Source organism: Flavobacterium urocaniciphilum (genome assembly GCF_900110615.1).
Taxonomy (GTDB): domain Bacteria; phylum Bacteroidota; class Bacteroidia; order Flavobacteriales; family Flavobacteriaceae; genus Flavobacterium; species Flavobacterium urocaniciphilum.
Genome location: NZ_FOEI01000001.1, coordinates 576,716 through 692,058, shown reverse-complemented (window position 1 = coordinate 692,058; position 115,343 = coordinate 576,716). Strand labels below are relative to the sequence as shown.

Annotated in this window: 124 protein-coding genes, 3 tRNA genes and 1 other RNA gene (2 of these 128 running past the window's edge); 60 read left to right on the top strand and 68 right to left on the bottom strand. The window is 29.1% G+C overall.

Annotation, left to right across the window (positions count from 1 at the left end; all coding sequences use genetic code 11):
* The 5 genes from BMY86_RS03285 to BMY86_RS03265 all read left to right on the top strand — a co-directional run.
* A protein-coding gene (locus BMY86_RS03285) for a matrixin family metalloprotease (RefSeq protein ID WP_091465123.1) crosses the window boundary here: on the top strand, nucleotides 1-313 show its final stretch. Its footprint begins 326 nt before the window's first position; only the last 313 of its 639 coding nucleotides appear in the window; the start codon falls outside the window, past its left edge; it ends in the stop codon at nucleotides 311-313.
* Nucleotides 314-394: 81 nt separating this feature from the next.
* Nucleotides 395-883, top strand: coding sequence for a hypothetical protein (locus BMY86_RS03280; protein ID WP_091465121.1), 489 nt, complete (start codon nucleotides 395-397; stop codon nucleotides 881-883).
* On the top strand, nucleotides 871-1,572 hold the full coding sequence (locus tag BMY86_RS03275; RefSeq protein WP_091465119.1) for an NRDE family protein: 702 nt from the start codon (nucleotides 871-873) through the stop codon (nucleotides 1,570-1,572). Before BMY86_RS03280 ends, BMY86_RS03275 begins: the two co-directional genes overlap by 13 nt.
* An 11-nt stretch (nucleotides 1,573-1,583) precedes the next feature.
* The gene (locus BMY86_RS03270) at nucleotides 1,584-2,618 is read left to right on the top strand and encodes an ATP-grasp domain-containing protein (protein WP_091465117.1); all 1,035 of its coding nucleotides are present in this window, start codon (nucleotides 1,584-1,586) and stop codon (nucleotides 2,616-2,618) included.
* Nucleotides 2,619-2,620: 2 nt separating this feature from the next.
* A complete protein-coding gene (locus BMY86_RS03265) occupies nucleotides 2,621-3,268 on the top strand; it encodes a hypothetical protein (RefSeq protein ID WP_091465115.1) in 648 nt (215 codons plus the stop codon).
* Here the strand turns inward: BMY86_RS03265 and BMY86_RS03260 are convergent.
* Both BMY86_RS03260 and BMY86_RS03255 read right to left on the bottom strand, forming a co-directional pair.
* Nucleotides 3,265-3,852 carry a 3'-5' exonuclease gene (locus BMY86_RS03260; protein ID WP_091465112.1) on the bottom strand — a complete coding sequence of 196 codons (588 nt, stop codon included), beginning with the start codon at nucleotides 3,850-3,852 and terminating at the stop codon, nucleotides 3,265-3,267. The two genes, BMY86_RS03265 and BMY86_RS03260, sit on opposite strands and share 4 nt — an antisense overlap.
* A 5-nt stretch (nucleotides 3,853-3,857) precedes the next feature.
* Nucleotides 3,858-5,771 carry a DUF294 nucleotidyltransferase-like domain-containing protein gene (locus BMY86_RS03255; protein WP_091465110.1) on the bottom strand — a complete coding sequence of 638 codons (1,914 nt, stop codon included), beginning with the start codon at nucleotides 5,769-5,771 and terminating at the stop codon, nucleotides 3,858-3,860.
* Nucleotides 5,772-5,954: 183 nt separating this feature from the next.
* On the opposite strand from BMY86_RS03255, the gene BMY86_RS03250 reads away from it, so the two are divergent.
* Both BMY86_RS03250 and BMY86_RS03245 read left to right on the top strand, forming a co-directional pair.
* Nucleotides 5,955-6,227 carry a DUF3817 domain-containing protein gene (locus BMY86_RS03250; RefSeq protein WP_091465108.1) on the top strand — a complete coding sequence of 91 codons (273 nt, stop codon included), beginning with the start codon at nucleotides 5,955-5,957 and terminating at the stop codon, nucleotides 6,225-6,227.
* Nucleotides 6,228-6,276: 49 nt separating this feature from the next.
* Nucleotides 6,277-7,536, top strand: a complete 1,260-nt coding sequence (locus BMY86_RS03245; RefSeq protein WP_091465106.1) for a mechanosensitive ion channel family protein — start codon at nucleotides 6,277-6,279, stop codon at nucleotides 7,534-7,536.
* Between the two features lie 7 nt (nucleotides 7,537-7,543).
* On the opposite strand, the gene BMY86_RS03240 is transcribed toward BMY86_RS03245, so the two are convergent.
* The gene (locus BMY86_RS03240; RefSeq protein WP_091465102.1) at nucleotides 7,544-7,948 is read right to left on the bottom strand and encodes an NUDIX domain-containing protein; all 405 of its coding nucleotides are present in this window, start codon (nucleotides 7,946-7,948) and stop codon (nucleotides 7,544-7,546) included.
* A 31-nt stretch (nucleotides 7,949-7,979) separates the two neighbouring features.
* Here BMY86_RS03240 and BMY86_RS03235 point away from each other — a divergent pair, with 31 nt between their 5' ends.
* Nucleotides 7,980-8,372 (top strand): glyoxalase, encoded by a 393-nt coding sequence (locus BMY86_RS03235; protein ID WP_091465100.1) that lies wholly within the window; start codon nucleotides 7,980-7,982, stop codon nucleotides 8,370-8,372.
* 56 nt (nucleotides 8,373-8,428) lie between these two features.
* On the opposite strand, the gene BMY86_RS03230 is transcribed toward BMY86_RS03235, so the two are convergent.
* Genes BMY86_RS03230 through BMY86_RS03220 form a run of 3 tightly spaced genes read right to left on the bottom strand, consistent with a single transcriptional unit; the run spans nucleotide 8,429 to nucleotide 10,583 of the window.
* On the bottom strand, nucleotides 8,429-9,094 hold the full coding sequence (locus tag BMY86_RS03230; protein ID WP_091465098.1) for a DUF2461 domain-containing protein: 666 nt from the start codon (nucleotides 9,092-9,094) through the stop codon (nucleotides 8,429-8,431).
* A 43-nt stretch (nucleotides 9,095-9,137) separates the two neighbouring features.
* Nucleotides 9,138-10,148 carry a dipeptide epimerase gene (locus BMY86_RS03225; RefSeq protein WP_091465096.1) on the bottom strand — a complete coding sequence of 337 codons (1,011 nt, stop codon included), beginning with the start codon at nucleotides 10,146-10,148 and terminating at the stop codon, nucleotides 9,138-9,140.
* Nucleotides 10,149-10,193: 45 nt separating this feature from the next.
* Nucleotides 10,194-10,583 carry an acyl-CoA thioesterase gene (locus tag BMY86_RS03220; RefSeq protein ID WP_091465093.1) on the bottom strand — a complete coding sequence of 130 codons (390 nt, stop codon included), beginning with the start codon at nucleotides 10,581-10,583 and terminating at the stop codon, nucleotides 10,194-10,196.
* A gap of 53 nt (nucleotides 10,584-10,636) precedes the next feature.
* On the opposite strand from BMY86_RS03220, the gene BMY86_RS03215 reads away from it, so the two are divergent.
* Together BMY86_RS03215 and BMY86_RS03210 are read left to right on the top strand one after the other, a co-directional pair.
* Nucleotides 10,637-11,197 (top strand): hypothetical protein, encoded by a 561-nt coding sequence (locus BMY86_RS03215; protein WP_091465090.1) that lies wholly within the window; start codon nucleotides 10,637-10,639, stop codon nucleotides 11,195-11,197.
* Nucleotides 11,198-11,539 carry a hypothetical protein gene (locus BMY86_RS03210; protein WP_091465087.1) on the top strand — a complete coding sequence of 114 codons (342 nt, stop codon included), beginning with the start codon at nucleotides 11,198-11,200 and terminating at the stop codon, nucleotides 11,537-11,539.
* Here the strand turns inward: BMY86_RS03210 and hisIE are convergent, their stop codons facing one another.
* The 11 genes from hisIE to fabG all read right to left on the bottom strand — a co-directional run bounded on the left by hisIE (nucleotide 11,540) and on the right by fabG (nucleotide 22,465).
* The gene (hisIE, locus tag BMY86_RS03205) at nucleotides 11,540-12,139 is read right to left on the bottom strand and encodes a bifunctional phosphoribosyl-AMP cyclohydrolase/phosphoribosyl-ATP diphosphatase HisIE (RefSeq protein WP_091465084.1); all 600 of its coding nucleotides are present in this window, start codon (nucleotides 12,137-12,139) and stop codon (nucleotides 11,540-11,542) included. It lies immediately after the preceding gene.
* Between the two features lie 2 nt (nucleotides 12,140-12,141).
* Nucleotides 12,142-12,897: an imidazole glycerol phosphate synthase subunit HisF gene (gene hisF / locus BMY86_RS03200; protein ID WP_091465081.1), complete on the bottom strand. Its 756-nt coding sequence runs from the start codon at nucleotides 12,895-12,897 to the stop codon at nucleotides 12,142-12,144.
* An 86-nt stretch (nucleotides 12,898-12,983) separates the two neighbouring features.
* Complete coding sequence (hisA, locus tag BMY86_RS03195) at nucleotides 12,984-13,709, bottom strand: 1-(5-phosphoribosyl)-5-[(5-phosphoribosylamino)methylideneamino]imidazole-4-carboxamide isomerase (protein ID WP_091465078.1); 726 nt, start codon at nucleotides 13,707-13,709, stop codon at nucleotides 12,984-12,986.
* Nucleotides 13,710-13,905: 196 nt separating this feature from the next.
* A complete protein-coding gene (hisH, locus tag BMY86_RS03190) occupies nucleotides 13,906-14,487 on the bottom strand; it encodes an imidazole glycerol phosphate synthase subunit HisH (protein ID WP_091465075.1) in 582 nt (193 codons plus the stop codon).
* The gene (gene hisB, locus BMY86_RS03185; protein WP_091465073.1) at nucleotides 14,487-15,623 is read right to left on the bottom strand and encodes a bifunctional histidinol-phosphatase/imidazoleglycerol-phosphate dehydratase HisB; all 1,137 of its coding nucleotides are present in this window, start codon (nucleotides 15,621-15,623) and stop codon (nucleotides 14,487-14,489) included. The genes hisH and hisB overlap by 1 nt, the downstream gene beginning before the upstream one ends.
* A complete protein-coding gene (hisC, locus tag BMY86_RS03180; protein WP_091465070.1) occupies nucleotides 15,620-16,663 on the bottom strand; it encodes a histidinol-phosphate transaminase in 1,044 nt (347 codons plus the stop codon). Before hisC ends, hisB begins: the two co-directional genes overlap by 4 nt.
* Nucleotides 16,660-17,943, bottom strand: coding sequence for a histidinol dehydrogenase (gene hisD, locus BMY86_RS03175; protein ID WP_091465067.1), 1,284 nt, complete (start codon nucleotides 17,941-17,943; stop codon nucleotides 16,660-16,662). Before hisD ends, hisC begins: the two co-directional genes overlap by 4 nt.
* Before the next feature lie 18 nt (nucleotides 17,944-17,961).
* Entirely contained in the window at nucleotides 17,962-18,819 is an 858-nt protein-coding gene (hisG, locus tag BMY86_RS03170; protein WP_091465065.1) for an ATP phosphoribosyltransferase, read from the bottom strand.
* A gap of 245 nt (nucleotides 18,820-19,064) precedes the next feature.
* Nucleotides 19,065-19,571 (bottom strand): hypothetical protein, encoded by a 507-nt coding sequence (locus tag BMY86_RS03165; RefSeq protein ID WP_177177112.1) that lies wholly within the window; start codon nucleotides 19,569-19,571, stop codon nucleotides 19,065-19,067.
* A gap of 42 nt (nucleotides 19,572-19,613) precedes the next feature.
* Entirely contained in the window at nucleotides 19,614-21,641 is a 2,028-nt protein-coding gene (locus BMY86_RS03160) for a hypothetical protein (RefSeq protein ID WP_091465062.1), read from the bottom strand.
* Nucleotides 21,642-21,718: 77 nt separating this feature from the next.
* Entirely contained in the window at nucleotides 21,719-22,465 is a 747-nt protein-coding gene (gene fabG, locus BMY86_RS03155) for a 3-oxoacyl-[acyl-carrier-protein] reductase (protein ID WP_091465060.1), read from the bottom strand.
* A gap of 133 nt (nucleotides 22,466-22,598) precedes the next feature.
* Here fabG and BMY86_RS03150 point away from each other — a divergent pair, with 133 nt between their 5' ends.
* On the top strand, nucleotides 22,599-23,789 hold the full coding sequence (locus BMY86_RS03150; RefSeq protein ID WP_091465058.1) for a cytochrome-c peroxidase: 1,191 nt from the start codon (nucleotides 22,599-22,601) through the stop codon (nucleotides 23,787-23,789).
* Nucleotides 23,790-23,836: 47 nt separating this feature from the next.
* Here the strand turns inward: BMY86_RS03150 and BMY86_RS03145 are convergent, their stop codons facing one another.
* The 12 genes from BMY86_RS03145 to BMY86_RS03090 all read right to left on the bottom strand — a co-directional run bounded on the left by BMY86_RS03145 (nucleotide 23,837) and on the right by BMY86_RS03090 (nucleotide 32,275).
* Nucleotides 23,837-24,265: a hypothetical protein gene (locus BMY86_RS03145; RefSeq protein WP_091465055.1), complete on the bottom strand. Its 429-nt coding sequence runs from the start codon at nucleotides 24,263-24,265 to the stop codon at nucleotides 23,837-23,839.
* 130 nt (nucleotides 24,266-24,395) lie between these two features.
* The gene (gene sucD / locus BMY86_RS03140; protein ID WP_091465052.1) at nucleotides 24,396-25,268 is read right to left on the bottom strand and encodes a succinate--CoA ligase subunit alpha; all 873 of its coding nucleotides are present in this window, start codon (nucleotides 25,266-25,268) and stop codon (nucleotides 24,396-24,398) included.
* 77 nt (nucleotides 25,269-25,345) lie between these two features.
* Nucleotides 25,346-25,708: a nuclear transport factor 2-like protein gene (locus BMY86_RS03135; protein WP_091465049.1), complete on the bottom strand. Its 363-nt coding sequence runs from the start codon at nucleotides 25,706-25,708 to the stop codon at nucleotides 25,346-25,348.
* On the bottom strand, nucleotides 25,708-26,637 hold the full coding sequence (locus BMY86_RS03130; RefSeq protein WP_091465046.1) for a UDP-3-O-(3-hydroxymyristoyl)glucosamine N-acyltransferase: 930 nt from the start codon (nucleotides 26,635-26,637) through the stop codon (nucleotides 25,708-25,710). Before BMY86_RS03130 ends, BMY86_RS03135 begins: the two co-directional genes overlap by 1 nt.
* Nucleotides 26,638-26,700: 63 nt before the next feature.
* Nucleotides 26,701-27,261 carry an elongation factor P gene (gene efp / locus BMY86_RS03125; RefSeq protein ID WP_091465044.1) on the bottom strand — a complete coding sequence of 187 codons (561 nt, stop codon included), beginning with the start codon at nucleotides 27,259-27,261 and terminating at the stop codon, nucleotides 26,701-26,703.
* A gap of 36 nt (nucleotides 27,262-27,297) precedes the next feature.
* Nucleotides 27,298-28,086 carry an acyl-ACP--UDP-N-acetylglucosamine O-acyltransferase gene (gene lpxA, locus BMY86_RS03120; RefSeq protein ID WP_091465042.1) on the bottom strand — a complete coding sequence of 263 codons (789 nt, stop codon included), beginning with the start codon at nucleotides 28,084-28,086 and terminating at the stop codon, nucleotides 27,298-27,300.
* Nucleotides 28,087-28,089: 3 nt separating this feature from the next.
* The gene (locus tag BMY86_RS03115) at nucleotides 28,090-29,484 is read right to left on the bottom strand and encodes a bifunctional UDP-3-O-[3-hydroxymyristoyl] N-acetylglucosamine deacetylase/3-hydroxyacyl-ACP dehydratase (protein ID WP_091465040.1); all 1,395 of its coding nucleotides are present in this window, start codon (nucleotides 29,482-29,484) and stop codon (nucleotides 28,090-28,092) included.
* 2 nt (nucleotides 29,485-29,486) lie between these two features.
* Entirely contained in the window at nucleotides 29,487-30,506 is a 1,020-nt protein-coding gene (gene lpxD, locus BMY86_RS03110) for a UDP-3-O-(3-hydroxymyristoyl)glucosamine N-acyltransferase (RefSeq protein WP_091465599.1), read from the bottom strand.
* A 114-nt stretch (nucleotides 30,507-30,620) separates the two neighbouring features.
* Complete coding sequence (locus BMY86_RS03105; RefSeq protein ID WP_091464972.1) at nucleotides 30,621-31,850, bottom strand: HD domain-containing protein; 1,230 nt, start codon at nucleotides 31,848-31,850, stop codon at nucleotides 30,621-30,623.
* A 146-nt stretch (nucleotides 31,851-31,996) separates the two neighbouring features.
* Nucleotides 31,997-32,070: transfer RNA gene (locus BMY86_RS03100), tRNA-Arg, on the bottom strand.
* A 33-nt stretch (nucleotides 32,071-32,103) separates the two neighbouring features.
* Nucleotides 32,104-32,178: transfer RNA gene (locus tag BMY86_RS03095), tRNA-Pro, on the bottom strand.
* A 13-nt stretch (nucleotides 32,179-32,191) separates the two neighbouring features.
* Nucleotides 32,192-32,275: transfer RNA gene (locus tag BMY86_RS03090), tRNA-Ser, on the bottom strand.
* Nucleotides 32,276-32,532: 257 nt separating this feature from the next.
* On the opposite strand from BMY86_RS03090, the gene BMY86_RS03085 reads away from it, so the two are divergent.
* Entirely contained in the window at nucleotides 32,533-33,711 is a 1,179-nt protein-coding gene (locus BMY86_RS03085) for an acetyl-CoA C-acyltransferase (RefSeq protein ID WP_091464970.1), read from the top strand.
* Between the two features lie 76 nt (nucleotides 33,712-33,787).
* Nucleotides 33,788-34,549, top strand: a complete 762-nt coding sequence (locus tag BMY86_RS03080; RefSeq protein WP_091464969.1) for a C40 family peptidase — start codon at nucleotides 33,788-33,790, stop codon at nucleotides 34,547-34,549.
* A 33-nt stretch (nucleotides 34,550-34,582) separates the two neighbouring features.
* Here BMY86_RS03080 and BMY86_RS03075 read toward each other — a convergent pair whose 3' ends face one another.
* Both BMY86_RS03075 and BMY86_RS03070 read right to left on the bottom strand, forming a co-directional pair.
* Entirely contained in the window at nucleotides 34,583-35,002 is a 420-nt protein-coding gene (locus tag BMY86_RS03075; RefSeq protein WP_091464967.1) for a hypothetical protein, read from the bottom strand.
* A 2-nt stretch (nucleotides 35,003-35,004) separates the two neighbouring features.
* A complete protein-coding gene (locus tag BMY86_RS03070) occupies nucleotides 35,005-35,496 on the bottom strand; it encodes a DUF4920 domain-containing protein (RefSeq protein ID WP_091464966.1) in 492 nt (163 codons plus the stop codon).
* A gap of 147 nt (nucleotides 35,497-35,643) precedes the next feature.
* On the opposite strand from BMY86_RS03070, the gene BMY86_RS03065 reads away from it, so the two are divergent.
* A complete protein-coding gene (locus tag BMY86_RS03065) occupies nucleotides 35,644-36,708 on the top strand; it encodes a branched-chain amino acid aminotransferase (RefSeq protein ID WP_177177111.1) in 1,065 nt (354 codons plus the stop codon).
* A gap of 119 nt (nucleotides 36,709-36,827) precedes the next feature.
* On the opposite strand, the gene BMY86_RS03060 is transcribed toward BMY86_RS03065, so the two are convergent.
* Nucleotides 36,828-37,211: a pyrophosphohydrolase domain-containing protein gene (locus BMY86_RS03060; RefSeq protein WP_091464963.1), complete on the bottom strand. Its 384-nt coding sequence runs from the start codon at nucleotides 37,209-37,211 to the stop codon at nucleotides 36,828-36,830.
* 75 nt (nucleotides 37,212-37,286) lie between these two features.
* Here BMY86_RS03060 and BMY86_RS03055 point away from each other — a divergent pair, with 75 nt between their 5' ends.
* Together BMY86_RS03055 and BMY86_RS03050 are read left to right on the top strand one after the other, a co-directional pair.
* Entirely contained in the window at nucleotides 37,287-37,475 is a 189-nt protein-coding gene (locus BMY86_RS03055) for a hypothetical protein (RefSeq protein ID WP_091464961.1), read from the top strand.
* Nucleotides 37,476-37,510: 35 nt separating this feature from the next.
* Nucleotides 37,511-38,584 carry a hypothetical protein gene (locus BMY86_RS03050; protein WP_091464959.1) on the top strand — a complete coding sequence of 358 codons (1,074 nt, stop codon included), beginning with the start codon at nucleotides 37,511-37,513 and terminating at the stop codon, nucleotides 38,582-38,584.
* A 1-nt stretch (nucleotide 38,585) separates the two neighbouring features.
* On the opposite strand, the gene BMY86_RS03045 is transcribed toward BMY86_RS03050, so the two are convergent.
* From BMY86_RS03045 to BMY86_RS03035, 3 genes are all read right to left on the bottom strand, one after another.
* On the bottom strand, nucleotides 38,586-39,083 hold the full coding sequence (locus BMY86_RS03045) for a hypothetical protein (protein ID WP_091464958.1): 498 nt from the start codon (nucleotides 39,081-39,083) through the stop codon (nucleotides 38,586-38,588).
* Between the two features lie 68 nt (nucleotides 39,084-39,151).
* A complete protein-coding gene (locus BMY86_RS03040; RefSeq protein ID WP_091464956.1) occupies nucleotides 39,152-39,439 on the bottom strand; it encodes a c-type cytochrome in 288 nt (95 codons plus the stop codon).
* Between the two features lie 100 nt (nucleotides 39,440-39,539).
* On the bottom strand, nucleotides 39,540-40,472 hold the full coding sequence (locus BMY86_RS03035) for a peptidylprolyl isomerase (protein ID WP_091464954.1): 933 nt from the start codon (nucleotides 40,470-40,472) through the stop codon (nucleotides 39,540-39,542).
* 51 nt (nucleotides 40,473-40,523) lie between these two features.
* On the opposite strand from BMY86_RS03035, the gene BMY86_RS03030 reads away from it, so the two are divergent.
* Genes BMY86_RS03030 through BMY86_RS03020 form a run of 3 tightly spaced genes read left to right on the top strand, consistent with a single transcriptional unit; the run spans nucleotide 40,524 to nucleotide 42,243 of the window.
* On the top strand, nucleotides 40,524-40,982 hold the full coding sequence (locus tag BMY86_RS03030; RefSeq protein WP_091464953.1) for a GNAT family N-acetyltransferase: 459 nt from the start codon (nucleotides 40,524-40,526) through the stop codon (nucleotides 40,980-40,982).
* A gap of 2 nt (nucleotides 40,983-40,984) precedes the next feature.
* Nucleotides 40,985-41,776: a class I SAM-dependent methyltransferase gene (locus BMY86_RS03025; RefSeq protein WP_091464951.1), complete on the top strand. Its 792-nt coding sequence runs from the start codon at nucleotides 40,985-40,987 to the stop codon at nucleotides 41,774-41,776.
* A 20-nt stretch (nucleotides 41,777-41,796) separates the two neighbouring features.
* The gene (locus BMY86_RS03020) at nucleotides 41,797-42,243 is read left to right on the top strand and encodes a DUF1569 domain-containing protein (protein ID WP_091464949.1); all 447 of its coding nucleotides are present in this window, start codon (nucleotides 41,797-41,799) and stop codon (nucleotides 42,241-42,243) included.
* A 34-nt stretch (nucleotides 42,244-42,277) separates the two neighbouring features.
* On the opposite strand, the gene BMY86_RS03015 is transcribed toward BMY86_RS03020, so the two are convergent.
* Nucleotides 42,278-43,165, bottom strand: coding sequence for a sterol desaturase family protein (locus tag BMY86_RS03015; protein WP_218141965.1), 888 nt, complete (start codon nucleotides 43,163-43,165; stop codon nucleotides 42,278-42,280).
* Nucleotides 43,147-43,416 carry a hypothetical protein gene (locus tag BMY86_RS13140; protein WP_218141964.1) on the bottom strand — a complete coding sequence of 90 codons (270 nt, stop codon included), beginning with the start codon at nucleotides 43,414-43,416 and terminating at the stop codon, nucleotides 43,147-43,149. Before BMY86_RS13140 ends, BMY86_RS03015 begins: the two co-directional genes overlap by 19 nt.
* Before the next feature lie 97 nt (nucleotides 43,417-43,513).
* Between BMY86_RS13140 and trmD the strand changes: the two genes are divergently transcribed.
* A complete protein-coding gene (gene trmD / locus BMY86_RS03010) occupies nucleotides 43,514-44,191 on the top strand; it encodes a tRNA (guanosine(37)-N1)-methyltransferase TrmD (RefSeq protein ID WP_091464948.1) in 678 nt (225 codons plus the stop codon).
* Nucleotides 44,192-44,271: 80 nt separating this feature from the next.
* Here the strand turns inward: trmD and BMY86_RS03005 are convergent, their stop codons facing one another.
* Nucleotides 44,272-44,658, bottom strand: a complete 387-nt coding sequence (locus tag BMY86_RS03005) for a hypothetical protein (RefSeq protein WP_091464947.1) — start codon at nucleotides 44,656-44,658, stop codon at nucleotides 44,272-44,274.
* A 100-nt stretch (nucleotides 44,659-44,758) separates the two neighbouring features.
* A complete protein-coding gene (locus tag BMY86_RS03000) occupies nucleotides 44,759-46,378 on the bottom strand; it encodes an ABC-F family ATP-binding cassette domain-containing protein (RefSeq protein ID WP_091464945.1) in 1,620 nt (539 codons plus the stop codon).
* A gap of 157 nt (nucleotides 46,379-46,535) precedes the next feature.
* Here BMY86_RS03000 and BMY86_RS02995 point away from each other — a divergent pair, with 157 nt between their 5' ends.
* A complete protein-coding gene (locus tag BMY86_RS02995) occupies nucleotides 46,536-47,939 on the top strand; it encodes a TlpA family protein disulfide reductase (RefSeq protein ID WP_091464944.1) in 1,404 nt (467 codons plus the stop codon).
* A gap of 80 nt (nucleotides 47,940-48,019) precedes the next feature.
* On the opposite strand, the gene fsa is transcribed toward BMY86_RS02995, so the two are convergent.
* The 4 genes from fsa to BMY86_RS02975 form a co-directional block, all read right to left on the bottom strand.
* Nucleotides 48,020-48,676, bottom strand: coding sequence for a fructose-6-phosphate aldolase (gene fsa / locus BMY86_RS02990; RefSeq protein WP_091464942.1), 657 nt, complete (start codon nucleotides 48,674-48,676; stop codon nucleotides 48,020-48,022).
* 129 nt (nucleotides 48,677-48,805) lie between these two features.
* Nucleotides 48,806-49,609, bottom strand: coding sequence for an SDR family oxidoreductase (locus tag BMY86_RS02985; protein WP_091464940.1), 804 nt, complete (start codon nucleotides 49,607-49,609; stop codon nucleotides 48,806-48,808).
* 2 nt (nucleotides 49,610-49,611) lie between these two features.
* Nucleotides 49,612-50,478, bottom strand: a complete 867-nt coding sequence (locus tag BMY86_RS02980; protein ID WP_091464937.1) for a DUF3667 domain-containing protein — start codon at nucleotides 50,476-50,478, stop codon at nucleotides 49,612-49,614.
* A 73-nt stretch (nucleotides 50,479-50,551) separates the two neighbouring features.
* Nucleotides 50,552-51,181, bottom strand: coding sequence for an SOS response-associated peptidase (locus BMY86_RS02975; protein ID WP_091464934.1), 630 nt, complete (start codon nucleotides 51,179-51,181; stop codon nucleotides 50,552-50,554).
* A gap of 90 nt (nucleotides 51,182-51,271) precedes the next feature.
* On the opposite strand from BMY86_RS02975, the gene porX reads away from it, so the two are divergent.
* From porX to BMY86_RS02930, 9 genes are all read left to right on the top strand, one after another.
* Nucleotides 51,272-52,825: a T9SS response regulator signal transducer PorX gene (gene porX / locus BMY86_RS02970; protein ID WP_091464931.1), complete on the top strand. Its 1,554-nt coding sequence runs from the start codon at nucleotides 51,272-51,274 to the stop codon at nucleotides 52,823-52,825.
* 48 nt (nucleotides 52,826-52,873) lie between these two features.
* Nucleotides 52,874-53,290 (top strand): tRNA (adenosine(37)-N6)-threonylcarbamoyltransferase complex ATPase subunit type 1 TsaE, encoded by a 417-nt coding sequence (gene tsaE / locus BMY86_RS02965; RefSeq protein ID WP_091464929.1) that lies wholly within the window; start codon nucleotides 52,874-52,876, stop codon nucleotides 53,288-53,290.
* Between the two features lie 56 nt (nucleotides 53,291-53,346).
* Nucleotides 53,347-54,543: an alanine dehydrogenase gene (locus BMY86_RS02960; protein WP_091464927.1), complete on the top strand. Its 1,197-nt coding sequence runs from the start codon at nucleotides 53,347-53,349 to the stop codon at nucleotides 54,541-54,543.
* Nucleotides 54,544-54,645: 102 nt separating this feature from the next.
* The gene (locus BMY86_RS02955) at nucleotides 54,646-55,599 is read left to right on the top strand and encodes an isopenicillin N synthase family dioxygenase (RefSeq protein WP_091464925.1); all 954 of its coding nucleotides are present in this window, start codon (nucleotides 54,646-54,648) and stop codon (nucleotides 55,597-55,599) included.
* An 85-nt stretch (nucleotides 55,600-55,684) separates the two neighbouring features.
* Entirely contained in the window at nucleotides 55,685-56,017 is a 333-nt protein-coding gene (locus BMY86_RS02950; protein WP_091464923.1) for a translation initiation factor, read from the top strand.
* Nucleotides 56,018-56,095: 78 nt separating this feature from the next.
* Nucleotides 56,096-56,962, top strand: a complete 867-nt coding sequence (locus BMY86_RS02945) for a nucleoside phosphorylase (protein ID WP_091464920.1) — start codon at nucleotides 56,096-56,098, stop codon at nucleotides 56,960-56,962.
* 10 nt (nucleotides 56,963-56,972) lie between these two features.
* Nucleotides 56,973-57,509, top strand: a complete 537-nt coding sequence (locus BMY86_RS02940) for a GNAT family N-acetyltransferase (protein WP_091464917.1) — start codon at nucleotides 56,973-56,975, stop codon at nucleotides 57,507-57,509.
* A gap of 3 nt (nucleotides 57,510-57,512) precedes the next feature.
* Nucleotides 57,513-58,364: a substrate-binding domain-containing protein gene (locus BMY86_RS02935; protein WP_091464914.1), complete on the top strand. Its 852-nt coding sequence runs from the start codon at nucleotides 57,513-57,515 to the stop codon at nucleotides 58,362-58,364.
* A gap of 310 nt (nucleotides 58,365-58,674) precedes the next feature.
* Nucleotides 58,675-59,403 (top strand): transglutaminase, encoded by a 729-nt coding sequence (locus BMY86_RS02930; RefSeq protein ID WP_245745588.1) that lies wholly within the window; start codon nucleotides 58,675-58,677, stop codon nucleotides 59,401-59,403.
* Here BMY86_RS02930 and ung read toward each other — a convergent pair.
* Complete coding sequence (gene ung / locus BMY86_RS02925) at nucleotides 59,375-60,046, bottom strand: uracil-DNA glycosylase (RefSeq protein ID WP_091464908.1); 672 nt, start codon at nucleotides 60,044-60,046, stop codon at nucleotides 59,375-59,377. The genes BMY86_RS02930 and ung overlap by 29 nt on opposite strands.
* A gap of 66 nt (nucleotides 60,047-60,112) precedes the next feature.
* Here ung and BMY86_RS02920 point away from each other — a divergent pair, with 66 nt between their 5' ends.
* Nucleotides 60,113-62,278 carry an endonuclease MutS2 gene (locus tag BMY86_RS02920; RefSeq protein ID WP_091464907.1) on the top strand — a complete coding sequence of 722 codons (2,166 nt, stop codon included), beginning with the start codon at nucleotides 60,113-60,115 and terminating at the stop codon, nucleotides 62,276-62,278.
* A 43-nt stretch (nucleotides 62,279-62,321) separates the two neighbouring features.
* Nucleotides 62,322-62,732, top strand: coding sequence for a thiol-disulfide oxidoreductase DCC family protein (locus tag BMY86_RS02915; RefSeq protein WP_091464906.1), 411 nt, complete (start codon nucleotides 62,322-62,324; stop codon nucleotides 62,730-62,732).
* Between the two features lie 48 nt (nucleotides 62,733-62,780).
* Here the strand turns inward: BMY86_RS02915 and BMY86_RS02910 are convergent, their stop codons facing one another.
* From BMY86_RS02910 to BMY86_RS02895, 4 genes are all read right to left on the bottom strand, one after another.
* A complete protein-coding gene (locus tag BMY86_RS02910) occupies nucleotides 62,781-63,557 on the bottom strand; it encodes a T9SS type A sorting domain-containing protein (RefSeq protein ID WP_091464905.1) in 777 nt (258 codons plus the stop codon).
* Entirely contained in the window at nucleotides 63,488-63,841 is a 354-nt protein-coding gene (locus BMY86_RS02905) for a hypothetical protein (protein ID WP_091464904.1), read from the bottom strand. Before BMY86_RS02905 ends, BMY86_RS02910 begins: the two co-directional genes overlap by 70 nt.
* Before the next feature lie 129 nt (nucleotides 63,842-63,970).
* Nucleotides 63,971-64,807, bottom strand: a complete 837-nt coding sequence (locus BMY86_RS02900) for a T9SS type A sorting domain-containing protein (RefSeq protein ID WP_091464903.1) — start codon at nucleotides 64,805-64,807, stop codon at nucleotides 63,971-63,973.
* Nucleotides 64,808-64,864: 57 nt separating this feature from the next.
* A complete protein-coding gene (locus tag BMY86_RS02895) occupies nucleotides 64,865-66,034 on the bottom strand; it encodes a proline dehydrogenase family protein (RefSeq protein WP_091464902.1) in 1,170 nt (389 codons plus the stop codon).
* Between the two features lie 97 nt (nucleotides 66,035-66,131).
* Here BMY86_RS02895 and aroB point away from each other — a divergent pair, with 97 nt between their 5' ends.
* The 4 genes from aroB (at nucleotide 66,132) to BMY86_RS02875 (ending at nucleotide 70,159) form a co-directional block, all read left to right on the top strand.
* Nucleotides 66,132-67,202, top strand: a complete 1,071-nt coding sequence (aroB, locus tag BMY86_RS02890; protein WP_091464900.1) for a 3-dehydroquinate synthase — start codon at nucleotides 66,132-66,134, stop codon at nucleotides 67,200-67,202.
* Nucleotides 67,203-67,298: 96 nt separating this feature from the next.
* Nucleotides 67,299-68,708: a type III PLP-dependent enzyme domain-containing protein gene (locus BMY86_RS02885; protein ID WP_091464897.1), complete on the top strand. Its 1,410-nt coding sequence runs from the start codon at nucleotides 67,299-67,301 to the stop codon at nucleotides 68,706-68,708.
* A 4-nt stretch (nucleotides 68,709-68,712) separates the two neighbouring features.
* Nucleotides 68,713-69,687, top strand: a complete 975-nt coding sequence (locus BMY86_RS02880) for a deoxyhypusine synthase family protein (RefSeq protein ID WP_091464895.1) — start codon at nucleotides 68,713-68,715, stop codon at nucleotides 69,685-69,687.
* An 85-nt stretch (nucleotides 69,688-69,772) separates the two neighbouring features.
* Nucleotides 69,773-70,159 carry a DNA primase gene (locus BMY86_RS02875; RefSeq protein WP_091464891.1) on the top strand — a complete coding sequence of 129 codons (387 nt, stop codon included), beginning with the start codon at nucleotides 69,773-69,775 and terminating at the stop codon, nucleotides 70,157-70,159.
* Between the two features lie 38 nt (nucleotides 70,160-70,197).
* On the opposite strand, the gene BMY86_RS02870 is transcribed toward BMY86_RS02875, so the two are convergent.
* Genes BMY86_RS02870 through BMY86_RS02860 form a run of 3 tightly spaced genes read right to left on the bottom strand, consistent with a single transcriptional unit; the run spans nucleotide 70,198 to nucleotide 72,393 of the window.
* A complete protein-coding gene (locus tag BMY86_RS02870; protein ID WP_091464889.1) occupies nucleotides 70,198-70,707 on the bottom strand; it encodes a DinB family protein in 510 nt (169 codons plus the stop codon).
* Between the two features lie 44 nt (nucleotides 70,708-70,751).
* Nucleotides 70,752-71,231, bottom strand: a complete 480-nt coding sequence (locus tag BMY86_RS02865) for an Lrp/AsnC family transcriptional regulator (protein WP_091464886.1) — start codon at nucleotides 71,229-71,231, stop codon at nucleotides 70,752-70,754.
* A gap of 49 nt (nucleotides 71,232-71,280) precedes the next feature.
* A complete protein-coding gene (locus tag BMY86_RS02860; protein WP_177177110.1) occupies nucleotides 71,281-72,393 on the bottom strand; it encodes a M14 family metallopeptidase in 1,113 nt (370 codons plus the stop codon).
* 277 nt (nucleotides 72,394-72,670) lie between these two features.
* Between BMY86_RS02860 and BMY86_RS02855 the strand changes: the two genes are divergently transcribed.
* On the top strand, nucleotides 72,671-73,207 hold the full coding sequence (locus BMY86_RS02855; RefSeq protein WP_091464881.1) for a helix-turn-helix domain-containing protein: 537 nt from the start codon (nucleotides 72,671-72,673) through the stop codon (nucleotides 73,205-73,207).
* 43 nt (nucleotides 73,208-73,250) lie between these two features.
* On the opposite strand, the gene BMY86_RS02850 is transcribed toward BMY86_RS02855, so the two are convergent.
* Both BMY86_RS02850 and BMY86_RS02845 read right to left on the bottom strand, forming a co-directional pair.
* Complete coding sequence (locus tag BMY86_RS02850; RefSeq protein ID WP_091464879.1) at nucleotides 73,251-74,261, bottom strand: hypothetical protein; 1,011 nt, start codon at nucleotides 74,259-74,261, stop codon at nucleotides 73,251-73,253.
* Between the two features lie 63 nt (nucleotides 74,262-74,324).
* Complete coding sequence (locus BMY86_RS02845) at nucleotides 74,325-74,873, bottom strand: 1-acyl-sn-glycerol-3-phosphate acyltransferase (protein WP_091464877.1); 549 nt, start codon at nucleotides 74,871-74,873, stop codon at nucleotides 74,325-74,327.
* A gap of 58 nt (nucleotides 74,874-74,931) precedes the next feature.
* On the opposite strand from BMY86_RS02845, the gene BMY86_RS02840 reads away from it, so the two are divergent.
* The 6 genes from BMY86_RS02840 to BMY86_RS02815 all read left to right on the top strand — a co-directional run bounded on the left by BMY86_RS02840 (nucleotide 74,932) and on the right by BMY86_RS02815 (nucleotide 78,851).
* A complete protein-coding gene (locus BMY86_RS02840; protein WP_091465596.1) occupies nucleotides 74,932-75,600 on the top strand; it encodes a spermidine synthase in 669 nt (222 codons plus the stop codon).
* 11 nt (nucleotides 75,601-75,611) lie between these two features.
* The gene (locus tag BMY86_RS02835; RefSeq protein WP_091464874.1) at nucleotides 75,612-76,328 is read left to right on the top strand and encodes a potassium channel family protein; all 717 of its coding nucleotides are present in this window, start codon (nucleotides 75,612-75,614) and stop codon (nucleotides 76,326-76,328) included.
* A 69-nt stretch (nucleotides 76,329-76,397) separates the two neighbouring features.
* Entirely contained in the window at nucleotides 76,398-76,769 is a 372-nt protein-coding gene (locus tag BMY86_RS02830; RefSeq protein ID WP_091464872.1) for a hypothetical protein, read from the top strand.
* An 80-nt stretch (nucleotides 76,770-76,849) separates the two neighbouring features.
* On the top strand, nucleotides 76,850-77,302 hold the full coding sequence (locus BMY86_RS02825) for a hypothetical protein (protein WP_143065582.1): 453 nt from the start codon (nucleotides 76,850-76,852) through the stop codon (nucleotides 77,300-77,302).
* Nucleotides 77,303-77,321: 19 nt separating this feature from the next.
* Nucleotides 77,322-78,287, top strand: a complete 966-nt coding sequence (locus BMY86_RS02820; RefSeq protein WP_091464867.1) for a YitT family protein — start codon at nucleotides 77,322-77,324, stop codon at nucleotides 78,285-78,287.
* 3 nt (nucleotides 78,288-78,290) lie between these two features.
* Nucleotides 78,291-78,851, top strand: a complete 561-nt coding sequence (locus BMY86_RS02815; protein ID WP_091464865.1) for a DUF6642 family protein — start codon at nucleotides 78,291-78,293, stop codon at nucleotides 78,849-78,851.
* Here BMY86_RS02815 and kdsB read toward each other — a convergent pair.
* The 3 genes from kdsB to BMY86_RS02800 are packed head-to-tail and all read right to left on the bottom strand — an operon-like array spanning nucleotide 78,835 to nucleotide 81,595.
* The gene (gene kdsB / locus BMY86_RS02810; protein ID WP_091464862.1) at nucleotides 78,835-79,572 is read right to left on the bottom strand and encodes a 3-deoxy-manno-octulosonate cytidylyltransferase; all 738 of its coding nucleotides are present in this window, start codon (nucleotides 79,570-79,572) and stop codon (nucleotides 78,835-78,837) included. The genes BMY86_RS02815 and kdsB overlap by 17 nt on opposite strands.
* 31 nt (nucleotides 79,573-79,603) lie before the next feature.
* Nucleotides 79,604-80,155, bottom strand: a complete 552-nt coding sequence (locus BMY86_RS02805; protein WP_091464859.1) for a DUF4126 domain-containing protein — start codon at nucleotides 80,153-80,155, stop codon at nucleotides 79,604-79,606.
* A gap of 21 nt (nucleotides 80,156-80,176) precedes the next feature.
* Nucleotides 80,177-81,595: an ATP-dependent DNA helicase gene (locus tag BMY86_RS02800; protein ID WP_091464856.1), complete on the bottom strand. Its 1,419-nt coding sequence runs from the start codon at nucleotides 81,593-81,595 to the stop codon at nucleotides 80,177-80,179.
* A gap of 108 nt (nucleotides 81,596-81,703) precedes the next feature.
* On the opposite strand from BMY86_RS02800, the gene BMY86_RS02795 reads away from it, so the two are divergent.
* Nucleotides 81,704-82,507: a DUF3822 family protein gene (locus tag BMY86_RS02795; RefSeq protein ID WP_245745587.1), complete on the top strand. Its 804-nt coding sequence runs from the start codon at nucleotides 81,704-81,706 to the stop codon at nucleotides 82,505-82,507.
* Entirely contained in the window at nucleotides 82,504-83,124 is a 621-nt protein-coding gene (gene rsmD / locus BMY86_RS02790) for a 16S rRNA (guanine(966)-N(2))-methyltransferase RsmD (protein ID WP_091464854.1), read from the top strand. Before BMY86_RS02795 ends, rsmD begins: the two co-directional genes overlap by 4 nt.
* 66 nt (nucleotides 83,125-83,190) lie before the next feature.
* Here the strand turns inward: rsmD and BMY86_RS02785 are convergent, their stop codons facing one another.
* Nucleotides 83,191-83,694, bottom strand: coding sequence for a CAP domain-containing protein (locus tag BMY86_RS02785; RefSeq protein WP_091464852.1), 504 nt, complete (start codon nucleotides 83,692-83,694; stop codon nucleotides 83,191-83,193).
* Between the two features lie 225 nt (nucleotides 83,695-83,919).
* Nucleotides 83,920-85,113, bottom strand: coding sequence for an ADP-forming succinate--CoA ligase subunit beta (gene sucC / locus BMY86_RS02780; RefSeq protein WP_091464850.1), 1,194 nt, complete (start codon nucleotides 85,111-85,113; stop codon nucleotides 83,920-83,922).
* Nucleotides 85,114-85,322: 209 nt separating this feature from the next.
* On the opposite strand from sucC, the gene lysA reads away from it, so the two are divergent.
* On the top strand, nucleotides 85,323-86,528 hold the full coding sequence (gene lysA, locus BMY86_RS02775) for a diaminopimelate decarboxylase (RefSeq protein ID WP_091464848.1): 1,206 nt from the start codon (nucleotides 85,323-85,325) through the stop codon (nucleotides 86,526-86,528).
* 65 nt (nucleotides 86,529-86,593) lie between these two features.
* On the opposite strand, the gene pafA is transcribed toward lysA, so the two are convergent.
* The 3 genes from pafA to BMY86_RS02760 all read right to left on the bottom strand — a co-directional run bounded on the left by pafA (nucleotide 86,594) and on the right by BMY86_RS02760 (nucleotide 92,694).
* On the bottom strand, nucleotides 86,594-88,201 hold the full coding sequence (pafA, locus tag BMY86_RS02770) for an alkaline phosphatase PafA (protein ID WP_091464845.1): 1,608 nt from the start codon (nucleotides 88,199-88,201) through the stop codon (nucleotides 86,594-86,596).
* Between the two features lie 81 nt (nucleotides 88,202-88,282).
* A complete protein-coding gene (locus BMY86_RS02765) occupies nucleotides 88,283-92,026 on the bottom strand; it encodes a transglutaminase domain-containing protein (protein ID WP_091464840.1) in 3,744 nt (1,247 codons plus the stop codon).
* A gap of 26 nt (nucleotides 92,027-92,052) precedes the next feature.
* Nucleotides 92,053-92,694, bottom strand: coding sequence for a protein-L-isoaspartate(D-aspartate) O-methyltransferase (locus tag BMY86_RS02760; protein ID WP_091464838.1), 642 nt, complete (start codon nucleotides 92,692-92,694; stop codon nucleotides 92,053-92,055).
* Nucleotides 92,695-92,881: 187 nt separating this feature from the next.
* On the opposite strand from BMY86_RS02760, the gene BMY86_RS02755 reads away from it, so the two are divergent.
* The 12 genes from BMY86_RS02755 (at nucleotide 92,882) to BMY86_RS02700 (ending at nucleotide 105,065) form a co-directional block, all read left to right on the top strand.
* Nucleotides 92,882-93,847, top strand: a complete 966-nt coding sequence (locus BMY86_RS02755; RefSeq protein ID WP_091464835.1) for a Gfo/Idh/MocA family protein — start codon at nucleotides 92,882-92,884, stop codon at nucleotides 93,845-93,847.
* 38 nt (nucleotides 93,848-93,885) lie between these two features.
* Nucleotides 93,886-94,776, top strand: a complete 891-nt coding sequence (locus BMY86_RS02750) for a 3-hydroxyacyl-CoA dehydrogenase family protein (protein WP_091464832.1) — start codon at nucleotides 93,886-93,888, stop codon at nucleotides 94,774-94,776.
* A gap of 78 nt (nucleotides 94,777-94,854) precedes the next feature.
* Nucleotides 94,855-96,072, top strand: a complete 1,218-nt coding sequence (locus tag BMY86_RS02745) for a DUF1015 domain-containing protein (protein WP_091464830.1) — start codon at nucleotides 94,855-94,857, stop codon at nucleotides 96,070-96,072.
* Nucleotides 96,073-96,164: 92 nt separating this feature from the next.
* Nucleotides 96,165-96,701, top strand: coding sequence for a hypothetical protein (locus BMY86_RS02740; RefSeq protein ID WP_091464828.1), 537 nt, complete (start codon nucleotides 96,165-96,167; stop codon nucleotides 96,699-96,701).
* A gap of 3 nt (nucleotides 96,702-96,704) precedes the next feature.
* Nucleotides 96,705-97,355, top strand: coding sequence for a YggS family pyridoxal phosphate-dependent enzyme (locus tag BMY86_RS02735; protein WP_091464825.1), 651 nt, complete (start codon nucleotides 96,705-96,707; stop codon nucleotides 97,353-97,355).
* Between the two features lie 73 nt (nucleotides 97,356-97,428).
* Nucleotides 97,429-98,790, top strand: coding sequence for an exonuclease domain-containing protein (locus BMY86_RS02730; protein WP_091464822.1), 1,362 nt, complete (start codon nucleotides 97,429-97,431; stop codon nucleotides 98,788-98,790).
* Between the two features lie 12 nt (nucleotides 98,791-98,802).
* On the top strand, nucleotides 98,803-99,084 hold the full coding sequence (locus BMY86_RS02725; RefSeq protein ID WP_091464819.1) for a GIY-YIG nuclease family protein: 282 nt from the start codon (nucleotides 98,803-98,805) through the stop codon (nucleotides 99,082-99,084).
* A 19-nt stretch (nucleotides 99,085-99,103) separates the two neighbouring features.
* Entirely contained in the window at nucleotides 99,104-100,045 is a 942-nt protein-coding gene (gene miaA, locus BMY86_RS02720; RefSeq protein ID WP_091464817.1) for a tRNA (adenosine(37)-N6)-dimethylallyltransferase MiaA, read from the top strand.
* Between the two features lie 118 nt (nucleotides 100,046-100,163).
* The gene (locus BMY86_RS02715; RefSeq protein WP_177177109.1) at nucleotides 100,164-103,019 is read left to right on the top strand and encodes a T9SS type A sorting domain-containing protein; all 2,856 of its coding nucleotides are present in this window, start codon (nucleotides 100,164-100,166) and stop codon (nucleotides 103,017-103,019) included.
* 36 nt (nucleotides 103,020-103,055) lie between these two features.
* A complete protein-coding gene (locus BMY86_RS02710) occupies nucleotides 103,056-103,712 on the top strand; it encodes a hypothetical protein (RefSeq protein WP_091464811.1) in 657 nt (218 codons plus the stop codon).
* A gap of 1 nt (nucleotide 103,713) precedes the next feature.
* A complete protein-coding gene (locus tag BMY86_RS02705; protein WP_091464809.1) occupies nucleotides 103,714-104,337 on the top strand; it encodes a hypothetical protein in 624 nt (207 codons plus the stop codon).
* Between the two features lie 2 nt (nucleotides 104,338-104,339).
* Nucleotides 104,340-105,065: an acyl-[acyl-carrier-protein] thioesterase gene (locus BMY86_RS02700; protein ID WP_091464806.1), complete on the top strand. Its 726-nt coding sequence runs from the start codon at nucleotides 104,340-104,342 to the stop codon at nucleotides 105,063-105,065.
* Here the strand turns inward: BMY86_RS02700 and BMY86_RS02695 are convergent.
* Complete coding sequence (locus BMY86_RS02695) at nucleotides 105,062-106,087, bottom strand: threonine aldolase family protein (protein WP_091464804.1); 1,026 nt, start codon at nucleotides 106,085-106,087, stop codon at nucleotides 105,062-105,064. The two genes, BMY86_RS02700 and BMY86_RS02695, sit on opposite strands and share 4 nt — an antisense overlap.
* A 46-nt stretch (nucleotides 106,088-106,133) precedes the next feature.
* On the opposite strand from BMY86_RS02695, the gene prfB reads away from it, so the two are divergent.
* Nucleotides 106,134-107,232 (top strand): peptide chain release factor 2 gene (prfB, locus tag BMY86_RS02690; RefSeq protein ID WP_143065581.1). Its coding sequence is split into 2 segments (ribosomal slippage): nucleotides 106,134-106,196 and nucleotides 106,198-107,232, totalling 1,098 coding nucleotides; the frame shifts between segments, so codons are not numbered across the junction.
* An 83-nt stretch (nucleotides 107,233-107,315) separates the two neighbouring features.
* Here prfB and BMY86_RS02685 read toward each other — a convergent pair.
* The 6 genes from BMY86_RS02685 to rnpB all read right to left on the bottom strand — a co-directional run bounded on the left by BMY86_RS02685 (nucleotide 107,316) and on the right by rnpB (nucleotide 114,985).
* Nucleotides 107,316-109,856, bottom strand: a complete 2,541-nt coding sequence (locus tag BMY86_RS02685; protein ID WP_177177108.1) for a zinc-dependent metalloprotease — start codon at nucleotides 109,854-109,856, stop codon at nucleotides 107,316-107,318.
* A gap of 148 nt (nucleotides 109,857-110,004) precedes the next feature.
* Nucleotides 110,005-111,228 (bottom strand): porin, encoded by a 1,224-nt coding sequence (locus tag BMY86_RS02680; RefSeq protein ID WP_091464798.1) that lies wholly within the window; start codon nucleotides 111,226-111,228, stop codon nucleotides 110,005-110,007.
* 9 nt (nucleotides 111,229-111,237) lie between these two features.
* Nucleotides 111,238-112,050, bottom strand: coding sequence for a DUF2490 domain-containing protein (locus BMY86_RS02675; protein ID WP_091464796.1), 813 nt, complete (start codon nucleotides 112,048-112,050; stop codon nucleotides 111,238-111,240).
* 212 nt (nucleotides 112,051-112,262) lie between these two features.
* The gene (locus BMY86_RS02670) at nucleotides 112,263-113,894 is read right to left on the bottom strand and encodes an inorganic phosphate transporter (protein ID WP_091464794.1); all 1,632 of its coding nucleotides are present in this window, start codon (nucleotides 113,892-113,894) and stop codon (nucleotides 112,263-112,265) included.
* A gap of 10 nt (nucleotides 113,895-113,904) precedes the next feature.
* The gene (locus BMY86_RS02665; RefSeq protein ID WP_091464793.1) at nucleotides 113,905-114,549 is read right to left on the bottom strand and encodes a DUF47 domain-containing protein; all 645 of its coding nucleotides are present in this window, start codon (nucleotides 114,547-114,549) and stop codon (nucleotides 113,905-113,907) included.
* A 114-nt stretch (nucleotides 114,550-114,663) separates the two neighbouring features.
* An RNA gene (gene rnpB / locus BMY86_RS02660) (RNase P RNA component class A) lies at nucleotides 114,664-114,985 on the bottom strand.
* Nucleotides 114,986-115,132: 147 nt separating this feature from the next.
* On the opposite strand from rnpB, the gene dnaX reads away from it, so the two are divergent.
* On the top strand, nucleotides 115,133-115,343 hold the start of the coding sequence (gene dnaX, locus BMY86_RS02655; protein WP_091464791.1) for a DNA polymerase III subunit gamma/tau. 875 nt of this gene lie beyond the right edge of the window; 211 of the gene's 1,086 nt are visible here — the first part of the coding sequence; the start codon lies at nucleotides 115,133-115,135; its stop codon lies off the right edge, out of view.

The following is a 115,343-nucleotide window of genomic DNA, read 5'->3' as shown; positions in this document are numbered from 1 at the left end:
AAAAACTGATAATGATGGTCAAATTGCAAAACCTAAATGGAAATATTGTGATTTTGGAATTATGGGTTTAGCCTATAAACCAGGAAAAAGCGCCATTGTTTCCAATTTTAGAATTCAATCTAAAAATCATAAAATAGAAATGACTAGATTAAGGAAAGTAGCTGTTCATGAGTTTGGTCATAATTTAGGGTTAGATCATTGCCCTGATAAAAACTGTGTAATGACAAGTGCTGCGGAGAAATTATCAACCATTGATCACGAAAAATTAGCACTATGTAAAAACTGCAAAAAAATTATTAACTATAAATATTAAAATTGTAAGGTATTTTACATATTCTTAAGTCTTAAATATTTATTTTTGTCTCAAATTAAAGCATCAATCAAAATAGTATCTATGAATTTTACACTTGTAAAACAAACGCTTTCAGAACTTCAACATTTATTAAATCAGATTTCTGAAGAAGATTTTTCAAAGCCAATACAATATTTAAGCAATGCTTCTATTGGTGAACATACTCGCCATATTATTGAATTGTTTCAATGTGTTTTAAATTCTTATGAAATAGGACTTTTAAATTACGATAACAGAGAAAGAAATCTATTCATACAAACCAATCCTTCTTTCGCTATTGAGAAAATAGATGAAATTTGTAATGGAATAGAAAAAGAAAACAAAGAACTTATTTTAGAAAGTAATTTTTTCAATGAAATTTCTCGTATGAATACAAATTATTTCAGAGAAGTGATTTATAATTTAGAACATTGTATTCATCATCAAGCCCTTATAAAAGTTGCGGTTTTTGAATTTGAATATTTAAATGTGAATGAAAATTTTGGTGTGGCACCATCTACAATTGTTTATAGAAATCAATGTGCACAGTAAGCTTTGTTTATGCCAATAATTCATTTTTATTAACTTCCAATAGAGATGAAAAAATAACGCGTCCTTCAGCAATAGAACCAAAAATTTATCAATCAACAACCAAAAAAATTATTTATCCAAAAGATGCAAAAGCAGGTGGAACTTGGTTTGTAGTAGATGAATTCGGAAATACTATTATTTTACTTAATGGTGGTAAAACCAAACATATTGCCAAAGATAAATATAGGATGAGTCGTGGTTTAATTGTACTTGAATTAATGGAATCTAATGCGATCGTTTCAACTTGGAAAACCATAGATTTAACAGATATCGAACCTTTTACTTTATTAGTTTTAGAAGATAAAAAGCCTTTTCAATTGCAATGGTCTGGCGAAGAAAAATCAACTCTTGAATTAAATGCAAACCAAACTTATATTTGGTCTTCATCAACATTATATTCTCCTGAAATTCAGCAACAACGTGCGGATTGGTTTTTTAAATTCATGTCTGAAAATGAAACTATTTCTGCCGAAAGTATGAAGTTTTTTCATAAACATACAGAGCCAGCAGATTCTAAAAACGGATTGATTATTAATCGTGATAACTTATATAAAACATTAAGCGTGACACAAGCAGTAATTTCGACTACTTCTATACAGGTTAATCATTCAGATTTAGTTCAGAATGAAGAATATTCTATCACTTTTTAAATCAAAAACCATTGAGATTATTCATACATAAAGTGTTTAATTGGGAATATTGGCCATTTGGTTTAGTATATTTTCCCATCTTTTTTCTTTGGACTTATTATGCCATAAAAGCAAAAACGATATTTTTCTTCAATGCTGCCAATCCTAAAATTAAAAATGGCGGATTTATTAATGAGAGCAAAATCGAAATTTATGATTTGATTCCACAACAATATTATCCTAAAACATTATTTGTAAAAGGAAAATCTAGTTTCGATTTAGTTATTAATAAACTAAATGAAAGCGGACAACAATTTCCTTTAATAGCTAAGCCTGATATGGGTTTACGAGGAAATGCGGTTAAAAAAGTAAATTCAATTGAGGAATTAAAAAGTTATCATGAAAAAGCTGATTTTGATTTTTTAATACAAGATGTTATTCCTTACGAGAATGAAGTAGGAATTTTTTATGTGAAATTACCGAACGAATCAAAAGGTAAAATTACCGGAATTGTAGCCAAAGAATTTTTAATTGTAGAAGGTGACGGAAAGAGCACCATCGAAGAATTGATTAAGAAAAACCCAAGGTTTGAATTACAGTTAAGTGCTTTAAAAAAAGAGTATAAAGAAAAATTACTTAAAGTATTACTTCAAGGTGAAAAATTAAATTTGGTTCCTTATGGAAATCACGCTCGTGGTGCTAAATTTATTGATGCCAGTCATTTAATTTCAGATAAATTAACGCAAGTAATTGAAGAAATTAGTTCAAATATATCTGAATTTTATTTTGGAAGATTCGACATCATGTACAATACTTTTGAAGAATTAGAAAATGGTCAGAATTTTTCAATTGTAGAACTAAATGGAAGTGGGAGTGAACCTACACACATTTACGATCCAAAACATTCAATCTTTTTTGCATGGAAAGAGTTAGCCCGACATATTGGTTATATGTACAAAATCGGACAACATAATCACAATAGAGGTTTCAAATTCTTAAATCATAAAGAAGGAATGAAAGAATATAGAGAACACAATGAATGTTTGGCTAAAATTGTAACCATTTAATTTTGAAAGCTTTAAAAAACATATTAGTTGGATTTGCGGTCAGCTTTATTGGTTCTATTCCTTTAGGTTATCTCAATTTAATTGGCTTTCAAATATATTCAACTTCTAATTTGAATCAATTAAATTTATATTTGATTGGAGTTTTACTTATTGAAGCAGTTGTAATTTATACCACTTTAAAACTTTCATCAAAAGTTGCGATGAATCCAAAATGGAAAAATATGATTTCTATTTTTTCTTTTATTTTTTTGATTGGTATCGCATTTCTGACCTATAACTCGACTTCTTCACAAGAAAATTCATTAGAAAAATACAATTCCTCTTTAAGTTATTCTGCTTTTATTTCTGGAATTATTTTAAGCAGTATTAATTTTGCTCAAATTCCATTTTGGATGAGTTGGAATTTATATTTAACGAATGAAAATTATATAGTTACAAGTAAGAAAATGAGTTTATTATATGTTTTAGGTACTATTTCAGGAACATACTTTGGAATGTTAGCCATAATATTCTCAATTGATTCTGCACAAAACAACAACTATATTTCACAAAACTTTTTTGCTAATAATATTTGGCTGATCTTTTTAGGATTAGCTGTTTTTCAATTGATACAGATTATCAAAAACAACTTTATTACGAAAAACAATTAATGAATTCCTAAGCGATCTTTCATTTTTAAGAACAATAAAGCGATATTATAAACATCATCCGCAACTGAATTTCTGTCACTTGACGTAATATTCAACTTTTTACTCATTTCTTCTAATGAATATTTTTTAGTGTTTGTTTCTGCCAATTTATTGAACATTGCTTCAATGTCAAAAGCTTCGTTTCTAATTTTACCTAATTTCATTCGGCTCAATGCTTCATTCAACATTTCTATGTCAAAATCTACACGGTGTCCTACAATTACAGAATTACCAATATAATTCAATAAAATTTCAATAGCTTTTGGTTCAAATTCTTTTACAATTTTAGTTACTATAATAAATTCATTATCTAAACCAGGTACTTCTTGTTTAGTATGTTGTACAAATATTTCAAAAGAATCTTTTATTATTATTCTATTACCAATAACTGAAGTTGCAGCAATAGACATAATAACATCTTTTTCAGTATCTAAACCAGATGTTTCTAAACTCAAAACAACATATTTCGTTGCCGGATTTTTAAATGAATCGGTGTATTTTTTCCAAAATTCTGGATATTCTTTATTAAAAATTCTTGAAAGCATGGTGTTTATGAAAATCTAGTTAAGTGATATTTATCTTTAATTAAATCAATAATGTCGTCTATTACATTTAATGATTTTTTCAATTCTTCTTTATCAATTTTTGATAGTTTACTGGTATCAATAAAAGCACCGTCGTTATCATTAATAATTCCTTCATTGGTTCTGAATCCTTGTAATTTCAAGAAATTTTCTGCGAAATCTAAATATAAATCGGCATTTTTACTATCAATAATAGCCATTTGTTTAAAACGTAAATACGTATTATTGATTCCTTTTAAATTATGACTTAAAGCAAAAATTCGAGCTGCATCAATATAAAACTGTAATCCTTTTTGTTTTAAATTAAATAAATCTTTGTGAGTACCATTTTCTTCAACTGCAAATTTCTTAAAGAAGGTAAGTGGTTGTGGTAATTTCAATAATTGATTTCCAACATAATCGAAGAAAATTTTATTATTGGCTAAATTTTGAAAAATTGCGATTTCTAAACCATCTTTAATTTTCGTTTCTCCGTAGATGTATTCAAAATCAAAGAAAATACCACTAAAATCAGACATGTTTTCACCTGGCGATTTAATACAATTCGTATAAATGGCAGTAAAATCAGATAAAGATTTACACCATTTAATATTACTTGCTAAATGTTCAAACGGACAAGGTTTGTAGCCTAAAGTTTGCATGTTGGAAATTACTAACTTAGCTAATTGTACAAAATAGAATTTAACATCTCTGTGTTTTTCAGCAGATACATCTTCATAGATAATCATGTTATCTTGATCGCTCAAAACTAACTGTTCTTTTCGAGCCTGACTTCCTAAAGAAAGCCAAACAAATCGAGCAGGAGGTGAGCCTAAACTATCAATACATAATTTAATACATTGTTGAATAATACTATGTAAAATTTCACCAGTTGTATTGTTAATATGAAATAAAGGAATATTCTTTGTGAATGAATTTTGTATAACGAATAAATACTTTGAATGTACATATTTTAATTCTTCAAAGTTTTTAGCATTTCTAATTTCATCAACTAAAACACCAGGGTTATTAGATTGTGATTTAATTATATCTCGTTCTGAAATAATACCCTTAATTCGTGTATTTTCAGTTCCATCTTCCGTAACACATAAGTATTGCGTTTCGTTTTTTAGAAGTAATAATTGTGCTTCAGCAACAGATATTGATTCTTCAACAATTGTTACATTATGTTGCATAATGGTTTCACAATCGGCATCTAAATTAATTGTTCCAAAAGCTATTTTCTTTTTAAATTCAGCATCAGTTATAATTCCATTCAATCTAGCATTATTGGTAATCAATGCATACGATTTATTAGAATCAACCATTTTTTTTGCAACGGTTGATATTGAAGTATGGACTGGAATTAAAAGTGGTGTTTTATCGTAATCTAATTCTTGAAAGTATGAAAAATCGGTTAATTCAGATTCGGAACTTGCTTCTGAAATTGCTTTTAAGGTCTGGTAATTCTCACCAGTTGATTTAGATTGATGTGTAAAGCTTTCCAAAAAGTAATCCATAACACCAGCATATTTTGCTAATAATGGTTTGAAAAGTACGATAGGGATCGCATATACAACTGCATCTTCATTGGCAATTGAATTTAAAGCGTAATTGTTTTTTGCGAAAAATGGTCGTAAACCAAATATCGATCCAACATAACATTTAGAAACCAACGTTTCCTGAGCATCTATAATCTTGGTTAAATGAATTACACCAGCATTAACTATGTAAAAATTCTGATGCAAAGCATCATTAATTTTAAATAATCGTTTTGATTTTTCTAAATAAATAATTTCTGTTTGCGCTGCAATATCATATAAATCATTGTACTGTACATTTTTGAACGGATCATATTGTTGTAAAAAGTCTACAATATTTTCAGCAAAAGTATTTTTCATAGTTGGAGTAGAATTACAATCCAAATTTAAGCAATAAAATGTATAGTATAAAAACTATTCTAAAAATATTCTATTTTACATAATATATATTATAGTTCAAAAATATAATATTAAAAATACGTTATTTATTGAGTATTTGTCGCAAACATTCTTTAGTTTTGTAAGACTTTAAAAAATTACACAATGTTAAACTGGTTTAAGAAAATTACTTTATTAGAAGGATTATCACTTTTAATTTTATTATTTGTTGCTATGCCTTTAAAATATTTTGCAGGATTACCAATTTTTGTAAAATATACTGGAATGGTTCACGGAATTTTATTCATACTATATGTTATCATGGCATTTTTACTTAAAGAAGAAAAAAAATGGAATGGTAAAAATTTTACATTAATATTAGCTGCTTCAATAATTCCTTTTGGAACTTTTTGGGTTGATAAAAAATACTTAAATTAAGATTCTAAAAAATCGCGTATTTCAAAATAAAAAATAAAATTTTCTAAATATGAAAGTTTTCGACTTAGTTGAGCCTTTATTAAAAAAACTTGATTTAGGACAAAATTTTGTCTTATATGGAAATTTGTTGGTTAACTTAATTGTATTAGCCATAATTGCATATGCTATAGATTATTTAGCTAAAAAAGTTTTAATTATCGGATTAGCTATTGTTGCAACATATACTAAATCGACTTTTGATGATTTTCTAGTTGCTAATAAAACGGCTAAATATATTGCGCATTTAGTTCCGCTTTATTATATCAGCAAAAAGATTCCAATTGTTCTGGATGACTTTGTTTATTGGGAAAATTTATTTGGAAAAAGTGTAAAAATCTTCATCATTGTACTTTCATTATTTATTGTACGAAGTATTTTTAATTCGCTTAAAGATTATCTAAAAACGCAACCAAAATATAACGATAAACCAATTGATAGCTACATTCAGGTTATCATGATTGTTTTATGGATTTATGCATTAGTTTCGATTATTTTACTTCTTTTTGATACTAAAAAAGGTGTTTTATTAACAACTTTCGGTTCTATTTCGGCCTTAATTATCTTAGTTTTTAGAGATACTATTTTAGGATTTGTAGCTAGTATTCAGGTAACTGTAAACGATATGGTTCGTATTGGCGATTGGATTACAGTAGATAAATTTGGTGCTGATGGTGAAGTGGAAGAAATTAATTTAGCGACAGTAAAAGTTAGAAATTTCGACAACACTACTTCTACTATTCCTACGTATAGCTTGATTTCAGACAGTTTTAGAAACTGGCGAGGCATGATTAATTCTGATGGTAGAAGAATTAAAAGACATATTTTAATTAAAGGTGCTACGGTTAGATTTATAAATAACGATGAATTAGAATCATTTAAAAGAATTCAAAATATTGCCAGTTATATAGATCGAAGAAAAGCAGATATCGACAAATATAATATTGCTAATAACATTGATAAATCGTTGAATGTTAATGGTAGAAACCTAACTAATTTAGGACTTTTCAGGAAATATATTCAACGATATATTGAATCACATCCTGGAATTAATAAGGATATGCAATTTATGGTACGTCATTTGCAACCAACAGAAAAAGGAATTCCATTAGAAATTTACTGTTTTAGTAAAGATAAAAAATGGGAAAACTACGAATATATTATGGCAGATATATTCGATCATGTAATCGCTTCGATTCCGTATTTCGATTTAGAATTATTTGAAGTTCAACACGTTAAAGCTGATAAATTGAACTTATTAGATATTGAATAATCAACACTTATTTAATAGTGTTGATTATTTCCAAATGATCAAAAGCTAAATTTGGTAATTCACTTAAATTAAACCACTTAACTTCTTTAGCATCATCTTTTGCTTTAATAATTTGATTGGAAATTAAATCGGTTTTGTAAGCAACGGAAATCATATGTCCTCGCGGATCTCGACCAGGTTTTCCAAAAGCGCCAATTTGAGTCATTTTCCCCGTTTCAATATTCGTTTCTTCGAAGAGCTCTCTCCTAGCCGCTTGTTCTAAGTCTTCATTCTCATCTACAAATCCGCCAGGCAAAGCCCAACAATCTTTAAATGGTTTATTTAGCCTTTTTATGAGTAAAATTTCATTAGTTAAATTGTTAATAACTAATACATCAACTGTTACAAAAATTTTTGAAACGTATTTAGACATGATTTTATTTTTTGTAAATTTAAAATAAAAAATGATAGATCGTAGCCAATTTCTTTTGCCTTTAAAGACTGTAAAGTTTGGGGATGAAAATGTTGAATCACTAAGTGAAGAATATTTTCAGAATAATACATTACGACCAATTCTTAAATTACAAAACGATTTACTGATTGAAGTATTTAAGAATTATGCTGTCAAACAAAAAAATACATTTTTTGATCTTACTCCAGATAAGAAAGAAAAATATATTGAAAACGCCATTCAAAAAGATTTAAAATTCAGAAACTCTTTGAAAGGAATGATTATTGGTTTATTTAGCGTGGAAGAATATAATGACTATATTCAAAATTCATCAAACTTAAATAAAAGAATGATGAATTTATTGATTGAACGTTTGAAAAGTCAAGTTATGATAATTAGTCAATAAGTCAATTTGACAATTAGTCAATAGTAATTAGACAATTTTAAAATTAATTTGGCACATTAATAAAGGCTCTCTCCGTTTAAATCGGTAGTTAATACTTCACTCATGTAATTGAAGAAAGGTCGCATTGCTGCAAAAGTTGCGATAACTTCATCTTTAAAATTTAGTGATAATACTTCTTTATTGGTGAATTTTCGACCCAAAAGAAATTGTTTTTTCTTGATTAAATCCATATCAGGGTGCGATTTATCAAAGTTTTTGGGTGCTGTTTTTAATTCTTCACCAGATAATTCTCCAAAGAATTTTTTAAAATTAGCATCAGTAATAATTGCTCTAAATTCAGAAGCGTCTTGTTCTAATTCTTTTCGAATACGTAATAAATCTTCATTATTAGGTTCCCAAAATCCACCACCAACAAAACTGGCATCATTTTCAATATGTAAATACATCCCGCCACGAAGCATCGGTTTTGTTCTATGAAAACTTACAGAAAAATGATTTTTATAAGGTGTTTTATCTTTTGAAAATCGAACATCACGATAAATTCTAAAAACTTGCATTTTCTCAATACTATCCATTTTTTCCAAATCGGTTAAGACTTCTGTAAAAAATGCTTTTGAATTTTTATTTTCAGCATCAAAACGTTTTTTATTTTCTGTAAACCATTCACGATTGTTGTTTTGTTTCAAATCGTTTAAATATTCGAAAGTAGATTTTGTTAGCATGTTTTAAGTATATTTGAAATATAAAAATAGTTTATTTTTTTAATTATATCAACCTCGCTCCTGTTCCATTTTCATTACTGTAAATCGTTTTTCCAAAATCGATGGAAACACCAGTCGCAATGTCTTTTTCTAATAACAACGCGCCATCCATATCGACATAATCTAAAAGTGGTAATAAATGTGCAATAGCTGAAATACCAACCGTCGATTCGGTCATACAGCCTACCATTGTTTTTAATCCTAATGCTTTAGCTTTATGAATCATGCGTAAACCAGGAGTTAATCCGCCACATTTCATCAGTTTGATATTCACTCCATGAAAATGATTAAAACATTTTGCTACATCTTCTTCTTCAATACAACTTTCATCTGCAATAATTGGCAAAACCGAATGCTTCATAACTTCTTTACAACCATCCCAATCATCCGCTTTTAAAGGTTGTTCGATAAATTCGACACCCAACTCTTTAAAAATCTTTGCGTTTTCAATGGTTTCATCCACTGTCCAACCACAATTGGCATCCACACGAAAAATAGAATTGGTTTCTTTTCGTAACGCTTTAATGATTTCAATATCATTAGATGTTCCTAATTTGATTTTATACAAAGGCCAAGGCATGGCTTTCATTTTTTCAATCATTTTCGGGATTTCAGCAATACCAATTGTGTAATTCGTTAAGGGTAAATTTTCAGGTTGCAACTTCCAATAATCATATAATTTAACTCCTATTTTTTTAGTATATAAATCGTGGTATGCTTCATCTAATGCACATAAAGCAAAATGATTATCTTCAAAAAGTGGGTGTAATTTTGACCAAAATTCTTCTGGTTTTAAATGGTCTAAGGTTTCAATAAATTGAACATTTCTATGAATGTCTTCAGCAATTTGAAAGGTATCTAAATGATAATAAGCATTTTCAGTAGCTTCTCCATATCCGGAAAAACCATCGCTAATAAGTTCAACTACTAATGATGGTTTGATATCGAACGATAATCGTGAAATTTTAAAATTGTCCTTTAATTTTAAATTATAATGATGAAGTTTTGCTTGCATATAAAATTAAGAAATCAGAAGTTAGAATTTAGAAATGTTAGAAACTTATTTTCCTAAACGATCTTCAACGAATTCAATTTGTGTTTTGCCATGTGGTTTTGGCTTGCCATCTTCATCTAAATTAACCATGGTAATATTATCAATTGTTATGATTTTTTCACGTGTCATCATGTTTCTAACTTCTGAACGTAGCACCAATGAAGAAGTTCCAAATTTTACAACATCAATTCCAATTTCTACAATATCACCTTGTTTGGCAGCACTCATAAAATTAATTTCACTCATAAATTTTGTTACCACTTTCGGATTTTCTAACTGAACAATTGAATACAATGCGGCTTCTTCATCTATCCATGCTAATAATTGTCCTCCAAATAAGGTTCCGTTGGCATTTAAATCTTCTGGTTTCACCCATTTTCTTGTATGAAATCTCATATTAATAGTTTTGAAAGTTAAATTTAGTGATTATATTTGAAAAAAAACTACTTATGAAAACGGAAAAAATACTATCCATTATTTTTATTATCTCTTTAATATTTAAATTTTTTGGTTGGCCAGGAGGTAGTGCTATATTAATTATATCATTAATGTCACTTACATTTTGTTATTTTCCTTTTGGATTTTATTTTTTGAATGAAAAGAACGTTTTCAAGCAAAAACTAGGAACATCAATTTTATTCGGTTGGCTTTTACCGGTTGCAATTATTGGTGTTCAATTTAAATTTATGTATTGGCCTGCTTATCATCCGATGTTAGTAATTGGAATATTAACTGCAGCAATATTTCTAGTTATTGCATATGGAATGTATAAAAAAGCAAATACTGAAGAAACAAAATATTATCATAAAAACTTACTAACTAGAACGCTTGTAATTTTTATTGTTAGCTTAATTACTTTATTAATTCCAGAAAAATCAATAATAAATATGTCTTTTCAAAATGAACCTGAATTAAAAGAACTTTATTTGAAAAAAGTTGATGATCCCAACAATATGGAATTACAAAAAGAAATTGAAGAATATCACAAACACCGTTTTCAAAAACAATAAATGATTTTTTTTAAATATAATAACAGAGGAATTCTAATTCCAGTTTTTGTAATTATTCCATTTATTGGTGTTTTAATGTTAAAAGTAGAATTAGCAAGAAAATTTGGAGGTTCATTCGATACAGAATATTGTTCTCAAATTTTTATTGGTTTCGGTCTTATAATATCATCTATTTGGACGTATTTAACTAGTTTTGATTATATAAATGTTAAAATCAAAAAAGAATATTTAGAATTAAATCATCATTTCTTTTTTATTTCAAATAGAATGTGGAGTTTTATTTTTTTTGGAATTGGAATGTTAGTAATTCTTGGAGGCATTTTAGAATTTTTATTTAATTAATTACTTATCTCTATTTTTCAAAACATTTACCACATCATTCAATTGAAATCCTTTCGCTTGAAGAAGAATAAGATAGTGAAACAATAAATCGGCGCTTTCTGATAAAAACAAATTATCGTTAGAATCTTTGGCTTCAATGACAACTTCTACCGCTTCTTCCCCAACTTTTTGAGCAATTTTATTGATTCCTTTTTCGAATAAAGAAGCTACATAACTTGTTTCTGAAGTTGCTTGTTCTTTACGTTGTTGAATTATTTGTTCTAATTGTGATAAGAATCCGAAATTTTGAGTATTATCTTTATTCCAACATGTATCCGTTCCTTTGTGGCATGTTGGTCCAGCTGGCTTGACTTGAATTAACAACGTATCGTTATCACAATCTAGTGCAAAAGAAACTAAGTTTAAAAAGCTACCACTCTCCTCACCTTTCGTCCATAATCGGTTTTTAGTTCTACTAAAGAAAGTCACTTTTTTAGTGGCTAAAGTTGTATCCAACGCATCTTGATTCATATATCCTAACATCAAAACATTTTTTGTTTCATTGTCTTGAATGATAGCTGGAATTAAACCGTCTGAGTTTTTTGAGAAATCTATATTCATAATTATATTCTTATTGCAATGTTTTGTTGTTTTAAATAGTGTTTGAGTTTAGGAATTTCAATTTCATTGTAATGAAATACACTGGCAGCTAAGGCAGCATCTGCTTTTCCTTTGATAAATGTATCTGCAAAATGTTCCATAGAACCAGCGCCTCCAGAAGCAATTATTGGAATGTTTACCAATTCTGATAATTTAGCTAAAGCCCCATTTGCAAAACCATTTTTGGTTCCATCATTATTCATAGAAGTAAACAAAATTTCGCCTGCGCCCCTTTTTTCAACTTCAAGTGCCCAATCGAAAAGGCTGAGTTCTGTTGCTACTTTTCCTCCCACTAAATGAACCATCCATTCACCATCAATTTGTTTGGCATCTATTGCCACTACGGTACATTGACTACCATATTTTTTCGCAATTTCATTTATTAAATCTGGATTTTTAACTGCAGAAGAGTTAATAGAAACTTTATCGGCTCCATTTCTTAATAATAAATCCACATCTGCAACAGACGAAATTCCACCACCAACAGTAAAAGGAATATTTATGGTTGCAGCTACTTTTCGGACTAATTCAAGTAAGGTTTTTCTTCTTTCTTCAGTTGCGGAAATATCCAAAAACACCAATTCATCTGCACCTGTTACGGCATATTTTTTTGCTAATTCTACAGGATCTCCGGCATCTTTTAGTTCTAAAAAATTGACACCTTTTACTGTTCTTCCGTCTTTTATATCTAAACAAGGTATTATTCTTTTCGTAAGCATTTTTTTGTTTGTTTCGTAGAGATTCACAAAGTTTAAACAGAGTTTTTCTAAATATTTTTTGTGGTTTATTGTGAATCTTTAAGTTATTATTTTTTTAAAATGTAACTTTCTAATTGTTTTAATGAAATCCGATTTTCATAAATGGCTTTTCCAATAATTACACCTTCACAACCTAATTCGGCTAATTTTGGTAATTCATCAAAAGTTGAAATACCACCAGAAGCAATTAGTTTACAATTGGAAGTGTTTTCTAAAATTTCTTGGTATAAATCGAAACTCGGACCTTGCAACATACCATCTTTTGAAATATCAGTGCAAATAACATATTCAATTCCTTTAGTTTGATAGTTTTGAATAAACGGAATAACTTCTTGATTTGAATTTTCTAACCAACCAGAAATAGCAATTTTTTTATTATTTACATCGGCACCTAAAATGATTTTTTGGGAACCATAAACTTGTATCCAATTTTCAAATATTGATGGGTTTTTAACGGCAATACTTCCTCCAGTAATTTGATTTGCACCTGATTCGAAAGCGATTTTTAAATCGGCATCCGATTTTAATCCGCCTCCAAAATCAATTTTTAAAGAAGTTTTGGAAGCTATTTGATCTAAAATTTTATAATTAATAATACGATTGGATTTGGCTCCATCTAGGTCGACTAAATGTAAATATTCTATACCGTGAGCTTCAAATGCTATGGCTACTTCTAATGGGTTTTCATTGTATATTTTTTTGGTGGCATAATCGCCTTTTGAAAGTCGGACACATTTTCCTTCAATAATATCTATGGCTGGTATGATTCTCATTTATTGTTTGTTGTTTTTTGGTTTATTGTTTTGTTTGCGTTAGGGATTGAAGTGAAAATCCTTTTATTGCCTGAAATGTCACACTGAGCATGTCGAAGTGTTGAAGGCAAAAAAAGATTGTAACGAAAACCCGACCTTGTTGTTAACGAAAATTTGATGTTTTAAAATAAACGTCAGCAACAAGGCAACGCCCAATTTATAATTCTAAAAAGTTTTTTAAAATTTGTTCACCTGCTGAACCGCTTTTTTCAGGATGAAATTGGACACCATAAAAATTATCTTTTTGTATTGCAGAAGCATAATGAAAACCATAATTAGTTGTAGCAATTGCAAATTCATTATCTGGCGCATAATAGCTGTGAACTAAATACATGAATTCTTCATCTTTGATAGTATTAAACAATTTTGATTTCAAATTTGTAATTGTATTCCATCCCATTTGCGGCACTTTTAACTCATTTGAAAACCTTTTGATTTCAATATCAAATATTCCAATTCCGGTTGCATTTCCTTCTTCAGAAGATTTACAAAGCAATTGCATTCCCAAACAAATCCCTAAAACCGGTTGCTTCAGATTTCTTATTATTTCATCTAATTGCTTTTCTCTGATCATTTTCATGGCGCTACTCGCCTCGCCTACACCAGGAAAAATGACTTTATCAGCTGATTCAATTAATTTTTTATTAGCTGTAACTATTCCGCTATAACCTAATCTTTCTAAGGCAAACAATACACTTTGAACATTTCCGGCGCCGTAATCTATAATTGCTATTTGCATTATAACATTCCTTTAGTACTTGGTAAAATCATTTTTTCAGAATCCCTTTTTACAGCAGCTTTTATAGCTTTTGCAAAAGCTTTAAAAATGGCTTCAATTTTATGGTGTTCATTAGTTCCTCCCGCTTTGATATTTAAATTAGCTTTAGCACCATCTGTAAAAGATTTGAAAAAGTGGAAAAACATTTCTGTTGGCATTTCACCAATTTTTTCACGTTTGAAATCGGCTTCCCAAACAATCCAATTTCTACCACCAAAATCAATTGCCACTTGAGCAAAACAATCGTCCATAGGCAAACAAAACCCATAACGTTCAATGCCTAATTTATTCCCTAACGCTTTTGAAAAAACTTCACCCAAAGCAATTGCCGTATCTTCAATAGTGTGGTGTTCGTCTACTTCCAAATCACCTTTAACTTGTATATCCAAATCCATTTGACCATGACGCGCAATTTGTTCTAACATATGATCAAAAAATGCTATTCCAGTTTGAATGTTGGACATTCCAGTTCCGTCTAAATTTAGAGCAATTGCTATATCTGTTTCATTTGTTTTTCGATTTATAGATGCTGATCTGTTTTCTAATTTTAAAAACTCATAGATTTTTTGCCAATCGTTTGATTCAAGTGCAATTATCGATTGTAATTCTTCTTCTTTCGAAGCAATTTCACTCGTTCCTAAACGTGTATTATCATTAATAAAAATAGCTTTTGAACCAAGATTTTTAGCTAATTCAACATCGGTTAATCGATCTCCAATAACAAATGAATTTTTTAAATCATATTCATCTGAAAAATATTCGGTTAATAATCCGGTTCCAGGTTTTCTAGTATTTTTATTTTCATAAGGAAACGATTTATCAATGAAAACTTTACTAAAAACAACTCCCTCATTTTCATAGGTTTGCAAGATAAAATTATGAACTGGCCAAAAGTTTTCTTCAGGAAATTGTTCGGTTCCTAAACCATCTTGATTGGTAATCATTACTAATTCGAAATCCAATTCACGAGCAATTTTTCCTAAATACGTTAAACATTTAGGATAGAAGATCATTTTTTCAAAACCATCAATTTTTTCATCAATAGTTTCTTTAATAATTGTTCCATCTCTATCTATAAATAATATCTTTTTACTCATTTTAATGTTTTTAATACTGAAATTAATTTTTCGTTTTCTTCAAAAGTTCCGATAGATATTCGTAAACAATTATCGCATAAAATCTCATTACTTCTATTTCTTACTACAATATTATTTTTCAGTAATTGATCGTATCGCCAATTGGCATTATCAACTTTAATGAGAATAAAATTTGCATCAGATTCATATACTTTATAAATAAAATATATTTGAAGTAATTCTTTAATTAAATCTCTTCTATTTACTTTAATTGAATTAATTTGACTACTAGTATAAACTGTATCTTCTAATACTTTTATTGCATTTTTTTGCGATAAAATATTAATATTATAGGGTGACTTAATTTTATTTAAAATTGCAATAATATCTTTAGAAGCAAACAATAATCCGATTCTCAATCCCGCCATTCCATATGCTTTAGAAAGCGTTTGTGTTATTATTAAATTTGGAAATTCTTGTAACCATTTTAACCAACTTTCCTTATTTGAAAAATCAATATAAGCTTCATCAATTAGCACAATTCCAGAGAATTGCTTTAATAAAGTTATTATTTTTTCATCAGAAAATGAGTTTCCAGTTGGATTATTTGGTGAACAAATAAAAATTATTTTAGTATTATTATCTATTTGATTTACAATTGCTTCAACATCTAATTCAAAATTTCTTGTTAGTGGAACTTCTCTATTTTCAATTGCATTTAAATTTGCCAAAACTCCATACATTCCATACGTTGGCGGTAATGTGATGATATTATCTTTATTAGGCTCACAAAATACTCTAAAAACTAAATCTAAAACTTCGTCACTACCGTTTCCAATTAAGATTTTATCTTTATTGATTGATTTTATTTTTGAAATTACATTTTTCAATTCATTTTGTTGAGGATCAGGATATCTATTGATTCCATTTTCAAATGGATTTTCATTAGCATCTAAGAAAACCATCTTTTTTTGAATATCTTTAAACTCATCTCTTGCTGAAGAATACGAATTCATTTTTAAGATATTTGGCCGTATAAAATTATTTACTTCAAATGTCATATTAAATCATTTAATCTTAGTGAAACTGCATTTTTGTGTGCTTGTAAACCTTCTGCTTCTGCAAGTATTTCAATTGCTTTTCCTATATTTTTTATCCCTTTAGAAGTTATTTTTTGAAACGAAATAGCTTTCATAAAACTATCTAAATTTACACCACTATAATTTTTAGAAAAACCATTTGTAGGCAAAGTATGATTAGTACCAGAAGCATAATCTCCAGCACTTTCTGGTGTATAATTTCCAACAAATACCGATCCTGCATTTTGAATATTTTCTAAATAAAAGGCTTCTTCTTTTGCAACTATAATTAAATGTTCTGGTGCATATTCATTAACAAATTCAATAGCTTCAATTTTGTTTTCTATTAAAATCATTCTAGAATTCGAAATGGCTTTTTCTGCTATTGATTTTCTGGGTAATGATTTTATTTGTTTTGCTATTTCCTTTTGAATGGGTTCAATTATAGATTTATTTGTTGCAACTAAAACAACTTGACTATCAGCTCCGTGTTCAGCTTGACTTAATAAATCAGATGCTACATATTTTGGAACACATGTTTCATCTGCTAAAACCAATAATTCTGATGGTCCTGCTGGCATATCAATTGCAATTCCAAAATTAGTTGCAACTTGTTTAGCCACAGTAACATACTGATTTCCTGGTCCGAAAATTTTATAAACTTTAGAAATCGATTCTGTACCAAACGTCATACCTGCAATAGCTTGAATTCCACCACATTTGAAAATTTTAGTTACTCCGCAAAGAGCAGCTGTATATAAAATTACTGGATTCATTTTTCCTTCTTTATTTGGTGGTGAACATAAAATTATTTCATTACACCCTGCAATATTAGCTGGAATTGCTAACATTAATACAGTTGAAAACAGGGGTGCTAATCCTCCGGGAATATACAATCCTATTTTTTGAATTGGTCTTTTTTCTTGCCAACAAGTCACTCCTACTGTTGTTTCCACTTCAACTTTTGCAGTTTTTTGAGCGGTATGAAATTTTTCAATATTATTTTTAGCCACTAAAATTGCTTCTTTTAATTCGGTTGGAACTAAATCTTTGGCTTCATTAATTTCTTGAATGGAAACACAATTATTTTCTAATTGAACTCCATCAAATAAACTCGTATATTTTTGAATGGCAACATCTCCTTTTTGCTTAATTTCTTTAAAAATATCTAAAACTGTATTTTGTAAATCTGCCAAAGATTCTGTTGGTCTTTCGGTTAAATTTAACCATTCTTTTCTGTTAGGATTGGAATACATTTTCATAATTATTTTGTTGTGTTATTATAATACCATTTTTTCAATTGGGCAGATTAAAATTCCTTCTGCTCCTGCAAATTTCAGTTGATCAATCACTTCCCAAAACTGATCATCATTTATTACAGAATGTAAACTACTCCAGCCCTCTTCAGCTAAGGGCAAAACAGTTGGACTTTTCAAAACGGGTAATATTCTACTGATTTCATCAATTTTTTCATTAGGTACATTCATGAGAATATATTTGGATCTTCTAGCTTTTAAAACGGATTGAATTCGAAAACGTAACTTATTAAGAATCTCATTTTTTTCTTTTGATAAATTTGGTGCGACAGTTAAAACCGCTTCACTTTTTAAAATAACTTCAACTTCTTTTAAATTGTTTTTAAACAGTGTACTTCCTGTTGAAACTATATCTACAATGGCATCTGATAGTCCGATATTTGGAGCTATTTCTACAGATCCAGATATTTCATGAATATCTACATTTACATTTTTTGAATTAAAATAATTGGAAACAGTATTTGGATATGAAGTGGCGATTTTCAATCCGTTTAAATCAGCTATTGAATTGTAATTAAACGATTTAGGTACTGCGATAGAAACTTTACATTTTGAAAAACCTAATTTTTCAACAATTTCTAAACCATAGCCTTTTTCTACCAAAAGATTATCGCCTACAATTGCAATATCTGCCACACCATCAATTAAATATTGAGGAATATCAGAATTGCGTAAGAATAAAATCTCCAAAGGAAAATTTGACGCAGTTGCTTTTAATTGATCGTTTCCATTATCAACGGAAATCCCACAATCTTTTAAGATTTTTAAACTGTCTTCGTTAAGACGTCCAGATTTTTGAATGGCAATTTTTAAGGTGTTCATTTGTTTGATTTTTAAATGAGTACACCAATACGAGGAAATAGTTATAAACAAAAAACCCGTTTGATGTACTCAAACGGGTTCGTAGTTAATATTTAGATTACAATCATAGCATCACTACCTCGCTTGAGCGTGGAAAAAATGATGATGATGATGATGTAATTGATTTAAAAACATTTTTTGTTTATTTTGATGTTGCAAAGTTAAAGTAATAAGATTTGAATAAACAAATAAATTTGAAAATAAATTTAATCTTTTTCATTTTCTTGTTCTTCAGTGTGCTCTGAATCAGTTGATTTTAAATAGTTTTGTGCGTTTTCTCTAATTTCAGTATGACGAATTTCTCCACCTGAAGTTCCAACTTCTTTTGATAAAAACAAGCAAATTGCCGCAATTCCAAGTACACAAAAGGAAACAATTTTTTCTGATTTTCTATTTTTTGATATTCCAACTAATCCAAAAATAGACAACAATCCTAAAAGATAAATTGGTTTCATAAATAGTTCTGCAGCTTCTTCGTGTTCATGAATATAATCATGAGAAAATCCAGCCATTTCTTCAACTGCATGTTCTGCTTTATCGCCTGTCATCATTGAGATTTTACCTAATATCATACATGAAATAAAAATAATGTACGCAGTTGATTTTAAAGAAGAATTCTTTTTGATAATCCCAAATAATAAAATGAAAAATCCGAAAAATAAACCAATAATTGGAAAATGGTTTACAACCATGTGTAAATGTGCTTCATTCATAATTAAAGTTTTTGAAAATTAAATTTACAAAAAATATAAGAATTATAATAATCCGTTATATTTTCTTATAAACCATTCTGATGCTAATGAAATAGCTAAAATTATTAATAAATTAATCCAATCAATTAACGGAGAATTTTTAACAAGAGATTTTTCTATTGGTAAATAAGTGTCTTTTTTTAATAAAAGTTGAATTAATTTATCCATTTGATTTGGATGAATCACTTCGCCTTTATTTTGATTGGCTAATTGCTGTAATTTAGATACATCTGGGTTTACAAATTGTTTTTCAACATCGAAATCTAAAACTTCAAAAGTTCCATTATAAATAGCATTGCTACTCGCTTCTTTTACTTGAAAAGCATAATTACCTGGCTCTAAACCATCAAAAATAACTTGATAACCATTATTAGCTTTTGAAAAATTATAGTTTTTGGTCGATTTTGTATTCTTATTCGTTAAGTTGATTGACAAATTTGCATTTTCTTCTAATTCAAAACTCTTGTTGAAAAACTGCGCAAAAATTTCAATTGTTTCACCAGAATTATAAAAACTTTCATGTTCTACTAAAAGTGATTTTTTAGCTGAGTTAGTCGATAAATATTGAATAATCTTATCTATAAATTGATCATATTTTTCATAGGATTGATTCATAACGAAACTCTCCATTCGCCATTTCCAAGAGTTTTCACCCAATAAATAAGCATTTCTATTGTTACCTTTTTCAGAAAAGGTTAAGATTGGATTTCCAACTTCAATACCATTCACTGTTGCGGTAAGTAAAGTATTTAAACTTCCTTTTTCAGTAATTTTTCCAAATGGATTTTCTAATGGTGGAAATTGTTCAAATTGAATATCATTTTGAGCAAACAAATTAAAACCAGTAACAAATGAAGAAGTAAAATCTTCTTTTTTGTTAGTCATTTTAAAATCTAAATCGGATTGCATTTGATTTAATAAATTAAAATCAGTTGCCATTCCGGTAATAATAAATGTATTGATTCTTAGGTTTTTATTCGCATCGAAAACCTTTCTGAAAGCTGCATTTGGTTGATACAAAACCAATAAATTAAATTTATTTAAATTACTGATTTCTTTTGTTTTAAGAATAGTTACTTTACGTTGAGCATTAGATTCAATTGCTCGTTTTAAAGCACCTAAATCAGGGTGCGAAATATCTGAAATAATAGCTATTTCTTTTCTTTGATCAATAACTTCAACCGCAAAATTCTTCACGTTATTATACGTGTTTTTTTCTTTAATTGAAGAAGAAAGTATTGCTTTATATTTTTGAATACCTACCCTATCTGCTTCCAATAAAATTTGTAACGATTGTACTTTATTTTTTTTATCAAAATTTATAGTCTGACTACTAATTTTCTTCCCGCCTTTTTCAATTGAAAAATTAGTAGAAATTGGTTTATTTCCATTGTATTGTAAAAACACTTCAACTGGAAATTTATTTTTTAGAAACGCATATTTATTCGCGTTAAGCTGATTAATTTTTAAATCGAAAGTTGTAGTTGTATCACCTAAAACTACAGGGTAAACAGTTGCCGTTTCTTGAAAACTATACACATAATCATTTCCAATAGTCTGATTTCCATCTGTTAATAAAACAATTGGATAAAAAGTATTTTTATTAAGTTGTTTTAGATTTGAAGCAACATTATCGATATTCGAATGATTTCCTTTAAAATCGAGTGGTTTACCTGAATAAAAATCTTCATCGAAAGAATAATTCTGAATTTCGAATTTATCTTTTAATTCTTTGTTTGAATTAAATTTTTCAATTAATTCTTTTTCTAAAGTATTTGCTTTTAATTCTGAAATAGAACTTGAATTATCAGCAACAATAGCTAAAGGAATTTTGTTAGTTTCTATTGATTTTCTTGAAATTACTGGATTAATCAATAATAATAACAAAGAAAAAACAGAAATAAAACGTAAAAAAGCCAATAACCAATTTGTTTTATTTTGGTTATCAGCTTTAAATAAATATTGATAAAAGGCAACAGCTCCAGAAATAATAACTGAAAGTATAATTAGTAGAACTGTGCTTGTAGTCATATATTTAGTTTATAGTTTCAGTCTCAGTTTACAGTTTCAGCATTTCTGAAAACTAAAAACTGTGACTGTAGACTTTTTTAAGTTAACATTCCACCATCAACATTAATAACTTGTCCGGTTACATAAGCACTCATATCAGAGCTTAAGAAAACACAAACATTAGCAACATCTTCTGGAGAACCTCCACGTTTTAATGGAATAGATTCTCTCCAACCTTTAACTACATCTTCGTTTAATTTTGCAGTCATTTCCGTTTCAATAAATCCTGGTGCAATTGCATTGCAACGAATATTACGAGAACCTAATTCTAACGCAATAGATTTAGTAAATCCGATCATACCTGCTTTAGAAGCCGCGTAGTTTGCTTGTCCAGCATTTCCTTTTACACCTACAACAGAACTCATATTTACAATAGAACCTTTACGGTTTTTAAGCATAATTTTTTGAACTGCTTTTGTCATGTTGAAAACCGATTTTAAGTTAATTTGCATAACTGCATCGTAATCTTCTTCAGACATTCTCATCAATAAATTATCTTTAGTAATTCCGGCATTATTAATTAAAATATCGATATTACCGAAATCTGCCATTACATCATCAACTAATTTATGTGCTTCATTAAAATCAGCTGCATTTGATTTATATCCTTTTGCTTGAATTCCTAATGCTTTCAATTCATTTTCTAACGCTAAAGCTGATTCAGCAGACGAACTATATGTAAAAGCAACATTTGCACCATTTTGAGCAAATACTTTTGCAATACCACTACCAATTCCTCTACTAGCACCAGTAATAATGGCAACTTTTCCTTCTAATAATTTCATTGTTATATTATTTAAATTTTTAGTTTCTAATAAAAGTCAAATATAATAATAATTTAAAGTAATAAAAACATCTTTATCATTAAACCTTTTTGTTTTTTATGAGTCTTACTACTACCAACCTAAACTATTTATTATGAAGTTACTAAAGCCCTTTTTAATTTTTGCCATTGGAATTATTGCTATTTCATGTAATAATGATGATCCAGAATCATACACGTCAATTACGCAATCTTATCCAGCAGTTGAAGCAGAATTCGGATCGTCAGTCGATTTGAATAATTTAGCCAATTATGCGAATCAAAACATCCCATCATATATCACTAAAGATAATAGTGGTTTAAATCCGATTACGGATAAAGGTGCCACATTAGGACGAGTATTGTTTTATGATAAAAAATTATCAGTTGACAATTCGGTTTCTTGTGCTAGTTGTCATAAACAAGCTTTTGCTTTTAGTGATACAAATGTTGCGAGTACTGGTGTTAATGGAACTACGGGCAGACATTCGATGCGATTAATCAATACTCGATTTGCTACAGAAACGAAATTCTTTTGGGACGAAAGAGCTTCTAGTTTAGAAATGCAAACCACAATGCCGATTAAAGATCATGCAGAAATGGGTTTTAGCGGTGCAAATGGTGATTTATCATTTAATGATTTAATTGTAAAATTAAGTGCAGTTGATTATTATAAAGAATTATTCAAGTTTGTATATGGAACAGAAGAAATTACAGAATCCAAAATTCAATTTGCATTAGCGCAATTTATTAGAAGTATACAATCTTTTGATTCGAAATACGATACTGGAAGAGCAAGTGCTCCAAATGATGGCGCACCATTTTCAAATTTTACAGCTCAAGAAAATCAAGGTAAAAATTTATTTTTAATGCCACCAACTTTTAATGCTTCAAGCGTACGAACGGGTGGCGGATTAGGATGTGCTGGTTGTCATAGAGCACCAGAATTTGATATTGACCCAAATACTTTAAGTAATGGAATTGGTGGCTCAATTAACGGAGGAGCTGATTTTACTAATACTCGCGCTCCGTCTTTAAGAAATTTAATCCAAACGAATGATGTTTTAAACGGACCCATGATGCATACTGGAGTAATTACTAGCTTACAAGCATCGATTGGGCATTATGGAAATTTAACCAATCAAGCGATTAATAATCCGAATTTAGATCCGAGATTAAAACCGAACGGAATTGGACAACAATTGAATTTAACTGCTACTGAAGTCAATGCTGTAATTGCCTTTTTGAAAACCTTATCAGGAACAGATGTTTATACCAATCCGAAATGGTCTGATCCATTTAATTAAATAAAAATCCCGTTTAGAATATCTGAACGGGATTTTTTTATTTATAATTAGAAAGCTACATTCCATTTAGGTAATGTTCCATTTTCGTCTAAATAAATTTGTAAAACTGTTGCTTCAACAAAAGTTGGAATTCCTTTCACTTTAGAATTGAAAGTTTCATACCAAACTACTTCTAAAGAATCAATTCCTTCTTTTATCATTTGCGCTGGCCAAGAATATTTTCTTCCTGTTTTAGCAAATTGATGACCGTTTACAATTTTATCATATAAACCACCACTCTTTACTTTTAACGTTCCGTCGTTATGTACAGTTCCTGTAGAACCAACCATAATTAATTGTTTGTTATCATTACTAATATCAAATACTAAAAAGACACCACTAGCACCATCAGGAGCGTTACAAACTTCTTCTAAATTTAAATCAGTAGTAAATAAAAAACTATTCGTTGATTTATATTTCTTTAATTCTTTTTCCATAATTTATATTTTGACACAAAAGCTAACAAACTAAAGTGTACTAGATTATTATAATAAGAAAGCTCCATTTTCATGGAGCTTTACTTTATATTATGTGACACTAAAAAAACTCAGTGTTACATTAAAGGGATTATCCCAATACTTCTTTAACTTTTTTACCGATTTCAGCTGGAGAATCAACAACATGAATTCCGTTTTCTCTCATGATTCTTTTCTTAGCTTCAGCAGTATCATCAGCACCACCAACGATAGCACCAGCATGACCCATAGTTCTACCTTTTGGAGCAGTTTCACCAGCGATGAAACCAACTACTGGTTTACGGTTACCATCAGCTTTAATCCATTTAGCAGCATCAGCTTCTAATTGACCACCGATTTCACCAATCATAATGATACATTCTGTTTCTGGGTCGTTCATTAATAATTCAACAGCTTCTTTAGTTGTAGTTCCAATAATTGGATCTCCACCAATTCCGATAGCTGTAGTAATTCCGAAACCTTGACGTACAACTTGATCAGCTGCTTCATACGTTAAAGTTCCTGATTTAGAAACGATACCAACTTTTCCTTTTTTGAATACGAAACCTGGCATAATACCAACTTTAGCTTCTTCTGGAGTAATAACACCAGGACAGTTAGGACCAACTAAACGGCAATCTCTATCTTTAATAAAATCGTAAGCTTTAATCATATCTGCAACTGGAATACCTTCAGTAATACAAATGATTACTTTGATACCTGCATCAGCAGCTTCCATAATTGCATCTGCAGCAAATGCTGGCGGAACGAAGATGATAGAAGTATCAGCTCCAACTTGAGTTACAGCATCTTTTACAGTATTGAAAACTGGTTTATCTAAATGTAAAGAACCACCTTTACCTGGTGTAACTCCACCAACTACGTTAGTTCCATATTCAATCATTTGAGAAGCGTGGAAAGTTCCTTCGCTACCAGTAAAACCTTGTACGATTATTTTTGAATTTTTATTTACTAAAACACTCATGATGTTATTGTTTATTTTTTAAGTTGAGCAAAAGTAAGTTTTTTGCAAGAAATAAATTAATTTTTTTTTATATTTTTTTATTCTGGTTTACTTATTTGATATGATTTAATAATTTTATCATCTTCAAACTCCCAAACACTAATAAATCGGCCAATTAAAATAAAATGTTTTGGATTTTCAATACTTGCACCAAAATGATTACAAGCTACAGAAACTAAATTATTTTCTGCAATACTATACAGAATATCCGTTGAGAAAGTGGCAAAATTATCTTTCAATTCATGGGCAAATTCAATGTAAGAATTTTTATCCTTAGTTAATAAACCTGTCGAACTTTGCCATTCTAAAATAAAATTATCATGAAGAACTTCATTTAAAAAAGCAGCATTTCTTATACCATCGTTTGAATATAATTCTAATACAATTTCTTTTGGACTCATTATTTTAATTTTTCTATTATTTCTGGAATTTTTTTAATATTGGCTAATTGTTTCAATTTTTCTCTCGATTCTTCAATTGGAGTTCCAAAATACGTTTTACCACCTTCAACAGATTTAGTAACACCTGTTTGCCCCATAATTACTGCTTTAGATCCAATAGTAATACCACTTGTAGTACCAACTTGACCCCAAAGTGTAACTTCATCTTCAATTACTACACAACCTGCAATTCCGGTTTGAGAAGCGATTAAACATTTTTTACCAATTATAGTATCGTGTCCAACATGAACTTGATTGTCTATTTTGGTTCCTTCACCGATAGTAGTATCACCAGTAACTCCTTTATCAATAGTACAAAGTGCTCCAATTCCCACATTATCTTCAATTACAACTCTACCTCCTGATAATAATTGATCAAATCCTTCTGGACGTTTTTTGTAATAAAAAGCATCTGCTCCTAGAATGGTTCCAGCATGAATAATTACATTATCACCAATGATGGTATTATCATAAATAGATACATTAGAGTGAATCAAACAATTCTTTCCGATTTGTACATTATGACCAATAAAGCAATTGGGTTGAATTACTGTTCCCTCTCCTATTTTTGCAGAATCGGATATGGCAATATTAGAAAATTGAAAAGGCTTAAAATGTCTCGTTAAAACATTAAAATCCCTGAAAGGATCATCAGAAATCAACAACGCTTTACCTTCCGGACATTCTACTTCTTTGTTAATAAGAATGATTGTCGCAGCAGATTGTAATGCTTTATCGTAATATTTAGGATGATCAACAAATACGATATCTCCTGGTTCAACAACATGAATTTCGTTCATGCCATCAACAGGAAAATCATCAGTTCCAATATAACTGGAATTGATGATTTCTGCGATTTGTTTTAAAGTATGTCTTTTGTAAAACTTCATTTAATTAGTTTGAAATTCAGTTTAAATTTTTAAGATTTAAAATCTGAACACTGAATACTCAAATTATACTCTTTCCATGTATTTACCTGTAGCAGTATCAATTTTAATTTTATCCCCTTCGTTGATAAATAATGGTACGTTTACAGAAGCTCCTGTTTCAACAGTAGCCGGTTTAGTTGCATTAGTTGCCGTATTTCCTTTTAAACCAGGTTCAGTATAAGTAACTTCTAAAATTACAGAAGCAGCCATATCTACAGATAATGGTAAATCTGTTTCAGTATTAATTTGAATCATTACATTTTCTCCTTCTTTTAATAAATCTGGAGCATCTAATACATCTCTGTTTAATGTAATTTGTTCAAAAGTTTCATTATTCATGAAATGGAAATCATTTCCTTCTGCATAAAGATATTGAAAAGTATGTGTTTCAACTCTAACCACATCAATTTTATGTCCAGCTGAAAAAGTATTATCTAAAACTTTCCCGTTTGTTAATGATTTTAATTTAGTTCTTACAAACGCTGGTCCTTTTCCTGGTTTAACGTGTAAAAATTCGATAATTTTATAAATATCGTGATTAAATTTAATACATAAACCATTTTTAATATCTGATGTATTTGCCATTTTATTTTAATTTATTATTTATTTTTCAATTATTAATTAAGATGCACTTCCTGAATATCCTTTCATGATTCCACGAGAAGAATTTTTGATGAAATCTAATATTTCATCCCTTTCTGGAGTTGCTTCCATTTCTGCTTCAATAATACTCATAGCTTGAGAAGTATTATAATTTTTTTGATATAAAATTCTGTAAATATCTTGAATTTCTCTGATAGTTTCTGTTGAAAAACCTCTTCTTCTTAATCCAACTGAATTAATACCTACATATGATAAAGGTTCTTTAGCTGCTTTAGAAAACGGAGGAACGTCTTTTCTTACTAAACTTCCACCAGAAACCATAGCATGATCACCAATTGAAATAAATTGATGAACAGCTGCTAAACCACCAATAACGGCATATTTACCAACAGTTACGTGTCCAGCAAGTGCTACTCCATTTACAATAATTGCATTATCTCCAATATGACAATCGTGTGCAATATGAGCTGTAGCCATAATTAAGCAGTTTTTTCCAACTACAGTTTTACCTGAAGCTACTGTACCTCTATTTATAGTAACACATTCTCTAATTGTTGTATTATCACCAATTATTGCTAATGATTCTTCACCACCAAATTTTAAATCTTGAGGTACTGCAGAAATTACTGCACCTGGAAAAATATTGCAATTTTTACCAATTCTGGCACCTTCCATGATTGTTACGTTTGAACCTATCCAAGTTCCTTCACCAATTTCTACATTATTATGAATAGTAGTAAACGGATCAATAACTACATTTCTTGCAATTTTTGCCCCTGGATGTACGTATGCTAACGGTTGATTCATATATTAATCGTTTTTAACTTTTACAATTTGAGCCATTAATTCTGCTTCAGAAACTAATTTTCCATTAGCATAAGCGTAAGCTTGCATATGACAAATTCCTCTTCTAATTGGAGAAATTAAATCACATTTAAAAATTAATGTATCACCTGGTAAAACTTTATGTTTAAATTTAACATTATCTATCTTCATGAAATATGTTAGATAATTTTCTGGATCTGGAACCGTACTTAAAATTAAGATTCCCCCTGTTTGAGCCATCGCTTCAATTTGAAGAACACCTGGCATTACTGGTGCACCTGGAAAATGTCCAACGAAAAATGGTTCATTCATGGTAACATTTTTCAATCCAACCACATGAGAATCTGACAATTCTAAAATCTTATCTACTAATAAAAACGGTGGTCTGTGTGGTAACAAATCCATAATTCCGTGAATATCTAAGATTGGTTCTTTATGTAAATCGTAAACTGGAATATTGTTTTTTTCTTCTAGTTTAATGATTTTAGATAATTTTTTTGCGAATTGAGTATTTACAAAATGACCTGGTTTATTTGCAATTACTTTTCCTTGAATTCTTGTTCCGATTAAAGCTAAATCACCAACTATATCTAATAATTTATGACGAGCCGCCTCGTTTGGAAAATGTAATGTTAAGTTATCTAAAATACCATTTTCTTTTACAGATAATTTATCTTTATTAAACGCTTTCTTAAGGTTTGTCATTGTTTCTTCTGATATTTCTTTATCAACATAAACAATAGCGTTATTTAAATCGCCACCTTTAATCAATCCGTTATTTAATAAAGCTTCTAATTCATGTAAGAAACTAAAAGTTCTACATTCTGAAATTTCCGATTTAAAATCTGAAATATTTTTTAAGTTAGCATTTTGAGTTCCTAATACTTTCGTACCAAAATCTACCATTGCTGTAACACTATATGTGTCACTAGGAATAATTGTAATTTCACTTCCTGTTGTTTCGTCTGAATAAGTAATTACGTCTTTTACAACATAAACTTTTCTTTCAGCATCTTGTTCCGTTATACCAGCTTGTTCGATAGCTTCCACAAAATATTTTGAAGAACCATCCATGATTGGTAATTCAGAAGAATTTAATTCAATAATTACATTATCTAAATTAGAACCCACTAAAGCCGCTAAAACGTGCTCTGGAGTTTGAATCATCACTCCAAGTTTTTCTAAATTAGTTCCTCTTTGCGTGTTTACAACATAATTAGCGTCTGCTTCAATAATTGGAGCGCCTTCTAAATCAACACGAATAAAAGTAAATCCGTTGTTAATTGGTGCTGGTTTGAAAGTCATTGTAACTTCTTGACCAGTATGTAAACCTACACCTGTTAATGAAATTTCCTTTGTAATGGTAGTTTGCTTAACCATGATTATTTATTTGATTTTTTTAATTCTTCTAATTCGTTTACGATTTTTGGCAAGTTTCTAAAATGCACGAAAGATTTGCTAAAATCTGAATAATTATATGCTGGACTTCCTTGCACAACTTCACCTTCTTTTAAGCTTTTAGCAATTCCAGATTGAGCTTGAATCTTTACATTATCACCAATAGTAATATGTCCAACAATTCCAACTTGTCCGCCAATCATACAATTTTTACCTACTTTTGTTGAACCTGCAATACCTGTTTGTGAAGCTATTACAGTGTTTTCACCAATTTCGACATTATGAGCAATTTGAATTTGATTGTCTAACTTTACTCCTTTTCTAATGATAGTTGAACCTAAAGTTGCTCTATCAATAGTTGAACAAGAACCAACTTCAACATTATCTTCAATAATTACATTTCCAATTTGTGGTACTTTTTTAAATGTTCCATCTTCTTGTGGAGCAAAACCAAAACCATCAGATCCAATAATAGTTCCTGAATGAATAGTAACATTATTACCGATTATAGTTTCAGAATAAATTCTAACTCCAGCAAACAACACACAATTATCACCAATAACAACATTGTCGCCAATGAAACTATTTGGATAAATTTTTACGTTTTCACCAATTTGAACATTTTGTCCAACATAACAGAAACTTCCTAAATATAAGTCAGAACCATACGTAACACCATCTGAAATAACAGAAGGTTGTTCGATACCTGATTTCATTAACTTTATTTGATTATAATATTCTAATAATTTTGAAAAGGCTTGGTAAGCGTCTTCTACTTTTATTAATGTTGTTTTAACTTCTTGTTCGGATACAAATGACTTATTAACTATAGTTATTGTAGCTTGTGTAGAATAAATATAGTTATTGTATTTAGGGTTTGCTAAAAAAGTTAAAGAACCATCTGTTCCTTCTTCAATTTTAGCTAATTTATATACTTCAGCATTTGGATTTCCAACAACTTCTCCATCTAAAATGCCTGCAATTTGTTCTGCTGTAAATTTCATCTTATACGCTTTAATTTCCATCGGAATAAGATGGAACTCGCTAATATTTATCTATTTCATTAACAAAAATATATTTTTGCTCGTTTCATAGTATGCAAAAATATAAAATTACTTTTAATCTATTACTTTAGGATAACAAATAAAATATTTGGTAACCGTTTTAGATAAAGCTTTTAAATGTAATTGATCTGATGCTTCAACTACATCTTCTACTGTTCTATCTTTTTTTAGAATTCTTATTGGTTCGCTTAATTTGCTATACGCTTCATTTTTTATTTTTCCTTTGAAAACAAAATACTCAATATCTTTTTCGGATAAATTAAGTTGCTTTGAAAACTTTTGTTTTAAATCTAATAACTTGATTTTATCAATCTTATCTTCACTTACTTCAATCTTTAGTAGATTTCTATTTATGATCATTTTACTTAAATTACTCAATACAAAATCAGAATGAAATTGCCATTGTTTAATAGCACCCAAAACATCATAATCATCTAAAAATGAAAATTTATCCAATATGTTTTTATCTATATGAGACAATTCAATTTTGTTATTTAAAAAGAATAATAAATTTGGACTACCGAATAATTCTACATTTTTATTAGCTAATTCTTTAGCACGTTTTAATATTTTAGTCAATGTAAGTTCCGCAACCACACTTGTTTTATGCAAATATGCTTGCCAATACATCAATCTTCTAGCCATAAGGAATTTTTCAATCGAATAAATACCTTTTTCTTCCATAACTAAAACATCATCTTGTACATTTAACATTTGAATTAAACGCTCAGAATTGATATTTCCTTCATTAACACCTGTATAAAAACTATCTCTTTTCAAATAATCCATACGATCCATATCCAATTGACTTGAAATCAATTGCAACATGAATTTTCTATGGTATTCTCCTTTAAATATTTGAATGGCTAATGATAATTTTCCGTCAAATTCCACATTCAATTGTTGCATAAAAAGCAACGATAATTCTTCATGATGTACTTCTTCTACTACACTGTGCTCTAAGGCATGACTAAAAGGACCGTGACCAATATCGTGCAATAAAATAGTAATATAAAGTGCGTTTTCTTCTTCATTTGAAATTGCAACACCTTTAAATTTTAAAGTTTGAACAGCCTTTTGCATAATATGCAAACAACCTAAAGCATGATGGAATCGAGTATGATGAGCGCCAGGATAAACCAAATAAGACATACCCATTTGCGAAATTCTACGAAGTCGTTGAAAATAAGGATGCTGAATTAAATCGTAAATTAATGTATTTGGAATGGTTATAAAACCATAAATTGGGTCATTAAGGATTTTTAATTTATTGATTTGGCTCACAGAAACAATTTTTGATTAACAAATGTAATAAAAAGTTAAGAATTTTCAATTTTAACTAATTGAATTATTTCCAATTTGTTAGGATTTATTTTTCGATAACAAATTACAAAAAACAAAAAAGCCTCGCAAATGCAAGGCTTTATTTGTGATCGCGCCAGGATTCGAACCTGGGACCTACTGCTTAGAAGGCAGTTGCTCTATCCAGCTGAGCTACGCAACCTAAATTTTTATTTTAGTTGACAACTAAAAGTTGTCGGGGTGGCAGGATTCGAACCTGCGGCCTCCTGCTCCCAAAGCAGGCGCGATAACCGGGCTACGCTACACCCCGTAGGACAAAAAAGCGGAGAGACAGGGACTCGAACCCTGGCGACAGTTACCCGTCGACAGATTAGCAATCTGCTCCGTTACCACTCCGGCACCTCTCCTATTTGTTTAACAAAGAACTTATCTTTTTTGCGGTTGCAAATATATAACAACATTATATTATTTCCAACTATTATTTTCGATTATTTTCAAATAAAAAATAAATCATCTAAATATCAACAGGATACATTTAAAAAAAAATTCAAATTTTCTATATATATTCCAATTATAAGGAGAAATCAAACGATAAAATATATATAAATTGCTTTATAAATTCACTTTATTTAGTTACTTTCGCAAAAAATAAATCAAAAACACAATGAATAAAAAAGTAGTTATCGTATCAGCTGTTAGAACTCCAATTGGAAGTTTTATGGGGGCATTATCAAGTGTACCTGCAACAAAATTAGGAGCAGCAGCTATCAAAGGCGCTTTAAAAAAATTAAATTTAAATCCTTCTTTAGTTGACGAAGTATTAATGGGTAATGTTGTTCAAGCAGGAAACGGTCAGGCTCCAGCTCGTCAAGCAGCTTTATATGCTGGATTATCGAATGAAGTAGCTTGTACAACTGTAAATAAAGTTTGTGCTTCTGGAATGAAAGCTGTTATGCAAGGTGCACAAGCAATTATGGCTGGCGACGCTGAAATCGTTGTTGCTGGTGGTATGGAAAACATGAGTTTAATTCCTCATTATGCACACTTAAGAAATGGAGTAAAATTTGGTCCAACTACATTTGTAGACGGAATGCAAAAAGATGGATTAACTGATGCTTATGATGGTAACGCAATGGGTGTAGCTGCAGATTTATGTGCAACTGAACACAAAATTACTCGTGAAGATCAAGATAATTTCGCTATTCAATCATATACTCGTTCTGCAAACGCATGGGATGCTGGTAAATTTGATGCTGAAATTGTTCCAGTAGAAGTTCCTCAAAGAAAAGGAGATCCAATTATTGTTTCTAAAGATGAAGAATACACTAATGTTAAATTAGATAAAATCCCAACTTTAGGAGCTGTATTTACAAAAGAAGGAACTGTAACTGCTGCAAACGCTTCTACTATTAATGATGGTGCTGCTGCATTAGTATTAATGAGTGAAGAAAAAGCAAACGAATTAGGATTAAAACCATTAGCTTATATTAAATCGTACGCAGATGCTGCTCAAGAACCAAAATGGTTTACAACTGCTCCTGCAAAAGCTTTACCAAAAGCGTTAAACAAAGCAGGTTTAGCAGTTTCTGATATTGAATTCTTTGAATTTAACGAAGCTTTTTCAGTAGTTGGATTAGCAAATGCTAAAATTTTAGGTTTAGATAATAATAAAGTAAATGTAAATGGTGGTGCAGTTTCTTTAGGTCATCCTCTTGGATGTTCTGGAGCAAGAATTATCGTTACATTAATTAATGTTTTAGAACAAAACAATGCAAAATTAGGTGCTGCAGCTATTTGTAATGGTGGTGGTGGTGCTTCTGCAATTGTTATTGAAAGAGCCTAAATAATTAAAAATTTTAAAATTAACAATTGATAATTACATCTTTAATTATCAATTGTTAATTATCAATTATAACTGAATGTTTGGAATTTGTAATTTAGCTATTGTACCTGTAAGAGCCGAAGCCAGTGATAAAAGTGAAATGATTTCACAATTACTTTTCGGTGATTATTTTACTATTTTAGAATCTACACCAAAATGGATTAAAATTAAAGCCGCTTTCGATAATTATGAAGGTTGGATTGACAGTAAGCAATACCAAACAATTAATGAAAATCAGTTTCAAATATTAGAGAATTCTGAAAACATCTACAATGGTGAATTAATTGACTTTATCTCATATGCAAATAATCAATTAATGCCAATTCCTTTAGGTAGCTCACTTTCTTTTTTAGACATTAATGAAATTAATGTTTCCAATTTTCAATTTGAAGGTTTAAAAGAATGCGGCGTTAAAGACAAAAGCAATTTATTAAAAACTGCCTTTCTTTATTTAAATGCTCCTTATTTATGGGGCGGAAAAACACCTTTTGGAATTGATTGTTCTGGATTTACTCAAATGGTTTATAAAATTAATGGTTATAAATTATTACGAGATGCTTCTCAACAAGCCACACAAGGTGAGCCTTTAAGTTTTATTGAAGAAAGCGAACCAGGTGATTTAGCTTTTTTTGACAATGATGAAGGTAATATTATCCATGTTGGAATTATGATGGAAAATAACTACATCATTCATGCTTCAGGAAAAGTACGAATTGATCGAATTGATCACTTAGGAATTTATAATGCTGAAACTGGCAGACATACCCACAAATTAAGAGTTATCAAAAAATTGATATAAAAAAATCCAGAATGAAAATTCTGGATTTTTTAATTATTTGATATACAATTTCTTAATTCGCATTATTGGTCCGCCACATTTTACTTCATGACAAGTAATACATTGATCTACCATTTCATTAAAAGCTTTTTTAGAATCTTTAGCAGTATAAATTTCAGCTTGTAATTGTAAAAAAGTTTGAGCATTCGTATTAAAAAAATCGTCTCGCTCCTTCCCTTTTGTAAAAGTAGCTTTTTCTATTTTATTAAAATATTCTGGAAACTTTCCTAAAGAATCATTATTCATAATTCTTTCTTTTAATCTAGTATTCTCAACATACATTTGTTCCATTAACCCTGCCATTTCAGAGATTTCATACATCTCAAACTCTTCTTTTGGCTGAGCTTCTTTTTCTTCTGATTTATTCGTACAACTTACAAATAAAACAGAAAGTGCAAATAATAGAATTCTCATAATTATTTAGCAATTAAAACGCCATGAGCTAAAAATTTCAACTCTTTTTTTGGCTCTTTAATACTATCAATTGAAGCTTGAGATTTTCCTTCATCTTCAGCATAATGTTTCAATTCTGCCACTGAAGTTTCTTCAATAAAAGCCTTACCTTCCACTACAGCATCTCTATTTTGAGCATTCATTGGAACGAAAAAAGCATAATCTTTAAATTTTACAAATGATTTCTGATCATTTCCTAAATCTAATGTCATCCAACATCCTTTGTTTTGACAAATTTCATTAATCTTAGTAGCAAATTTTAAATTAATCGTATCTCCTTCTTTTAAAGAGTTGTATTTTTCTAAAACTTGTTCTTTTGTTAAAGCATTATCAGCTACAATTTTATCTCCAAAAGAAGCATAAGTAACTTTAGTTTCTGCTTTTGGCTCTATTTGTTCTTTTTTACATGAGAAAGCTCCTAATAAAACAAAAGATGCAATAATAATTTTTTTCATATTTTGATTTTTATTGTTACAAAAAAACAAATTTAATTATTTATAGTATACTTTGTTAATAATTATTCGTAAAATGAAATTAAAAAAGTATTTATTTTAATAAATTTGTAAAAAATCAAAATAAAACAATACAATTTTTTACCTATAATGAATAGTTTATTAAGCGACATTAAAATAATTAAAGCACAGACTTCTAAAATAAATGAAGTTGATTTTGAAAACATAACTTTCGGCAATACTTTTACGGATCACATGTTAATTTGTGATTTTAGAAATGGCGCTTGGGAACAACCTGTAATAAAACCTTACGAACCTTTTATGATTGATCCTTCTGCAAAAGTTTTCCATTACGGACAAGCTATTTTTGAAGGAATGAAAGCATATAAAGATGCCAACGAAGATATTTGGTTATTTCGTCCTGATCAAAATCATGAACGTTTCAATAAAAGTGCTGTTAGAATGGCAATGCCAGAAGTACCGGAAGAAGTATTTATTGGAGGTTTAAAAGCATTATTACAATTAGAAAAAGAATGGGTTAAATTTGGTAAAGGAAACGCTTTATATATTAGACCATTTATGATAGCTATTGGAAGCGGTGTTATTGCACAACCTTCTACTCAATATCGTTTCATGATTATTTTATCGCCAGCAAAATCATATTATTCTGGAGAAGTAAAAGTTGTAATTGCAGAACATTTCAGTCGTGCCGCTAATGGTGGAATTGGTGCCGCAAAAGCAGCTGGAAACTATTCAGCACAATTTTATCCAACTAAATTAGCGAATGACCAAGGATTTCAACAAATTATTTGGACAGATGATGCTACACATACAAAATTAGAAGAAGCAGGAACAATGAATGTTTTCTTCAGAATTGGAGATACTTTATTAACTGCACCTACTTCAGAAAGAATTTTGGATGGTGTAACTAGAAAATCTGTTTTGGATATTGCAAAAAGAGATGGAATTGCAACTGAAGTTCGTCCTGTTTTAGTTGAAGAACTTGTAGCTGCTGCTAAAAACGGAACTTTAAAAGAAATTTTTGGAGCTGGAACTGCTGCTGTTATTAATCCAATTGTTGGTTTCTCTTTCAGAGACGAATATTTTGAATTACCAAAATTAGAAAATTCATTTGCTTTAGATATTAAAGAAAAATTAAATAATATTCAATACAAATTAGCCGAAGACACTTTTGGTTGGACGGTGAAGGTTTAGTGTTCAGTCTCAGTTTAAAATAACAGTAAAAAAGTCTCAGTTTAAAGAAATGAAAACTGAGACTTTTTTTATTTTAACTCGCAATCCTGAATCTTGAGACTGTGAATGAAAACTGAAAACTATTTCAATATTTCTTCAAAATTTGGTTTAAAGTAATTCGGACCTTTCATTACTTTACCATCTTCTCTATAAATTGGTTTTCCGTCTTCACCTAATTTACTCATATTACTTCTCTGAATTTCATCAAAAACAGATTCTATTTTATGTTGTAAACCGTGTTCTAAAATAGTTCCACATAAAATATACAACATATCACCTAAAGCATCAGCAATTTCAACAATATCGTTATTTTTTACAGCTTCTAAATACTCTTCATTTTCTTCTTTCATTAATTCAAAACGAAGCATGTTTTTTTGTTCTCCTAAATCTCCTTTCATTTCAGCACTTACTCCTAATCCATAAGTAGTATGAAATAATTTTACAGCGTCTAATTGTTTTTGCATATCATCAAAATTTTAATTCTATAAAATTATATTTTAAATAATGTAATCCTTAAATTTGTTTAAAAATTTATCAACATGTTTTCAAAAGGACAAACCATTTTCGCCATTTTATTTGCAATTACTTTTATTATAATTATAGTATTTATGTATTTGAAAGACAAAAAAATACACCGTCAACAATACAAAGGAGCAAAATGGATTTTATTAGGATTTTTATTATTTATTGTCTTCTTATTTTTGATAAAAACATTTATAATGGATTAATTTTTTTATATTTGATTTCTTAGACATCGGAATACATGAGAATTGCTAAATATTTAACCTTATTATTTTTACTTTTTTTACTGGCATTTGTAGTATTTGTAGCCACACAACCTGCAACGTACCAAATCACAAAGAAAAAAGAGATAAAAATGCCTTCCAATTTAGTTTACGAATATGTAAATGACTTTACCAATTGGGGTGAATGGCAGCAATTTAATAAAGATGAAGATTTTACTTTTACCACTTCTGAAAACACAATAGGTGAAAAATCATTTGTAAAATGGGATTCCGACAATAAAATTATCACTACATTTTCTGAAAAAGATTCTATCGTTCAAGATTATATTGAAAGTAGTAACAAACAAAGCCTACATTGGAAATTTAAAAAAACTAAAACGGGAACTTTAGCTTTAGTAACAATTAAAGGAGATTTAACTTTTAAAGAAAAAATCTATTCTGTTTTAAATGGTGGAATTACGAGTTATGTAGGTCCACAAATTGAAGAAAGTTTAGCAAAAATTAATAATTATTTAGTTAACGAATTGGGAAGTTATAAAATTTCTGTTCAAGGATTAGTAAATCGTCCTGAAACAAATTTTATAGAACAAAAAGATTCCTGTTTAGTAAAAGATTTCCCTAAAAAATCTAAAATTTTATTAAAGTCAATTAAATCATTCATTAAAACAAATAATATAGAAACATTAGGTGTACCGTTTGTAATTTTTCATAATACTCCAAATGGAAACATGATGAAATATTCTATGTGTGTTCCTGTAAAAGATGAAATTTTAACTACGCCAGAAAGTCAAATTCAAGGAAATAGTTTTGAATCCTTTTTAGCCGTAAAAACTACCTTAACAGGAGATTATTCTCATATGAAAGAAGCTTGGTCTAAATCTAGAAACTTTATTTATAAAAATAAATTTGCAGAAGACAGAGCATCAATTTATATGGGAATTTATAAAAAATCGTTACCAGAAGTTAAAGAACCTTCTAAATGGGAAACTGAAGTTTATATTCCTATTGTAAAGAAAAAACCTCAAAGAAGAAAAGTAGAAAAAGATAGTACGGCAACAACTACCACTTCAGAAACAGAACCAAAAGAATAATTTATTTATTTAATTCAACTACAATCATATTGTTGGTCATTTTTGGTCCGAAACTTTTAACTTTAGTCGTACACAAAACAAATAGATTGTTATTGAAAACAGGAACAATAGTCGCGTAATAGCGATTCAATGGATCAGTAATTTTTATAGAATAGCCTTTTTCTTCTGGAATAAAATCGGCTTTTAATTGTAGTAAATACTGATCTTCACAAATATTATAAAACCATTTTTCTTCAGAATTTTCTAATTTTACTTTATGGTTCTTAACAAAATTCATGGTCTTATCTTTATTAATAAAACTATATTGATTATTTAAATTTACTACTTCATTACCAGAAGCATCAATTAGAGTAATTGTTAAACTATCAATTGTTTTTTTGGTTGTAGCATCAATCGGATTGGCAACTAAATACGTTGTAAAATCGAAGCCACAATGAGGTAAGCCATCTTGTGAAAAACAAAATGCAGAAAATAATAATAAAAATAAAAACTTTTTCATAATAAAAATGGCTCGCAAATTACGAGCCAAAGTTACTTGATATTATATTGATAGCAAAATTATTTCACTTAAGGTGTTGTTAAATAAGCATAAACCATATCTTTTTGCTCATCAGTAAGTTTAGCTTTTGGTGCCATTCTTTCAACAATAGGCTTCCATTCTGCAGCAGAAAATTTTGTAGGCTCATATAAACCATGGCATCTTCCACACTTTCCTTCATATAAAATTTTTCCTTGTGCCAAATCAATTGTTTGAGCAGTATTTGTAATTACTTCCGTATTAGGTAATTTATTTGCAGTAGAACATCCTATTGCAAATGCCAAAGAAAATAATCCTATAACAATTTTAGTTTTCATAATGTTTCGTTTTAGTTTATTCAAATATAAAAAAAATCCGTTCCGATAAAAAATCAGAACGGATTTTAACAAATATTTTTTTATTTGGTAAGCTTAATGCTTATTTTACATCCATTAATTCAACATCGAATACTAAAGTTGCATCACCTGGAATTACACCACCTGCACCTTGACTACCATATCCTAAATATGAAGGAATTACAAAACGAGCTTTATCTCCAACTTGTAACAAAGCAATACCTTCGTCCCATCCTTCAATAACTTGTCCAATTCCTAGTGTAAATTCAATTGGTTGTTTTCTTTTATAAGATGAATCGAAAACCATTCCGTTATCTAAAGCACCTTGATAGTGAACAGAAACTTTTTTACCTTTTTCAGCTTGTTTACCACTACCCTTTTGAATAATTTGGTAACGTAAACCGCTTTCTGTTTTTTGAAAACCAACTGCTAATTTTTCCATAGCTTCTTCTGCTAATCTTTTTTGTTCAGCGATTCTTTTTTCTCTTGAACCTTCAAAAGTTCTGAAAGCTTCAATAGCATTCCATTTTTCAGCCTCAGCTCCAACTCTAATAATTTCAATTGAATCTAATGAATCGTTTCCTTCAACTGCATCAACAACATCTTGTCCTTCAACTACATGTCCAAAAACTGTATGTTTTCCATCTAACCAATTGGTTGGTACATGAGTAATGAAAAATTGAGAACCGTTAGTTCCAGGACCTGCATTTGCCATAGATAAAACACCTGGTTTATCATGTTTTAATTCTGGATGAAATTCATCATCAAATTGGTAACCCGGACCACCTGTTCCAATTCCTTGAGGACATCCACCTTGAATCATAAAATCAGGAATAACTCTATGGAATTTTAATCCATCATAATATGGTTTTCCCATTGGTTTTGCATTGTTTTCTAATTGTCCTTCAGCTAAACCAACAAAGTTACCAACTGTTCCTGGAGTTTTATCGTGCGTTAATTTTACTAAAATTGAACCTTTTGCTGTATTAAATTTTGCGTAAATTCCGTCTTGCATTGTTTTAATATTTATATTTGAAATGCAAAAGTACAATATTTTACTTATTTTATGAACACAAAAATCATATCATATTCTCCACAATATAAAGAAGATTTTATTCGATTAAATAAAGCTTGGTTGGAGAAATATTTTTATGTGGAACCTCATGATTTAGAAACATTTAACACTATTGAATCTGACATTATTAATAATGGTGGTGAAATTTTCTTTTGCATAATAGATGACAAACCAGTAGGAACCGTTGCTGTTATTAAAGTCAACGATAAATTGTACGAATTAGCGAAAATGGCTGTTGACGAGAATTATCAAGGATTAAAATTAAGTAATTTACTAATGGAAGCCTCGATAGATTTCGTAAAGAAACAAAATGCTGAAAAGTTGTTTTTAGTTTCCAATCGAATTTTAAAAACGGCATTACATTTATATTTAAAATACAATTTTGTGGAAGTCCCAATGGATGAAACCGATTATGATCGGGCAGATATTCAAATGGAATTAATTTTATAACTATGGAAAACTATATCGATTTAAATAAACAAACATGGAACAATAAAGTGGATGTACATATTGACTCCGATTTTTATGAGCAAGAAAGTTTCATAAACGGAAAAAACTCACTACCTCAAACTGATATGCTAGCTCTTGGCGATGTAAAAGGAAAACGAATTTTACATTTACAATGTCATTTTGGTCAAGATTCTTTGTCTTTAGCTCGATTAGGAGCGAAAGTAACTGGAATAGATTTTTCAGATAAAGCAATTGCAAAAGCAAAAGAATTGAATAATCAATTAGGTTTAGATGCCGAGTTTATTTGTTGCGATGTATATGAAACACTTAATCATATTACCGAAAAATACGATATTGTTTATACTAGTTACGGCACAATTGGTTGGCTTCCAGATGTTGATAAATGGGCAAATGTGATTGCAAATGCCTTAAAACCAAATGGAAAATTTGTTTTTTTTGAATTTCATCCAGTGATTTGGATGTATGATGATAATTTTAACGAAGTATTCTATAATTACTTTAAGTCGGAACCAATAAAAGAAGAATATACAGGTACTTATGCGAATAAAGAATCTGAAATTGTAAACAAAACTATTTCCTGGAATCATAGTTTAAGTGAAGTTTTTCAAGCAATTTTAAAGCAAAATATTTCCATAGAACATTTTGAAGAATTTGACTTTTCAAATTATAAATGCTTCAATGATATGGAAGAATTTGAAACGGGTAAATATCGTATTCAAAAATTCGGAAATAAAATCCCAATGATGTACAGTATTATTGGTATAAAAAAATAATAAAACTAAATATTAAATAAATGAAATCTATTTTTAATCAAACTGATAATCAAGAAATTATATCAAGAATTAATCAATTAACGCCTGAAACAAAAGCGTTATGGGGAAAAATGAGTGTAGATCAAATGCTTAAACATCTTAATGATGCTATTTTAGTTTCATTTAATGAAAAAGAATTAAACGTTCCTTTTATTTTTAGAATTTTAGGAAGAATGATGAAAAGTTCTGTATTAAAACAACCTGAATTTGGCAAAAACAGTCCAACAGCTAAAGAATTTAAATACGATACAAATTTTGATTTTAGCGTCGTTAAAAACGATTTAATTACAAATTTTTCTAGATTTCAACAAGGTGAACAAGCAATAAAATGTGTAAATCATCCATTTTGGGGAAAAATGAATGCCAACGATTGGAATAATTTACAATGGAAACACGTTGATCATCATTTAAGACAATTTGGAGTTTAATAAAAAAGCGCTACAAAATTGTAGCGCTTTTTTATTATCTTTTGGAATAATCTTCCATATTTAAGTCTTTATCAAATGGACTTTTTGTGAATGGATATACGGCTTGTTTTACATATCCTTTAGGGAAATTCGCCTCTAAAAGCCCAGTGTCTTCTGGCCATTCATCTTTTGGTAAAAAATAAGTTCCAAAAAGCTTATCGATAAAAGGAAAAACTGTTGCGAAATTTTTACCATAAAATTTAGGATTCTTACAATGGTGCCAATGATGATATTGTGGAGTGGCGATTATATATTTTAAAAATCCGAAATTAATTCTTGTATTGGCATGAATTAAAACTGCATGAATTGCCATAAATATTACATATACATTAAATGTAATTGTTGAAAACCCGAAAACATATAACGGAATAAAAGCCATAGATCTGGTTACAAAAATATCAACAAAATGCGTTCTTGAACCCGCTAACCAATCCATATTCTCTGTGGAATGATGAATCGAATGGAAACGCCATAAAAAATGGTGCGTATGAAAAATTCTATGTGTCCAATATTGAAATAAATCAGCAACAAAAAATGCTAAAAACAATTCGATTGCAAATGGTAATGAATTTACCCAATTTTGAAATTCTGATAATCCCATCCACCCAAAAAATAGTTTTGCTGGTTGTTGTGTAATAATTCCGAAAAACTGAATTAATAAATGACTAACCGTAAAATACATCAAATCAGTCCTCCATTCTTCATGAAATGTACTTTGTTCTTTTCGTTTAGGAAAAAACATTTCTATTGGAATAAAAATTAAGGTCATTAAAAATAAATCTAATAACAGCCAATCTAAACCTAAATGCCAGTTTGTTTTATTTACAGCCCTTGGGTCAACGTCAAAACCACCAATAAAAATTGTTAATAAGATAAAAACCAATCCAATAATTGCCCATTTTTTATTTTTGCAAAAATCAAACTTATTACTGCAAAAAACATGGCAGCGACTAAACCAGATGTTAATAATATTTTCATACTTTCACCTGTGTATACTTCTCTAAATTCTGGCGTTGTCAACCATTCAGGATATTTAAAACAAATTACACCAAGAAAAGCACTGATGCCTAAAAATATTGAGATATATCCACTGATGTACCCTTGACCTAACTTTAAATTTTCTTTTATTTCCATTTTTATATATAAGAATTACGAATATAAAATGTTTTTTACAAAATCCAATTGCAATATTTTATTTGTTAACTAACTTTGCATTTCAAAATATAAAAATATGCGCGTAGATATAATTACTGTTTTACCTGAAATAATGAAAAGTCCGTTTGAAGGCTCAATGATGAAAAGAGCCATAGACAAAGGATTTGTAGAAGTTCATTTTCATAATTTACGCGATTATAGTACGAATAAACAAAAAAGTGTGGACGATTATCAATTTGGTGGTGGTGCTGGAATGGTTATGAATATTCAACCTATTGATGATTGCATAACGAAATTAAAAAGCGAACGTGATTATGATGAAGTGATTTACATGACACCAGATGGTGAAACGCTGAATCAGAAAATGGCAAATAAAATGTCGATGTTAGGGAATTTAATTATTCTTTGCGGACATTATAAAGGTGTAGATCAACGTGTACGAGATATGCACATTACCAAAGAAATTTCTATTGGTGATTATGTATTATCGGGTGGTGAAATGGGTGCAATAATTTTATGCGATGCCTTATTCCGTTTGATTCCTGGTGTATTAAGTAACGAAACTTCTGCCTTAACCGATAGTTTTCAAGATAATTTATTATCGCCTCCTATTTATACAAGACCTGCAGAATATAAAGGCATGAAAGTACCAGATATTTTATTGAGTGGTAATTTTCCTGAAATTGAAAAATGGCGCGAACAAAAAGCCTACGAACATACTAAAGAAAGACGACCAGATTTGTTGGAAGAATAAATCATTTACGATTTTAGATTTACGATTTACGAAAAAATCACGAGCTTTATCTCGGGATTTTTTATATTTAGAAGTTATACTTATTTTCTACACATTTTTCCTGGTTCAGGCGAAACAAATCCATTTGGATAAAACTCATTATAAACTACATATGTGAATTTATAACATTTAGCATCTGTTTCAATAATTGTGGTTACAATTCTATCTCCAATTTTAATTGGAATACTTGGATTAAAAACTTTCTGACAAACCATTTCATAGGTACAATCATTTATCCAAGTTATTTTCCACTGCATTTCTAATTTTCCGTTATTATAACTTTCTTGAATGGTATTTTTTCTAACACTTACTTTATTTGGGTTGTCTGGATACACAAATTCTCCAATTTTGTATTCTTCACAATTTTTGGTCTGAGCAAAACTAGAACATGCTACTAAACAAAATATAAAACAGATTTTTCTAAACATAATATTATAATATTTCGGATAAATGTATAAAAAAATCCCAAGTTTTACTCGGGATTTTCTATATATATTAATTCGTAAATCTAAAATCTGAAATCGTAAATTACGAATACATTTGTTTTCTTAATTCAGCAATTTTTGCATCATCTAAATATTCATCAAACGTCATATAACGATCGATAACACCTTTTGGAGTTAATTCTAAAATTCTATTTCCAACCGTTTGTGCAAATTCGTGGTCATGAGTTGTGAATAAAACCGAACCTTTAAAATTCTTTAATGAATTATTGAAAGCAGTAATCGATTCTAAGTCAAGGTGATTCGTTGGCTCATCTAACATTAAAACGTTCGCTCTAATCATCATCATACGAGATAACATACAACGCACTTTTTCTCCTCCAGAAAGAACGTTACATTTTTTCAACGCTTCTTCTCCAGAGAAAATCATTTTTCCTAAGAATCCACGAACATAAACTTCATCTCTTTCTTCTTCTGTTTTCGCCCATTGACGTAACCAATCTACTAAGTTTAAATCTACATTATCAAAGAAATCGTGGTTTTCAACAGGTAAATACGATTGTGTAGTAGTAATTCCCCAATCAAACGTTCCAGAATCAGCCGTTTTCAATCCATTTAAAATATCATAAAAAGCAGTTGTAGCACGAGAATCTTTAGAGAAAACTACAATTTTATCTCCTTTTGCCATATTTAAATCTACATCTTTGAATAACAATTCGCCATCAATAGAAGCAGATAAATTTTGAACGTTTAAGATTTGATCACCAGCTTCACGTTCCGTTTCAAAAATAATTGCAGGATATCTTCTACTAGATGGTTTGATTTCATCTAAGTTTAATTTTTCAATCATTTTCTTACGTGAAGTTGCTTGTTTTGATTTTGCAACGTTTGCACTAAAACGACGGATAAATTCCTCTAATTCAGCTTTTTTCTCTTCTGCTTTTTTGTTTTGTTGTGCTTTCTGACGTGCTGCTAATTGAGAAGATTCATACCAGAAAGTATAGTTACCAGAATAATGTGTAATTTTTCCGAAATCGATATCTGAAATATGCGTACAAACCGCATCTAAAAAGTGACGGTCGTGAGAAACTACTAATACTGTATTTTCATAATTTGCTAAGAAATTCTCTAACCAACCAATTGTTTCGAAATCCAAGTCGTTGGTAGGCTCATCCATAATTAATACATCTGGATTACCAAATAAAGCTTGTGCTAATAATACACGTACTTTTAATTTACCATCCATTTCACCCATTAAAGTGTAATGATGTTCGGCTCCAATTTCTAAATTTGATAATAAAGTTGCTGCATCACTATCGGCATTCCATCCATTCATTTCGTCAAATTGCAATTGCAACTCACCTATTCTATCTGCATTTTTATCATCATAATCTGCATACAAAGCATCCATTTCTTGTTTAACAGCGTGTAAAACTTTGTTACCCATTAACACCGTATCTAAAACCGTGTATTCATCAAACATATTGTGATTTTGGTTTAAAACCGACATACGTTTTCCTGGTTCTAAAATAACTCTTCCAGAAGTTGGATCAATATCACCAGCAATTATTTTTAAAAATGTAGATTTTCCGGCACCATTAGCACCAATAATTCCGTAGCAGTTTCCTTGAGTGAAAGTCGTGTTTACTTCATCAAATAAGACTCTTTTACCAAATTGAACAGATAAATTAGAAATTGTAAGCATGTATCAAATTATTTTTTAAATTGCGGCAAAATTAACAAAAATGAACGAGTTTTTGCTATTTTTTTATTTTATAATTATGTTAGGCTTTTTTAACGCTACATTAACATCATTACGAATTTGAAAGAAATATATTTGTTTCGTATTATACAAACATTCTATGCATAAAAATTACATATATAGTAAACTATTTATTTTATCCTTTTTAATTGCATCTTTAGTTTCTTGTAAAGATGGAATAATTGGTGGGAATAATGTGGCTTATTTTGGAGGTGAAATTGAAAACCCCAAAAGTAAGTATGTTGTATTTATGAAAGATGATAAAGTAATTGATACTTTTTATTTAGATAAAAACAACAGATTTTTCCACAAATTCGATTCTTTAACTCCAGGATTATATAGCTTTAAACACGATCCGGAATATCAATATGTATTTTTTGATAAAAACGACAGTATTATGATTCGTTTAAATACAAATGATTTTGATAATACATTAATGTTTTGTGGTCGTGGTGACGAAAAAAATAATTTTATGATGGAATTATTTTTACAAGACATGAATTTAAAAAATAACATGTTTGAAGTTTTTGCAAAAGACGAAAAAACATTTACAAAATATATTGATTCTGCTTACACAAGCACAACAAAGCTTTACGATAAAAGAAAATCATTTATAAATTGGTCTGAAGATTTCGATAAAGTGGCAAAATCTAGTATCGAATTAAATTTTGCAAATAAGAAAGAGATTTTCCCAATTGTACATGAATTTAAAACGGGTAAAAACATCAAAAATAATTTACAACCAAATTATTATAATTATAGAGAAAAAATTGATGTTAACGATACTTCTTTAGTTTATTATTATCCCTATTTGCATTATATGTCGAATATGTTGAATAATATGGCATTAACTAAATCTAAAGATAATTTAGATGAAATGTCTTTAGAAACTAATATTACCAAATTAAAAATTGCTGATACCTTAATTAAAAATTCACATGCTAAGAATTTGGTAATAAACAGCATTGCCAATATGTATTTATTATCAGATCAATGTTCACATAACAATTCTACTTTTTTCAATTTATATTCTAAAATAGTTACCGATAAAAAACTAAAAGACGAAATAATGAAAACGGCAGAATGTGTTAAGAATTTAAAATGCAATCACGTTTTACCAGAAGTTTCATTAGTTGACAAAAACAACAAACCTGTTAAAATCAAAGATTTATTAAAAAAGAAAACGATAATCTATTTTTGGACAAAACAATCAGGTTCACATGCGATTTATTCACATAAAAAAGTAGATGAATTAAAAGCTAAATACCCAGATATTCAGTTTATTTCTATTAACTTCATAAATTCACAAGAAGATTGGCTAAAAGAAATTAAAACAAATAATTACACTAATTCAATTGAATTACGTGCCACTGATTTTAATGAAATCAAGCAAAAATGGGTAATTAATAGAGTTTACAGAACAATGATTATTAATGCTGACGGAACAATTGACAATGCATTTGTGAGTTTGTTTGATGCCAATTTTGAGAATCATTTAAAATAAGTACTTCTTAAAATCAGTATAACATAAATAAAAAAGGCTCTCAATAAATCGAGAGCCTTTTTAGTTTATATGGAAAAATATTATTTATTTCCTTTTTCGAAATCTGCAACGAATTGAGCAATTCCAATATCCGTTAATGGATGTTTCAATAAACCTGTAATTGAAGATAATGGTCCTGTCATAACATCAGCTCCAATCTTAGCACAATTAACAACGTGCATAGTATGACGAACTGAAGCCGCTAAAATTTGAGTTTCAAAACCATAGTTGTCATAAATTTGACGAATTTCATCAATTAAGTTTAAACCATCAGTTGAAACATCATCTAAACGTCCTAAAAACGGAGAACAATAAGTTGCACCTGCTTTAGCCGCTAATAAAGCTTGTCCTGGAGAAAAGATTAAAGTTACGTTTGTTTTAATTCCTCTGTCAGAAAAATATTTACATGCTTTAATTCCTTCTTTTGTCATTGGTAATTTAACAACAATTTGCTCATGTAAATCTGCTAACTCCTCACCTTCTTTAATCATACCTTCTAAATCTAAGGCATTTACTTCAGCACTTACATCACCATCTACTAAGTTACAAATATCTACATAGTGTTTTAAGATATTGTTTTTCCCAGTAATACCTTCTTTTGCCATTAAAGATGGGTTTGTAGTAACTCCATCTAAAATTCCTAACGCTTGAGCTTCTGCAATATCTTTTAAATTTGCTGTATCAATAAAAAATTTCATTTTTTGTATATTTAATTAAGTTGTATTTTATTTTTTTACAAAATTACGATTTAAAACTTCAATATAAAAATCAAATTCCAAATCCTAAATTCCAAATCTTTTAATCTTTAAATCATTCAATTCTTAAATCTAGAGCTTATAATGATTCATTAAGATTTTCTCATACATTTTGTCGGGTAATATTCTTTTCAAAACAATTGAAAATTTCTGCATGAAAGCTCCAACTTTATAATGAATTTTCGGATTTTTAGTATCAATAATTTTATGAATTGCTATAGCCATTTCAATTGGATTACTTCCGCAAGAAACGTGTTCGTTCATCATATTCAATTGTGTTTGATACACATTTTCATACGCAGAACCTTTAATTACAGGAGCATGAAACCTTCTTGATGCAATATCAGTAGCAAAATCTCCTGGAGCAACATTAACAATGTTAATTCCGAACGATTTAGTTTCCATTCGAATCGATTCTGTAATCAATTCTAAAGCTCCTTTTGAAGAAGAGTAAATACTTCTAAAAGGCAATCCCATATAACCTGCAATAGAAGTAACATTTATTATTAAGCCACTTTTTTGTTGTCGCATTTGAGGTAAAACCGCTTTCATGGTTTCAATTGGTCCGAATAAATTCGTGTCGAAATTATTTTTTATTTCTTCTAACGGAATTTCTTCTAATGGTCCAGTTATTCCAACACCAGCATTATTAATTAAAACATCAATTTTTCCTTCTTTTTCTATTATTGTTGAAATGCAAGTTTTTATCGATTCTGAATTTCGAACATCTAAAGCTAAAAGTTTAATTTTTGAATTTTCAACTGTTGATGGATTTCGACTTGTTCCATAAACGATGAAACCTTTTTCTAATAAAAATTCTCCGATGGCTTTTCCAATTCCTGATGAACCACCAGTGATAAGTATTACTTTAGACATATTTATTTTATATACATGATTGAAATTATTAATAATAAAAGTGCAAATATTGCCATAGTTATAGAATTTACAAACAAAATTGCACTTGCTTTAAAGAAAGACATCATTTTTGTTTCGTAGAATAACTGTTTATGAGATTTATAAAACAAATAAATAATATAAACTACTAAGGCAAAATTTAGTAAATCTTGAATGGTTGATAAACCTAATTTAAAAAGAAGAAAATCAACAATTGCATGTATGCTGATTAACAACATTACGGATGAAAAAAAGTGAAACGTAAAAATTCCATGATCAAAATACCACCATTTTTTCTTATTATGAAACAACCATAAAAAGAAAGCAAATAAAGGCATGTATGCAAAAACTACTTTAGGAAAATAGTACTTAATTTTTTCTCCAATTTTTTCAAAAATTTCTTGAGTAGTGTATTTTTTATCTAAATCAGAAATCTTTTTTGTAAAAAAATTAGCATTTGAAATTGCGTCTTGATCAACTTGAATTTCATTAGGTTTATTAGGAGTTTCATTTACTTTTAGCACTGAACTTGTTTCATAACTTAACATTCCAGTCAAAAAGAAACATAAAAAGTTCATAAAAATGAATAACTTAACTGGAGCAACATATTTCTTTCTTTTCCCTTTTAAATATTCAATGGTAAGAATATAAGGTGAAAACAATAAATGTTTGATTGCCTTCCAAAAGCCATTATCATAATGAACTAAATCTTCAATAAAATGAGTGAATAAATAATGAAATGATTTCTTTGTCTCAACATTCTCTTGTCCGCAATAAGAACAAAATCTGACATCAACTACATTCCCGCAGTTTTCACAAGTATTTTTATCTCTTAATACTGCTTTACTCATAATATTAATTTTTGTAAGGTAAAACTAATTAAAAAAAACGAATTTGTAAATTGATATTTTAATAAACAACATTTTAAAATAAACGCAATTGATTATCTTCAATTTCATTTGCAATTAAGTCGACTTCATAAGGAAATGAAAACTCGTTATAATTTGCACCTTGTAACCAATTTGTCTCGTCTTCCCTTTTTAAAATAACAGGCATTCTTTTTTTAGTATTGTGAATTTGACTCATCAAATCATTGGCTTGTGTGGTTAAAATACTAAAAGTGATGTTATTCAATGATTTATTAAATTCGTAAATACCCGCAAAAGCAAATGTTTCATCATTTTTCAATCCAATTTCAAATTTCTTTTTGTTGGTTCCTTTCGAATTAAGCCATTGCCATTCGTAAAATCCATTTGCCAAAACCAAACATCTATTTTGAATTGAATCCTTAAAAGAACTAGTTGTTGTAACATCTTCAATTCTAGCATTTAAAGTAAAATTTTGATGTTTTTTATCTTGAGCCCAATTTGGTAATAATCCCCAAATTCCAGTTTGTAAAAGTTCGTTTTCTGTATTAGTTATTATTGCTGTTTCTGGGTGATCGAAACCATTAACAATTTTTACAGGTTCAATTATCACACCCGATTTCTTTGAAACTTTAAATTGTTTTTCGAGAACTAATCCTTCTTTTTTTTGTTTATAACTAAAACACATTATTTTTGATATTATTATCAAATTTACACAATTTTTAAGAAAATTTACGTTTAACTTATAGTAACTTGCAACTAATAAAATTAACAAACCATGAACAACATAAAAATACTTTGGGTAGACGACGAAATTGATTTATTAAAGCCTCATATTTTATTTTTAGAAAAGAAGAATTACGATGTAACTACTTGTAATAACGGACAAGACGCTATAGATTTATTTAAAGAAAATGCTTATGATGTAGTTTTTTTAGATGAAAATATGCCTGGATTATCTGGATTAGAAACACTTTCAGAAATGAAAGAATTTAAGTCTTCCACACCTGTAATCATGATTACAAAAAGTGAAGAAGAATATATTATGGAAGAAGCTATTGGTAGTAAAATTGCCGATTACCTTATAAAACCAGTAAATCCGAATCAGATTTTATTGAGTTTGAAGAAAAACTTAGACCATTCACGTTTAATTTCAGAGAAAACTACATTAGATTATCAAAAAGAATTTAGAAAAATTGCCATGGAAATGTCTATGATAAATTCTTTTGAAGAATGGGCAGAATTCTATAAAAAACTAGTGTATTGGGAAATTGAATTAGAAAATATTGAAGATCAGAATTTAATTCAAATCTTAGAAAGTCAAAAATCGGAAGCTAATTTACAATTTGGTAAATTCATTGAACGTAATTATGAAGATTGGTTCGATGAAAAAGCAGATAAACCAATTCTTTCTCATAAATTATTTGGTGAATTAGTAGCTCCAGAAATTCGTAAAAAAGAGAAACCAATTCTATTTATTGTTATTGATAATTTACGTTACGATCAATGGAAAGCATTCGAAAGTATTGTATATAACCATTATAAACCTGAAAAAGAAGTTAACTACTACTCTATTTTACCAACTGCTACTCAATATGCTAGAAATGCAATTTTTTCTGGAATGTTGCCTGCTGAAATGGAGAAAAAATTACCTCAATATTGGAAAAATGATACTGATGAAGGTGGAAAAAATTTACATGAAGCTGATTTTTTAAACGAACAATTAAAACGATTAGGATTAAACATTAAAAGTGAATATTATAAAATTACCAACTTACGTGATGGTAAAAAATTAGTAGACAATTTTAAAGCATGTAAAAACAACGATTTAACTACAATTGTTTACAACTTCGTTGATATGTTGTCACATGCAAAAACAGAAATGGATGTTGTAAAAGAATTAGCTTCTAATGATAAAGCGTATCGTTCTTTAACATTAAGTTGGTTTAAAAATTCTCCTTTGTTAGAAATTATACAAATGGCACAACAAATGGGATTCAAGCTGGTAATTACTACAGATCACGGAACGATCAATTGTAAAAATCCATCAAAAGTAATTGGTGATAAAAACACTAGTTTAAACTTACGTTATAAAACAGGTAGAAGTTTAACTTATGAAGATAAAGATGTTTACGCTGTAAAAGACCCGAAAAAAATTGGATTACCTTCGATTAATATGACAAGTTCTTTTATTTTTGCTAAAAGCGATTTCTTTTTGGCTTATGTAAACAACTTTAATCATTACGTAAGTTATTATAGAAATACGTATCAACATGGTGGAATTTCATTAGAAGAAATGATTATTCCTTGTATTGTATTAAATCCGAAGTAAAATTTAAAATATGGTGACTTGTAATTGCAAGTCACCATTTCAAAAAATATGATAGAAACTTACTCTTTAGAAGAAATAAACAAAATTGCCAAACAAATTCTAAGTACGCCAAATTTAAAAAAAGTGATAACTTTTCATGCTACAATGGGAGCTGGAAAAACAACTTTAATTAAAGAATTAGTAAAAGAATTAGGTGTTACAGGAAATTCTAGTAGTCCCACTTTTTCATTGGTAAACGAATATCAATCTGATTCAGGTGAAATCATTTATCATTTTGATTTATACCGTATTAATGACGAATTAGAAGCTTATGATATGGGAATTGATGAATATTTTTATTCTGATAATTGGTGTTTCATAGAATGGCCAGAGAAAATTCCTCATTTGTTACCATTAGATCATGCTTCTATTGTAATCCGACCATTACTTAATGGAAAAAGAGAAATATTACTAAAAAATGATTAAATATCATTTCATAAGTTCCAAAAATTAACTAATTTGGCTACAAATTTTAGATAATCATGTCAATCTATAGTCCATTTTCTGCTAAACAATTACTTCCACAAGAAGAAAAATTGGAAATTGCCAAACATAAAAGTCAGTTATTTATTGGTATTCCAAAAGAAACTTCTTACCAAGAACGTAGAATTTGCTTAACTCCAGATGCCGTAAGTTCATTGGTGAGTCACGGACATAGAGTTATGATTGAAAGTGGTGCTGGAAAAAACTCAAGTTATTCAGACAAAGATTATAGCGATGCTGGAGCTGAAGTAACACATGATACCAAAAAAGTATTTACTTGCCCTATTATTTTAAAAGTTGAACCACCAACTTTGGAAGAAATTGAAATGATGAATATTGAAGCGATTTTAATTTCAGCCATTCAATTAAAAACTCAGAAAAAAGAATATTTCGAAGCCATTACGAAGAAAAAAATAACTTCATTAGCTTTCGAATTCATAAAAGATAGTGATGGTTCTTATCCTGCAGTAAAATCATTAAGTGAAATTGCTGGTACTGCATCCGTTTTAATTGCTGCCGAATTAATGATTAACAATAACGATGGAAAAGGATTATTATTTGGAAATATTACTGGTGTACCACCTACTGAAGTTGTTATTTTAGGAGCAGGAACAGTTGCTGAATATGCAGTAAGAACGGCATTAAGTTTAGGAGCAAATGTTAAAGTATTTGATAATTCTATTACAAAATTAAGAAGACTTCAAAATACTTTAAATCAAAGAATCTTTACTTCAACTATTCACGATAAAGCTTTATTAAAAGCCATTCGCCGTTGTGATGTTGCTATTGGAGCGTTACGTGGAAAAAACCGAACTCCAATTGTAGTTACTGAAACTATGGTTGAACACATGAAACGTGGAGCCATTATTGTTGATGTAAGTATAGACACAGGTGGTTGTTTTGAAACTTCAGAAATTACAACACACGAAAATCCAACATTTATAAAAAATAACGTAATTCATTATTGCGTACCTAATATTCCTTCAAGATATTCTAAAACAGCAAGTATCTCAATTAGTAATATCTTATCTCCTATCTTAATTCAAATTGCTGAAGACGGCGGAATTGAAGCTGCAATCCGATGCAATAAAGGATTGAAAAACGGAATCTATTTTTATCATGGTATCTTAACTAACAAATCTATTGCAGATTGGTTTAATTTAGATCATAGAGACATTAATTTATTAGTTTTCTAATTAAATTTTCACCAATTTAATATAATACATAAAATATTTTTATATTTGTATTAGTAAGAATTCAACTCAATATCTGAGTTGGAAAACAAATAATTTTTTATAATGCAAAAAATTCCAAGTGTAGACTTACGTGATTTCCTGTCGGATGATCCGGCACGTAAACAAAAATTTGTAAATGAAATCGGCAAAGCGTACGAAGAAATAGGTTTCGTAGCATTAAAAGGTCATTTTTTAGATGACAAATTAGTAGAAGACTTGTATGGTGAAGTTAGAAATTTCTTCAACTTACCTGTTGAAACAAAATCAAAATATGAAATTCCAGGAATTGGAGGACAAAGAGGTTATGTATCTTTTGGAAAAGAACATGCTAAAGGTCGTTCAGCTGGGGATTTAAAAGAGTTTTGGCATTTCGGACAATACGTTTCTGAAGGGTCAAAATACGCAGGAGAATATCCTGATAACGTAACCGTTACAGAATTACCTCATTTTAATGAAGTTGGAAAAGAAGCGTATCAAATGCTTGAAAAAACTGGAGTTTACGTTTTACGTGCTTTAGCTTTATTCATTGGTTTAGATGAGTTTTATTTTGATAATTACATCAAAGACGGAAACAGTATTTTACGTCCAATTCATTACCCACCAATTACAGATGAACCAAAAGATGGAGCCGTTCGTGCTGCAGCTCATGGAGATATAAACTTGATTACTTTATTAATGGGTGCTCAAGGAAAAGGATTACAAGTTCAAAATCATGATGGTCAATGGATTGATGCTATGGCTGAACCAGATGAATTAATGATTAACGTTGGTGATATGTTATCAAGACATACAAATAACAGATTAAAATCTACTATTCACCAAGTTGTGAATCCTCCAAGAGAATTATGGGGAACATCTCGTTTTTCTATTCCATTCTTTATGCATCCAGTTAGCGATATGAGCTTAAATTGTTTGCCAGAATGTATCGATGAGAAAAATCCAAAATTATACGAAGACATCACTGCAGGAGAATTTTTGCATGAAAGATTAGTAGAATTAGGATTGATTAAGAAATAGAAATTAATTTTATATAACTTATTCCAAATTCCTAGCATTATTGTTCTGGAATTTGGAATTTGTTTTTTGTAATTTTATAAAAAAAATGGATTTACAAGATCAATTAAAAAACCTTTTCCCAGATCATGTTCCTTCAAACGAACCTGAAGAAACTGAAGAAATAGCTCACGAATTATATGTTCAAAAAGAACCAATGATTTGTAAGTATGAAAAAAGGAAAGGAAAAGCAACTACTATAATTGAAGGTTATGAAGGTAGCGATGAAGATTTTAAAATTTTAGCCAAAGAAATCAAAACAAAACTGAGTGTCGGAGGTAGTTTTAAAGATGGCGCAATCATTCTACAAGGCGATTATAGAGATAAAATAATGAAAATGCTTCAAGATAAAGGCTTTAAAACCAAACGTGTTGGAGGATAAACTGATTGTTGTTTATTGTTTCAAATATTTATTAAAAAACCATAAACAATAAACCACAAACCATTAACAATAAAAATTATGATAAAATCATCAGAATTAATATTAAATCCAGATGGAAGTGTGTATCACTTAAACCTTCGTCCGGAAAATATTGCTCACGATATTATTTTCGTGGGTGATCAAGAACGTGTATCAAAAATTACAAAACACTTTGATAGTATTGAATTTTCCACTCAAAAAAGAGAATTCAAAACAGAAACTGGTATGTACAAAGGAAAACGTTTAACTGTGCAATCTACTGGAATCGGACCAGATAATATTGACATCGTTTTCAATGAATTAGATGCTTTAGTTAATGTCGATTTAAATACAAGAGAAATCAAACCAAATCATACAGCGTTAAATATTGTACGTATTGGAACTTCTGGTTCACTTCAAGCTGATATTCCGGTTGATAGTTGGGTTATGAGTAAATATGCAATTGGTTTAGACAACATGCTTCGCTCCTATTTAATTGAAGAACATTCAGTTAGCGAATTAGAAGACGCTTTTATTGCTCAAACAAATTGGGATTTAAGAAAAGGTCGTCCAACAGTAGTACCATGCGCAGAGGTATTAGAAAACAAAATCTTTTCTGAAAAATTCCATAAAGGATTTACCGGAACAGCTGGTGGATTTTATGGCCCTCAAGGTCGTGTTGTGCGTTTGAACATTCAAGATCCTCAATTAAACAATAAAATGGATGCTTTCAATTATAATGGAACACGAATGACAAATCTTGAAATGGAAACTTCTGCTATTTATGGTTTAGGGAAATTATTAGGTCATAATTGCTTGTCTTTAAACGCTATTATTGCAAACAGAGCTGTTGGTGAATTTAGTTCAAAACCAGAGCAAACTGTAGAAGAATTAATTAAATATACTTTAGATAAATTAGTAGGATAAATTTTCATTAATGAATTTAATATTAGAAACACCACGACTTATACTTCGTCCATTTGAAAAATCAGATGCAGATGAATTATTTGATATGGATAAAAATCCGAATGTTCATACGTATTTATGGCAAACACCTGTTTCAACTATTGATGAAGTATTCGCTTATATTGAAATGGTTCAAAAGCAATATGAAGAAAGAGGAATTGGCAGATTTTCAACAATATTAAAGGAAACAGGCGAATTAATTGGTTGGACAGGTATTAAATTCGTAAATGATCATGTTGAAAACGGAAATACTAATTTTTATGATTATGGTTATCGTTTAAATGAAAAGTTTTGGAATAAAGGATATGCTTCAGAAGCTACAAAAGCATGGTTAGATTATGGTTTCAATGAAATGAAAATTGACGCTATGCATGCTTATACACATGCAGACAATGGCGCTTCAAATCGTGTATTAGAAAAACATGGTATGAAATTTATGGAAGATTACTTCGATGAAGATGGAGCTAAGTGGAAATGGTGGCAAATGATTAATCCTAATTTAAAATAAAAAATGAAACTAGTAAGAATAGCTGGAGTTCCAGAACATTTTAATTTACCTTGGCATTTGTGTATTGAAAATGGAGAATTTGATGATGCTGGAATTGATTTACAATGGACAGATGTTCCGGAAGGAACTGGAAAAATGTGTCAGATGCTTCGTAATAATGAAACAGACATTGCCATTATTTTAACAGAAGGAATTATCAAAGATTTAACCGAAAACAAACACAGTTCAATCGTACAAGTTTTTGTTAAATCGCCATTAATTTGGGGGATCCACGTAGATGGAAAAGCCAATTATAATTCAATTTCCGATTTAGAAAACAAAATTTCAGCAATTAGTCGAATTGGTTCAGGATCGCATTTGATGAGTTTTGTAAATGCTGAAAAAAACAATTGGAATACATCAAATATACAATTTGAAATAGTTAACAATTTAGAGGGCGCAATTACAAGTCTTTCTGAAGGCAAATCAGATTATTTCATGTGGGAAAAATATACCACAAAACCATTAGTGGATAAAGGAACATTTAAAAGAGTTGGCGAATGCCCTACTCCATGGCCTTGTTTTGTTATTGCAGTTAGAAATGAGTTTTTAAATGAAAACAAATCGGTACTTGCTTTAATTTTAGATATCATTAATGCAACTACCGAAGAATTCAAACATATTCCAAGTATCGACAGAACTTTAGCTACTAGATATCATCAAAAATTAGAAGATATCCAACAATGGTTAGCACAAACACAATGGAGTCAGAAAAATTTAGATGAAAAAACATTTAACAATGTTCAAAATAAACTTTCAGAATTAAATATTATTTCCAACAAAGCTGATTTCAATCAAATTGTAAAAAAAATATAAAATAGCTTACAAATTAAGTTCTTGCTACAATTTTAACTACTTTTGAATTCAATAAAATATTCAAAATTGCGTTAGACCATACATGACATTTTCTCAGAATCAATTTTTAAATAAAATTCAAGCTAAACTTATCGAAAGTAAGTTAAGAGAAAATGTCATTATATTTATTTTATCCTTTTTAATCGCGATTCCAATTTTTGTCTTTTTCAGAAAGAATATCTATCATTTTGAATCAGATTTATTTAAAACATTACTTTTTTTATCCATTTTCGGAGTTTTTTTTCTGTTTTTGAAGAAATTCAGAACAAAATTGATTTATTCAATTATAACATATATTTTAATTTTTATCATCGCTACAATTGAAGGAAATTATAATTTGTTTCAAGTTATAAATGCTTATAAAGTCATTTTTTTTAGCGAACAAATGCAAAAAGAAGAAGCTGTTTTAGAGCAAAAAACATTAAAACCATTTCCGAATAAAGATTTAGTTTATGAAAGTGTAGATTTTATTAATCCTAAAGTTCGAAATTTCGCTCTATACGCCGTAAATAAACACTTTACAAAAACTCCAAATTACGCAATTAATAGAAAATTTATTCAATATTTTGCAGTTTTTAAAGAAATAAACAAACGTTGGAACTACGTAAATGATCCAAAAGGACAAGAATATTTTGCAAGTGGAAGCGAAAGTTTACTTTATTTTTCTGGAGATTGCGATGATCATGCCATTTTGATGTGTGCAGCCATAAAATCAATTGGCGGAAGTATGCGATTAATACATACTGGAAGACACATGTATCCAGAACTTTTAATTGGTAATGACAAAGATTTAGAAACGGCAATCTATTTAATTAACAAAGAATTATTTCCAGAAGAATCTAAAAACAAAACCATTTATTTCCACAGAGATGAAAAAGGAAAAATTTGGTTGAATTTAGATTATACTGCTCGTTATCCTGGCGGACCATTTTTAGGTGAAGAAGTTTTAAGTGTTTTAAATCTTCAAGAGCCTACCAATCAATCGGCTTTTTTCCAATAGATTTTAGATAGTCGTTTGCTTGACTAAAGTGTTTGTTTCCAAACCAAAATCCTCTATTAGCACTTAACGGTGATGGATGTCCAGCTTCTAAAACGAAGTGTTTTTCTCTGTTAATTTTTGAACCTTTTTTTTGAGCAAAACTTCCCCATAATAAAAATATTATATTTTTACAATTATCTGAAATATAACTAATTAAACTATCTGTAAATAAGTTCCACTTTAAGTGTTTATGACTATTCGCTTCGTCTTTTCTAACCGTTAAACTAGCATTTAAAAGTAACACACCTTGTTCTGCCCAACGTTCTAAATTTCCATTAGTTGGCAGAAATATAGAATCGAAATCAGTATTAATTTCAGCAAAAATATTTTTTAAAGAAGGTGGAATTTTAACACCATCATTTACAGAAAAACACAACCCATTTGCCTCACCTTCTCCATGATAGGGATCTTGACCAATGATTACAACTTTTATATCATTTAACGCACACTTATTAAATGCGCTAAAAATTAAATCTTTTGGCGGAAAACATATAAAGTTTTGATATTCCTCTTCTACTGATAGCATCAGTTCAGCATAATATTTTTTACTTTTCTCTTGTTCGAAAAAAGGTTGCCAAGAAGAATTTACAGCAGAATCAATCATATTTATAATTTTTACAAATATAAAAACTTTTAATCTTTGTATTTTTGTGTAGATTTTAATAAAATTATGATTTCAATAACCGAAAAGACTTTAAAAGATTTAGAATTTAATACCATTTTGGAAACCATTTCAGCTAACTGTAATACTGAAATCGGAACAGAAAAAGCACTTCAAATTCAGCCAATTAAAAATAAAGAAATCTTATTTTCAGAATTAGCTTATACGAATGAATATGTTTCTTCGTTTACGAATAACAACGCTTTACCCAATCATGGATTTGAAACGGTTACTTCCGATTTAAAACTTTTAGCTATTGAAGATAGTTTTTTAGAATTAATTGCGATTAAGAAAATTCATGATTTAAGTTTAACTGCAAATGATTATTTAAAGTTTCTTAAAAAATTTGCAACCTATTATCCAGAACTTTATAAAAAATCTGCTGAATTAGAATTTACTAATTTTATCAATAAATCTATTGAAGAAATTGTAGATAAATATGGTGAAATTAAGAATGATGCATCTCCAGATTTAGTAGAAATCAGAAGAAACATCAATTTAGTTCGCGGTAAAATCAATCAGAGTTTTGGAATGGCTTTAACACATTACAATTCTTTAGGTTATTTAGATGATATTAAAGAAACAGTAGTTGATAATCGTAGAGTTTTAGCGGTTCAAGCTATGTATCGTAAGAAAGTCAAAGGTTCAATTTTAGGAAATTCAAAAACTGGAAGTATTGCCTATATCGAACCAGAAACAACTTTGAAGTATTCTCGAGAATTAAACAATTTAGAATTTGAAGAACGAGAAGAAATCATTAAAATATTAAGAAGATTATCAGCTAATTTACGACCATACACTTCTTTATTATCTGAATATCAAGATTTTCTATCCGATATTGATGTAATTGCGGCAAAAGCAAAATACGCTAATAGAATTAACGGAATACTTCCTAAAATAAATGAAGAAAAACGATTGTTTTTTAGAGAAGCCTTTCATCCTATTCTTTTATTAAATAACAAAACAGAAAATAAGCCAACCTATCCACAAACAATTGAATTAGAAAACAATAACCGAATTATTGTAATTTCTGGTCCGAATGCTGGAGGAAAAACCATTTCGTTAAAAACAATCGGTTTGTTGCAATTAATGCTACAATCTGGTATGTTAATTCCGGTTCATGAAAGAAGTGAAACCTTTTTATTTGATCGAATTCTAACTGATATTGGCGATAATCAATCTATTGAAAATCATTTAAGTACGTATAGTTATCGTTTAAAAAATATGAATTATTTCTTGAAAAAATGTAACGATAAAACACTTTTCTTAATTGATGAATTTGGAACGGGTTCTGATCCTGAATTAGGAGGAGCTTTAGCAGAAACCTTTTTAGAAGAATTCTATAATCGTGAAGCTTACGGAATTATTACTACACATTATACGAATTTAAAAATATTAGCGAACGAATTACCATTTGCCAGTAATGCCAATATGTTATTCGATGAAAAATCGCTAGAACCAATGTACAAATTGCATTTAGGTCAACCTGGAAGTTCCTTTACGTTTGAAGTCGCACAGAAAAATGGCATTCCTTATGGATTGATTAATCGTGCGAAAAAGAAAATTGAAAATACAAAAGTCCGATTTGATAAAACCATTGCCACCTTACAAAAAGAGCGTTCAAAAATGGAAAAAACTTCTTTAACATTAAAAGAAGAAGAAACCAAAGCGCGTGAAGAAAGCAAAAAAATGGAGAGTATTAATAGTAAAATTCAAGATAAATTAGAACGTTATCAAGAATTATACGATGCCAATCAGCGATTGATATACATGGGTCAAAAGATTGATGATATATCAGAAAAATACTTTAACAATAAGGATAAGAAATCTTTAATTGGTGAATTTCTAAAAATGGTAGAAATTGAAAATTCGAAAAGAAAGAAAATTTCTGCAAAAGAGAAAAAGAAACAAGAAGTTGTTCAAAAACAAGTAATTGAAGAAGTTAAAATTAAGGTAGAAGAAATTCGTATCGAGAAAAAAGAAAAGAAAATTAAAGCTAAACTTGAAACTATACAACCTGCTGTAATTTTAAAAGTTGGCGACAGAGTCCGAATGAAAGACGGAAAAGCAATTGGAACAATAGAAAAAATTGAGAAAAATAAAGTTTCTGTTAATTACGGATTGTTCATGTCAAAAGTGAATCTTGATGAATTAGAGTACGTACAACCGGTTTAATTTAAGAATTACGAATATAGATTTACGATTTAATTAAATTAAAATGGAATTACCAAAAGATAAAAAAATCATACTTTTTGATGGTGTTTGCAATTATTGTAATAACAAAATTAATTACATCATAAAAAATGACAAGCAAGATATTTTCAGATTTGTACCACTACAAAGTGAAAAAGGACAAGAAATCATTAACTATTTAGGAATAAACAAAACTATTGATAGTATCATTTTATACGAACCAGGTTTTGCCTATTATATAAAATCCGAAGCCGTATTTAAAATAATAAAACACTTATCTTCTTCAGCTAAAGTATTGTTGTTATTTAATTTTATTCCGACAAGTATTAAAAATATCTTTTATGATATTATTGCTAAAAACAGATACAATTGGTATGGTAAAAAAGAGAGTTGTATGATTCCAACGGAAGAAATTAAAAGAAAATTTATTGTATAAAAAAATCCCAATTTTTCGATTGGGATTTTTTATTATATAAAACTAAAATTAGTTCTTAACGATTTTCTCAGTTGAAATTCCTTTATCAGTATCAATTGTCATTAAATAGATACCTGCATTTAAATCAGATAAATCAATTTTTGCATTTTGAATTTCGTTTGAATTTCCTTGCTTAACAACTCTTCCATTGATATCCATTACTGTAATAGCGTTAATTTGAGCATCAACAATACTAATTGAAGCATAATCAACTACTGGATTTGGATATACATTTGAAACAGAAGATGGTAAAGTATTAAAATCAGAAGTTCCTAATAATGAATCTGTAGCAGTAGCTCTAACTACTAAATTATCAAACGTCATTGCAGCACTTGTAGTATTTGGAGTCGCTGTAGCATGTCCAGAAAACGAAACCATATCTACTTCACCTGGATCAGTTCCTGGCGCACTTCCATCAAGGAATAAACCTGCAGGATCAATACCAGGCCCTTTAATCATTGCTCTTCCAGTAACAGTATTAAAAGAAATACCAATTCTAGACCAAGCATTTTCTGGTAATTGAATTCCAGGAGCAGCTGCTAAATTATAAGTATAGTTTCCAACTGGATTTCCAGTTGGTGTAGAATAACATGTTAAGAAAATTTCTTTTGTTGCTGCTCTAACAGAAAACCCAACTAATACTTTAGAACCAGTTCCATCAAAGATATAAACTCCAAAAGTATTTCTACTTGTAGAAGCTACACCTGTGTTAATATCTACTTCAACTTCAATAATATTATTACCAACAGTTCTTGTAGCCCAAGTAGTTGGTAATCCATCTTCCACATGTAACGTGAACCTTTATCTCCATTTGGACCAGTAATTACAATTCCATTAGCTGGATTTCCAGTTGCAGTAGCTTGAAAATTTGTAACAGCAGCATTTGTAGATGTAGTTGGAGCAGCACCATTACTTGCAAAAGTAAACCAATTATCTTGACCAGCAGGAGTTCCAGTAATAGTAGTACTGATATTTCCAGGAGTTAATGTTGTAAATTGATCAGCTTGTAAACTTTGAGCAAATGTGAAAATTGGAGACACAAAAGCAATCATAAGTAGTTTTTTCATCATAATTAAAGTGTTTAAGTTTTTTATTTGATAATTACAAAATTAACAAAAAAAAAAATACTAATTATTATAAAATTGTTAAAAAAAAAGCCTCAATAAATTGAGGCTTATAGTATTCTAAATTTTACTAAATTATTCTACAATTAATTTCTCAACTTTTTTAGCAGTTGCAGATTCAATTGTTACCATATAAATACCTTTAGATAAATCTTGAACTGAAATTTGAGATAAATTATTAGTTACTTCTTTAACGATTCTTCCATTTAAATCAGTGATAGTAACTTTAGTTAATTCTTCTTTTTCAGAAACAATGTTCAACATATCTTTTACTGGATTTGGATACATTTTAACACCAGATAAAGTAAATGAATCAGAAGATAAAACTCCAGAAACTAAAATATTATCAACAGAAACACTATCAGCATCTTCACCAACATATTCAAATTTAATTTTAACGTTAGATTGTCCTAAATATGGAGCCATATTAATTGAAACGTTAGCTATTGAACTATTGTACAAATCAGTATTTGGATCATTGTCACCATCATCAACAAATTCTGAAGAATCTTCTTCAACCCAAACTTGAGTCCATGTTGTTCCACCATCAGTAGAAACTTTTGCGAACAAATCTCCAAAATCACCATCTATCATATAACTCCATCCAACAACAGCTTTAAAAGTAAAAGTAGCTGAAGTATAATTTTGTAAACTAAATGACGGAGATATTAAATTAGCCGTATTAGCAGCAGTAATATAATTCATAAAAGCTGAATTTGAACCAGCAATTAAAAAGTCACCTTGTAAAGCTGCTGAAAGACCAGAAGTTGGTTTCCAAAAACCACCAGCAACTTGATTGTCAATCGCCCAACCAGTTGGTGGGAAAGTTCCTCCTTCAAATGTTTCAGACAATATTTGACCGAATGAATTCATAGATAATAACATTCCAGATAAAAGTAATAATTTTCTCATATTTATTTATTTATAATTAATCTCACAAATGTAATAAAAAATGTTATAAAAATAAATTTATTTTACTTTTCTTCTATTTCTTTCTGCAATTAACAAAGATAATTCCCTTCCTGTTTGTCCAGCCACTGAAGTGTTTTCTTGTGCTCTTCTAATTAAGTATGGCATAACGTCCCTAACAGGACCGAAAGGCAAGTATTTAGCAACATTATAACCATGAGCTGCTAAGTTATAGCTAATATTATCACTCATACCATATAATTGTCCGAACCAAATTCGATTATCGTTTTTAGAAATGCCTTTTTGCTCCATTAAATTCATTAATAAATAAGAACTTTCTTCATTATGAGTTCCTGCAAAAACAGCCATTTCATTAATATGGTCTAACATATACGACAAACCAGCATTGAAATTATCATCAGTAGCTTGTTTATTAATGCATATTGGATTTTTAGTTCCTTTTTCTTCAGCTCGTTTCGCTTCTTTTTCCATGTAAGCTCCTCGAACCAATTTCATTCCTATATGATATCCTTTTATTTGTGCTCTTTTATGCAATTCTTTTAAATAGTCAACTCTATCCCAACGATACAATTGTAATGTATTAAAAATCAACGCTTTTTCTTTGTTGAATTTTTCCATCATTTTTTCAACTAAATCATCAGCAGCATCTTGCATCCAAGTTTCTTCACCATCAATTAAAATTTGCACATCTTGATCAAATGCATATTGACAAATTTGTTCAAAACGAGCCACTACTCTATTCCATTCATTTTGCTCACTAGAACTCAATGGTAATTTTGCACCAACTTTTTCATATAAATCAATTCTTCCCAATCCGGTTGGCTTGAAAACTGCAAAAGGAATCGCTTTATTTTCTTTTGCAAAATCGATCGTTTTTAAAGTCATTTTTAAACAAGCATCAAATTGCTCTTCTTCTTCTTTACCCTCAACCGAATAATCCAATACAGAAGACACACCTTTAGTGTACATTTTTTCTACAACTTTCAAACAATCTTGTTCATTTACACCTCCACAAAAATGATCGAAAACTGTCTTTCTAATAATGCTTTCAACTGGTAAATGTAATTGTAATGCAAAATTTGTCAAACTAGTCCCCATTTTAACTAATGTAGGATTTCCAATCATTTTAAATAAAAAATGAGCTCTATTTAATTCAGTGTTTGATTTTAACGAAAATGCGTTTTCTGTGTTGTTGAATATTTTTTCCATATTTAATGAATGCAAATTTTAGGAATGCAAATATACTTATTGATGTAATGTTTTCTCATATTTTTTAATTTATTTTGCAAGAAATTCACAAAAACCGATGACTCCAATACAAGCAAATACTTATTCTATATATTTTAATGAAGATTGTTTTTCATATCTTGAAAATCAACTTAAAAAAGAAAGCTATTCTAAAATTTTTATTTTAGTTGACGAAAACACTAATGAAAATTGCTTGCCTTATATTCTATCGAATTTAGCAACAGAAGTTGAAATCGAAATTATTGAAATTGAAGTTGGTGAAGAAAGTAAAAACATTTATACATGTTTAGACCTTTGGCACACTATGATTGATTTTGGCGGTGATAGAAAAAGTATTGTATTAAATATTGGTGGTGGTGTAATTACCGATTTAGGCGGATTTGTGGCAAGCACTTTTAAAAGAGGAATAGATTTTATTAATATCCCAACCACTTTATTGGCTATGGTTGATGCATCAATTGGTGGAAAAAACGGTGTCGACTTAGGGAATTTAAAAAATCAAATTGGAGTGATTTCAGAACCAAAATCGGTTTTAATTTTAACTAAGTTTCTAGAAACATTACCAGCAAATGAAATGCGTTCTGGCTTAGCAGAAATGTTAAAACACGGATTAATTTACGATAAAAAGTATTGGGATAAATTAAAAAACTTAAACAATTTAAGCACAAATGATTTAGATACTTTAATTAAAGAATCTATTGAAATAAAAAACACTATCGTTTCCCAAGATTTAACCGAAAACGGAATCAGAAAAGCTTTAAATTTCGGACATACTTTAGGACATGCAATTGAAAGTTATTTTTTAGAATCTGAAGACAAAAAAACATTACTTCATGGTGAAGCAATTGCTGTTGGAATGATTTTAGAAAGTCATTTATCTTTAAGTTTGAATTTAATTTCAAAAGAAGAATACGCTGAAATTAAATACATCATAACCGACATTTTTGAAAAGATTGAATTCACTGAAAACGACATAAAAAACATCCTTGATTTGTTGATTTTCGACAAAAAAAATGAGTTTGGAAAAGTGCAATTTGCTTTACTAAATAAAATAGGAGAAATTAAAATCAACCAAACTGTAGATAACTCTCTGATTTTGTTGGCTTTCGAAGATTATTCTCATATTTAATATTTTTTAAAATTACTTACATTTTTAGCAATATTATTTTTACTTTTGCTAATCGTTTTTGTACTAATTTTTTCAATTAAACCTATTTTTATTTAAATGAATACAAAATATTCCGATCTTATTAATCAGACTTTCTATTTTCCGCAGGAAGAATTTACTTTAAACAAAGATAATTTACAATTTCACGGAATTGATTTAATGAAGCTGGTTGAACAATACGGTACTCCACTGAAATTTACATATTTACCTAAAATTTCAGAAAATATCAACAAAGCCAAAATGTGGTTTAGAAATTCAATGGAAAAACATGGCTATGAAGCTAAGTATTTTTATTGCTATTGTACCAAAAGTTCGCATTTTGAATTCATTTTAAATGAAGCTTTAAAAAACAACATTCATATTGAAACTTCTTCTGCTTTCGACATTAACATTGTTGAAAATTTAATGGAGAAAGGAAAAATCAATAAAAATTCATTTGTTGTTTGTAACGGTTTTAAACGCGATCAATACATTACAAATATTGCTCGTTTAATTAATAACGGACACAAAAACACTATTCCAGTAATTGATAATTATGAAGAGTTAGATCTACTTCAAGAACAAATTGAAGGTAAATTTAAAATCGGAATTAGAATTGCTGCCGAAGAAGAACCTAAATTCGAGTTTTATACTTCTCGTTTAGGAATTGGATATAAAGACATCGTTCCTTTTTATAGAAAACAAATCGCAGAAAATAAAAAAGTGGAATTAAAAATGCTTCACTTCTTTATTAATGCTGGTATTCGTGATACCGCTTATTATTGGAATGAGTTATTAAAATGTATGAAAGTTTACATTGCTTTAAAAAAGGAATGTCCAACTTTAGACAGTTTAAATATTGGAGGTGGTTTCCCTATTAAAAATTCATTAGCCTTTGATTATGATTACCAATACATGGTTGATGAAATTTTAAATCAAATTAAAATTGCTTGTGACGAAGCTGAAGTAGATGTTCCGCACATTTTTACTGAATTCGGATCATTTACAGTTGGAGAATCAGGTGGAGCTTTATACCAAGTTTTATATCAAAAGAAACAAAATGATAGAGAAAATTGGAACATGATTGACTCTTCATTTATCACAACATTACCAGACACTTGGGCTATCAACAAACGTTTTGTAATGATGGCTGTAAATAGATGGAATGATACTTATGAACGTGTATTATTAGGTGGATTAACCTGTGATGGAGACGATTATTACAACTCTGAACAACACATGAATGCTGTTTATTTACCAAAATACAATAAAGAAAAACCATTATATATTGGATTTTTCAATACAGGAGCATATCAAGAAACAATTGGTGGTTTTGGAGGATTAAGTCACTGCATTTTACCACAACCAAAACACATTTTAATTGATAAAGACAAAAACGGAATTTTTGCAACAGAAGTTTTTTCTGAACAGCAAAATGCCGAACAAGTACTAGAGATTTTAGGATATACAAAAAACGAAAATAAATAATACAATGAGTAAAGGACCAATAAGTCAGTTTGTAGAGAAACATTATTTACATTTTAATGCAGCTGCTTTAGTAGACGCTGCAAAAGGATACGAAGAACATTTATTAGATAACGGTAAAATGATGGTTACTTTAGCAGGTGCGATGAGTACTGCTGAATTAGGAAAATCATTAGCTGAAATGATTCGTCAAGATAAAATTCACATCATTTCTTGTACGGGTGCCAATTTAGAAGAAGATATTATGAACTTAGTGGCTCATAATTCATACAAAAGAGTACCAAATTACAGAGATTTATCTCCACAAGAAGAATGGGATTTATTGGAAAACCATTACAATCGTGTTACAGATACTTGTATTCCTGAAGAAGAAGCTTTTAGAAGATTACAACAACATTTATTTGATATTTGGAACAATGCTGATTCTAAAGGAGAAAGATATTTTCCACATGAATTTATGTACCAAATGATCAATTCTGGAGTGTTAGAACAATATTATGAAATTGATCCTAAAGATTCTTGGATGGTTGCTGCAGCTGAAAAGAATTTACCAATTGTAGTTCCAGGATGGGAAGATAGTACAATGGGTAATATTTTTGCTTCTTACTGTATTAAAGGTCAATTCAAAGCTACAACAATGAAAAGTGGAATTGAATACATGATGTGGTTAGCAGATTGGTATAAAGACAATTGTGCTGGAAAAGGAATTGGTTTCTTCCAAATTGGTGGTGGTATCGCTGGAGATTTCCCAATTTGTGTTGTACCAATGCTATATCAAGATATGGAAATGCATGATGTTCCTTTTTGGGCCTATTTCTGTCAGATTTCCGATTCAACAACAAGTTACGGATCGTATTCTGGAGCTGTTCCAAATGAAAAAATTACTTGGGGCAAATTAGATATTACTACACCTAAATTTATTGTAGAATCTGACGCTACAATTGTAGCTCCATTAATTTTCGCATATATCTTAGGTTGGTAATAAGTAAAAAAAATATTTTAAAAAAATTTAAAATTTAAAATTTCAATATTACATTTGACAAAAGAAATAGAATAAGGCACAACAAATGAAAAGAATAATTGTAGAGTACGCAAAGTTAACAAATGAAATTCTAAACTTATTAGTGGAGAAGTTTCCTGATGGATATGATGATTCAGATATTATTCGCTTTAAAAACGCTAAAAACGAAACAGTTGAAGCGGTTGAAGTAAGAACTGAAGACACCATTTATTTAGTTAAAGTAAGTACGAAATTAGCAGATAGAATTGAAAACTTCGACGAAGATGAAGATTTCGATACTCCAGAAGAAGGATTAGATGCTTTAAAAGAGTTAGAAATCGACAATGCTGATGACGATGAAGATGAAAAAGAAGAAAAAATCGAATTAGACGATGAAGATGAAGACGGCGAAAGCTCAAGTTCAGATGATTCAGACGAAGACGACGAAGATTAATCATAAAAAAAGCCTGTTTTAATAAACAGGCTTTTTTATTACAAATATCTTTCCTTTATAACATTTATATGATGAATGTCATGACCTGTTATAACATAACCAATTGCTCTTACGGAATTACTCGCACCACTTGCTACTCCAACACTTTCTAACATAATATCACTAAAACTTTTAAATAATAATATAGTAGATTTTCTAGCAATAACATATTCTTCAATAAGTTCTTCAATACTTCTTAAATTTGCATTTGCACTGGCTGCAAAATCATTTTCTTCATAACCTGATAACGGAGTTTCATCAAATCTTGCAAATCGTAATGCGCGATAAGAAAAAACTCTTTCCGTATCGATAAGATGTTGTAAGATATCTTTAGGCGTCCACTTCCCTACTTCGTATTGATATTCTAATTTTTCAGATGGGATGTTTTTAAAAAAATCAGTTGTTGCTTTTAATTGATTTTCTAATCCTTCAATAATTGTATCATTCGGATTTAAATTGATATAATATTCAAAATAATCAGAATACTCACTTCTTTCAATATTTTTCATAATCTATTAAAAAAAAAGGCTCTCAAATTGAAAGCCTAATTATATTATAATTCTTTAAAAATTGTATGCATTAAACGTTTTTTATCGTTGATGCTTTCATCTAAAGAAATCATTGTTTCTGTTCTGTATACACCATCGATGTCGTCAATTTTAAAAATTACATCTTTAGCATGTGCAGTATCTTTTGCTCTAATTTTACAGAAAATATTAAATTTACCTGTTGTTACAGAAGCTACAGTAACAAATGGAATTTCATTAATTCTTTCTAAAACAAATTTTGTTTGAGAAGTACTTTGTAAAAATATACCAACGTATGCAATAAAAGAATAACCCAACTTTTCATAATCTAAAGTTAACGAAGAACCTTGAATAATTCCAGCATCCTCCATTTTTTTAACTCTTACATGTACAGTTCCTGCAGAAATTAATAATTTTTTTGCAATGTCTGTAAATGGAATTCTAGTATTGTCAATTAACATGTCTAAAATCTGATGATCCACTTCATCTAACCTAAACTTACTCATAAATTTTTTTTTATATTTTTTTGATTTATGTTATCGGTTAAAAATTTAATTAAACCTGAACAATGTCTCCAATTACAGGGAAGTTTCTACCATCATATTCATATAATTTGTTGTGAAAATCAATAGTATGATGCGAAAAGATTTGTTCTAAATTTTCTATTTGAATAATTTCTGGTTTAAACTCAATTTTGTTTCCAGATAACACTTCTTTATATTGAACTGCAAATTTAGTTATTTTTTCTACATTATTATCAATAATTTTCACATTTTTGAAAATAAAATCAAAAAAACATTTATTATTTTGATAAATGTTCAAATAATTTTGAATTTCATCAGTTTCAGAAGTTAAATTTAAAATAGTGTAAATTGCTGATTTTAAAGAAATAAAAACATATTTTCTTACATTATCTCTCTGATAATCAGTATCAAAATGCCCAGCTTCAAATAAAATGGTTGGATAACCTTTTTGAGTGAAATAATCTCCTGTACAATTCACATTAAACGAATCATCAAAACGACCTACCTGATTAGGAATGAATTTTTGCAATTCTTCATTTATCCCTACTATTACATTAGCCGCAATTTTACGAACTTCATTAAAATCTCTATTTTCATCATAAGCAGCTGTTAAAAACGACATAGTTGCCGGTTTTTTTGACTCTAACAATCCAAAAATGGTACGTTGATCGTGTAGATTAAAACAAAAATCCGGATTAAATTCTTCTAATATTGTTCTTAATACTTTACTTTCTGGCTGTGTACAATTAAAAGCATCTCTATTCAAATCTACTCCATCAGCATTCTCTCTTGTATAAAGAATCGCACCATCTGGATTTAAAATTGGAATGATATAAAAGGTGAAGTTTTTAGATATGTTTTCAAATTCTTTTACATCGTTATTTAAATAATTTAAATAATCAAGTAATCCTTTTGTAGTCGTCGACTCGTTTCCGTGCATTTGAGACCACATCAAAATTTTAGTTGTTCCGTGTCCGAATTGAATCGATTTAATAACTCTATTCTGAATTGAAAATCCAATTTCTGAGATTTTAAAATTAGAATTTAAACTGTTTAGAAATGTATCAACATATTCCATTGTTACATATCGACCAGTAATATCTTTATATAAATATTGAGTTGCTAATTGTAAATTGTCTATCATATTACAAATGTAAATATATTTGATTTTACATTTGTAAACTATCGTTTTAATTCCTTTGTAAACAATTGTAAACATTAGAATTTTATTGAAATTGACAATTGTAAATAGTGTTAATTAATATATTTTAAATACTTATTTTCCAATTAGTTACATCTTATTATTTAAATTTGTAGTTAATACTTTATTGCTTGTTTAATTATCATTTAACATTTGTAAATTTATTTGTGAACTAAAAATTTATTACATTTGTAAACAACAATTTTAATACTATTTTCTAATGCTAAATATTGATGAATTTGTAAAACGATTAGAAATCATTTTCGACTATTATGGTTTAACGGCTTCTTCTTTTGCCGATAAAATTAACGTTCAGCGCTCTAGCATTTCTCACCTACTTTCAGGAAGAAATAAACCGAGTTTAGATTTTATCATGAAATTAATAGAAACATTTCCTGAAGTAGATTTGATATGGATTTTAAATGGAACAGGTAAATTTCCAAAAAGTGAAAATCCAATTCAAACAATTTCATCAACTGAAATTAAATTGGAAACTGAAGAGAAAATTGCTGATTCAAATGAAAATTCATTTACAAATTTACAAGCAGATTTATTTTCTACTCCTATTCATGAAAAAATTGAAATTGAAAAAAATCGCGTAAATGAAAATGATTTTAAAAATTTTTCAAATACGGAAGTTTTGACGACTACAAATTTTGACACAAATAGTGATCAATTGGAAATTGAAAAAATTGTGATTTTTTATACTAATGGAACATTTAGTTCGTATAAACAAAAAAATCCCAATTCGAAATAATTCAAATTGGGATTTTAATAAAAACTAACTTTAAAACGTAACCCTATTTTCTAACTAAATAAACAGAAGAAACTCCAGCTTCCAATCTGCTATTAGTTGGTGTAGCATCTCCAGTTGCAGTTGGTAAAGCAAAAGTTAACACTTTACCTCCACCATTTAATCTTTCTGCGATATAAATTTTATCTGTTACATAATCGAAAGCAACATCTAATGGATTTCCTAACGTTGAGTTTGGACCGTAAATTCGAACTTGATTAGTCATAGCAATTGTTCCCATATTTGTAGTACTTCCAAAAACACTTGAAAAATTATTGATAACGATAATACCACCATCAGAATCTACTGTAGCACTTCCAACATCGGTTAAAATCATTCTATTATCCATTGCAGAATAAGTAATACCGTGAGTTCTTACTAAACCTTCAATTGTAACTCTTTTTGTTGGCAAAATACTACCATCAGCATTTGAAAAGAAATTATCAAATGACAATAAATCACTTGTAGAATCAGCAATTGCATATAAAGTAGTACCCTCAATATGAATTCCCCACGCTTTAAAATTTACTGTGTACGTATTTAATAAATTAAATCCAGTTGTTGTTTTTTGGTAAACCAATAGTTTACTTACATTACCATTTGCAGTATTTTGATCTTGTGTTACAATAACTTTATCTCCTGAAACAGCAATTTCTCTCGGATTATTGAAATCAGAATTACTTGAAAATTTCAACATTAAATTATCGACATTATTTAAAATCGAGCCGTTTAATCCTGAATACAATTCTAATTTATTATTTGTTCTAGAAGCTACAATTAACTCATCCGTTTCACTATTAAAATAGGCACCATCAGAATCTAAACTTCCAATTGTTAAAGTTTTGGCAGTTGGCATACTTTCCAATAGATTCACATAAGATACTTTTCCAGTTGTATTACTTGTAGTTACTAGTTTTAACTCTGGATTACTAACCGACATCGACATATCGTCATTATCTGAACACGATGTTAACAATAAAGCTGTTACAGCTGTAATTGAATAAAAGAATGTTTTCATATTTAAAAGTTTTTACGTTATTGTTTCATATACGTAATACTTTTAATTATGGTTTTAAAAATTTTAATTAAAACTATTTTCTGGAACTTTTCCTTTGATATTTTTAAATAACGATTCTAGATATTTTGAATCTTTTTCATAATCATTGGTAATATTGAAAGTATTGAAAATGATTACTTTTTTATGTTCATAATCAAAGGCAATAGGAATAATTGGCACATTTGCTTTTTGTGCAATATAATAATAACCTGATTTTAGTTCAGAAACTTTCTTTCTAGTTCCTTCAGGAGATAGCGCTAAACGAAATACATCTTTCGTTTCGAAAATCTTAGAAATAGTATCTACTTTATTTTCCGTTTTTTGTCTGTTTAAAGCTGTTCCTCCAACCCATTTTAAATAGATGCCTAAAGGAAATTTGAATAATTCTTTTTTCGCTAAAAAATTAATTTCTAATGGAAAAGTTCCTCGAAAAAAAATCCCAATAAAAAAATCGTGCCAACTAGTATGAGGAATTACAATGATTACACATTTTTTTATGCTTTCATCAAAAGTTCCTTCAACTTTCCAACCCATTAATTTAAAAAATATAAAGCGATAAAGAATTCGTTTCATTTAAAATAGTTATTAAAGTCGGCAAATTTAATTTATATTTACATAGTTTCTTATGATTATGCTGAAAAAAATACTTAGTTACCTCTACCCGATTACTTTATATAAAGAAAAGTCAAGTATAAGTGAAACTTTAGAAGTTACATTATACAATGGAAAATATCTTTTAAACACTAAAAATACCAATTATTCATACGGAAGTTTACAAACTGTTTTAAAAAAAGGACTATTAGAAATTGGAAAAAATAATATTTCTGAAATGAAGCATATCTTAATTTTAGGCGTTGCTGGTGGAAGTGTTGTTAAAACTTTGGTCAATGATTTTAACTTTTCTAATAAAATTACTGGTGTAGAATTAGACCAACATGTTATTGATATTGCGAATAAATATTTTAATCTGAATACATTTCAAAATTTTGAATGTGTAATTGACGATGCTCAAAATTTTGTAGAAGAAACTCCCAATAAATACGATTTAATTATTATTGATATTTTCAATGATAAAGTGATGCCTGCTTTTTTATTTGAAAATGATTTCATTCACAATACTAAAAATTTACTTCAAAAAAAGGGATATATTTTATTCAACATAATGGATTCTAAAATTCAAAAAAAGATCATTTCCGAAAATTATTTTAATCACTTTGAAGAAAATGAATATGTGATGAAAGTAATCAAAAACGTAGAACGATTTAATGATTTAATTATCATTCATAGTGTTAAAAAGTAAACTTTAGAATTATGAAAAGATTTGTTAAAAAACTACTACTAGGTAAAATTACCTCAAAAGATAAACCTAGATTACATATCAATCCGATTCAAAAAAGAATTTTAAATATAAGAGCAATTTGGAATAATGACCATCAAGATGATAATGGTATTGAAAAGATTTTCAGATTGTTTTTATCTATTTCTCAACTTTTATTTCCTGGAATTTATATTAAATATTTTACTTCAAAAAGGAATTTTGAATATCAAGATATTTCGATGGATCTTTATATACTTTTAAAATTATTATTCCCAATATTAATTTTAAAAAATCATTGGCAAGAACAGAACTTGCTTATAATAATAATGACATATTTACTTTTTGAAACTGTATTATATATTCCTACTTTAATATTTGCTTCAGATATGCTATCAAGACCACGTTCTTATAAGCGATCAATGATGCTTTTATTCTTAAATTATTTGGAAATAGTATGTGCTTTTGCGGTATTTTATACTTTAGGCGACAACATGAATAAGCCCTTTGTTCATTGGTTTGATTCAATATATTTTAGTATAATCACTTCCAATTCAATTGGATATGGAGATTATTATCCGGTTACACTTTTTGCAAAAGTATTAGTAAGTATTCAGGCTATGTTCTTTTTATCATTCTTAGTTTTATTTTTAAATTTCTTTTCATCGAAAGTAAAAAGCAAAGGATACTTTGATCATGAAAGTGAATTATAAATATTAAAATTATCCTAAAAAACGTAACCTCATTAGTTAATTAAGACGATTAGACTTACTTTTGACAAAATGAGAAAATCGATTCAAATAATATTTATAGTTTTATGTTCTGTAATTAGTTACTGGTCATATGGTAATGAAAAACAGTTAATTACAAAAACTGAATATTATTCTCATCAGGATAATTCTGATACAAAAGAATTACATACTGTTGATTCTCCTACCCTTTTAAGTGATAATTTAAGCAGAAATTATTCTATTACTTTTTCATTTGCAAAAACTAAAATTGCAAAATCATTTTTCGGTATTCAAATCTTAAAACCGATTTCAAAGAAAAGCGAGAACAAATCGGTTTTAGCTAAAAATCATTATACTTATAACCTTATTTCTATTGGTTTTTCGCCAACGGATATCATTTTTCCCTTTCATTATTTTTGGTAATTATTGTTGCATTTTAAAACACAAATCGGAGATTTTTTTACTAATCTCAAAATGTACAATTAATTAAAATAAAAATAAACATGGACTTTTCATTTATAAGTATTGCCATAACATTATTTGTTGTGTGCGTATTACCATTCCTATTATATAGTTTAAAGAATAATAAAAAACGTAAAATCAGATTTTTAAATTTAGAAAAAATCGCTAATCAAAACAATGCAGTTATTCATGAAAAAGATATTTGGAATCAATCGATAATTGGTATTGACAATAAAAATAAAATGCTATTTTTTTCTAAAAGTTCAGATGAATTTGATAAATTTATATCAGTAAATATTTCTGACTTGCACAGTTGTTCTATTGAAAAAACTGTAAGCAATCATAAAGCTATTGAAAAACTAGAATTAGAATTAAAATTCGCCGATAAACCTACAATCGTTTTAGAGTTTTTCAATATCAAAGTAAGCAGAATTATTATCAACGAATTGGAACTAATTCAAAAGTGGCATAAACTATTAAAAATCACAACATAATTACTTTATAAGCTATAGAATGAATTTATTTTGGAAAAATATACTATTAAAATTAATCCATTACACTAATAAATCAGATTTAAAAAACACGTCGAATTATATTACTGCAAAAGCTTATAGAAAACTAAAAGTTACTATAAAACATAATATAAAAGATGTTTTTTTTATTATTTTAGGAATATTATCAGCTGCATTCGGATTTAAAGCTTTTTTATTAACGAATCATTTTATTGATGGCGGTGCTACAGGTATTTCATTACTTGTAGCTTCGCTTACAAAAGTTCCCTTATACATATTGATCATTTGTGTTAATTTACCTTTTGTATTCTTAGGTTTCAATGTTATTGGCCGACAATTTGCCATAAAAACAGCCTTTGCCATTGGCGGATTATCTCTTGCTTTAGCAACATTAACTTTTCCAAATATTACTAATGATAATTTATTAGTAGCTGTTTTTGGTGGTTTTTTCTTAGGTGCTGGAATTGGATTTGCCATTAGAGGTGGCGCAGTAATAGATGGAACCGAAGTTTTGGCCATTTATTTGAGTCGAAAATTTGGAGCCACTATTGGTGATATTATCATCATTATTAACGTAATCATTTTCGGAACTGCCGCTTATTTTTTAAGTATTGAAATCGCTTTATACTCTATGATAACTTATTTAGCAGCATCTAAAACTTTAGATTTTATAGTTGAAGGTATTGAAGAATATATTGGTGTAACGATTGTTTCCTCTCATAATGAAGAAATTAGAAAAATGATTATCAATCAAATGGGTCGAGGTGTTACAGTTTATAGTGGAAGAAAAGGTTATGGCAAAAGCGGTGAAACTAAAGAAACAGATATTGTTTATACTGTTATTACTCGATTAGAATTGAATAAATTAATGACAGAAATTGATAAAATTTCTCCATCAGCTTTTGTCGTGATGAATAGTGTAAAAGATACTCGAGGCGGTATGATTAAAAAACGTCCATTACATTAAAATATGGAAAATGATCAATTTATTTTCTGTTTAGAAGCAGTTCCAGATGTTGAAATTTTAGATACTACTGAAGTTGAAAAACATCTGGTAAATGCTGCTTTAAATAACGGAATTTCAAATATTTATAAGACTTGCGATACTATAGAAGGATTGGAAGAAAGTTTAAATACGCTTCTTTATGACGATCATAATTTTAAGAACTATGAAATCATATATTTAGTAATGCAAGGTGAAAATAACAACATTTGCATTCATGATTTTTTCTATAGTCTGGATGAAATTGCCGAACTTTTTGAAGGAAAAATGAAAGGAAAAATTATTCATTTTGCGAATACTAAAATACTTGATTTAACGCAAGATGAAGCACAGTTTTTTCTTGATGTAACTGGTGCTAAAGCCATTTCAGGTTATGGCGCAAAATTTAATAATTTGAAAAGTTATCCTTTAGATCAACTCTTTTTTCAATTATACCAAGAAGATGATGATATTACTGAAGTAGTTGAAACCCTTTTTCAAAAAAAATACGAATTATGTAAACTGTTAGATTTTAGATTGTATTACTAATAATCAACCTTGCTTTTTCTAAATCTTCTTTTGTGTCAATTCCGATACTTCCATGAGAAGTTTCTATCATTTTGATACGTTTTCCGTATTCTAAATAACGTAATTGTTCTAATTTTTCTGAAGCTTCTAAAGAAAGCATTGGTAAACGATAAAAATCAATTAAAGCTTGTTTTCTAAAAGCGTAAATTCCAATGTGTTTCATGTATCGTACACCTACATTTTCTTCACGTGGATAAGGAATTACAGAACGAGAAAAATACAAGGCAAATCCTTGTTGATCAGTAATTACTTTTACATTATTCGGATTTTCAATATCTGTTTTATCTTTAATTTCAAACATTAACGAAGCTAAATCAATTTTCTTTTCTACATCTTGTTTGAAAGCCTCTATAATTTGTTCTAAAGGTTCTTTATTGATAAAAGGCTCATCACCTTGTACATTTATTACTATATCCGCATCAATATTTTCTACTGCTTCTGCAATACGATCGCTCCCACTTTCGTGTTCTTTGATACTCATAATCGCTTTTCCATTATTCGAAATTATTTCATTAAAAATCAAATCCGAATCGGTAACTACAAAAACATCATCAAATAAATTGGTTGCTACAGCAGCTTCATACGTTCTTAAAATAACCGTTTTTCCACCTAAATCTTGCATTAGTTTAGCAGGAAATCGTGTAGATGCATAACGCGCAGGAATGACAGCAATAATTTTCATTTTCAATGAGTTAATGATTTATGATTTTGAACTAAAAAAATCGTTTGAATAATTTAAATCCGATAAATAGTATTATAAGTACAAATATAAAAGCAATTATAGGAAAAAAAACAGCAAACAAAGATAAAATTGAAGCAGTTGTAGTTTCGACAGTTGAAACAATTGGATTTCCAATTCCAGCCGTTTTCACACTAGAAGCCGCTCTTGTAGCAGCAGTTGATGTGGAAATTGCTACAGCTGTTCCGCCTCCAGCAATAATTGCTAATCCCCAAGTAATCATCGGGTCTAAATGCAACATGGTTGATGCCATAGCAATAGTACCGGCTATTCCGGCTAATGGAAGAGAAATCGTATCCAATAAATTATCTACAAATGGAATATAATAACCTAAAATCTCTGCAAAAGTGGCTACTCCTAAACAAATTATAGCTGTTGAACTTCCAATCCAAACAAAGGATTCTCCAACCGGTACAAAACCAAAATGTGTCGCTAAACTCAACACAAATAAAGGCACAAATACTCTAAATCCAGAAGAAGCTGCTAATCCAATTCCCAATAAAATACTTATTATTGTTTCTGTCATGGTCAAATTTTTATTATAAATTTAATTAAAATCTTCGTCTTTAAAACCAATTAAATACAACTTTTCTTGGGCACGAGTAATTGCTGTGTATAACCAACGAATGTAATCTCTATCTATTCCGTTTGGCAGATATGGTTTTTCAACGAACACACTACTCCACTGTCCGCCTTGCGATTTATGACACGTAATCGCGTATGAAAATTTTACCTGCAAGGCATTGAAATAGGGATTGTTCTTAACTTTTAAAAGCTTTTTGTATTTATGAATTTCGTCTTCGTAATCTTTAGAAACTTCCTGGTATAATAAGTTCGATTCTTCATAAGTTAAAGATGCAGCTTCACTTTCAATTGTATCCAAAAGCAAAACGGTTTCAAATGAAGGCTCATTCGGATAATCAATCATTCTGATGGTAACATTCGCGAATTTGAATCCGTATAATTCCTGAATATTTCTAATTTTCAACACTTCAATAATATCGCCATTCGCTATAAATCCAGCTTGCGACGTGTCATTCAACCAGAAATAATTATTCTTTACAACCATTAATAAATCGCCAGCTGCTAATTCACTTTCTCTTCCTAAAATTCGATTTCTAATTTGCTGATTGTATTGATTGGCTCTTTTGTTCGAACGTACAATAAAAGCAGTATCTTCTGTACTATAATTTCGAAACGATTCATGAATGGCATTTTCAATATCATATCCATCTTCTAATCGGATAATATCTTTGAAGCGTTTCAAACTGAATTTAAAATCGTCTACAAAATGTGATTTTAATAATTCTCGTAATTCTGTAGCATTATACAAAATTCCAGAATTTACAGCTTGTCTCATAACTTCATCCAATTCAATATGCTGTACTTCTTTATCGTAATGCACATTTAAGGAATGAATATCTAAAGCCGGACTAATATCTGAATTTACCGGAGGCAACTGAGCCGTATCTCCAACTAAAATTAATTTGCAATTTTGACCTGCATCTACATAAAACAATAAATCATCCAATAAAGAACCATTTTCATACAAACTTGTTTCGTTTGATTGGTCTGAAATCATAGACGATTCATCTACAATAAAAATTGTATCCTTAAATTTATTGGCTTGCATGACAAATCCCATACCACCATTTTTATTCTTTTTAGGAAAATAAATTCGCTTATGAATTGTGAAAGCCGGTTTTTCAGAATAGGCCGACATAACTTTCGCAGCTCTACCTGTAGGCGCTAACATAACCGCCTTTTTATTAGCTTCTTGTAATAAATTAACTAAAGTAGAAATAACAGTGGTTTTACCTGTTCCGGCATAACCTTTTAAAACAAATAAATCGTCTTTGGAATGTAAAATGTAACCGGCAATTTTTTGAAAGAAAATATCCTGATTTGCGGTAGGCTCAAAAGGAAAATTATCCATTAAAATTTTATAAAATTGCGATGGCGACATGTAGTTTTTATTTATGAACCTCAAATATAGCAAGGTTTTTAAATATAATTTGATTTGAAGGTTTTAAATTCTCTCAAAAAATGTAAATTTGTCAATCAAATAAAAAAGATGCATCAAGATATCACTCAAAAAACATATAAAAAATTATGCTTTGAAGTTGCTCCAAACAACTTCTCTTTTTGTGTTATGGATTTGATAAGCAACAAAATAGTTTCTCATAAATCGTATAAAATCAACGTTAATAATGTTATTGAAGAAGAATTATGGAAAGTGTTTGTTGAAAACCCAATTTTAGCTGAACGATATGATGATGTAATTGTACTACACAATTCCAATTTAAATAGTTTTGTGCCGTCTTCATTATTTGATCCGAATTATTTAGGAAGCTATATTCAATATAATTCTAAAGTTTTTGAAACTGATTACTTTGCTTACGATTATATAGATACGTACGATTTAAACAATGTGTTTATTCCGCATACAAATATTAATAACTATTTATTAGACCATTACGATTCGTTTGATTATAAAAATTGTAATTCGATATTTGTAAAGAAAGCATTAGATTTTTCTAAAAATAAAGATAGTAAACAAGTTTGGGTACATTTTCAGGAAGATCGTTTTGAAATTGTAGTTACCAAAAACCAACATTTACTTTTATTCAATACATTTATTTACAATACATTAGAAGATTTTATCTACTATTTATTGTTCACTTATGAGCAATTACAATTGAATCCGGAAATAGTTCCAGTTCAATTTATTGGAGATATTAATAAAGAAAGTGATTATTTTAAAATTGCCTATAAATACATTCGAAATTGCGATATTTTAGATGTATTTCAATTAAAAACTGCCTTTAATGTGGAAGAAAAAGACATGTTAAAGCATTTTATTTTATTTCATTCATGAGAATAATTTCAGGAAAATATAAAGGGCGACGTTTACAAGCTCCGAAAAACTTACCCGTTCGTCCTACTACCGATATGGCAAAAGAAGCATTGTTTAATATTTTGAACAATCATTTCAATTTTGGAGAATTAAAAATATTAGATCTTTTTGCTGGAACAGGTAACATTTCTTATGAATTTGCTTCTAGAGGTTCACAACCAATTGTTTGTGTTGATGCCGATTTTGGCTGTGTGAATTATATTAAAAAAATTGCAGCAGAATTCGACTTCGATATTTCAGCCATAAAAAGCGATGTGTTTTCTTTTTTACAAAAACACAAAGGAAGCTATGATATCATTTTTGCTGATCCTCCGTATCATTTAGATCAAAAAGATTTCGAAAATATTCCAAAATTAATTTTCGAAAATGAATTATTAGATGAAGTAGGAATGTTAGTTATAGAACATTCTAAAGACACTAAATTAGAACATTTGGATAATTTTTCGTTTGCAAGAACCTATGGTGGAACCACATTTACATTTTTTGAACTTTTAAGTGATGAAGACGAAATAGATGAGGTAACTGAAGATGATGACGATTATGATGACGATGAATTTGAAACAGATGAAACTGAATAAAAAAAGTCCTGATTTGCATCAGGACTTTTTTGTAACTAAAAACTAAATAATTAAACTTTTATGAAATCATTTTCTGATTAACAATAAAGTATAATATTTTTTACCTGTTGAATCAGCTTTTACAGCTACTCCAAAATGTGTATAATTTCCTTCTAAATTTGCTTTGTGTGCCGGACTGTTGTTCCAACCATTTAAAACACCTTGCGCTGTATTAAAACCAGATGCAACATTTTCTCCAACAGATAATGCACCTAATCCAGCTTGTAAAGATTCTGCTCTTTGTGAAAAGTTATCATGATTGATAGCCCCTGCAGCAATCATATAATCATTATGAGTAGAACCTACATAAGAAATTTCATTAATAATACTTAACGCATTTAAACCTTTAGAAACTCTATCTTGATTAATTAAATCTAATAATTCAATTTCAAATGAAGATTGTGTATATGCTCTTAATGTAATTGCTGGTTGAGTAGTATCTTCTTGTTTAACATCTTCACTTGAACATGATAATAAAGTAAAAGAAAAACATAAAATTAAAATACTTCTTAAAAACAATTTCTTATTCATAATTTATCGACTAAATGATTAATTTACTCGACAAAAGTACGTTTTTTCAGATTAACTGCAAATAAAATCGATGAAATACACTAAATTTTAACATTTTATTGTATTGAATATCAATTAGTTAGTGTTTTTGTAAGAGAATACATTTAATTTAAACAAATTTAAAAAAGAGACAAAAAAAATCCCGAACTAAGTCGGGATTCAAATATATAAAATAATAATTTCTTATTAAGATAAAGCTTTTTGTACTTGATCAGCAGCTTCTTGGAATTGTACAGCTGATAAAATTGGCATACCTGAATTATCGATTAATTCTTTTGCAATTTCAGCATTTGTACCTTGTAAACGAACGATGATTGGCACTTTTATAGCATCACCCATATTTTTATAAGCATCAACTACACCTTGAGCAACACGGTCACAACGAACGATTCCTCCAAAAATGTTGATTAAAATTGCTTTTACGTTTGGATCTTTTAAGATAATACGGAAAGCTGTTTCAACACGTTTAGCATCAGCAGTACCACCTACGTCTAAGAAGTTAGCTGGTTCGAAACCTGCATACTTAATTAAATCCATAGTAGCCATTGCTAATCCAGCTCCGTTTACCATACAACCTACAGTTCCATCTAAATCAACATAGTTTAATCCAGCTTCTTTAGCTTCAACTTCGATTGGTCTTTCTTCAGTAACGTCTCTCATTTCAGCTAAATCAGTATGACGGTATAAAGCGTTGTCGTCTAAAGTAACTTTAGCATCAACAGCCATAATTTTATTATCTGAAGTTTTTAATACTGGGTTGATTTCAAACATAGATGAATCAGAACCAATATATGCTTTATATAAAGCATCAACAAATTTTACCATTTCTTTGAAAGCTTCACCTGATAAACCTAAATTGAAAGCAATTTGTCTAGCTTGGAAACCTTGTAATCCTACAGATGGATCAATTTCTTCTGTAAAGATTTTTTCTGGAGTGTGTTCTGCAACTTCTTCAATATCCATTCCACCTTCAGTAGAATACATAATCATATTACGACCTTTACCTCTGTTTAATAAAACAGACATGTAAAACTCTTTCGTTTCAGATTCACCTGGATAGTATACATCTTCAGCAACTAAAACTTTGTGTACTTTTTTACCTTCTGGTGGAGTTTGAGGTGTAATCAAATCCATTCCAATAATTTGACCTGAAATCTCTCTAACTTGGTCTAAGTTTTTAGCTAACTTAACACCACCGCCTTTTCCTCTTCCTCCTGCGTGGATTTGAGCTTTGATTACATGCCAACCTGTACCAGTTTCTGCAGTTAATTGTTTAGCTTTTTCAACAGCTTCTTCAGCATTGTTCGCTACATAGCCACGTTGAACGCGAACTCCATAACTAGCTAATATACTTTTACCTTGATATTCGTGTAAGTTCATAATATGAATGAGTTAATCTTGTTTATTTTGTGGCACAAAAATAACAAACTAATTTATATTGGACTAATATTTAATCATATTTTTAATTGATATATTTTAATTTTTAAAACAAATACAATTAAAATATCACATTTTGTTATTTATTGTTATATTTTGTTATTTATTTTACTCGAATCATTCTAGTAGATATATTTGCAGAAAAATTAAATATGCAAAATCAAGATTTAGTACAATTAGCACAAGAATTCGGAACACCATTATATGTGTACGATGCTGAGAAAATTATCAGTCAGTATAATCGCTTAACAAAAGCTTTTAGTAAGGTTGAAAATTTTAAGGTTCATTATGCGGTTAAAGCATTATCGAATGTAAATGTACTAAAACTTTTGAAAAACCAAGGAAGTGGATTGGATACGGTTTCTATTCAAGAAGTTCATCTTGGGTTACATGCAGGATTTAATCCGAAAGATATTATTTATACTCCAAACGGAGTTTCTATGCAAGAATTAGAAACTGTGGCTCAATTAGGTGTTCAAATTAATATCGATAACTTATCTATTTTAGAGCAATTCGGAACTAAACATCCAGAAATTCCAGTTTGTATTAGAATTAATCCACATGTTATGGCAGGTGGAAATGCAAATATTTCTGTTGGTCATATTGATAGTAAATTCGGAATTTCAATTCATCAATTACCTCATATATTAAGAATCATTGAAAACACAAAAATGCATATCAACGGAATTCATATGCACACTGGTTCAGATATATTAGATATTGATGTATTCTTATATGCTGCTGAAATTTTATTTGACACAGCAATTCATTTCAAATCATTAGATTTTATCGATTTTGGAAGTGGATTTAAAGTTCCATACAAAAAAGGAGATATTGAAACGAATGTTGAGGAGTTTGGTAGAAAATTAACAAAACGATTTTTAGCCTTCGAAAAAGAGTATGGTAGAACCTTGACTTTAGCTTTTGAACCAGGTAAATTCTTGGTAAGTGAAGCAGGTTTCTTTTTAGCAAAAGTAAATGTAGTTAAACAAACTACTTCTACTGTTTTTGCTTTCGTAGACACAGGATTCAATCATTTAATCCGACCAATGTTTTATGGTTCGGAACATTATATCGAAAACATTTCTAATCCAAAAGGAAAAGAAAGATACTATTCAGTTGTTGGTTATATATGTGAAACAGATACTTTCGCTAGCAACAGAAGAATTCAAGAAATTCACGAAGGTGATATTTTATGTTTTAGAAATGCTGGAGCGTATTGCTTTTCAATGTCATCAAATTATAATTCGAGAACAAAACCAGCAGAAGTATTATGGTATAATGGTAAAGGTATTTTAATAAGAGAAAGAGAAACTTTCGAAGACATTATTAGAAACCAAATTGAAGTAGAAATTTAATTTTTTTTCATTAAATATTTTTTGTTATGTTGCGGAAAAGCTCATCATTTTGATGAGCTTTTTCTTTATTTTAATATTTCTTCTAACACTTCCGATTGTGTACCATTTGGCATCGTAATTTTAAGTTTCTGAGCTAAAGTTGGCGCAATTTGAGTGATGTATTTTTTGGCATGAGATTCCCCTTTTTTGATTTTCCATCCATAAAACAAAACAGGAACATGTGTATCATATGAATATGGTGAACCATGCGTTGTTCCGGTCATAGAATATTCTACATAAGCAGGTTTAAACAAAATAATTAATTCTCCATTTTGTTTTACATCATAACCTCTATTTATAGCTTGTAAATTAAAATCTGTTGGCGAAGATTCTTGAATTTGTTCTTCAGTATATACATTTTTAATAAAATCTTGAGTCAATAAAAATTCTTTAACTGAAGCCTTTACTTTCTCAACATCCAAACCTTTTGCTTTAATTTTTGCTTTATCTAAAAACACATTATAATTTGAATAATCTAACAAATAATTATCACCAAATGTCTTTGTAGTATATTCCACAATTGATTGCTTAATGTTTGAAGTATTTAAATTATTTACATTGTATTTATTGTCTTTTAAATACGTTACATTTTCTGCTCCAGCATGATCTGCCGTTAAGAATACTAAGTATTTTCCTTTTCCAACCGTGCTATCTAAATAATTTAATAAATCGGCAACAGTTGCATCTAAACGTAAATAAGTGTCTTGTAATTCTATTGAACGTGGACCTAAAATATGTCCGACATAATCTGTAGAAGAGAAACTAATAGCTAAAAAATCGGTTACATCATCTTTCCCTAAATTTTCAGATACAATAGCTTTTTTAGCGAAATCGGCTAATAAATTATTTCCATAAGGATTTGTTCTTAATATTCCTGCATCGTTAGCAGCATACATATCTTTTAAGTTATATGGAAAAAATGGAGTTTTTTTATACAATTTCCCTTCATAAGGATTATCATCTGTTAAACTTTCATTATAAGTTTCTTTTGGTTTATATAAATCCCATCCTTTTTCGATATACTTCAAATAGTTTTTTTCACTATTAAATTGTGTTGCCCAAGCTGGTAATTCAGTACCATAAAAAGTACTTGAAACAAATTCACCCGTTTTGCTATACCAAAAAGCCCAATCGGCAAAATGACCTGCAGGTAAAATAGCGCCTCTATCTTTAATACTCATTCCAATTACTTTACCTTTAAAATTAGTCGCTAATTTTAATTCATCTGTAATGGTTGTAGCTTGTAAATTTTTAGGCGACATTTTTCCTTCACTTTCTACTCCGTTTCCAAGTAAAGTTACCGATTCGTCATCTGTACAATACATTTCTTTACCCGTTTCTTTATTGAACCATTCGTTCCCAACTATTCCATGAACTGACGGTGTGGTTCCTGTATAAACAGAAGCATGTCCGGGAGCTGTATATGTTGGCATATAGTTATAATGTGCATTATGAAAAGTATACCCTTGATTCATTAATCGTTTAAAACCATTATCTGAAAAATCATTTGAAAAACGATATAAATATTCCATTTTCATTTGATCAACAACAATTCCAACTACTAATTTTGGTTTATCTTGAGCATTTAAAAAAGCACTAAAAAGGGCTAAAAATAAAAAGCGATTGTATTTCATTATATATGTTTTATGCAAATATAACTAAAAATGAAAGAAAGTATAAACATAAAAAAAGCCTCTAAAAAGAGGCTTTTACTATTATTTGAATCCGATAATCTGTTCTTCAATGGCTAAAATATCTTCAACATATTTTTTAAATTCTAAATAATCTGTTTTAGAAATATCTGACCAATCTAATTGTACATTACGTTTAACTTGTAATTGATTATTTTTTAATAAATTATATTCAATTACGTATTTGTGATTTTTAAACGATAACGTTTTACTTTCTGGAATTTCTATAAATTTCTTTCCTTCAGCAATATTCATTAAAATTTCAGATTGATATTCGTTAGTTGTTTCATAACTAGCATAATAAATATCATAATTTCTAGTATCACTATTTACTAAATCTTTAGTATAAGAAACTTCAATAAATGGAACAGAAACAACTTTTAAACTACCTAATTGTTGTAATTTTTCGTTTACTTGAAACTTAGTTGAAAACTCAACTGAATCAGAGAATTTATCTGTAGATGCACATTTTGCTTCTTGGAATGAAATCGTTTTATTTAATCTTTGATTATAGTTTTCTTCAAATTCACCTTTTCTAACCTCTTCAGTTGTTGAAGATGAAAATAATTCATTGATATATGATTTTCCAGCACCTTTAATATAATGTGTATTTGTATATAATTTTTTGTCGTCTTGAATATCAACAACTGTTTTTACACTTCTAACATTTTTAATTGCATTATCTGCAGGAATGCTAATTAATTTTACATTTTCATTTTGAGCTTTATCAAACGAAATTACTAAAGCATTTGCTTTATATAAAGTTGGAGGAATCGCTTTAAATGGTAAAAACTTATCTGTCATTTCTAAATAATGCTCTTTACCTTCTAACATAACTTTAGCAATACAATGATTGAATTCTTTAGAAGGTAATGGCAATGTTTTTAATCCATTATCATTAGTTAAAACAAGTACTAAATTCGCTTTTAAACCTGCTTTTTCAGCTAGAGTAACAAATAAAGTAGATAAATCTTTACAATCTCCTAATTTAGAAGTTATCGTTTTTGATGGTTTTTGAGGAACATATCCACTTTGTCTAAAATCTAAGAAACTATAAGTAATATTATCACAAATGTATCTGTAAATTTTTTCTGCACGTTGTGTTTCTGTTAAACCAGTAGTTCCATTAGGGAAAATTTGGTTATAAGCATTTTGAGTAACCTTGTCGAATTTAATATTCTTTTTTACTAAATCAGAATACCAATTTGCAATATCTTTCCATGAAGAAATTGTTCCTAATGTGATTACATTAGTTACATCAGAATAGTTTGGTGCAACTGATTCATAAGTAGGAATTGCAGGAGTATTTGATCTTTTCCAAGTTCTTACCACTTTATTACCTAACTTTTTCTCAGTCATAGGTACATTTCCGTTTTTAATATCAACTTGATATTTTAAATCTGGAGTATGGATAATAGAAAAGATTGATTCTAAAGCTGGATACGCTCCATTAAATGCATAATCGATATAGAAATCTTTATAAAATCTACCGTATGAATTAGAGAAATAATCGTACTCAATATAAATTACATCACCCACTTCAAGATTAGAAAACACTAAAGTATCTCCACTATCTTCAGCAGGAACTAAAGAACCATTTTTCTTAACAATTTCAGATTTAACTAAGTTAACTCCATAAGTATTTAAACTATATTCTTTTAAACTTTCAATTCCACTTTCTGTAAGAACTTCATAAATTAATCTAATTTTAGTTTTACGAGAACCAGAATCTAAAATGTTAACTAAATATTCATCTAATAAAAGTTGAACACCATAATCTCCTTTTAATTGAGTAATGTTTCTTTTTTTCTTGATGAAATCATAAATATTTGTTGTTTCAATTAATTCGATCTCATCTTTTTTGTTTGTTAAGTCATGTAATTTCTTTCTTAAACTAGAATTTGCAGAATCATGAGAAAGCGCTTTTAAATAGAATTTTTCAGCTTCAGCATTTTTCTTTTGTAACGAATAAATCGTCGCTTTTTCTTCGAAATTTTTATAAGAATATGGGAAATAACCTAAGTTTTCATCAACAAATTTTAATGCCTCATCATATTTATTATCTTTTAAAAGCGTATTGATATAACCACTTCTAAGTGAGTTGATAAAATAATATCTATTAATTTGACTTAAAGCGTATTCTTTAATTTTTTCTTTATCATTAATTTCTTCGTAATATTCAACTAATAAATTTTCTGCTTCTAAATTTTCATAGTTCTTAGTCATATTTAACAACTCAGAAATATAAGTATCTTTATCGTTGTTAAGTCTATATTTTATTGAAGTACATAATAAATTAAACTTTTGATTACCATAAGATTCTTTTGATAATTTTTCAATTAAAGTCACCATGCCATTTTTGTCTGATTTTCTTGAAGCGATTAAGAAATCGAACATAATTTTACAAAATGGAGATAAATATTTTTCAGATTTTTTACTGTATTCTTCTAAAACTTTAATATCAGAATTACTTAACCAATCTTGATCATTAATTTTTCCAAGTGTTACACCAAAATAATCTTTATCAACACTTTCAATGTTTTTATTGATTTCTTCAATTTTTTGAGAATCACCATCTAATCCATAATAAAGTACGAATAGTTCTTGGATAAAAGTACTGTTTGGATATTTTTTATCTAAACCATCAATAACATCTAAAGCTAGATCTTTCTTTTCATTAGCAGTATATGCTTTAAACAAATAAAATTTATATAATAAATTATCTGGGTTTTGTTTTACTAAGTTTTGAAAATAATTTTCAAAATCTAAATTAATTTCTTCAACAGCTAATTCTTCTATAGTAGAAGTATTGTAAGGTAAATAACTGTTAGAATACGTGAAATTTGTTTTAGAGTAATCTGTATTTTTTAAGTTTACAGAAAAATAAGAAGAACCCGATTGTTCAATTTTAACTAAAATTCTATTAACCCCTTTTTTTAGATTCACTTTTATGTTAAATGCATCTAAATTCGTTTTTCCTGTTTCTTCTTTTTGAATAACTTCAACATCATTTACAAAAATTTTAATTGCAGAAGAGCAACCAAAACTTAAAATGTAAGTCTTAGATTCTGGAACCGTTACAAAAGTTTGTGCATAATCTATTCCATCACCGTATTCAGCTTCATTATAAAAAAAATGGTAACCTTCATTTGTGTATTTTGTTGGCACGTACCAACCTACCATTCCATTACTATTGGCATCAAATAATTTATCGTTTTTAGCATAAACTTCTGGCTCGTATTCTGTATTAATACCACTTCCATTTAAGTTTTCAAAAACTCCACAAAACTGCCAATTTGTAATTACATTTAATTTATCAATTCCTGCAGTTGCTTCATTAAATTTATATCTATTTCTATCAGCAACAGCTTTTCTATAAATTACAATTGGTTTGTCTTTGAATTTTGGTGAGTTCGCTAAAAAATCAATCTTTTTATAGGTTAAATCATCATAACCCGAATCATTTATGTTTGTTAGAACATAATTTTCATTGATAAAAGGATCAATATAATATTGAGAATTTGGTAAATTTTCAATTCCTTTTAAAAGGCTTTCATCAAAATACAATTTACCATTTTGTACATCAATTAAAGCGTCTAAAAACAATAAATCAATACTTGTATTTTTTGTTTTGCCAAATTGTTTATCAAACAATTTTCTTGCTTCTTCTCTTTTGTTACTAACTAATAAATCTACTACTCCAGAATAATTCTGTTGAGCAAAAATAAAATTAGTGACAAATAAAAATCCTAAAATCAGTTTTTTCATTTAAATAATCGGGGTTAAAAAGTTAATTAATTTTTATTTTCTAATAGAGGAACAAATCTAAAATCACCAAATTCAGTTTTTTCAAATTGTGTTTCGTTTTTTCTAACTAATAAAGTCATTACTTGCACATCATCTCCTAAAGGAATTACTAGCCTTCCTCCTATTTTTAATTGAGATAATAAGGCTTGTGGAATAATTGGTGCACCAGCTGTAACTATAATACTATCAAAAGGAGCAAATTGTGGCAATCCTTTATAACCATCACCAAAGGTTAAATGAGAAGGTCGAATTCCTAATTTTGGTAATAATAATTTAGTTGTTTTAAATAATTCGTTTTGCCTTTCAATTGAATATACTTTGGCGCCTAAAGTTACCAAAACAGCTGTTTGATATCCACTACCCGTTCCTATTTCAAGTATTTTATGATCTTTCTCAACTTGTAAAAGTTCCGATTGAAAAGCAACAGTGTATGGTTGTGATATAGTTTGACCAGCTCCAATAGGAAATGCCTTGTCTTGATAAGCAAAATCTTCAAAACTGGAATTTAAAAATAAATGACGTGGAATTTTTTTAATTGCATTTAACACGTTGATATCTTTAATTCCTTTGTCTTCTAATTGTTTAACAAGTTGATTTCTTAGTCCTTGATGTTTGGCCGTATCTTTCAATTTGGTGAGTAATTTTTTTCGTAAATGTAGATGGAATTTTGTCAAAATGCAAAAAAATAAGATATCAATTTGATTTTAAAATTTCAAAAATCGCGCCATGTTTTTTCAGATTTCCTTTACAAAAACTTTTGAACTTTTAACCTTTTAACTTTAAACTAAATTTGTATTTTTGATGAAATTTTTTTTTATGCTAAAAGTTGGAGTTTTAGGTGCAGGTCATCTAGGAAAAATACATTTACGATTACTAAATCAATCTGAAAAATTTGAATTAGTTGGTTTCTTCGATCCTTTTGAAGAAAATGCAGTAAAAGTCGCAGCAGAATTCGGCTATACTAAATTCGACTCAATTGAAAGTTTAATTGAAGCTGTAGATGTTGTAGATATCGTAACTCCAACTATTCAACATTTCGAATGTGCAAAAATGGTTATTGAAGCAGGAAAACATATTTTCATTGAAAAACCAATCGCAACTACCGTTGAAGAAGCAGAAGAAATAGTAGCATTAGCAAATAAATACAAGGTTAAAGGACAAGTTGGACACGTTGAACGTTTTAATCCTGCTTTTACTGCTGTTAAAGACAAAATCAATAATCCTATGTTTATCGAAACGCATCGTTTAGCTGAGTTTAATCCACGCGGTACAGATGTTCCTGTGGTTTTAGATTTAATGATTCACGATATAGATGCAATTTTAAGTGTGGTAAAATCAAAAGTAAAAACGGTTAACGCCAGTAGTGTTGCCGTTATTTCTGATTCTCCAGATATTACGAATGCCCGTTTAGAATTTGAAAACGGTTGTGTAGCAAACATTACAGCAAGTAGAATTTCTATGAAGAATATGCGTAAATCGAGATTCTTCCAAAAAGATGCCTACATTTCTGTTGATTATTTAGATAAAATTTGTGAAGTAGTTCGTATGCAAGATGCTCCAGAAGTTCCAGGTGATTTTGATATGATTTTACAAAATGCAGAAGGCGTAAAAAAACAAATCTATTTCGATAATCCGAATGTGAATCCTAATAATGCTATTTTAGACGAATTGGAAACATTTGCAGATGCAATCAATAATAACACTACTCCTATTGTAACATTAGAAGATGGAACAGAAGCATTACGTGTAGCCTATCAAATAATAGATTGTATTGGGAAATAAAAATTAGACTAAATAACAACTAACATATAAACTCAAAAATGAAACAAATAGCCGTAATAGGATCAGGAACAATGGGTAATGGAATTGCTCATACATTTGCACAATCAGGATTTACAGTTAAATTAATTGATATTTCTGAAAAATCATTAGAAAAAGGAATGGCAACAATTGCTGCTAACTTAGACAGAATGGTTGCTAAAGGAAGTATTACTGAAGAAGATAAACACAAAACAATTTCAAACATTATTACGTACACAGATATTAAAGATGGTGTTGTTGGATGTGATTTAGTAGTGGAAGCAGCTACAGAAAATGTTCAATTAAAATTAAATATCTTCAAGCAATTAAGCGATTTATGTGATCATAATGTAATTTTAGCAAGTAATACATCTTCTATTTCTATTACTCAAATTGCTGCTCAAGTAGTTCATCCAGAAAGAGTAATTGGTATGCACTTTATGAATCCGGTGCCGATTATGAAATTGGTTGAAATCATCCGTGGATATTCTACTTCTGATGAAGTAACTAAAATTATCATGGATTTATCTGTAAAATTAGGTAAAACTCCAACCGAAGTAAACGATTATCCAGGTTTCGTAGCTAACAGAATTTTAATGCCAATGATTAACGAATCGATCGAAACGTTATACAATGGTGTTGCTGGTGTTGCAGAAATTGATACTGTAATGAAATTAGGTATGGCACATCCAATGGGACCATTACAATTAGCAGATTTTATCGGACTTGACGTTTGTTTATCTATCTTAAACGTAATGTACGACGGATTCAAAAATCCAAAATATGCTCCTTGTCCGTTATTAGTAAACATGGTAATGGCTGGAAAATTAGGAGTAAAATCTGGTGAAGGTTTCTACGACTATTCAGAAAGTAAAAAAGCTGAGAAAGTTTCTTCTCAATTTTCAAAATAATTAACAATGGATAATTGATAATTGATAATTTTTTACACAAATTATTAATTGTCAATTGTCAATTATCAATTGATATAAATGAGTAAAATAATCCCTTTTAAAGCGGTTCGTCCCACAGCAGATAAAGTTGCTTTGGTTACTTGTAGAACGTATGACGATTATAGTTCAGCGGAGCTTGCAGCTTGGTTAAACTTTAATCCGTATTCGTTTTTACACGTGATTCATCCTGCGTATGCGAATACTCAAAAAATCACAATCGACAAGCGTTTTAAAGGTGTTTTACATAAATATCAGGATTTTAAAAACGAAAATATTCTTATTTCCGAAGAACATCCTGTGTTTTATTTATACGAAATTCAGACAAAGAATCAGACGTTTACCGGAATTATTGCTGGAACTTCTGTTGAAGATTATCAAAACAATATCATCAAAAAACATGAAGATACGTTACAATTTCGAGTAGAATTATTTAAAGATTATTTACATCAAACGGGATTTAATACCGAACCTGTTTTAATTACTTATCCAGATTCTGTAGAAATTAATACGTTTATTTCTTTGCGTAAAAAAAGTGAACCAATTTATGCTTTTGCGACTCCAAACAAAGAAATTCATACTCTTTGGAAAATTGATACGGAGTCGGAAATAGATTGGTTACAACAACATTTTGAAAAAATTCCGAATTTATATATAGCAGACGGACATCATCGTTCAGCTTCTGCAGAATTATTATATGAAGAAGATAAAGGTTTAGGAAATCCGAATTTAAAATATTTCATGAGCTTTTTAATTGCAGAAAGCAATGTGAAAATTTATGAATTCAATCGAGTAATTCATGATTTAAATGGTCATTCTAAAGAAGATTTTATCAAATTAGTGGCTAAAAACTTTATTATTACGGATAAACAAAGAGAATTGTATCAGCCAAAAAGCAAATATGAATTTGGTATGTATCTCGATGAAAAATTTTATGCATTAGAATATAAATTCAAAGATAAATCGAAAAGTATTTTAGAGAATTTAGATGCTCAAATTTTATACGACACGGTTTTACATCCTATTTTAGGAATTGGCGATTTACGTAACGATGAACGTATCGACTATATTCCTGGAAAACAATCTATTTTACACATGAAAGAAAAGATTGATGATGGAGAATTTGCGGTTGGATTTATGTTATTTCCTTCAGACATTTCAGAAATTAAACTTTTAGCCGACAATAATTTAATTATGCCTCCAAAATCAACGTATATTGAACCTAAGTTCAGAAGTGGTTTGGTGGTGTATGAGTTGTAATTTTCGATTTGGGATTTACGATTTACGATTTACGAAATTTAACCTCAATCTTGTCATTCTGAACTTGTTTCAGAATCTCATAAATTTTTACCATGAAAAAAATGCTATTAATTTTATTAGTTACAACCTTAAGTTTTTCTCAAGAGAAAGAATTAACTGTTGCTCAAATTGACAGCATTTGTTCTGTGAATGAAAATTATGGATATAAAATTGGTCATTTTGAAATGGAAAATGATAAAAAAGAAAATATTGGAAAAGGTCAATATGAGATAAAAACATTTATCTATCCAAAAAATGACAATACATTTAATTATAAACCTACTAGTGACGATGTAATTAAAGAAATAAAAAACAACAAACTAATTAAAGCAATATATGTTTCCAATGTATTTCGAACAAATTTAGAAGAATCTTCAATTTATTGTGAATTATATTATTCTAAAAGTGAATTATTTTATGTGAAAATTTCACTTTTAAAATCGATACCGAATAAAGATACAATTACTGAAAATTTTGAATTTAAAATAGATAAAAAATCAAAAATTAAAAACGTAAAAAATATTCTTGGATACAATCTAAATGATATAATTCATAATTTTAATTCTGAAATTTTAGATTTTAATAATTAAATCATGTCAATAGCTCAAAACCTTACCGAAATAAAATCTCAACTTCCTGCTCACGTTACATTGGTAGCGGTTTCTAAAACCAAACCCGTTAGCGATTTAATGGAAGCCTATAATGCTGGGCAGCGTATTTTTGGAGAAAACTATGTTCAAGAATTAGTAGATAAATATGAGCAAATGCCAAAAGATATTCAATGGCATTTTATTGGGCATTTACAATCTCGTAAGGCAAAATTGATTGCTCCTTTTGTAAGTTTGATTCATGGTGTGGATAGTTTGAAATTGTTAGAAGAAATCAACAAACAAGCGAAAAAACACAATCGAATTATTGATTGTTTGTTACAAGTTCATATCGCAGAAGAAGAAACGAAGTTTGGATTGAATGAAGAGGAATTAAAAGAGATTTTTACTTCTGAAAATTTTAAAAATTTAGGAAATATCAAAATTGTTGGTTTAATGGGAATGGCAACATTTACAGATAATCAATCACTAATTGAAAAAGAATTCAAACTATTGAAAGCTATTTTTGATAAACTTCAAGTTTCAAACTCCCTACTTCAAACGCTTTCTATGGGAATGTCGGGCGATTTTCAACTGGCAATTTCATGCGGAAGTACGATGGTTCGAATTGGAAGTAGTATATTTGGAGGAAGATAATTATCAATTAGCCAATTTTCAATGTGCCAATAATTTAAAAATTAATACTAAAAACTGAACACTGCAAACTGATTTGTACTCAATAATCGACATAGAAACCACAGGCGGACAATACAACGAAGAAGGTATTACGGAAATTGCTATCTATAAATTTGATGGTCACGAAGTGGTAGATCAATTTATTAGTTTAGTTAATCCAGAAAAACCTATTCAACCTTTTGTTGTAAAATTAACGGGTATTAATAGTGCCATGCTTCGTAGCGCACCAAAGTTTTATGAAGTGGCAAAACGCATTATTGAAATTACTGAAGGCACAATTGTTGTGGCTCATAACTCGAGTTTCGATTACCGTATTTTACAAACAGAATTCAGAAGATTAGGTTACGATTTTAAAAAACCAACGCTTTGTACGGTTGAATTAGCCAAAAAAATTATTCCGAATTTACCATCCTATAGTTTAGGAAAATTGGTGCGTTCTTTAGGTATTCCAATGGCAGATAGACATAGAGCGAGTGGTGATGCCTTAGCCACTGTGAAATTATTCAAAATGCTATTGGCAAAAGATTTGGAAAAAGAAATTGTAAAGAGTTTCGTAAAAACAGAAATCAAAGCCGGATTATCACCTAAATTATTAGACATCGTTGAAAAATTACCTTCTAAAACCGGAATTTATTATATCCACAATGAAAAAGGTGATTTAATTTATATTGGAAAAAGTAAAAACATCAAAAAACGTGTGAATCAACATTTTACAGGTTCGAATTCGAAAAGTAAAAAAATTCAACGCGATGTATATGCTGTAACTTTTGAAGAAACAGGTTCAGAATTAATTGCATTATTAAAAGAATCAGAAGAAATAAAAATCAATAAACCAATTTATAACAGAGCACAACGCAAAACTTTGTTCAATTATGCAATGTATTCACATGTTGATGAACACGGATATTTGGCTTTAACTGTTGAAAAATCGGATGGTAGAAAAAAGGAAATTACTTCTTTTACAAGTTTACAAGAAGGCAAAAATATGCTTTTTAAAATCACATCTGATTATAATTTATGTCAGAAAATCAACGGTTTATACGAAACAAAAACCGCTTGTTTTCAATACAAAATAAAAGAATGTTTTGGTGCTTGTGTTCAAAAAGAAGCACCAGAAGAATATAATGCTCGCGTAGAAAATTTCATTCAAAACATGCACTTTGAAAGCAATAATATGGTGGTTGTAGATAAAGGCAGAAGTATTGAAGAGCGCAGTGCTGTTTTAATTGAAAATGGCATTTATAAAGGCTATTGTTTTTTCGATTTAAACTATCAAATTACCAATGTTGAGGTATTGAGAAATATCATCATTCCAATGCAAAATAATCGCGATACGAAAACCATTATTCAAATGTATTTGAAGAAACATAAGGTATTGCGTGTTTTGAAGTTTTAGAATTTTCAAAAAATGAAAAAAGTAATTTATAAAATTACCTATCCAAATGGTAAAATTTATATCGGAAAAGATTTAACTAATTCTATAAACTATTTTGGTAGTGCAAATTCAAAATTAATTGAATTAGATTTTTCTGAACAAGAAAGAAAGTCTTTTACAATTACCAAAGAAATACTTTTTGAATCCGAAGATATTTCAACAATAAATAAAAAAGAAGTTGAGTTAATCCTAAAATTCAATTCTAACAATCCTAAAATTGGATATAATCAATGGCCTAAATTTAAGACAGAATAACAAACTATAAACTATAAACTTGAAACAAAATATTCTCATCACAATCATCGGACCTACAGCCATAGGGAAAACTTCCTTAAGCATTGCTTTAGCGCAACATTTTGGTTGTGATATTATTTCATGCGATAGTCGACAGTTTTTTAAAGAAATGAATATTGGAACCGCAGTTCCGACCAAAGAGGAATTAGCAGCAGCACCACATCATTTTATTCAAAATAAATCGATATTTGAGAATTATTCTGTAGGTGATTTTGAAAAAGAAGCATTAGAAAAATTAGAAGAGTTATTTACAAAAAATAACATCCAAATTATGGTTGGTGGTTCAGGTTTATATGTAGATGCGGTATTAAAAGGTTTCGATGAATTTCCTGATATTGATGAAAGTGTTCGTACTGAAATAAATGCAAAATACGATGAATTTGGAATCGAATTTCTTCAAGATAAATTACAAGAATTAGATCCTGAATATTATCAAAAAATCCAAACTGAAAATCCGCAAACCTTACAGAATCCACAACGCATGAAACGTTTTGTAGAGGTTTGTTTAGGTTCGGGACTTCCCTATTCTAGTTTTATAGGTAAACGTAAAATCGAACGCAACTTCACTCCTATTGTTATTGGTTTAGAAGCCGACAGAGAAATTATGTATGGTCGAATTAACCAACGTGTTGATATAATGGTAAATGAAGGTTTAGTTGAAGAAGTGAAATCTTTATTACCAAATCAGCACTTAAATGCTTTACAAACGGTTGGTTACCGAGAATTGTTCGATTATTTCAATGAGAAAATTTCTTTAAACGAAGCTATTGAACAAATTAAAATGAATACGCGCCGTTTTGCAAAACGTCAAATGACATGGTTTAAAAGAACTGAAAATGCCACTTGGTTTGATTTTGAAACGGATAGAAATGAAATTATTAAAGTTGTTGAAAATTTAACACATAAAAACGCAACCTTTTAAGGCTTTATTCATCTTCTATAAATAAACCCTTTTATTACATAAAATTATTTTCAATATGTTTTTAAAATTCTCTTTCCTTTTAAAAAAATCAATTTTAAATAATAAATACTTTTCAATTTTGTTGATATTAATTAGTATTTCAAGTTTTTCTCAAAAAAACGAAACAAAATTTTCACCTAATGGAATTTTTGATGTAGTCTTTGATGATAAAGGAAATAAATATAATTTGTCTGATATTATTGTTGAACATTCAAAAAATGATGGTGTAGGAAAAACAAATAATTCTTCTTTATTATGTACGTCTGGTATTTTTGAATTGTATTTTGAAACTGGATCAGGTATGGAAATTGTTGGAAATCCAATTCAAGATCAAAGAAGAGCAATCATATGCCAAGCATTTAGCGATATGTCTGATTTTATTAACACACCTTTAAATAATACTGGAAACACTAATAAAGTTAAAATTTGGGTAAGAAGCCCTACTGCATTGGGATTACCAACTCAAGCTGCTGGAGCTGCTTCTTCTTTTTATAATATTCCACAACTAAATTCCATAATTCCATCCCAAGATAATCCAACTAGAGGAATTGTTGATAATGAAATTTGGAAGACTATACAGTCAGGAGTAAATTCTTATTCAAATACTATGTTTCCTTTTTCAACTACACAACAGAATCCTGATTTTTACCATGGTTATGTTTGTTTTAACTTTAATAGTACAATAAATTGGAATTTAGATTTAAATAAATTCGACTCAAGTACAGGTTATGTAACTAATAGTGTTGATTTTTATACAGTTGTGATTCATGAATTGACACATATGTTAGGATTCAACACATTAATTGATTCAAATGGGTATAGTATATTAACATATACTTCAAATATGAATATATTAGGTTGGTATTATTCTCGTTATGATAAATTTTTGAAATCCTCTTCAAATGTATCTTTGTTAAGTAATACATACTCTGGTTCTTCCAATTGTCAAATGTATGATTATGTCTTTAATCCAAATGTTTCAAATTCTGTAATCTATCCTCAATGTTCATCGGGATCAACATTTCAAGGTAATACTGGACTATTTAATTGTTCAACATCAATAGTTTACTCAGGTAGTGTAAATATACCTGTTTATACTCCACCATGTTATGAACCAGGAAGTAGTTTAAGTCATTTTGAAGATGCTTGTTATAATGGTAATACAAATGATCAATATTTTATGATGAGTGATAGAGCAAGTGGAACTTTTGCTAAACGATATTTAAAATCTGAAGAGCGATTAACTTTATGTGATATTGGATATAGTTTAAAAGCAACTTTTGGAAATAATGCCAATCATACTTATGTAAATTATAATACATCTGTTTGTAATGGAATTGGAATTGGAGGTGTAAATGATGGGTTAAGTAGTACGGGTAGTTTTTTATATGAAGGTCTTTCAGGTACTCCTATTACGATTAGCGGAATACTAAATAATGATTATACAAATGGTCAACCGTCAAACATGAGATACGAATTTGTACAAGATTTATTTGATTTAAATGCTATTTTTTCTCAAACTACTGGTGCAAATAATCAATCTTTTACATTAAAATCATTTGTTCCTGGTTTACATTTATTACGATACGTACCTTATGATATTAGCACAGGTAAAAGAGGAAATATAACATATATATTTGTAAATGTATTAAATAACTGCATACAAAATGATATATGTAGTTTGGTAAGAAATGGAGACTTTGAATCACATAATTATCCACCTACTTATAATAGTCAAGTGTATAAAGCTTGTGGATGGAATAATTCAAGTTATCATGCAACTGCAGATTATTTTAATTCAGATTCTACAAGTGAATTTTATAATATTCCATGTAATTTTAAAGGTTTTCAATTAGATAAAATTCCTGGTAATCACGCATATGTAGGAATGGTTATTGCTACAGGTAGAGCTTATGTTTTACAAAACGTTTACTCAGAATCTATTAAAACTGAATTAGTTAGTTCTTTAAAACCAAACACAACATATACTTTAACTTTTGATGTTTCTCTTGCAGAAAAAAACAGACAAAGACCTATAAAATTTCAAGCTTTAATTACTGATACTGATTTGCAATTAACAACAGGAGGTATTATTCCTAATAATTTTATAACTAGCAATGTAGTTTTTTTAACCAATTCAACATTTTCAAATGTACTTTCGTCAAGCAGTAACGGATGGGAAACAATAAGTTTCACTTTTACCACTGGCAGCAATCCTAATTTAAAATATTTACATTTAGGTGCATTAAATAATATTTCAAGTCAAATAGAATCAATTACAAATATTGATTGTAATAATGTAGCTGTTTCTAATAGTTCAGAAGCATATTATTATTTAGATAATGTAAAGTTAGTGGAAGTATATTCAACTAATTATTTGAATGCAATTAATGATGATTTTACAAATTCTCCTATTAATGCAACGAATGGTGGATTGACATTAAGTGTTTTTAATAATGATTATTATAATGAAATATTAAATAACCAATCTAGTATTTCAGCTGTTACATTTACTTTAATTCCACCAATTCCTTTATCTGGTGCAACCATTAATAATTTAGGACAAATAAGTATTCCATCCAATACAGTTCCAGGAAACTACTCCTTTAATTATAAAATAAATACGGTTGGAAATTGTACAAATGATACAGCAACAGCACTAATATCAGTAAATAATAATTTGTTTAATGATGATATTTCAAATGATTCATTTGAAATTTACCCTAACCCTACTTTTAATTCAGTTTATTTTGATAATAGTAAAGAAAATTTTCATAGTGTTACAATTTATAATGTTTTAAGTCAGAAACTTTATTCTCAAAATATTGGAATTTCTGAAAATGAAACTATTAATTTAGAAAGTCTTTCAAGTGGAGTGTATTTTCTAAATTTTTATGGAATTAAAAATAAAATTGTAAAAATAATTAAGAAATAGTTGAAAATTTAAACATACAATAATAAAATAAAAATCATGAAGTATCTTTTATCTTTTCTGTTATTTTTATCTATACTATTTCTTTCATGTGATAGAGAATATGATGGCGAAAACAGAATACAATTTAAAGGTAAAATTATTAACGAATTTAATCAACCTCTAGCCAATCAATCTATTAAAGTCTATAGTTCGTATGATGATAATTATACAGAAATAGATAGAATAGGAATAGGAAATACTGATTCAAATGGTAATTATTCCATTTTAATTCCTCAATCTAAACATGATGGTCATTATAATGTTTATATTAATGAAGAAGTGACTTCAACTTCAGAATTAACAAATACTACGTTTGTTAATATTAAAAATATTTCCATTTTAAATTATAGCATGCAACTACCTACAGCAAAACTATTTTTAAAAGCGAACTTATCGAATCTAAACTTGACTTTTAATAATACAACTTCACAAAAGTCTTTAGAAGAAGTGCAATTTATTGGAGAAATTGCAAACGAATGGATTACATTTGAAGATGAAATGCCCTCAAATGAATATCTAAAAAAAGTCAAAAAAAATCAGACAATCGAAGTCAAATATAAAGTTTATAATTATGCCACTCAAACGAGTACAATCTTTTCAGAATTTATTATCATAGGCAATTCAGAAAATATTTACCATACAATCATTTTTTAAAATGAAAGCAACTTTTTTAAAATTATCAATTTTATTTGTACTTATTTCTAATGTTTCATTGGGTCAGGAAAAAAATATAGATGAAAAAAATGTAGAAAAAGAAAAAGTAAAAATATTTTCAGATTTTCAAATGGCTCCGAATATGAAAATTTTCACAGGAAATAATTTTTTAAGCGATGGACATGAAGCCACTTATTTTGGTTTTCATTCTGAATTGAATTTTGTAGAATACAAAAACTTTGTATTTGGTGGAATTTATGAAACAAATGTTTCAGAAGTTGAAAAACCAGAAATTGTTGGAAATTTTAATTCTATCAGCCTTAACCAATATGCTGTAAGTTTATCGTACAAGTATAATTTTAATGATTATAAATTTACTATAATCCCAAAATTATTAGTTGGAGATGTAAAAACAAAACAAAGAGCTCCAGGATATTATGCCCGAAACAATGGAGATTATTGGGGGATTTGTGGAGAATTTGACTATAATATTTCTCGAAAATTTGCTTTTTTTACATCAATTGGATATAATTTTTATACCTTTAAAGTCCAAACCATACCTGAATATATAAACTATTTTAATAAATCAAATGCTTTAAATATTTCATTAGGTATTAAATTTTAAACATGCCCGTTTCTCCAAATTTTACCTCAAAATACCAACACAATTTCGAAATCGGATTTCAGCATTGTTATCCAAATGGATTTTTAAAACATACCGAAATCTGTAATTTATTTCAGATTGTAGCAGGAATTCATGCCGATTTAGGCGGAATTAGCTATTTAGACATGCAAGAACATCATCAAGCTTGGGTTTTGAGTAGAATGCGTGTTGAAATTACGAAATTACCAAAATGGAATGATGTTGTAACGATTAAAACTTGGATTAAAACCTTAGAGAATTCTCGTTCCATTCGTTGCTTGGAAATGTATTTAAATGATGAAAAATTGGTCGGTTGCGAAACATTTTGGGTAGTCATTAATACTAAAACCAGAAGACCAGATAGTTTGGCCTTACCACATGAACACTTTGAAAAATTTGATACCGATAGCATTTCAAATCCAATTCAAAAAATAACTATTCCTGAAGAATTTACTTTTAAAAATGAGAAAACAATTCAATTATCAGATATTGATATTGTAAATCATGCTAATAATGTCAAATATTTAGAATGGTGTTTGGATGTGACAGATATAAGATTGGTTTTAAATAATCACATCAAAGCGATAAACTTAAATTACATTCAAGAATTAAATTATAAAGATGCAATTGAAATTCATCATACCGAGAGTTCATTCTTAATTACAAAAGAAGGAAAAAGTTGTTTTGCTTTGGAAATCGAAACTAATTAAAAACTTATCTTACTCAACGTTTCCATTACATAATCATGCATAACTTGCTTGTAATCCAAGTGAGTAACCATTCGTAATTTACCTTGTCCCATATTGCTAATATTGATATTCTTTTCTTTCAATTTATCCATAAATTGAGTTTCAGTAATACCCGATTTCAATGTAAAAATAACAATATTCGTTTCTATAGGTTCTACTTTATATATGAAAGGTAAAGTTTCAAGAATTTTTCCTAACTCTTTCGCTTTTCGATGATCTTCTTCTAAACGAGAAATATTATTTTGTAACGCATACATTCCTGCAGCCGCTAAATATCCAGCTTGACGCATTCCGCCACCAAATATTTTACGAATACGAAGCGCACGTTTCATATCTTCTTTCGATCCAATTAATACCGAACCAATTGGTGCACCTAATCCTTTCGATAAACAAACTGAAATTGTATCAAACAATTCGCCGTAAATTCTTGGATGTTGTTTTTTAGCCACTAAAGCATTCCACAAACGCGCTCCATCCAAATGAAATTTTAAATTATGTTTCGTACAAACATCTTTAATTTTACGTAAATCTTCAATATCATAACACGCACCACCACCTTTATTTGTTGTATTTTCAACACAAACTAACTTGGTCATTGGAGCATGATAAAATTCTGGATCATTAATCGCTCTTTCAACTTGTTCTGCTGTAATCATTCCGCGATTTCCATCAATCAAATTACAAGAAACACCACTATTAAACGAAACACCACCAGCTTCATATAAAAATACATGTGCCCATTTATCACAAATTAATTCATCACCAGGATTGGTATGTAATTTTATAGCCGTTTGATTAGCCATAGTTCCTGAAGGAAAAAACAGCGCTGCTTCTTTACCAAATAAATCCGCTAAAGTTTCTTCTAACTCATTGACTGTCGGATCAAGCTTAAACACATCATCCCCTACTTTTGCATTAAACATAAATTGCAACATTTCTTGAGTAGGCTTGGTAACAGTATCGCTGAATAAATTAATTTCCATAAATCGTTTGAATAGTCTATTTTTGTTGTGTAAAACTACAAATAAAATGGTAAATACCGAACAAATTAAGGACATTATTAATCGCCTTGGAGCGTTAAGGAGGTATCTTTGACGTTGATGCCAAACTAATTGAAATTGCTAACGAAGAGGAAAAAACCTTTGCACCAGACTTTTGGAACAACGCTAAACAAGCGGAAATAGTTGTAAGAAACCTACGTTCTAAAAAGAAATGGGTAGATGATTATAAACATTGCGAAGAGTTAGCAGAAGAATTACAACTTACATACGATTTCTATAAAGAAGAAGCAGTTTCTGAAGAAGAGTTAGATGCTATTTTTGAGAAAACCATTTCCAATATTGAAGACTTAGAGTTTAGAAATATGCTTTCGGAAGAAGGTGATAATTTAAGTGCTGTACTTCAAATTACCGCTGGAGCTGGAGGTACAGAAAGTTGCGATTGGGCAAGCATGATGATGCGTATGTATTTAATGTGGGCCGAAAAACAAGGTTATAAAGTTAAAGAACTGAATTACCAAGAAGGTGATGCTGCAGGAATTAAAACCGTAACATTAGAAATTGAAGGTGATTTTGCATTCGGATATTTAAAAGGTGAAAATGGCGTACATCGCTTAGTTCGTATTTCTCCATTTGATAGTAATGCAAAACGTCATACTTCGTTCGTATCTGTTTATGTTTATCCTTTAGTTGATGATACGATTGAAATTGAAATTAACCCTGCAGATATTGAAATCACTACTGCTCGTTCAAGCGGTGCTGGTGGTCAAAATGTAAATAAAGTAGAAACAAAAGTTCAATTATATCACAAACCAACTGGAATTCAAATTCAATGTTCGGAAACACGCTCACAGCATGACAACCGCGACAGAGCTATGCAAATGTTACGTTCGCAATTGTATGAAATTGAGTTAAAGAAAAAAATGGAAATGCGTGCTGATATTGAAGCCAACAAAATGAAAATTGAATGGGGTTCACAAATTAGAAACTACGTTTTACATCCTTATAAATTGATTAAAGATGTTCGAACAGGTTTTGAAACGTCCGATTCAGATGCGGTTTTAAATGGAGAAATTGATGGTTTCTTAAAAGCTTATTTGATGATGATGGGACAAAAAGAAGAGGAATAAATTCAAGTTGACAAAAGTAAAAAATAAAAAAAGCCTTCCAAATTGGAAGGCTTTTTCATTGTAATAAATTGTAATAAATTTAATTATCTATTTGGGTTTAATGCTTTATCAATTCTTGCAACTAAATCAGATATATGAAACTTACTTAATCTATCAGTTGCTAATGCATTAGCTGCTCTTAATTGACTTCTTAATTCAATTAAATGTCCACGAGAAATTGAAGGTAAATCTGTATCTGCAATAACGATTCTTCTTCCGTTAAAATTAGCAGAAACATTTTTATCTACACTTATAGCATCAATCAATTTAGAAACAAATGCTTTTTGTAAATTTCTTCTGTAAACGTCAATTGCAGTATTTGTTCTTAATTCTGAGAAAATACCTTTCTTTAAATCGCTTAATAATTCATCAATAGAATAATTTGCTTTATTTAATGATGAAGTTTCCATTAAACGAGCCATTCTATCGTAAGATAATAAACTTGATAAAGTTCCATCTTGGATACCTTTCATTAATTCGACACCATTATCTGGATTAATTTTCGCAATAATGTTTTGATCTAATAACCAAGTTGGCGTTTTAAATAATTGCTCATTTAAGAAAGCAACCGCTTCATTTTGAATTGAAGAAGGAACGATTTCATATTCATTTCCTTCCATATCGTAAGTTTTTGGAGTTTCATAAATACCACCAACGTTTTTAGTAACGTGACCCATATATCTACGGAATTGTCCCACTAACGAATTATATAAACCTTCTAATTCAGAATAATCTTCTCCTTTTTCTTTACTCCACTCAATTAAGTTTGGTAAAATTCTTTTTAAGTTTTTGATACCATATTCAGAAGCTTTCATAGCGTTATCACCTAAATCTTCTGTTTGATAGCGAGGATCGTAAGGACTAGTTTCTGTTCCGAACCATAATCTACGGTTTTTATAAGCATCTTTAGTCATTTCATTTAATAATGCTTTTTCTTCTTCTTCAGATTTCGCACCATTAAAATAAGAATAACCCCATTTGATAGCCCATTTGTCGTAATCACCAATTCTTGGGAATAAATCTTTTACATTATCTTCTGGCTGCGCAACATAATTAAAACGAGCATAATCCATGATTGAAGAAGTGTGACCATTTTTCTTTTGGAATTCTGGATTTCTTAACATTTCAACTGGAGTAGCAAAACTTGCTCCCATATTATGACGTAATCCTAATGTATGTCCAACTTCGTGAGCCGCAACAAATCGGATTAATTCACCCATTAATTTATCGTCAAACTTTTTATTTCTAGCTTTTGGATCAACAGCAGCCGTTTGAATTAAATACCAATCGCGTAATAAACTCATGATATTATGGTACCAACCAATGTGAGATTCCATAATTTCACCTGTTCTTGGATCGTGAACATTTGGTCCGTACGCATTTTGAATTTCTGCAGCGAAATATCTTAAAACTGAAAAACGTGCATCTTCTAAACTCATAGAAGGATCATTTTCTGGCCAATATTCACCACGAATTGCATTTTTCCAACCTGCAAATTCAAAAGCTTCTTGCCAATCATCAATACCTTGTTTAATGAAAGGTTTCCATTTGTCTGGAGTTGCTGGATCTAAATAATATACAATTGGTTTTTTAGGCTCAATTAATTCACCTCTTTTTTGTCTTTCTGCATCTTCAGCATTCTTTGGTTCTAAACGCCATCTTACTGCAAAAATATCTGTATCTGATTTTTGAGAATCTTCTTCAAACACATCATAACCATTCGCAAAATAACCTACTCTTTTATCAAAAGTACGTTTACGCATTGGATTTTCTGGTAATAAGATGAATGAAGTATTTAACTCCATTGTTATTACACCTGCATCAAGAGCAGCTGGAAAATCAGTTCCAATTTTAGGCATTGGAGTTCTTGAAATTTGAGGCGCTTGAGTTGTAAATGTTTTGGTAGTTCTAATTTCCGTGTTAATTGGGAAACTTTTTATAAACTGAATAAACGATTTATCTTTTTGAAAAGCTTGAATACTTAATAATTGTTTATTGATTGGATTCAAAGAAAACGTTTGTAAATCTGAATCGAAAGCAGCAGTCATATCAATTACACTACCTACATTTTCTTTTCCGTTTTCATCTTTTTTATATGCTAAAATATCATAGATTCCGATAATAGGATCAGCACTTGAATTTTTAACCGATTTAGTAATAGGTTTGTTTTCATCTGGCGACATAATTACATACGTGATAGAACGTAAGATAATGGTGTTGTTTTGACCTTTTTCGAAACGAACAACTTGACGGTTAATTTCTTCTCCACCAAAAATTCCTCCACCAGCTGGTGTTTTAGAATATCTAGTGATAGTCATAATTTCTTTTCCAATTAAAGCATCAGAAACTTCAAATAAATACTTATCGCCAACTTTGTGTACATCGATAAGTCCTTTTTGAGTAACCGCAGTAGAATCAATTACTTTCTTGTAAGGTTTTGGTTCTTTTTTACCGTCTGGCTTTTTTACATCAGCGGCAACTGGTTGTGGAGCATTTTTGTTCTTTTTGTTTTTCTTTTGTGCGATACTTTCTGCACTTGTTAGAAGAAAAACACATAAAAGAATCTGCAATGATTTTTTAAGCATAAAATAAAGTTTAGTTAATTATTAACTAATCTGTCTGAAAAAAAATTTTATGTTACTTGATTTTAGTTTTTTTAAGGTAATTTTAACATTTAACAAAAAAAAACCGACTTCAAATTGAAATCGGCTTTTTAATTAACTTAGCTAACTATTATATTCCAATTTCAACTTGGAAACGTAAATACCAATTGTTTTTTGTAGTTCCGTTAATATATTCTAAAGTATCGAATGTAACTTCACTTTGTAATTTAAATGTATGTTCCCAAATATATTTAGTGATACCAAATGATAATTGTTTAGAATTTGGCGCATAATTTTTAATATCTTCTCCTACTTTTTGAATCGAATATCTTGTAATAAACTCATAGTTTGAAGTTGTATTATAACTTAATTGATAATCAAAACCATTACCTACATAGGCATAATTTGATTTTGTAATATCAGTTGGATCAAAAGTAACTGCATTTTCAGTTGTGGTTCTCGACATGAAACTCGACATTGCAGCCCAACCATTATATTTAAACATCGCATCTAACATAACTGAACGCATCGTTCTTTTTTCATATAAGTCGTTACCTAATTGACCTTGCGTTCTTCTCGCATGATTATTTTGTTGAAAAGCACCTGAAAACATTAATTTAGGTTTCTTTTCTCTCATAATATCTCCTTCAAAATAAGTACCATCTTTAGTAAAAGAACCTAATGGCAATATTTCAATTTTTCCAGTAACTGCAACACCATCATCAGGTTTTTCTGTTGAATTTCTTCCTTCTCCTGTTGAAACGGCTCCTTTGAAATTGTAGGAGAATTTATCTTTTTTCTCATTTAAATTATGAATTTGAAATCCAAAATCTCTATCAATTGTAAAACGTGCATTATTAATTGAGCGATCTGTTAGTTGTAAACCTCCAGATGAATTAACACGTTGTCTGTTTCCTGGTAATTTTGTTTGTCCGAAACTGAAATTCCATTTTTTATTTGGACGATACATAAATACCGCATCTCTAATTATGTTAATATTTTCACCTTCTTTAATTTCACCTACATCTCCAGGAGCAAAAGACAATTGTACAGCATATAAGAATTTCGGGTTTCCAACATAACCATCAAAACGTAAACGTAAACGTCTAATTTGACCATCATAAGTTCCGTTTTCACCTTCATTATCTATGTAAGTTACACGGTTTTGCATTCTGAATCTAAGGTTCAATTGATATAAACTATCTGGTGAAGTTATTCCAATTCCTTTACCTGTACTGAAATATGGTAAAGTTGATAATTTTAGATCATTATTAGAATCTTTATTGTCTTGAGCTTTTAAACTAAAGTTTACTACAAGAAAAAATATTAAAATAGTTTTTATTTTATTTAACATGGTTATTTCTTATTTTTTAAAAAGTTTTGAAAAATCAATATTATGTGTTAAAGCCACTTGCATTGTATGATTATTTTCTTTGTGTAAACCATCACCTTTTTCAATAAATTGATTCATATATCCTAATTGAATATTTGTATCTTTAGTAAATCTCCAACCTAATGCTAAATACAATCTATTTTGATCAAATACATTAGAAGTAACATGACCACCTAAATTCACAAAAATTTCATCTGCTGCAACTAAAAACAAAGTATTATCTTTCATTTCAGATTTAGTTAATGGAACTTGCATTCTAAATCTATATCTAGCTCTGTTTCTGTATTTCCATAATCCTTCAGCAGGATCATCATATCTAAAAAAACTTGGTTCAGAAGCTGTTCCAAAATTTTTAAAAGATGCAATCCATCTTTGTTCTAGTCTAAATCTACTATCATAATGAAACCTTCCAACATGCTCATGTTTAATAATAAATTGTTCCCAGATTCGTTGTTCATTGAATTTGTAATTATTATACTTAGAAGGTATTTCTTCTGCAAAATCGCCGTATGCAAATGTTTCAATGTAAGACCAACCAATAGAAGTAGAATAACTCTTATTTATATTATAATCGATACCTAATCTAACTTGATTTTGCATTGGACTAGAAAACCCATCATTTCTTCTAAATTGATATTCCGTATGAAGTCCCCATTTATCTGACAGTTTATGATTTCCTGTATAAAAAATCCATCCATTAAATTGATCTACTTTATTAGTTTGAGCAGAAAGATTAAAAATTGTAAAAAAAACAAATAGGTTAAGATAAATTAATTTTTTCATTTGTGCTTGTGTTGTTGTGTTAAGAATTAGTTGTTGTTTTGTTTTGATAGTGCAAAATTAATGTTAACAACTTGACGAATACTATATTTTATATTAAGTTATCTTTAAGTTATTTGGGTTTAATTTTACAATTTCTTAACAATAAAGAGGTTTTAAAAAAAAATCCGCCTTGAAAATTCAAGGCGGATTCATATATAGAAGTAATTTCTTTCTTAAATGAACAAAGTAGTGATGTAATATAAAATTGCACCCATAATTGCAGATACTGGAATCGTTAAAATCCAAGCCCATAATAAGCTAATGGTAACTCCCCAACGAACAGCACTTAAACGTTTTGTAGCTCCAACTCCAATAATAGAACCTGTTATGGTATGTGTTGTAGAAACTGGTACACCCATTTGAGATACTGTAAATAAAGTTAAAGCTCCTGCAGTTTCAGAACAAACTCCTTCTAAAGGTGTTACTTTAGTAATTTTTGTTCCCATGGTTTTAACAATTTTCCAACCACCCATTAAAGTTCCTAAACCAATCATTAAATAACATCCAAATGCAATCCAAGTTGGCATTGTATCTTTAGTTACTTTTGTTTCGATTTTATGACCCTCTAAAAGTTTACCTTCTTTGTCTAAATACTTTCCGAAAATTTTCGCGTATCTATAATTTGGATTGATTTCTTTATCTTTAAAAATAACTTCGTTTGTTTTAACATCTTTTACGTCTTTCTTATCCGAATAAACTTCAAGCTTTGTTAACTCTTTAGTAGCTTTTTCAAAGTTATTTACATCTACTTTTTCTTTAGCTAATGCAACTAAAAATGGATTTGTTTTCGCAACTTCCTTATTTAATTTCTCATCTTCATAAATTTTTTCACCAGTAGTTAAATCGATAATTTTCTTACCATCTAAATAAATAGTGTCAGTACCAAATACTCCAACAGAAGGTTTGAATTTTTTCACCTTACCTTCATCATTATTGTATTTAATTTGTAAAATTTCAGTTGTATGTAATAAATTATTTTCTTTGATGAAATCTGGCATATCTGTATCTACACCATTTCTATAAGAATTAGCATAAACAATACATGCTGCACAAATAATACCCATTACTTTTTGAGAATCAGCACCACCATGACCTAATGAAAATGCAGCTGAAGATAATAATTGTAGTTTTTTATACATATTTCCTTCTTTAGTATGCGAAGGATTTTTTCCATGTACAATTTGATAACCAAAATATACAATGATAAAAAGACCTAATAGAATTGCGATAATCCAAATCATAATTGGCTTAATATCTAAAGTATCTTTTAAACTATATGTAACATAAACAGTAGCAACAGATGCTAAAATTGAGATAACTATCTTTTTAATAAAGTTTCTCTGAATAGTTACTAAAGCAATAAAAAAGGATATCAATCCACCAATAAATGGTGCTAAGAAAATAAATAATACTGTTTTAAGAATTTCAGAAGAATTTAATACTCCAAATCCAGCATGAGCAATCGCAGCTCCACCAAAACCTCCAATAAGAGTATGTGAAGATGAAGATGGAATACCTAATTTCCAGGTTAATAAATTCCAAACAGTAGCTGCAAGTAAACCAGCTAAAATAACCCATAAATTAATGGCTGAATTATCAACGGTTTTAGCAACTGTATTACCAACACTCATATCAAAAACCCAATAAGCCACAAAGTTGAAAAAGGCAGCCCAAATTACAGCTTGAGTTGGTGATAATACTTTTGTAGAAACTACTGTTGCAATTGAATTGGCCGCATCATGAAATCCGTTTACCAAATCAAACAATAAAGCAATTACTATAATTACTATTAATAATGTAAACATAAAATATTAATTAAGAATGTTTAACAGCAACTGCTTCTAAAACTCTAGCAACTGATTTACATTTATCAGAAACTTTATCTAATGATCCTAATACATCTTTGTAACGGATAATATTTTTAGCATCAGTTTCATTTTCGAAAATATCTGTAACCGCTTTTTCAAAAACTGAATCAGATTTTCTATCTAATTTATTTATCTTTTTAACTGAATCAAATACATTTTTAAAGTTTTTCATCTCTTTCAATTCTTTTACAGATTTTGAAATGTGATTACAAGCTTCTAAATTAATTTCAGTAAGTTTTCTAATTGATTTTGTAATTTTTTCAACTTGATACATTCTAATTCTATTAGATGCTTCTTGTAAATTACTTGATACGTCTTCAATAGTAGACATTAAAGCATGAATATCTTCTCTATCAAAAGGAGTAATGAAGTTTTTACTCAATTCGATATTCATCTTATGAGAAATAGTTTCAATACTTTCAGCTAATTCATCAATTTTCTTAAAATATACTTCTCTTTCACCTTTAGACGCATTTACACCTTCATGTAACGCTTCAGATAACTTTGTTAATTTATTTGTTGCTTGTTCAAATAGAGGAAAAAAAGTTTTATCCTTTGGAGAGAAAAAATTTAAAATGTTCTTTAAAGCCATTTTGTTAGTTATTTATAAATTACGGTGCAAAAGTATATCTCCAATGTTAAGTTAATGTTAAGTAATTAACAATAGTAGATTAAATGTTAACAGAAGTTTAATTTTTTGTGAAGAAAAAAATGCAGACCTATAAGCCGGATTCTGTATCTCGTCCTATGAGACGAGACCCTTATCATTTATCTAGTTCCGAAATTACTCTCGGAATCAATCTTTCTACCCTTCAGCAACGGACGAGAAACCCTTAAATACTGATATACTTGAAATTTCACCGCATAGAGTTTACCTGGTTTCACTACAGCATTACCTGTACATACTTTCTGTTGCACTTGTCCTTCCCGAAAAATCGAGCGACGGGCGTTACCCGCTATGCTTCTCTATGGTGTCCGGACTTTCCTCCCTCCCGATGAATCGAGACGACGATAAGGCGGTCTGCGGTGCAAATATAGTTAGAAGTTAGAAGTTGGAAGCTAGAAGTTCGAAATTTTTATTTATTTAAATTAAGATTTAAACTTGGATGTTATTTTGGAATTTGGGATTTGCATTTTGATATTTAAACATATATATTTGCTTTCGATTATTACCTATGGAACAATTTATAGTATCAGCCCGTAAATACAGACCCCAAACATTTAAAGATGTAATTGGGCAACAGGCTATTACAAATACTTTATTACATGCCATTGAAAATAATCATTTAGCACAAGCTTTACTTTTTACAGGACCACGTGGTGTAGGTAAAACTACTTGTGCTAGAATCTTAGCTAGAAAAATTAATCAAGAAGGTTATGATGATC

Coding starts and splice junctions, on each gene's coding strand:
- BMY86_RS02835 (WP_091464874.1), top strand. CDS start 75,612: ATGAAAAGATTTGTTAAAAAACTACTACTAGGTAAAATTACCTCAAAA.
- BMY86_RS02915 (WP_091464906.1), top strand. CDS start 62,322: ATGGAATTACCAAAAGATAAAAAAATCATACTTTTTGATGGTGTTTGC.
- BMY86_RS03005 (WP_091464947.1), bottom strand. CDS start 44,658: ATGTTTAGAAAAATCTGTTTTATATTTTGTTTAGTAGCATGTTCTAGT.
- fabG (WP_091465060.1), bottom strand. CDS start 22,465: ATGAAATTATTAGAAGGAAAAGTTGCCATTATTACTGGTGCTAGTAGA.
- BMY86_RS02995 (WP_091464944.1), top strand. CDS start 46,536: ATGCATAAAAATTACATATATAGTAAACTATTTATTTTATCCTTTTTA.
- rsmD (WP_091464854.1), top strand. CDS start 82,504: ATGAGAATAATTTCAGGAAAATATAAAGGGCGACGTTTACAAGCTCCG.
- BMY86_RS02725 (WP_091464819.1), top strand. CDS start 98,803: ATGAAAAAAGTAATTTATAAAATTACCTATCCAAATGGTAAAATTTAT.
- BMY86_RS02895 (WP_091464902.1), bottom strand. CDS start 66,034: ATGGAAAAAATATTCAACAACACAGAAAACGCATTTTCGTTAAAATCA.
- BMY86_RS02960 (WP_091464927.1), top strand. CDS start 53,347: ATGTCAATCTATAGTCCATTTTCTGCTAAACAATTACTTCCACAAGAA.
- BMY86_RS02855 (WP_091464881.1), top strand. CDS start 72,671: ATGCTAAATATTGATGAATTTGTAAAACGATTAGAAATCATTTTCGAC.
- BMY86_RS02940 (WP_091464917.1), top strand. CDS start 56,973: ATGAATTTAATATTAGAAACACCACGACTTATACTTCGTCCATTTGAA.
- BMY86_RS02905 (WP_091464904.1), bottom strand. CDS start 63,841: ATGATGAAAAAACTACTTATGATTGCTTTTGTGTCTCCAATTTTCACA.
- BMY86_RS02800 (WP_091464856.1), bottom strand. CDS start 81,595: ATGTCGCCATCGCAATTTTATAAAATTTTAATGGATAATTTTCCTTTT.
- BMY86_RS02705 (WP_091464809.1), top strand. CDS start 103,714: ATGAAAGCAACTTTTTTAAAATTATCAATTTTATTTGTACTTATTTCT.
- hisD (WP_091465067.1), bottom strand. CDS start 17,943: ATGAAAATGTATTCCAATCCTAACAGAAAAGAATGGTTAAATTTAACC.
- hisIE (WP_091465084.1), bottom strand. CDS start 12,139: ATGAATATAGATTTCTCAAAAAACTCAGACGGTTTAATTCCAGCTATC.
- BMY86_RS03115 (WP_091465040.1), bottom strand. CDS start 29,484: ATGGTTAAGCAAACTACCATTACAAAGGAAATTTCATTAACAGGTGTA.
- BMY86_RS03135 (WP_091465049.1), bottom strand. CDS start 25,708: ATGAGTCCAAAAGAAATTGTATTAGAATTATATTCAAACGATGGTATA.
- BMY86_RS03060 (WP_091464963.1), bottom strand. CDS start 37,211: ATGCAAAAACAATTAGACGCTGTAAAATTATTTCATACTACTTATGGA.
- BMY86_RS03130 (WP_091465046.1), bottom strand. CDS start 26,637: ATGAAGTTTTACAAAAGACATACTTTAAAACAAATCGCAGAAATCATC.
- BMY86_RS03030 (WP_091464953.1), top strand. CDS start 40,524: ATGAACACAAAAATCATATCATATTCTCCACAATATAAAGAAGATTTT.
- BMY86_RS03275 (WP_091465119.1), top strand. CDS start 871: ATGTGCACAGTAAGCTTTGTTTATGCCAATAATTCATTTTTATTAACT.
- BMY86_RS03020 (WP_091464949.1), top strand. CDS start 41,797: ATGAAATCTATTTTTAATCAAACTGATAATCAAGAAATTATATCAAGA.
- BMY86_RS03055 (WP_091464961.1), top strand. CDS start 37,287: ATGTTTTCAAAAGGACAAACCATTTTCGCCATTTTATTTGCAATTACT.
- hisH (WP_091465075.1), bottom strand. CDS start 14,487: ATGCAAATAGCAATTATAGATTACGGCGCCGGAAATGTTCAAAGTGTA.
- BMY86_RS02985 (WP_091464940.1), bottom strand. CDS start 49,609: ATGTCTAAAGTAATACTTATCACTGGTGGTTCATCAGGAATTGGAAAA.
- BMY86_RS03160 (WP_091465062.1), bottom strand. CDS start 21,641: ATGACTACAAGCACAGTTCTACTAATTATACTTTCAGTTATTATTTCT.
- BMY86_RS03250 (WP_091465108.1), top strand. CDS start 5,955: ATGTTAAACTGGTTTAAGAAAATTACTTTATTAGAAGGATTATCACTT.
- BMY86_RS03040 (WP_091464956.1), bottom strand. CDS start 39,439: ATGAAAACTAAAATTGTTATAGGATTATTTTCTTTGGCATTTGCAATA.
- tsaE (WP_091464929.1), top strand. CDS start 52,874: ATGATAGAAACTTACTCTTTAGAAGAAATAAACAAAATTGCCAAACAA.
- BMY86_RS02740 (WP_091464828.1), top strand. CDS start 96,165: ATGAAAAAAATGCTATTAATTTTATTAGTTACAACCTTAAGTTTTTCT.
- BMY86_RS02945 (WP_091464920.1), top strand. CDS start 56,096: ATGATAAAATCATCAGAATTAATATTAAATCCAGATGGAAGTGTGTAT.
- BMY86_RS02975 (WP_091464934.1), bottom strand. CDS start 51,181: ATGTGTTTTAGTTATAAACAAAAAAAAGAAGGATTAGTTCTCGAAAAA.
- BMY86_RS03245 (WP_091465106.1), top strand. CDS start 6,277: ATGAAAGTTTTCGACTTAGTTGAGCCTTTATTAAAAAAACTTGATTTA.
- hisB (WP_091465073.1), bottom strand. CDS start 15,623: ATGAGTAAAAAGATATTATTTATAGATAGAGATGGAACAATTATTAAA.
- BMY86_RS03255 (WP_091465110.1), bottom strand. CDS start 5,771: ATGAAAAATACTTTTGCTGAAAATATTGTAGACTTTTTACAACAATAT.
- BMY86_RS02750 (WP_091464832.1), top strand. CDS start 93,886: ATGAAACAAATAGCCGTAATAGGATCAGGAACAATGGGTAATGGAATT.
- BMY86_RS02875 (WP_091464891.1), top strand. CDS start 69,773: ATGAAAAGAATAATTGTAGAGTACGCAAAGTTAACAAATGAAATTCTA.
- BMY86_RS03215 (WP_091465090.1), top strand. CDS start 10,637: ATGAAAACGGAAAAAATACTATCCATTATTTTTATTATCTCTTTAATA.
- porX (WP_091464931.1), top strand. CDS start 51,272: ATGAACAACATAAAAATACTTTGGGTAGACGACGAAATTGATTTATTA.
- hisG (WP_091465065.1), bottom strand. CDS start 18,819: ATGAACACCTTAAAAATTGCCATTCAAAAATCTGGACGTCTTAACGAA.
- BMY86_RS03085 (WP_091464970.1), top strand. CDS start 32,533: ATGAATAAAAAAGTAGTTATCGTATCAGCTGTTAGAACTCCAATTGGA.
- BMY86_RS03280 (WP_091465121.1), top strand. CDS start 395: ATGAATTTTACACTTGTAAAACAAACGCTTTCAGAACTTCAACATTTA.
- aroB (WP_091464900.1), top strand. CDS start 66,132: ATGACTCCAATACAAGCAAATACTTATTCTATATATTTTAATGAAGAT.
- BMY86_RS03165 (WP_177177112.1), bottom strand. CDS start 19,571: ATGAATGAAGCACATTTACACATGGTTGTAAACCATTTTCCAATTATT.
- BMY86_RS02885 (WP_091464897.1), top strand. CDS start 67,299: ATGAATACAAAATATTCCGATCTTATTAATCAGACTTTCTATTTTCCG.
- BMY86_RS13140 (WP_218141964.1), bottom strand. CDS start 43,416: ATGGAAATAAAAGAAAATTTAAAGTTAGGTCAAGGGTACATCAGTGGA.
- BMY86_RS02840 (WP_091465596.1), top strand. CDS start 74,932: ATGCTGAAAAAAATACTTAGTTACCTCTACCCGATTACTTTATATAAA.
- BMY86_RS03075 (WP_091464967.1), bottom strand. CDS start 35,002: ATGAGAATTCTATTATTTGCACTTTCTGTTTTATTTGTAAGTTGTACG.
- BMY86_RS02700 (WP_091464806.1), top strand. CDS start 104,340: ATGCCCGTTTCTCCAAATTTTACCTCAAAATACCAACACAATTTCGAA.
- BMY86_RS02880 (WP_091464895.1), top strand. CDS start 68,713: ATGAGTAAAGGACCAATAAGTCAGTTTGTAGAGAAACATTATTTACAT.
- BMY86_RS02735 (WP_091464825.1), top strand. CDS start 96,705: ATGTCAATAGCTCAAAACCTTACCGAAATAAAATCTCAACTTCCTGCT.
- hisC (WP_091465070.1), bottom strand. CDS start 16,663: ATGACATTTGAAGTAAATAATTTTATACGGCCAAATATCTTAAAAATG.
- BMY86_RS03050 (WP_091464959.1), top strand. CDS start 37,511: ATGAGAATTGCTAAATATTTAACCTTATTATTTTTACTTTTTTTACTG.
- lpxA (WP_091465042.1), bottom strand. CDS start 28,086: ATGAATCAACCGTTAGCATACGTACATCCAGGGGCAAAAATTGCAAGA.
- BMY86_RS03210 (WP_091465087.1), top strand. CDS start 11,198: ATGATTTTTTTTAAATATAATAACAGAGGAATTCTAATTCCAGTTTTT.
- BMY86_RS03150 (WP_091465058.1), top strand. CDS start 22,599: ATGAAGTTACTAAAGCCCTTTTTAATTTTTGCCATTGGAATTATTGCT.
- BMY86_RS02670 (WP_091464794.1), bottom strand. CDS start 113,894: ATGTTTACATTATTAATAGTAATTATAGTAATTGCTTTATTGTTTGAT.
- BMY86_RS02850 (WP_091464879.1), bottom strand. CDS start 74,261: ATGAAAACATTCTTTTATTCAATTACAGCTGTAACAGCTTTATTGTTA.
- BMY86_RS02685 (WP_177177108.1), bottom strand. CDS start 109,856: ATGCTTAAAAAATCATTGCAGATTCTTTTATGTGTTTTTCTTCTAACA.
- ung (WP_091464908.1), bottom strand. CDS start 60,046: ATGATTGATTCTGCTGTAAATTCTTCTTGGCAACCTTTTTTCGAACAA.
- BMY86_RS03065 (WP_177177111.1), top strand. CDS start 35,644: ATGAATAGTTTATTAAGCGACATTAAAATAATTAAAGCACAGACTTCT.
- BMY86_RS02860 (WP_177177110.1), bottom strand. CDS start 72,393: ATGATAGACAATTTACAATTAGCAACTCAATATTTATATAAAGATATT.
- sucC (WP_091464850.1), bottom strand. CDS start 85,113: ATGAACTTACACGAATATCAAGGTAAAAGTATATTAGCTAGTTATGGA.
- BMY86_RS02665 (WP_091464793.1), bottom strand. CDS start 114,549: ATGGCTTTAAAGAACATTTTAAATTTTTTCTCTCCAAAGGATAAAACT.
- BMY86_RS02815 (WP_091464865.1), top strand. CDS start 78,291: ATGGAAAATGATCAATTTATTTTCTGTTTAGAAGCAGTTCCAGATGTT.
- BMY86_RS02695 (WP_091464804.1), bottom strand. CDS start 106,087: ATGGAAATTAATTTATTCAGCGATACTGTTACCAAGCCTACTCAAGAA.
- BMY86_RS02795 (WP_245745587.1), top strand. CDS start 81,704: ATGCATCAAGATATCACTCAAAAAACATATAAAAAATTATGCTTTGAA.
- BMY86_RS02755 (WP_091464835.1), top strand. CDS start 92,882: ATGCTAAAAGTTGGAGTTTTAGGTGCAGGTCATCTAGGAAAAATACAT.
- BMY86_RS03220 (WP_091465093.1), bottom strand. CDS start 10,583: ATGAGATTTCATACAAGAAAATGGGTGAAACCAGAAGATTTAAATGCC.
- BMY86_RS03225 (WP_091465096.1), bottom strand. CDS start 10,148: ATGCAAGCAAAACTTCATCATTATAATTTAAAATTAAAGGACAATTTT.
- trmD (WP_091464948.1), top strand. CDS start 43,514: ATGCGCGTAGATATAATTACTGTTTTACCTGAAATAATGAAAAGTCCG.
- BMY86_RS02950 (WP_091464923.1), top strand. CDS start 55,685: ATGGATTTACAAGATCAATTAAAAAACCTTTTCCCAGATCATGTTCCT.
- BMY86_RS02955 (WP_091464925.1), top strand. CDS start 54,646: ATGCAAAAAATTCCAAGTGTAGACTTACGTGATTTCCTGTCGGATGAT.
- BMY86_RS02675 (WP_091464796.1), bottom strand. CDS start 112,050: ATGAAAAAATTAATTTATCTTAACCTATTTGTTTTTTTTACAATTTTT.
- BMY86_RS03235 (WP_091465100.1), top strand. CDS start 7,980: ATGATAGATCGTAGCCAATTTCTTTTGCCTTTAAAGACTGTAAAGTTT.
- BMY86_RS02680 (WP_091464798.1), bottom strand. CDS start 111,228: ATGTTAAATAAAATAAAAACTATTTTAATATTTTTTCTTGTAGTAAAC.
- BMY86_RS03240 (WP_091465102.1), bottom strand. CDS start 7,948: ATGTCTAAATACGTTTCAAAAATTTTTGTAACAGTTGATGTATTAGTT.
- BMY86_RS02900 (WP_091464903.1), bottom strand. CDS start 64,807: ATGAGAAAATTATTACTTTTATCTGGAATGTTATTATCTATGAATTCA.
- BMY86_RS02980 (WP_091464937.1), bottom strand. CDS start 50,478: ATGAGTAAAGCAGTATTAAGAGATAAAAATACTTGTGAAAACTGCGGG.
- BMY86_RS02870 (WP_091464889.1), bottom strand. CDS start 70,707: ATGAAAAATATTGAAAGAAGTGAGTATTCTGATTATTTTGAATATTAT.
- hisA (WP_091465078.1), bottom strand. CDS start 13,709: ATGAGAATCATACCAGCCATAGATATTATTGAAGGAAAATGTGTCCGA.
- BMY86_RS02935 (WP_091464914.1), top strand. CDS start 57,513: ATGAAACTAGTAAGAATAGCTGGAGTTCCAGAACATTTTAATTTACCT.
- BMY86_RS03025 (WP_091464951.1), top strand. CDS start 40,985: ATGGAAAACTATATCGATTTAAATAAACAAACATGGAACAATAAAGTG.
- BMY86_RS02765 (WP_091464840.1), bottom strand. CDS start 92,026: ATGAAAAAACTGATTTTAGGATTTTTATTTGTCACTAATTTTATTTTT.
- fsa (WP_091464942.1), bottom strand. CDS start 48,676: ATGAAATTTTTTATTGATACAGCAAATTTAAAAGATATTGCAGAAGCT.
- BMY86_RS03070 (WP_091464966.1), bottom strand. CDS start 35,496: ATGAAAAAAATTATTATTGCATCTTTTGTTTTATTAGGAGCTTTCTCA.
- BMY86_RS03000 (WP_091464945.1), bottom strand. CDS start 46,378: ATGCTTACAATTTCTAATTTATCTGTTCAATTTGGTAAAAGAGTCTTA.
- BMY86_RS03260 (WP_091465112.1), bottom strand. CDS start 3,852: ATGCTTTCAAGAATTTTTAATAAAGAATATCCAGAATTTTGGAAAAAA.
- BMY86_RS02785 (WP_091464852.1), bottom strand. CDS start 83,694: ATGAATAAGAAATTGTTTTTAAGAAGTATTTTAATTTTATGTTTTTCT.
- BMY86_RS03080 (WP_091464969.1), top strand. CDS start 33,788: ATGTTTGGAATTTGTAATTTAGCTATTGTACCTGTAAGAGCCGAAGCC.
- BMY86_RS02845 (WP_091464877.1), bottom strand. CDS start 74,873: ATGAAACGAATTCTTTATCGCTTTATATTTTTTAAATTAATGGGTTGG.
- lpxD (WP_091465599.1), bottom strand. CDS start 30,506: ATGAAATTTACAGCAGAACAAATTGCAGGCATTTTAGATGGAGAAGTT.
- BMY86_RS03230 (WP_091465098.1), bottom strand. CDS start 9,094: ATGCTAACAAAATCTACTTTCGAATATTTAAACGATTTGAAACAAAAC.
- BMY86_RS03045 (WP_091464958.1), bottom strand. CDS start 39,083: ATGAAAAAGTTTTTATTTTTATTATTATTTTCTGCATTTTGTTTTTCA.
- BMY86_RS03145 (WP_091465055.1), bottom strand. CDS start 24,265: ATGGAAAAAGAATTAAAGAAATATAAATCAACGAATAGTTTTTTATTT.
- BMY86_RS02745 (WP_091464830.1), top strand. CDS start 94,855: ATGAGTAAAATAATCCCTTTTAAAGCGGTTCGTCCCACAGCAGATAAA.
- BMY86_RS02820 (WP_091464867.1), top strand. CDS start 77,322: ATGAATTTATTTTGGAAAAATATACTATTAAAATTAATCCATTACACT.
- BMY86_RS02710 (WP_091464811.1), top strand. CDS start 103,056: ATGAAGTATCTTTTATCTTTTCTGTTATTTTTATCTATACTATTTCTT.
- BMY86_RS02920 (WP_091464907.1), top strand. CDS start 60,113: ATGATTTCAATAACCGAAAAGACTTTAAAAGATTTAGAATTTAATACC.
- pafA (WP_091464845.1), bottom strand. CDS start 88,201: ATGAAATACAATCGCTTTTTATTTTTAGCCCTTTTTAGTGCTTTTTTA.
- kdsB (WP_091464862.1), bottom strand. CDS start 79,572: ATGAAAATTATTGCTGTCATTCCTGCGCGTTATGCATCTACACGATTT.
- BMY86_RS02825 (WP_143065582.1), top strand. CDS start 76,850: ATGGACTTTTCATTTATAAGTATTGCCATAACATTATTTGTTGTGTGC.
- lysA (WP_091464848.1), top strand. CDS start 85,323: ATGCAAAATCAAGATTTAGTACAATTAGCACAAGAATTCGGAACACCA.
- hisF (WP_091465081.1), bottom strand. CDS start 12,897: ATGCTTACGAAAAGAATAATACCTTGTTTAGATATAAAAGACGGAAGA.
- efp (WP_091465044.1), bottom strand. CDS start 27,261: ATGGCAAATACATCAGATATTAAAAATGGTTTATGTATTAAATTTAAT.
- BMY86_RS02865 (WP_091464886.1), bottom strand. CDS start 71,231: ATGAGTAAGTTTAGGTTAGATGAAGTGGATCATCAGATTTTAGACATG.
- BMY86_RS02805 (WP_091464859.1), bottom strand. CDS start 80,155: ATGACAGAAACAATAATAAGTATTTTATTGGGAATTGGATTAGCAGCT.
- BMY86_RS02830 (WP_091464872.1), top strand. CDS start 76,398: ATGAGAAAATCGATTCAAATAATATTTATAGTTTTATGTTCTGTAATT.
- BMY86_RS03035 (WP_091464954.1), bottom strand. CDS start 40,472: ATGCAAGACGGAATTTACGCAAAATTTAATACAGCAAAAGGTTCAATT.
- sucD (WP_091465052.1), bottom strand. CDS start 25,268: ATGAGTGTTTTAGTAAATAAAAATTCAAAAATAATCGTACAAGGTTTT.